Origin of the sequence: Azohydromonas caseinilytica (assembly GCF_012927045.1) — a bacterium.
GTDB classification, from domain to species: domain Bacteria; phylum Pseudomonadota; class Gammaproteobacteria; order Burkholderiales; family Burkholderiaceae_C; genus Azohydromonas; species Azohydromonas caseinilytica.
In genome coordinates this window covers 1-84,270 of the sequence record NZ_JABBFW010000023.1, presented here as the reverse complement: position 1 = coordinate 84,270, position 84,270 = coordinate 1, and the positions used below count along the sequence as shown (strand labels likewise).

Genomic DNA, 84,270 nt, shown 5'->3' with positions numbered 1-84,270 from the left:
TGCCCATGCCCGTCATGCCGAAGACATTGCCGCGGATCGACGTGGTGGGGTGGCTCAGGCCCTTCAAGGCCTGGATGAAGCACACGCTGGCGATGAGGTACAGCAGCGTGACGACGTTCATGCTCATCGCGCGGTCTCCGAGCTCAGTTGCGGCGCAGCTTGCGTGCTGCCCGATGAAGTCAAGGCCGTTGCGGCCGCAGGCTTCTTCTCCTTCTTGCGGAACATCTCCAGCATCCGCCGCGTCACCAGGAAGCCACCGAAGACGTTCACCGCCGCCAGCGCCACCGCCAGCACGCCCATGCTCTTGCCCAGGCCGGTTTCAGTAAGCGCCGCGGCCAGCATCGCGCCCACAATGACGATGGCCGAAATGGCGTTGGTGACGGCCATCAGCGGCGTGTGCAGCGCCGGCGTCACCGTCCACACCACGTGGTAGCCCACGTAGATCGCCAGCACGAAGATGATCAGGTTGATGATGGTGTGCGAGATTTCCACGGCTTCAGCCCTTCCTGGTGATCTGTCCGCCCTGCGTCATCAGGCACGCGGCCACGATGTCGTCGTCCAGGGGCACGTTCACGGCGGTGGCATCCTTCGCCAGCACGAGCTTCAAGAAGTCCAGCACGTTGCGCGCATAGAGCGCCGAGGCGTCGGCCGCCACCAGTGCGGGCAGGTTGGTCTCGCCCACGATCGTCACGCCGTGCGCCTGCACGGTCTGCCCGGGCTGGGTCAGCGCGCAGTTGCCACCGTTGGCCGCCGCCAGGTCCACGATCACCGAGCCGGGCTTCATGGACTGCACCATCTCCGCGCTGACGAGCTTGGGCGCCGGGCGGCCGGGAATGAGCGCGGTGGAGATCACCACGTCCGCCTGCGCCACGCGCTTGGCGACTTCGGCGCGCTGGCGGGATAACCAGCTCTCGGGCATCGGGCGCGCATAGCCGCCCACCCCTTCCGCCGCTTCCTTCTCCTCGGCGGTCTCGTAGGGCACGTCGATGAACTTGGCACCCAGCGACTCCACCTGTTCCTTCACCGAGGGGCGCACGTCCGAGGCCTCGATCACGGCGCCGAGCCGCTTGGCGGTGGCAATGGCCTGCAAGCCCGCCACGCCCACGCCCAGGATCACCACGCGCGCGGCCTTCACCGTGCCCGCGGCCGTCATGAGCATGGGAAAGAACTTCTGGTAGCGGTCGGCCGCGATGATCACGGCCTTGTAGCCGGCGATGTTGGCCTGGCTGGAGAGCACGTCCATGCTCTGCGCGCGCGTGGTGCGCGGGGCGGCTTCGAGCGCGAAGCTGGTCAGCCCGGCGGCGGCCAGGCGCTGCAGGCCTTCGGCGTCGAAGGGATTCAACATGCCCACCAGCGTGGCGCCGGGCTTCATGAGCCCAAGCTCCTCGGGCGAGGGCGGGCGCACTTTCAGCACCAGGTCACAGCCCAGGGCGGCGCGGGCATCCACGATCTCCGCGCCCACCGCCGCGTAGGCGGCATCGGGCGACGCCGCAGCCACGCCGGCGCCGGACTGTACGAAGAGCTGATGTCCTTGCGCCCTCAGCTTCTTGGCTGTTTCCGGCGTGACGGCCACGCGCGTTTCTCCGGCCGCTGTTTCCAACGGAATACCGACAAGCATGGATTCCCTCCTGCGATCCAGTCGATTTCAAAACTTTTTGCGCATGCTTACCCCGGGTCGTTCTGAAACGTCCCAAGATGTGGCAGCCACGGAAAACGGGGCTGGTCATTCCTGACCATCAAACCGATGCCGTTTTGGCGCATCGTGTTGCCGGTTCAACGCATAAAAATGCCCAGTTGTGAATCAATGCCTACAACGCGTCATGGCAAAACCACAGGAGCGTTGATTGCCTGATGGGGTTTACCCTAAACTTGTCTCCATCCCACCCAATTACGGCGAGCTGACATCATGAAATCCATTACCTCCACGCCGAATTCCTATAAGCAAACGCAAATGGTTGCTCCGAGCGCTGCCTGGAGCGAACTGTTTGCCGCGACGCCGATGGGCATCGTCTATCACGCGGTGCGCGAGTTGCTGCGTCAGCGCAACCATAAGCGCCTGGTGCTCGAAGCCTTCAAGCGTTGATCAGCCCTCCTCGAGCGGGACGATTTGCCTGATCAGCGACGCACCGTCGCTGATCAGGAAATCCTTGAAGGCCTGCGCCACGGGCGGCAGGCGCTTGGCGTAGCGGTGCACCACGTACCAGTGAAGCATCAGCGGAAAGCCTTGGACATCGAGCACGCGCAGGCTGCGGCTTTGCAGCTCCCGCGTGATGGTGTGAGCTGACAGGAAGCTCAGCCCCATGCCTGCCATCACGGCCTGCTTGATGGTCTCGGTGCTGCGGATCTCCATCGCCACGTTGAGCCCGGACAAATCGCCGCCGAAGCCTTCCTGCATCGACTTCCACGTGTCCGAGCCGCGCTCGCGCACGATGAAGGGGTGGCGCATCACTTCGCCCACCTCGATGCGCGAGCGACCCACCAGCGGATGCGCGGGTGGCGCCACGATCACGTAGGGATGCGGCGCGAAGGGCTCGTTGACGGTGTCGAGGTCGGTCGGCGGCCGCACCATCACCGCCAGGTCGGTCAGGTTCTCGGCAATGTGGCTGAGCAGCCCCTCGCGGTTGTGCACCGTGAAGTTGAGCTGCACCCCCTGGTGCCGGCCCACGAAATCGACCAGCAGCCGGGGAAAGAAATAGTCGCCGGCGCTGATGACGCCGACATTGAGCTTGCCGCCCGAGACGCCGCTGAACTGCGCCATGGCGATCTCGGCCGCCTCGAACTGCTGGATGATCGAGCGGCTGATCTGCAGCAGCTCGGCGCCCGCGGGCGTGAGGAAGACCTTCTTGCCGAACTGCTCGAACAGCGGCTGCCCGGCATGCTCCTCCAGCTTGCGGACCTGGATCGAGACGGCGGGCTGCGTCAGGTACAGCTCCTCGGCGGCGCGCGAGTAGCTGAGGTGCCGAGCCACCGACTCGAACACCTTGAGTTGCCTGAAGGTCGCGTGCTTCACGTCGCCCGCTCCTGATCAGCCACCCGCGCCCCGGCCCGCCGTCGCGGCTCAGGCCGCGAGCCGTTCCGTCTCGACCAGCCGCACGTGGCCGCGCAGGTCGACCATGGTCCGGGCCAGCAGCTTGACCAGGCCGTGGACGGCGTCGATGTGCGGCGTCGGCGTGTCCGTCAGCCGCGCCAGCTCCACCACCGAGCCCACCAGGGCGTCGATCTCCGGCTCACGGCCCGCCTCCACGTCCTGCAGCATGGAAGTCTTGTGCTTGCCCACCTTCTCGGCGCCGGCGATGCGCTTTTCCAGCGGCACGCGGAAGCTGATGCCCAGCTTGTGGGCCACGTCCTGGGCCTCGCGCATCATCGACGCCGCCAGCTCACGGGACAGCGGGTAGCGGCAGATGTCCTCCAGCGTCGAGTGCGTGAGGCTGCTGATCGGGTTGAAGGTCAGGTTGCCCCAGAGCTTGAGCCAGATCTCGGCGCGGATGTTGTCCAGCACCGGCGCCTTGAAGCCCGCGTTCTCGAAGCAGCGCGCGATGGCCTGCACGCGCGGCGTGGTGCTGCCGTCGAGCTCGCCCAGCGGGAAGCGGTCGCCCTCGACATGGCGGATCACGCCCGGCGCGACCAGCTCGGACGCCGGATAGACCACGCAGCCGATGACGCGCTCGGCCGGGATGCCCGCGGCGATGGCGCCGTTGGGATCGACGCTGCTGACGCGCGTGCCCTCGTGGCGGCCGCCGTGGCGCTGGAAGTACCAGTACGGGATGCCGTTCTGCATGGTGACGATGGCGGTGTCGGGGCCGAGCAGCTTGGGCAGCTCGGCGACCACCGGCTCCACCTGGTGCGCCTTCATGGCCAGGATCACCAGGTCTTGCGGGCCGGCCTGCGCATAGTCGTCGGTGGCGTGCACGTCGCGCGCGGTGTGCTCCCAGCCGTCGGCGGTGACCAGCTTGATGCCGTGCTCGCGGATCGCCTCCAGGTTGCGGCCGCGCACGATGAACGTGACCTCCTCCCCTGCGAGAGCGAGCTTGGCGCCGACCAGGCCGCCGATGGCGCCGGCACCGATGATTGCGATCTTCATGGACATGCTCCTGTGGTGAATGGGTGTGGGTGGCGCGGGCTCAGCCGAAGCGGTTGCTCAGCCGGCCGATGCCTTCGATCTCGACCTCGACCAGGCTGCCGGGCTTCATCGAGCCCACGCCCACCGACGTGCCGCACAGGATCACGTCGCCGGGCAGCAGGGTCATGTCCTGCGAGATCAGGCTTACCAGGCGCGGCACCGGGAAGGTCATGTCGCTGATCGGGTAGTCCTGGCGCACCTGGCCGTCGAGCAGGGTGCGCACGCGCAGCGTCTGCGGATCGAGCCCGGTGGCGATGGCCGGTCCCATCGGGCAGAAGGTGTCGAAGCCCTTGGCGCGCGTCCATTGGGCGAAGGAGGCGTCGCGGTTCAGGATCTCGGCCTGCGTCACGTCGTTGGCGCAGGTGTAGCCAAACACGTGCTCCAGGGCCTGCGCCTCGCTCACGCCGCTGCAGCGGCGGCCGATCACGATGCCCAGCTCGCCTTCGAACACCACCTTGCCACCGCAGCGCGGCACGGCGACGGCATCGCCGGACGCGCACCAGGAGTTGGGCGACTTCAGCAGGTACAGCGGCTCCTCGGGCAGGCCCAGGCCCAGCCGGGCGCGCAGCGCGCCGAAGTTGTTCCACATCGCGACGACCTTGCTCGGCTGCGTCGGCGCGAGCAGCCGCAGCTCGCTCAGCGCGAAGCTGCGCCCCGTGGGCTCGTGGCGGGCGAACAGGTCGCCCTGGTGTTCGTGCACGCGCTCGCCGTCCAGCCGGCCGAAGCCCGCGCGCCCGTCGTGCTCGTAGCGAATCCACAGGGAATGCATGGGAGTGCTCCTTGAAAAATTGGGTTCGAAATCAGTCGAAGGGCAGGCACTGCGGCTCCACCGCCGCGGCGATGAGCGCGCCCATCGCGCCGGGGTCGCGCGTCAGCTGCACACCCCGCGGCGACGCGCCCGGGCCGTGCCTGAACATCACCACCGGCTTGTGCATGTGATGGCCGATCCAATGCGCGCACTCCTCGTCCGCCTCGGCGCCCAGGCTGCCGGCCAGGAGCACGGCGTCGGTGCCGGGGTCGGCCTTGAACAGGCGCAGCAGGTCCACGGGCCGCAGGCCAGCCACGTCCGCCGCGGCATTGCCCAACGCGATCACCGTGGACGCGCCGAGTCCGAAGCCGGTGAGCTGGCTGGCCGCCAGGCTGATCAGCGTCGGCGAGCGCGACACCACGCCGATGCGGCCGCGCCGCAGCGCATGGCCCGGGATGGCGCCGATGTGGATCTCCCCCGGCGTGACCAGGCCGATGCAGCCGCCCAGCAGCCGCGTGGCGCTCTCATTCAGGCGGCGCTGCACGCGCTGCAGGTCTTCGGGCGGGACGCCCTCGGTCAGGCAGAGCACCAGCCCGATGCCGGCGTCCACGGCCTCCTCGATGGCGTCGGCCGCCAGCGCCGGCGGCATGCAGACCACCGACACCGTCGCCGCGGCCCAGGCCTTGGCGTGGCGCACGCTGTCGAACAGCGGCAGCCCGTCGGGCAGGTGCTCGGCCGGATGGCCGTAGGCCACGCCGGCAAGGAAGCGGGAGCGGCCCGCGCTGCCGCCGGCGCGCCAGGCGGCGCTGCAGCCCGGCCCCGAGCCGTCGTCGCCGCCTTGCAGGATCACGCGGCTGTACCTGTTGACGAGGATGGCCATTGCTTGCGCCTTTCGCCCTGGGGCCTGGTTCAGATGCCGAGCTCGCAACCGGTCAGCTTCGACCAGTCGCAGGACGGGGCCGCGCAGCCCTTGTGGCGCCGCATGGCGTCCTGGATGGCGCGGGCCAGGAAGTCCGCGTCATAGGCCGTCAGCAGATGCGGCTGGCGCGTTTCGAGGTAATGCCGAATCCGGGCGGATGCGTCCGCGCTGACGCGCAATAACGCGGCATAGGTTTCGACGTCCCAGAACCAGCGCAGGCCCAATTCGTAGAACGCCGCGTTGTAGGCGTTGCGCTCGATTTCCTCGACCCGGAATTCCGGCGGCAGGTCATTGAACATTGCCTTCTCCTAGACAGTATCGGGATGGACGAAGCCACTGTAGGGACGAGCTTGGATAATGGATAGTCAAAGATTTTTCGCTGAACCATAGATGAGCATTTATGGAAATAGCGTATTTAGAAGGCCAGGGCACGCGCCAAATGCGCCATGCCGAACGAAAAATCAGACAGACAGGAATTCGCCTTCGCTCCGCAAATCCGGATGCGAATCAATCGAGCGGTCAATAAGAAACAATTCGTGCAGGGGCCGGCACGCAGGCCACCGGCCCCTGCGGCGCCAGTCCCGCAAAGGCGGAAACGCGCCGCTCTCAGCCGCCCGTGAGGCCGGCTCACATGCCGGCCTCGCTGCGGCTCAGATCGCCCCTTCGGCGCGCAGCAGTTCCAGGTCCTCGGCGCTGTAGCCCAGCTCGCGCAGCACCTCGTCGGTGTGCTCGCCCAGCAGCGGCGCGCGCAAGACCTCGGTCGGGCTGTCCGAGAGCTTGATCGGGTTGCCCACCGTGAGGTGCTTGCCGCGGGTCGGATGCTCGACCTCGACCACCGTGCCGCTCTTGCGCAGCCACGGGTCCTCGGCGATCTCCTTCATCGACAGGATCGGACCGCAAGGAATGTCGAACTCGTTGAGGATCTCCATCGCCTCGAACTTGGTCTTGGTCATGGTCCATTGTTCGATGCGCGCGAAGATCGGCTTGAGGTGCAGCAGCCGCGCCTGCGGCGTGGCGTAGGCCTCGTCGGTGATCCAGCCCTCCTCGCCGATCACCTTGCACACCGCCGGCCACACCGCGGCCTGCGTGATGAAGTAGATGTAGGCGTTGGGGTCGGTCTCCCAACCCTTGCAGCGCAAGATCCATCCCGGCTGCCCGCCCCCCGAGGCGTTGCCGGCACGCGGCACGGCCTCACCGAACTTGCCGTCCGGGTACTGCGGATACTCGTGCAGCGAGCCGGTGCGCTCCAGGCGCTGCTGGTCGCGCAGTTTCACGCGGCACAGGTTGAGCACCGCGTCCTGCATGGGCGCCAGCACCTTCTGGCCACGGCCGCTGTGCGTGCGCTGGTACAGCGCCGCGAGGATGCCCAGCGCCAGGTGCAGGCCAGTGCCGCTGTCGCCGATCTGCGCACCGCTGACCACCGGCGGCCCGTCCTCGAAGCCGGTGGTTGAGGCCGCACCGCCGGCGCACTGCGCGACGTTCTCGTACACCTTGCAATCCTCGTAGCGGCCCGGGCCGAAGCCCTTGACCGAGGCCACGATCATCTTCGGATTGAGCTTGTGGATGTGCTCCCAGCTCAGCCCCATGCGTTCCATCGCGCCGGGGGCAAAGTTCTCGACCAGCACGTCGCACTGCTTGATCAGCGACTCCAGCACCTGCTTGCCCTTGGGCTTCTTGGTGTTGAGCGTCACGGAGCGCTTGTTGTGGTTGAGCATCGTGAAGTAGAGGCTGTCCACGCCCGGGATGTCGCGCAGTTGCCCACGCGTGGCATCGCCCTCGCCCGGCCGCTCCACCTTGATCACGTCCGCCCCCAGCCAGGCCAGCAGCTGCGTGCAGGTGGGCCCGGACTGGACATGGGTGAAGTCCAGGATGCGGACCCCGCTCAAAGCCTTGCTCATGTGTGTCCCCTCAAGCTCAAGTGGTGATCATTCGGCGGCGCTGGGCTGGGCCAGGCGCGCTTCCAGCTCGGCCAGGCGCTTGCGCAGCACGCGCTCTTCCTGGAATCGCGCCGTCTCGTCGCGAACCACCGCGCCGATGCCTTCGACCTCGCCGTTCGGCCCGGTCAGCAGCACCACGGTGAAGGCGATCGACAGCGTGCGGCCGTCCTTGTGCAGCGCCGGCACGCGCAGCAGCGAGCTGCCGTAGCGCGTCTGGCCGGTGCTCATGGTCTTCATGTAGCCGTCCCAATGGCGGCCGCGCTGCCGCTCGGGGATGATCAGATCCAGCGACTGGCCCATCGCGTCGGCCTCGCTGAAGCCGAAGATGCGTGTCGCGGCTTCGTTCCACAGCACCACGGCGCCCGCGGCGTCGGTGACGATCACCGCGTCGCCCATGGACCGCACCAGCTGCTCAAAATTGACGGGGCGCATGATCGTCTCCTTGTTCATGAGCGGATGCCATCGACAGGTGTCGTCATGGCCACGCTCCGGTTGTCCGTGCTCAGGAATCGAGCTTCATTGGCGAGCTATGGTAGAAATCCGCTCTTCTTTGCGCCGTTGACTGCAGTCAATCGGCTTCATCAGTAAATACCCCAGGGTGTTAAGCAGTGACTGCTCTGATCTCTTCCGTAGAGAAACACCGGCAGCGCAACGTCATTCACGTTCAGCTCAAGCAGAACGTGGTGCTCAAGGAGATGAGCGACGAGGAGCGCGACGAGCTCGAAGCGTTGCTGGAGGTGCGCGACTTCAACAAGGGCGACTACCTGCTGCACCAGGGCGTGCACGAGATGGAGCAGTACTTCGTGCTCGAAGGCGTGCTCAAGCGCGCCGTGACCAACGCCGACGCCAAGGAGATGATCCTGCGCTTCGCCGGCGAGAACGACATCGAAACCAGCTACGCGGCATGGCGCCTGAACACGCCCACGCCGTACAGCATCATCGGCGTGACCAAGGGCCGCGTGGCCAAGCTGCCGATGCCCAAGTGGGTCGAGTTCATCGACCGGCACCCGAAGTTCAAGGAAGTGTTCGAGTACCACGTGATGAGGATCATGAGCGAGATCATGGCCCACACCATCACGCTGCACCTGCTCGACGCGCCGGGCCGCGTACATCGTTTCCTACGCAAGCATCCCCACCTCGACGAGCAGATCCCGCGCAAGGAGCTGGCCGCGCACCTGAACCTGACGGCCGAGACGCTGAGCCGGCTGAAGCAGCGCGGCAAGATCTGAGCGGCGCCGCAAGGCAAAAGGCCGGGGACGCGTGTTGCGCGCCCCCGGCCTTTGCAGGACTCAAGCCAGCGCCGCCCTGCCCCCGCGACCCTGGGCCAGGAACCACGCCGCGCCGCGCTCCAGGATGTCGGGCACCCAGTACAGCGTCTCGATGCCCTGCCGAAGCGTGGGCAGGCCATCGTCGGCCTGGGGCGAGTCGTCCCAGCCCAGCACGATGTCCGGCATGCCGGGATAGGGCCGGCGCTTGCGCAGCTTCACCAGCTCCGCGGCCAGCATCGCCTGCAGCGCGGCGTGCCCGCCGCGCACCAGCAGCCGGATGCGCGATGCGCCCACCGCCCAGGCCGCGATCAGCATGCCCTCGAAGCAGCGATGCGGATGGCGCTCCAGCAGCGCGCCGGCGGTGGAGTCGGCGCGCCGGGCCAGGCTCACGCACACCTCCATCGCCCGCGGCGTGGGCGCGCGGTGAACGCGCTCCCACTCCACGGCGGCGGGGCCCTGCGCGCCCCCCAAGCCGCTGTCACCCACGCTTTGCAGCACCATGTCGGCCTCGATCTCGCCCGCGACGCAGCGCTTGAGCAGGCGATAGCCGCCTGCCGCCAGGTACGCCGCGTGGTCGATCGCGCCCTCCGGTGCCGAGGCTCTCAGGACAACGACGGGGCGCATGGTCGTCTCCTTGCCTGGGGCCTCAGACCACGCCGACAGCGTGGAAGGTGGCGATCTTGTCGGCGTCGTAGCCCAGCTCGGCCAGCACATCGTCGGTGTGCTCGCCCAGCAGCGGTGACGCCGTGATCTCGGGCTTGAGATCCGAGAACTTGATCGGGCTGCCCACCGTCAGGTACTTGCCGCGCTTGGGATGGTCCACCTCCACGATGGAGCCGCTCTTGCGCAGCGACTCGTCGCGTGCGATCTCCTTCATCGACAGCACCGGCGAGCAGGGGATGTCGAACTTGCGCAGGATGTCCACCGCCTCGTACTTGGTCTTGTCCGCCAGCCATTCCTCGATGGTCTTGAAGATCTCGAAGATGTGCGGCTGGCGCGCGTCGGGCGTGTTGTAGGCCGGATCGTCGATCCACTCCGGACGCCCCAGCGCGCGGCAGATCGGCGCCCAGGCATGGTCCTGCACCGTGAAGTAGATGTAGGCGTTGGGGTCGGTCTCCCAGCCCTTGCACTTGAGCACCCAGCCCGGCTGCCCGCCGCCGCCGGCGTTGCCCCCGCGCGGCACCGCGTCGCTGAAGGTGCCGTGCGGGTACTGCGGGTACTCCTTGAGGTAGCCCACGCGCTCCAGGCGCTGCTGGTCGCGCAGCTTCACGCGGCACAGGTTGAGCACGGCGTCCTGCATGGACACGGCCACCTTCTGACCCTTGCCGGTCTGGTCGCGGCCGCGCAGCGCCGTGAGGATGCCGATGGCCAGGTGCATGCCGGTGTTGCTGTCGCCCAGCGCCGCGGCGCTGACCGTGGGCGGGCCGTCCCAGAAGCCCGTGGTCGAGGCCGCGCCGCCGGCACACTGCGCCACGTTCTCGTACACCTTCAGGTCCGAGTAGTGATGCCCGTCGCTGAAGCCCTTGACCGAGGCCAGGATCATGCGCGGGTTGAGCTCCAGGATGCGCTCCCAGGTGAAGCCCATGCGGTCCAGCGCGCCGGGGCCGAAGTTCTCCACCATCACGTCCGAGCGCTGGATGAGCTTTTCCAGCACCTCCTTGCCGTCGGGCGTCTTGGTGTCGAGCGTGAGCGAGCGCTTGTTGCTGTTGAGCATCGTGAAGTAGAGCGCGTCGGCGTCGGGGATGTCGCGCAGCTGGTTGCGCGTGACGTCGCCCGAGCCCGGGCGCTCCACCTTGATCACGTCCGCGCCGAACCAGGCCAGCAGCTGGGTGCACGCGGGGCCCGCCTGCACGTGCGTGAAGTCGATGATGCGGATGCCGTCGAGAGGTTTCGTCGTCATGATCTGTCTCCTTGTGTGAGTGCGATGGGTGGGTTGGGGTTGGTGCGGCTTACTTCTTGGTGGCCGCGCGTTGCGGATTCAGGTTGGTGATGCGGCCGCTCTCGGTGCCGGCCGTCTCGTCGATGACGGCGTTGATCAGCGTGGGCCGGCCGGAGGCCACGGCCTCGCGCAGGGCGCGGCCCAGCTCATCGGGCGTGGTGGCGGTCACGCCGTGGCCGCCGAAGGCCGTCATCATCAAGTCGTAGCGGGCGTTCTTGACGAACACGGTGGGCGCCGGGTCGCTGCCGCCGGAGGCGTTCACGTCCGTGCCCTTGTAGACGCCGTTGTTGTTGAAGATGACGATGCACACCGGCAGCTCGTAGCGGCAGATGGTCTCGACCTCCATGCCGCTGAAGCCGAAGGCGCTGTCGCCCTCGATGGCGATGACGGGCTTGCCGGTGGTCACCGCCGCCGCGACGGCGAAGCCCATGCCGATGCCCATCACGCCCCAGGTGCCCACGTCCAGGCGCTTGCGCGGCTCGTACATGTCCACGATGGAGCGTGCGTAGTCCAGCGTGTTGGCGCCCTCGTTCACGATGACGGCGTCCGGGCGCTCCTGCACCACCTTGCGGACCACGCCCAGCGCGCTGTGGAAGTTCATCGGCGCGACGATGGCTTCCAGCGTCTGCGCCATCTTCGAGAGGTTCTTGTCCTTGCGCTGCGCGATGGCGCTGGTCCACTCCGCCGGCGGCTTCTGCCAGCCGGCGCCGATGCCGTCGAGCAGTGCCGCGACGCAGGAGCCGATGTCGCCGATCAGCGGCGCGGCGATGGGCACGTTGGAGTCGATCTCGGTGGGCGAGATGTCGATCTGGATGAACTGCTTGGGCACCGCGCCCCAGGTCTTGCCCTTGCCGTGCGAGAGCAGCCAGTTCAGCCGCGCGCCCACCAGCATCACCACGTCGGCCTCGGCCAGCACGTAGGAGCGCGCGGCGGCGGCCGACTGCACGTGGGTGTCGGGCAGCAGGCCCTTGGCCATGGACATGGGCAGGTAGGGGATGCCGCTGCGCTCGACCAGCTCGCGGATCTGCGCGTCGGCCTGCGCATAGGCCGCTCCCTTGCCCAGCAGGATCAGCGGACGCTTGGCGCCCTTGAGCAGGTCCAGCGCACGCGCCACGGTGTCGGGCGCGGGCAGCTGGCGCGGTGCCGGGTCCTGCACCTTGATCAGCGAGCGGCGGCCGGCCTCAGCCTCCATGGTCTGCGAGAACAGCTTGGCGGGCAGGTCCAGGTACACGCCGCCCGGACGCCCGGACAGCGCGGCGCGGATGGCGCGCGCGATGCCGATGCCGATGTCCTGGGCATGGAGCACGCGGAACGCGGCCTTGCAGAAGGGCTTGGCGGCATTGAGCTGGTCCATCTCCTCGTAGTCGCCCTGCTGCAGGTCCACGATCTCGCGCTCGCTGGAGCCGCTGATCAGGATCATCGGGAAGCAGTTGGTCGTGGCGTTGGCCAGCGCGGTCAGGCCGTTGAGGAAGCCGGGAGCCGACACCGTCAGGCAGATGCCCGGCTTCTGCGTCAGGAAGCCCGCCGCCGCCGCGGCGTGGCCGGCGTTCTGCTCGTGGCGGAAGGAGATCACGCGCATGCCTTCAGCCTGGGCCAGGCGCGTGAGGTCGGTGATGGGGATGCCGGGCAGGCCGAAGATGGTGTCGATGCCGTTGAGCTTCAGGGCGTCGATGACGAGATGGAAGCCGTCGGTGAGCTGCTGCTCCTGCTCTTGCACGCTGATCTCCTCGTTCAGCTCCACCGCACCGGCGGCAAGGGCTGCCACGCGAGTGGCCGGGGACTTTTCAGTGACGGTGGACATGTTGTTCCTCGTGCTTCGATGGTGGCTGTTCGGTGTCGCCGTGGGTCTGGGATCGGGACCGGGCTTGGGGATACTTTCGCCCGGTGTCCCGTTTTGTTCCATTGACTGCGGTCAATTTTCTAAAATTGAGCGCTTGGTTGTCTCTGCAACGTTCTTGGGTGATCCGCGCACCGGGATGCCGTGGGCATCACCGGGCGCGGTGCCGTCATGGCCGGACCGTGGTCCGGCCGACGGGCTTGGCGGGTGCAGGGAAGGCGTCAGGCGGTGCCGCCGGCGTAGGACTTGGCGTCCTTGGCCTCAAGCGCCGCGCCCTGCTGGCGGGCCCGCTCGATGAACGTGCGGCGCATCGGGCGCAGCACGAACCAGGCCATCAGCGCGGCCACGGCGTTCATCACGGCGGCCACGGTGAACACCGTCTCCCAGCTGCCGCTGGAGGTCACCAGCACGCTGGACAGGGGCACCAGCAGCGAGGCCGTTCCCTTGGCGGTGTAGAGCATGCCGGCGTTGGAAGCGGCGAACTTGGAGCCGAAGGTGTCGGCGCAGGTGGAGGGGAACAGGCTGTAGATCTCGCCCCAGGCAAAGAACACCAGGCCGGTGAGCAGCACGAAGGCCAGCGGGTTGTGGCCGAGGTGGTACAGGCCGTAGATGCTTGCGGCCTCGACGGCGAAGGCGACGAACATGGTCTGCTCACGGCCGATCTTGTCCGAGACCCACCCGAAGAACGGGCGCGTCAGGCCGTTGAGCACGCGGTCGATGGCCATGGCGAAGGTCAGCGCCGGCAGCGCCAGGCCCATGATGCTCACCGGCACGTCGGCGATCTTGAAGTCCTTGGCGATGGGCGCGAGCTGCGCGGTGGCCATCAGGCCGCCGGCGGCGACCATCACGAACATCAGGTACATCACCCAGAACACCGGCTTGCGCAGCACCTCGGTGGGCGCGTAGTCGCGGCGCGACTGCTGCAGCGACGTGGCCGCCGTCTTCAGCGTCTTCATGACCTTGTTCGGGTCGAGCAGGGCCAGCGCCGCCAGCATCACGATCACGCCCTGGCCGATGCCGAAGTAGAAGAAGGCGCTTTCGTAGCCCGACGACTTGATCATGGCGGTGATGGGCAGGATCGTCAGTGCCGATCCGGCACCGAAGCCCGCGGCCGTGATGCCCGCGGCCAGCCCTCGGCGGTCGGGGAACCACTTGAGCGCATTGCCCACGCAGGTGCCGTACACGGCGCCCGCGCCGAGGCCGCTGACCGCCGCGGCGATGTACAGCAGCGTGAGGCTGTCGGCATAGGAGTTCATGACCCAGCCCAGGCCGCACAGCAGGCCGCCGCCCAGCACGACCGGCCGGGGGCCGAACTTGTCAACCAGGTAGCCCTCGACGGGAACCAGCCAGGTCTCGGTCAGGACGAAGATGGTGAAGGCGATCTGAATGGCTGCTCGCGACCAGCCGTATTTGTCTGAGATTGGGTTGACGAACAAGGTCCATCCGTATTGCAGGTTGGCGATCATCGCCATGCACAGGACGCCTATGAGCAGCTGTCCCCATCGGAACATCGGGCCGCGCGGGATATCAGCAGAGGCTACTGGAGCCGTGGTTTGCGGGTTCATGGGTTGCACTCCTCGGTATTGGGGCCGTTGGTGGCGGGCCCAATGTCGGATCTGCACCCCCGAAAAACTATTGACTGCGGTCAATAACCCAAAAATCCGGATAGGCGGTTTCCCTAGGTCCCTAAGCGCCGGGTGACACGTGCCCGGGGACCTCCCGGGGCTGTCGTTCCACCGCGCTTCACCAAATCTCTTGGCGGCAAATACCTGAGGCTCCAAGCCAGCATTTCCACGCAAGGTTGCTGACGCATCGTTTTGAAGGGAACACCTGCGACAGCAGACGCCTTGGTGCTTTCCCTGGATTTTTAAAAGTTGACCGCAGTCAACGGCGGATCTCGAAGCCGCCTCGGATAGTCCGCCGCAACACAGGCCCACCACGGGGACATCGCATGAACCACACCGATTCGTACGACCGGCAGACCGTCGGCCGGGTTCTCGCCGAACGCGGCCAGCTCGACGGGCCGCTGATGCCGGTGCTGCACGGCGTGCAGGACGCGCTCGGGCATGTGCCGGAGCAGGCGGTGGCGCAGATCGCCCAGGCGCTGAACCTCTCGCGCGCCGAGGTGCACGGCGTGCTCACCTACTACCACCACTTCCGCACGCAGCCCGTGAAGGGTCCGCTGCTGCAGGTCTGCCGCGCCGAGGCCTGCCGCAGCATGGGCGGCGAGCAGCTGCTGCAGCATGCCCAGGGCGCCGGCGGCTGCAGCGTCGAGCCGGTGTACTGCCTGGGGCTGTGCGCCATGGCGCCGGCGGTGATGCTCGAAGGCCAGCCCTATGCCCGCATGACGCCCGCCAGGTTGGACGAGCTGCTCGACGACGTGGGAGGCCCGCGATGAGCGCCGTGAACGTTGCCGCCATGGGAACCGCCACTGTCTACGTCCCGCGCGACGCCGCGGCGCTGGCCGTTGACGCCGACCTGGTGGCCTGCTCCATCGCCGCCCAGGCCGGTGCCGCCGGCCTGCCCGTGCGCATCCTGCGCAACGGCTCGCGCGGCCTGCTGTGGCTGGAAACGCTGGTGGAAGTGCAGACGCCGGCCGGCCGCATCGCCTACGGCCCGGTACAGCCGCAGGACGTGCACTCGCTGTTCGAAGCCGGCCTGCTGCACGGCGGGGCGCACCCGCTGCGCCTGGGCCGGGTCGAGGACATCGCCGAATTCAAGCGCCAGCAGCGCCTGAGCTTTGCGCGCTGCGGCTTGGGCGAGCCGCTGGCGCCCGTGCCGTGGAACGGCCTGAAGGCCGCGCTGGCCATGGCGCCCGAAGCCATCGTGCAGCAGGTGCTGGATTCGGGCCTGCGCGGCCGTGGCGGCGCGGCCTTCCCGGCCGGCATCAAGTGGCGCACCGTGGCCCAGGCCCAGGCGGATCGCAAGTACGTGGTCTGCAACGCCGACGAGGGCGACTCGGGCACCTTCGCCGACCGCATGCTCATGGAGGGCGACCCCTTCCTGCTCATCGAGGGCATGGCCATCGCCGCCGTCGCCGTGGGCGCGAGCAAGGGCTTCATCTACATCCGCTCCGAGTACCCGCATGCGATCCGCACCTTCCAGGACGCCCTGAACGCCGCGCGCGCCGCCGGCGTGCTGGGCGATTCCATGCTGGGCTCGGGCATCGCCTTCGACATCGAGGTGCGCGTGGGCGGCGGCTCCTACGTGTGTGGCGAGGAAACCGCCATGCTGGAGAGCCTGGAAGGCAAGCGCGGCATCGTGCGCGCGAAGCCGCCGCTGCCCGCGGTGCGCGGCCTGTTCGGTCGGCCCACGGTCATCAACAACGTGCTGACCTTCGCCGCGGTGCCCACCATCCTGGAGCAGGGCGCGGCCTTCTACCGCGACTTCGGCGCCGGCCGCTCGCGCGGCACGCTGCCGTTCCAGCTGGCGGGCAACGTGCGGCGCGGCGGGCTGTTCGAACTGCCCTTCGGCCTGACGCTGCGCGAGCTGGTGTTCGACCTTGGCGGCGGCACGGCCAGCGGCCGGCCCGTCAAGGCCATCCAGGTCGGCGGACCGCTGGGCGCCTATGTGCCCGAGGCGCAATGGGACCTGCCGCTGGACTACGACGCCTACTCGGCGCAGGGCCTGGTGCTGGGCCACGGCGGCGTGGTGGTGCACGACGACTCGGCGGACATGGCGCAGCTGGCCCGCTTCGCCATGGAGTTCTGCGCCGCGGAGAGCTGCGGCAAGTGCACGCCCTGCCGCATCGGCTCGACCCGCGGCGTCGAGGTCATCGACCGTATCGTGCTCAACCATAACCGGCCGCAGCAGGTGCGGCTGCTGCGCGACCTGTGCGACACCATGCTCGCCGGCAGCCTGTGCGCCATGGGCGGCATGACGCCCTACCCCGTGCTGTCCGCACTCGACCACTACCCCCAAGACTTCGGCCTGCTCGGCGACGACGAGCAGGCGGCCTGAACGCGGCTGAACGACCCTGGAGCCAAGCGATGCTGCCTCACGACGATATTGACCACGGCACGCCCAAGCGCGCCTCGGACCAGCAGGTCACGCTGGAGATCGACGGCCAGTCCGTCACCGTGCCCCAGGGCACCTCGCTGATGCGCGCGGCCAGCGAGGCCGGCATCCCGGTGCCCAAGCTGTGCGCCACCGACAGCCTGGAGCCCTTCGGCTCCTGCCGGCTGTGCCTGGTGGAGATCGAGGGCCGGCGCGGCTTTCCGGCCTCGTGCACCACGCCGGCCGAAGCCGGCATGAAGGTGCGCACGCAAAGCGACAAGCTCGCCAAGTTGCGCCACGACGTGATGGAGCTCTACATCTCCGACCACCCGCTGGACTGCCTGACCTGCGCCGCCAACGGCGACTGCGAGCTGCAGGACATGGCCGGCGCCGTCGGGCTGCGCAGCGTGCGCTACGGCCTCGAAGGCAAGAACCATCTGCAGGCGCAGAAGGACGAGTCCAACCCGTACTTCAGCTACGACCCGAGCAAGTGCATCGTCTGCAACCGCTGCGTGCGCGCCTGCGAGGAGACCCAGGGCACCTTCGCGCTGACGATCTCCGGGCGCGGCTTCGACAGCCGCGTCTCGCCCGGCCAGGACCAGGCGTTCATGGACAGCGAGTGCGTGAGCTGCGGCGCCTGCGTGCAGGCCTGCCCCACCGGCACGCTGCAGGACAAGAGCGTGGTGGCGCTGGGCATGCCCACCAAGAGTGTGGTCACCACCTGCGCCTACTGCGGCGTGGGCTGCGGCTTCAAGGCCGAGGTCAAGGGCGAGCAGGTCGTGCGCATGACGCCGTGGAAGGACGGCCAAGCCAACGACGGCCACTCCTGCGTCAAGGGCCGCTTCGCCTGGGGCTACGCCACGCACAAGGACCGCATCACCAAGCCGATGATCCGCGCCAAGATCACCGACCCGTGGCAGGAGGTGAGCTGGGACGAGGCCATCGCGCATGCCGCCGGCGAGTTCAAGCGCATCCAGGCCGCGCATGGGCGCGATGCGGTCGGCGGCATCACGTCCTCGCGTTGCACCAATGAAGAGACGTACCTGGTGCAGAAGCTCATCCGCGCGGCCTTCGGCAACAACAACGTCGATACCTGCGCGCGCGTGTGCCACTCGCCCACCGGCTACGGCCTGGGCCAGACCTTCGGCACCTCGGCCGGCACGCAGACCTTCAGGTCCGTCGAGAAGTCGGATGTGATCATGGTCATCGGCGCCAACCCGACCGACGCGCACCCGGTGTTCGCCTCGCGCATGAAGAAGCGCATCCGCGAAGGCGCGAAGTTGATCGTCGTGGACCCGCGCCGTACCGACCTGGTGTCCTCGCCGCACATCAAGGCCGACTACCACCTGCAGCTGCGACCCGGCACCAATGTCGCGCTCGTCACCGCGCTGGCGCACGTGATCGTCACCGAGGGCCTGCTGGACGAGCGCTTCATCGCCGAGCGCTGCGAGGACCGCAGCTTCCAGCAGTGGCGCGAGTTCGTGGCGCGTGCGGACAACTCGCCCGAGGCCATGGAGGCCGTCACCGGCGTGCCGGCGCGCGAGCTGCGCGGCGCGGCGCGGCTGTACGCCACCGGCGGCAACGCGGCGATCTACTACGGCCTGGGCGTCACCGAGCACGCGCAGGGCTCGACCATGGTGATGGGCATCGCCAACCTGGCCATGGCCACCGGCAACGTCGGCCGCGAGGGCGTGGGCGTGAACCCGCTGCGCGGCCAGAACAACGTGCAGGGCAGCTGCGACATGGGCAGCTTCCCACACGAGCTGCCCGGCTACCGGCATGTCTCCGACAGCACGGTGCGCGCCGAGTTCGAGGCCGCCTGGGGCGTGGCGCTGTCGGCCGAGCCGGGGCTGCGCATCCCCAACATGTTCGAGGCCGCGCTGGAAGGCGACTTCAGGGGCTTGTACGTGCAGGGCGAGGACATCGTGCAGTCCGACCCCGACACGCAGCATGTGACCGAGGCACTGTCGCGGCTGGAATGCCTGGTGGTGCAGGACATCTTCCTCAACGAGACCGCCAAGTACGCGCACGTCTTCCTGCCCGGCTCCAGCTTCCTGGAGAAGGACGGCACCTTCACCAACGCCGAGCGCCGCATCTCGCGGGTGCGCAAGGTGATGAAGCCGCTGGGCGGGCTGGCCGACTGGGAGGTGACCATCAAGCTGGCCAACGCGCTGGGCTACCCGATGGACTACGCGCATCCCGCGCAGATCATGGACGAGATCGCCGCGCTCACGCCCAGCTTCCAGGGCGTGAGCTACGCCAAGCTCGACCGGCTGGGCAGCGTGCAGTGGCCCTGCAACGAGGACACCGGCGAGGCCGGCACGCCGACCATGCATGTCGATGGCTTCGTGCGCGGCAGGGGTCGCTTCGTCATCACGCAGTACGTGCCCACGCCCGAGAAGGTCACGCGGCGCTTCCCGCTGGTGCTGACCACCGGGCGCATCCTCAGCCAGTACAACGTCGGGGCGCAGACCCGGCGCACGCCCAACAACCGCTGGCATGACGAGGACCGGCTGGAGATCCATCCGCACGATGCCGAGGAGCGCGGCATTGCCGAGGGCGACTGGGTCGGCATCGCCAGCCGCGCCGGCGAGACGGTGCTGCGCGCCCGCCTGAGCGAGCGCATGGCGCCCGGGGTGGTCTACACCACCTTCCACTTCCCCGAGTCGGGCGCCAACGTCATCACCACCGACAGCTCCGACTGGGCCACCAACTGCCCCGAGTACAAGGTGACCGCGGTGCAGGTCTGCAAGGTCACGCAGCCGTCCGAGTGGCAGCGCGGCTACACGGCGTTCAACCAGCAGCAGCTGGACATGCTGGAGCGCCGGCGCGAGGGCGCCGCAGCCGGCGTGGTTGGGAAATGAAGATGAGCACCGCAACCATGGCCGCCCCTCCCGGTGCCCGCCGCCTGCATACCCTGCGCTGCCAGGGCGGTGTGCCGCGCGAGGCGGGCGACGACGTGGCCGACGAGGTGCCGGTGGCGCTGCAGTACAACGGCATCTCGCACGCGGTGATGCTGGCCACGCCGCTGGACCTGGAAGACTTCGCCTACGGCTTCTCGCTCAGCGAGGGCCTGGTGGACCGGGCCGACGAGGTGCACGACGTCGAGGTGGAGCCCGTGGCCACGGGCATCGTGCTGCACGTCGAGATCGCCAGCCGCTGCCTGGCGCGCCTGAAGGAGCGCCGGCGCACGCTGGCCGGGCGCACCGGCTGCGGGCTGTGCGGCACCGAGAGCCTGGAGCAGGCGCTGCCGCGCTGCGAGCGGCGCGTGGCCCCGCTGGCCCTGGGCCCCGGGGCGCTGTCGCGCGCGCTCGATGCCATGCGCGCGCGGCAGGCGCTGCAGTCGGCCACGGGCGCGACGCACGCGGCGGCCTGGTGCGGCGCGCGGGGCGAGCTGCGGCTGCTGCGCGAGGACGTCGGCCGCCACAACGCGCTGGACAAGCTCATCGGCGCGCTGGCCCGCGAGCGCCGCGATGCCGCGCAGGGCTTCTTTGCCGTGACCAGCCGTGCCAGCTACGAGATGGTCCAGAAGACCGTACGCGCCGGCGTGGGCACGCTGGCGGCGATTTCCGCCCCGACGGCGCTGGCCGTGCACACGGCGCAGGCGGCCGGGCTGTGCCTGATCGGCTTCGCGCGCGGCCGGGACTGGGTCGCCTACAGCGCCACCGAACAATTGACCCTGGAGGATCTGCCCGCATGAAGACCGAACGCTTGATCCGGATGGCCAACGGCATCGGCGACTTCTTCGTCGCGATGCCCGAGGCGGAAGAAGCGAGACGCGACCTGGCGCTGCACATCCGGCGCTACTGGGAGCCGCGCATGCGCCGCAGCCTCTACCAGCACCTCGACGCGGCCCAGGGCGCGGGGCTGTCGGAGATCGTGCTGCAGGCGCTGCGGCAGTACCGGGCCGAGCTGGCCTGAGCGCCACTCACGGGATGACGGCCAGCGTCGCGGCCAGGCCCAGCACCAGGGCGCCGCCGGCCAGCGCCAGGTACGGCAGCATGCCGGCACGCGCCCGCGGCAGCGCCATGTCGCGGCGCATCGACCCGGGGAAGCGGCCCTTGTCCTGCACGTAGTGGCGGAACGCGAACACCGGCACGATCAGCAGCGCCGCCACCAGGCCGTTGCGCAGCGTGTGCTCGCCCTGGAAGTTGGCCCCGGCGCCGACGAAGGCCAGGTCGATGAAGCCGCACAGCGCGCCCAGCGCCAGCAGCCAGTTCCGGCACCGGTAGGGGCGCGGCCAATCGGGACGATCCAGGCGGTGAATCCAGCCCGACTGCAGGTTCAGGAACACGAACAGCATGTAGCAGACGTTGGAGATGGCCAGCACCGCCATGTAGTCCGACATCAGCAGCAGGAACAGGTTGAAGAGCAGGTCCGTCCACATCGCGCGCGTCGGGGCGCCGTGCTCGTTCACGTGCGAGAGGTAGCGCGGCAGCCAGCCGTCCACCGAGGACTGGTAGAGCGTGCGCGAGGAGCCCATCATCGAGGTCATGACGATCAGCAGGATCGCCAGCACCAGCATCACCACGATGAGGTTAAAGACCAGCGGCCCGCCGCCGACGAACCGGGCCATCGCGGCGCCCACGCCGGTGCCTTCCACGATACCCGGCGCCAGCATGCCCTGCAGGCCCAGCGAGCCCTGGAAGGCGATGGGCACGGCGATGAACATGAACAGGCACAGCAGCCCGGAAGCGAACAGGGCCCTGAAGGTGTCGCGCTGCGGGTCCTTGAACTCGCGCGTGTAGCAGACGGCCGTCTCGAAGCCGAAGGTGGCCCAGCAGGCCAGGAACAGCGCGCCCATGGCGGCGCTGAGGCCCGCGGCGTCCCAGCGGCCCGGCGCGGGCGCCCCGGTGGCGTCATGCGTGAGCGGCAGCAGAGGCAGGAAGTGCGAGGCCGGCATGTCGCCCGTGAACAGTGGCACCAGGGCAATGACCAGCAGCGGCAGCAGCGCGGCCAGGCCCAGGATGCGCTGCGTGGTCGCGGCGGCGGCGGCGCCGCTGTGCTGCAGCCTGAAGGTCAGCAGCAGGAAGGCCGTCGCCAGCAGGGCATTGGCATTGAGCCGCAGTGTCAGGCCCTTGCGCACGAAGCCCAGGTCCAGCAGCGTGAGCTGCCAGGTGTTGACCAGCGCATCGGCCGGAAACAGCGTGGTGAGCGCGTAGCCCGCCCCGAGGCTGGTGCCCAGCGCCAGCACGGGCGACCAGGCGAGCCAGTTGCACCACACCGACACCGGCGCGATGAGCTTGCCGTAGCGCACCCAGGCCAGCGCGCCGTACACCGAGGTGCCGCCGGACTTGTGCGGGTACAGGCCGGACACCTCGGCATAGACGAAGCTCTGCGCGAAGCCGATCACGATCGCGACGATCCAGACCAGCCAGGCCGGCTTGCCCACCGTGGCGGAGACGCCGCCGATGGTGAACAGCACGCCGGCGGGCACGCCGCTGGTGACCCAGAAGGCATCCCTCCAGCTCAGTGAACGCTGAAGCTCATGGCCCTGGGCGGTGCGGGCCGGAGCGGGCCGGACATCGCCGTCCATGCGGGGTACTTCCTTCGCCGAATGCACGGGCTCTCCTGCTGCTGCGCCTGCGGCCGTCCCTGGGTCGGCCGGCCGTCATGGCACCGCGGCAGGCACTGCCGCGGATGCGCCGGCGATGCTGGCACGGCGCGGCCCCGGGCCGGCTTCGGTTTCCACGCACCAGGCCGCCCGGGAAGCGGGGTTTCATTCCACTTCTGGCTTCTGAGTGAAGTCATCCCGTTCGTCCTGAGGTATCGAAGGATGAACGGCCCCTGCCGCGGTGCCGCCATCGCAGCCTGTCGGATTCGTACTTCGATACCTCAGTACGAACGGGTCATTTCACGACCAAAGTGGAACCGGTATCAGAGGTCGGTGCGCAGCTGCCACAGCTCCGGAAACAGCACCACCTCCAGCATCTTGCGCAGGTAGCTCACGCCGCCGGTGCCGCCGGTGCCGCGCTTGAGGCCGATGATGCGCTCCACCGTCGTGACATGGCGGAAGCGCCAGAGCCGGAACGCGTCTTCCAGGTCGGTGAGCTTCTCGCCCAGCTGGTACAGCTCCCAGTGGTGCTCGGGATCGCGGTACACCGCCAGCCAGGCCGCTTCCACGCCGGGGTCCGCCTGGTAGGGCCGGGTCCAGTCGCGCTCCAGGTGCGAGGCCGGCACGGCCAGGCCGCGGCGCGCCATCAGGCGCAGCGACTCGTCATAGAGCGAGGGCGCGCGCCAGGCCGCCTCCACCCGCGCCAGCAGCTCGGGGCGATGCGCATGGGGCTTGAGCATGGCGGCGTTCTTGTTGCCCAGCGCGAACTCGATGCAGCGGTACTGCGCGCTCTGGAAGCCGCTGGAATTGGCCAGGAAGGGGCGCATCGCGCTGTACTCCGGCGGCGTCATGGTGGAGAGCACCGTCCAGGCGCTGACCAGCTGCTCCAGGATGCGCGTCACGCGCGCGAGCATCTTGAAGGCGGGGCTGAGCTCGTCGCGCCGCACGCAGGCCATGGCGGCCTGCAACTCGTGCAGCAGCAGCTTCATCCACAGCTCGCTGGTCTGGTGCTGGATGATGAACAGCATCTCGTCGTGCGACGCCGACAGCGGGTGCTGCGCGCTGAGCACCTGCTCCAGGTGCAGGTAGTCGCCATAGCTCATGTCGCGGCTGAAGTCGAGCTGCGCGCCCTCCTCCGCAACGATCCGTTCGGTGCTCATGCCAGGGTCCTCCACATGCGGCCTCCCGCCGGGCCCGGGTCCGCGTGGCGCCGTCCCGGGGGTCGCGGCGCCATCTTCGCCCGGGGCTGCACGGTCGGCAACGCGCGGGGGCCGCGGCGCGGGCTTCAGCCCGCAGCCGGGGCTGGCAGCGGCATGTCCAGGCAGAAGGCCGCGCCGGCCCGGCGCTCCAGCACCTGCAGCCTGGCATCGATCTGCCGCACCAGCGCGTGGATGATGCGCATGCCCAGGCCGCTGGAGGCTTCGAGGTCGAAGTCCGCCGGCAGGCCCACGCCGTCGTCGGCCACCAGCACGCGCAGCTCCTGCGCGTGGCGGTGCACCCGCAACCGCACCGTGCCGGTACGCCCCGGCGGGAAGGCGTACTTCACCGCGTTGGTCAGCAGCTCCGACACCGCCAGCGACAGCGGCACCACCTGGTCCGCCCCCAGGAGCAGGCCCGCGTCGGCCTCGAAATCCAGCGCGATGCGCCGGTCGCCATCCAGCAGGCGCAGCGTGTCCAGGGCCAGGCGCCGCAGCCAGTGCGCCAGGTCCAGCATGCCGTGGCGGTCCGAGCGGTACAGCTCCTGATGCAGCCGCGCCATCACGCCCACCCGTGCCGCGGCCTCCTCGATGGCGCGGCGCCCTTGCGGGTCCGTCACGCTGCGCAGCTGCAGCGACAGCAGCGAGTTGATGACCTGCAGGTTGTTCTTGACGCGGTGGTGCACCTCGTACAGCAGCAGGTCCTTGTCCTGCAGCGCCCGCGCCAGCGCCAGCTGCGCCGTCTTCTGCGCCGTGATGTCCAGGCTCACGCCCGCCATGCGCAGCACCTGTCCATCCTCATCGAGCATGGCCTGTCCACGTCCGAGCACCCAGCGCAGCTGCCCATCCAGGCGCAGCAGGCGGAACTCCATCTCGAAGATGCTGCCGTCGCTCAATGCCCGCGCGAGCTTCTGGTCGTAGGCGGGCCGGTCCTCGGGATGCACCATGGCGTTGAACACCTCACCCTGCCCCGCGCCGTCTTCGCGCACCGGCAGCCCCAGCAGCTCGTACATCTGGCGATTCCAGTACGCCTCGCCCGTGGGCACGATCCAGTCCCACACGCCCATGCGGCCGGCGGTGAGGGCCATGTCCAGCCGCAGCCGCGCCTGGGCCAGCTGCTGCGTGCGTTCCTGCAAGGCTTCGCTGGCGCGGCGCTGCTGGTCGATGTCGTCCAGCACCATGAGCGCGCCGGTGACAGTCCCCGAGCCATGGCGCAGCGGCGTGGCCACCGCCCGCACCCAGGCCTGGCGGCCATCCGGCCGGTGGTAGAGCAGTTCCATTTCCGGCCGTTCCTCGCCCGCGAGCGCACGCGCCAGCACATGCTCGCGGGCCTGCACACGCCGGCCATCGGGGTGGAACGCGGTGTAGTCGCCGTAGTCCTGCACACCGTGCCCCTCCAGCACCGGGTGGCCGAGGATGGATTCGAGCTGGCGGTTGGCCTTGACGATGCGTCCGTCGGGCGCCTCGGCGAAAGCCAGCCCCACCGGCGCCGCCTCGAAGATGGCCCGCAGCAGGTCCTCGCTGGCGCGCAGCCGCTCCTCGGCCTCGCGCCGCGCCGTGACGTCCTGGAAATAAACGCCCAGCCCCTGTGGACCGGGATAGACGCGCACCTCCATCCACACGCCCAGCCGCGGGTAGAAGGCCTCGAAAGCCACCGGCACGCCTTGCGTCATGGCATGGCGGTACAGGTGCTCGAACACCGTCCCGACGATGTCCGGGAAGGCATCCCACACCACGTGGCCCAGCACCTCCTCGCGCGTCGAGCCCGTCACCGCCAGCGCGCGGTCGTTGACGTAGGTGAAGCGCCAGTCGCGGTCCAGCGCGAAGAAGGCGTCGCTGATGGCCGCCAGCATGGACTCCACCTGCGCGCGCGCCGCGTGCTCGGCCTCGTACATGCGCGCGCGCTCCAGCGCCTGCGCGCACAGCTGCGCCAGCGTCCCCAGGTAGCCCAGCTCCGCCTCGCTCACCGCGTGGTCGTGGTCGAAGTCGAAGCTCACGAAGCCCAGCACCGCGGCCTCCCGGCCCCCGGGGGCATTCAAGGCGGCCGACAGCAGCAGCGGGAAGGTGGCCGTGCCGCGGTAGTTGCTGGTTTCCACAAGCTCGCTCAGCCCGGGATAGCGCGCCACCAGCTCCGCCCCCGAGCCGATGACCACCGGCCGGCGCTGCGCCATGGCGTCGCCCGCGGGCGTCGCCAGGTCGGCCGGGATGCGCCGCCAGGCCCGCACCACCGCCTCGTCGTAGCCGACGGCCGCCAACAGCTCCGCCGTGTCGCCCGCACGCGCGCCATCGATGAGCCGGTACACCGAGCCTTGGCTCGCCCCGATGGAACGCACGCCGGCCTGCAGCGTCGCCATGGCCACCTGCTGCGGCGTGCGCGCCGCCGACAGCGTGGCCGTGAGCCCCTGCAGCTGCTCGATGCGCTCGCGCGCCAGCGTTTCGGCCGCCAGCAGCTTCTCGCGCTCCATCTCGGCCGCGCGCTGCGCGGTGACGTCGATCACCACCGCCACGCCGCCGAGAAAGCGCCCCTGCGCATCGAGCACCGGCGCGGTGTTGTTGAGCAGGAAGCGCCGCGGCCCGCCGTCGAAGGGCTGGCACTGCACCAGCTCGCCACGCACCACCTCGCCATGCAGCAGCGAGCGCGCCAGGCCCCCCTCATGCGCCTGGATGCGCTGGCCGGTGTCCGCATGCCAGCCCACCCAATCCCCGTACTGCGCCCAGCGGTCGGCGTTGGGCGGCATGCCCCACAGCGCGCGCAGCGCGGCGTTGTCACGCAGCGTCCGGCCCTGCGCATCGGTAATGGCCACGCCCACGGGCAGCGCGTCCAGCACCGCGCTCAGGTGGGCCTCGCTGGCGTCGCGGGCCCGCTCGGCGCGCGCGCGCTCCACGGCCGCCCACAGCCGCTCGCACACCTGCTCCGCCAGCGCGATGTCGGTGGGCGTCCATTGGCGCGGCTCGGGATGGTGGATGAACAGCAGCGCCACCAGGCGCCCATGCTTGACCAGCGGCACGTCCAGGATGCTGCGGGTGTGGATGCCTGCGTAGGCGGCCACCACCTCGGGCGCGCTGGTGCGCGGGTCGCGCGCGACGTCCGGGATGGCGACCGTGCGCCCGGCCTCGATGTCGTCCAGGTATGCCGGGCCGAAATCCGGCAGCCGCCAGGTGCCCACCACCGACGGAATGCGCCCGTCGTTCCAGTCGCGGTGCACCGTGATGCACGCCGGCGAGCCGTCGATCTCGCCGTAGCCGACCTGCGCCACGGCCAGCTGCGCGCCCAGCGCGGCGGTGGCGGCGTCCATCTGCTCCTGCGGATTGGCCAGGTCGCGCAGGCCCTCGCTCAGGCCCAGGAGAAAGCGGGCGCGCTGCTCCTGCTCGGCCAACGCCTGCTCGGCGCGCACCATCTCGTCCACGTCCGTGGCCGAGCCGACCCAGCCGACGAGCGTGCCGGCCGCGTCGTGCCTGGGGACCACGTGCACCAGATGCCAGCGCCACTGCCCATCACGGCGCCGAATGCGCCGGCGCGACGAGAACTCGACGCCGGCGGCAATGCGCTGCGTCCATTGGGCCTGGGCGGCCGCCAGGTCCTCGGGATGGACGGTCTGGTACCAGCCCCGCTCGGCCATCTGCTGCGCCGTCAGGCCGCTGTAGCGTTCCCAACCGGCGCTGGCCCAGAGGTTGGCCCCGCGGGCATCGGCCTCGAAAACCAGATTGGGCAGGATGTCGGCCAGGCTCCGGAAGCGGTCGCACGACACGCCACCCTCCTGACAACCCGCCGCGAGCCCGCGGCCCCCCGCGGCCGACTCGCGCCCCGACGTGGAAACAGCTTCGTGCATGGGCGCTCGAACTAGAAGAAACCGCGCAGATTACCCACGCGGGTGCATTCAACGTGCCCGCAGGGTCGAAGCGGAGCGTGCAATCCGTCACGCCCGGCGCGTGCGCCCCTGGGGACGCGGCCCGGTGCCACGGGCCAAGCGCGCGGGCGCCTCAGCTCAGCAGGGCCTTCACCAGGTCGAGCTGGCGCTCGGGGATGCCGGCGTCCAGGCGCAGGCTGGCCTCCACGCGCTGCAGGTGATCGCTCATGCAGGCCACGGCCGCGGCGGTGTCGCCGCGGCGGCACACGCGCAGCAGCTGCTCGTGCTCGTCGCTGGAGCAGTGCGGGTCGTTGCTGGAGGGATAGAGCATGGCGATGAGCGAGCTGCGCGCCACCATCTCGCGCACCAGCTCCGTCAGCGTCACGTTGCCGGTGCACTCGGCCATGGCGACGTGGAAGTCGCCCAGCAGCTTCTCGCGCGCGCTGCCCACGCTGGTGCGCGGCTCCAGCGTGGTGCGCTCGATGTGGATGTGCTGCTCCAGCCGCTCGAAGTCGCGCGGCCGGGCCTGGGCCACGAACAGCCGCACCACCTCGGCCTCCAGCACGCGGCGCACCGCGAACACCTCGCGCGCCTCCTGCACGCTGGGCTTGCTGACCACGGCGCCCCGGTCGGGCACGATCTGGATGAGCTTGTCGCGCGACAGCGTCAGCAGCGCCGCGCGGATCTTGGTGCGGCTGACGCCGTAGACCTTGCCCAGCGCCTCCTCGCGCAGCCGCGTGCCCGGGGGCAGGCGCTTTTCCACGATGGCCGTGGCGATGTCCTGCGCGATCTCCTCGGCGCTGACGCCGCGGACCGCGGCACCCTGCCCCGCGCCGTCCGCGCTTTCATCCAGCGCCTCACCCGCCGCGGCGGGCGCGGCGCTGTCGGGCTTGTCTTCAGGAGGGACGGGCGGGAGGGAGCGCTTGGTTCGGGACATGCGGAATTCTAGGCAGCCCCTTCGGGCCGCCCGTGCTCGGGCTCAAGCCGCGCGCAGGTCCGGCGACGGCAAGGTGAAGGGCTGCAGCAGCCCGCGCATGGGCTTGCCCGGCGGGGCGGCAAGCTCACCGCGCTTGGAGGTGCGCAGGCCCAGCGTGGCCAGCGACTCCACCAGCTGCACTGCGGCCGTGACGCCGTCCACCACCGGCACGCCCAGCGCCTGCGCCAGGTCCTGGCACAGGTCGGCCATGCCGGCGCAGCCCAGCACCAGCGCGTCGGAGCCATCCTCGTCCAGCGCGCGGCGGCACTCGTCGAGGATGCGCCTGCGCGCGTTGGAGCCCGGCTGCTCCAGCTCCAGCACCGGCAGCTCGCAGGCGCGCACGTTGGCGCAGAAGCGCTTCATGCCGTAGCGCTCCGCCAGGTGCCAGGCCTGGCCCTTGGTGCGCGAGAGCGTCGTCACCACGCTGAAGGAGCTGCCCACCAGGCTGGCCAGGTGCATGGCGGCCTGCGCGATGCCCACCACCGGCGCGCGTGCCAGCTCGCGCGCGGCGTCCAGCCCCGGGTCGCCGAAGCAGGCGATGACGTAGCCGTCCACGCCCGCGCGCTCGCCCGCGGCGATCTCCTGCAGCAGGCCCGGCACGGCCAGCGCCTCGTCGTAGTGGCTCTCGATGGACACCGGGCCCATGGCCGGGCTCACGGCCAGGATCTCGGTGCCCGGGCGCGCCACCGCGCGCGCCGCCGCGCCGATCTTGGCCGTCATGCTGGCCGTGGTGTTGGGATTGATGATCTTGATCTTCATGGGAGCGGGCCTGGGGCCGGAAAGAGGTTGCGGTCGCGACGGCGTGGCGTTTCAGCGCTTGCGGCTCAGCAGCACGTGGAAGACGAAGCCCAGGCCGGTGCCGATGAACCAGGCGTAGTTGGCCGCGCCGCGCCAGTCGGGCACCACCACGCACAGCATCGGGACCAGCGCCGCCGGCACCATCGCGGCCACGGCCCGGCGGTTGACGCCGTTCTGATACCAGTAGCGGCCCTTGGGGCTCAGGGTGTAGAGGTCGTCGACCAAGACCTGCTGCTTCTGCACGAAGTAGAAGTCGGCGATGAGGATGCCGAACAGCGGGCCGATGAAGGAGCCCAGGATGTCCAGCGTGTAGTGGATGACTTCGGGGTTGTTGTAGAGGTTCCAGGGCGTGATGAAGATGGAACCCACCGCGGCGATCATGCCGCCGGTGCGCCAGCTGATCTTCTGCGGGTTGACGTTGGAGAAGTCAAAGGCCGGCGAGACGAAGTTGGCGACGATGTTGATGCCGATGGTGGCGACCATGAAGGTCAGTGCGCCCAGCACAACGGCGGTGGTGCTGTCGATCTTGCTGACGGTGTGCACCGGGTCGGTGATCAGCTCGCCGAACACCGGCAGCGTCGCGGCGGTGGTCAGAACGGTCAGCAGCGAGAAGAACACGAAGTTGACCGGCAGGCCCCAGAAGTTGCCCTTCTTCACCGCGTCGAAGCTCTTGCCGTAGCGCGAGAAGTCGCCGAAGTTGAGCATCGGGCCGCTGAAGTAGCTCACCACCAGCGCGATGGCCGACAGCATCACCGGCAGTGCGTCCCAGCCCTCGAACTTCACGCCGCCCAGGTTCATGTTGATGTTGCTCCAGCCGGCCTTCCACACCAGCCAGCCGCACAGCACGCCCATCACCACGTACACCGCCGGGCCGGCCCAGTCGATGAACTTGCGGATCGACTCCATGCCGTGCCAGAACACGATGGCCTGCAGCACCCACATCACCATGAACGCGACCCAGCCCAGCGTGGACAGGCCCACGAAGCCGTGCTGCTGCACGTCGGCGTAGGGCGCCAGGTGCGGGAAGAAGTGCAGCGCCAGCACCATGAAGGCGGCCGAGGCCAGGTAGGTCTGGATGCCGTACCAGGCCACGGCGATGAGGCCGCGGATCACGGCCGGGATGTTGGCGCCCAGCACGCCGAAGCTGGCGCGGCAGATCACCGGGTACGGCGTGCTCGTGACCTGGCTGGGCTTGGCCACCAGGTTGCAGAAGAACTGCACGATGCAGATGCCCACCAGCAGCGACACCAGCACCTGCCAGCTGGAGAGCCCCAGCGCGAACAGGCTGCCCGCGGTGATGTAGCCGCCGACGCTGTGCACGTCCGACATCCAGAAGGCAAAGATGTTGTATTGGCCCCAGCTCTGGCGCTTGAGCGGCGCCAGGTCCTCGTTGGTCAGCCGCGGGTCGTAGCCCGGCTTGATCAACGCGTTCGATTCCTCGTCATGCGCGGGTGCGGCGATATCGCCTGCAACCACTCCGGTGGCGATCGTGTTCATGCTGTCTCCATCGCTCCATTGAGGTCGTCTTGTGACGGCTCCGAGTCCGCGTCTGCCGCTGTCGCGTCTTGTCCGCAGATCGTGCGCCAATTTTGTATACATAAATCGCTGCAAACAAGGCATCCAAGGGCCTGAATACCCTGGGACTTACACCGATGGCAGTTACGGTGACCCGGAGCGGGTGCCTTCCCAGGCACCGGAGCGACGCGGGGCGAGCGGCCCCGCGTCCCCATGCGGGGCTGGGGCCGCGGGGGTTGGCAGCACATGGCCTGCCCCACATGAAATGGCCCGCCCGCTTCTTACAGCAGGATCGTCAACCCTGGGGAAACAGTGAACTCAGTGAATAAGCCCCGACTGACTTGATGGTCAACCGGCAGAGAACAATCCTCACTCCGGCCTGATGCCCAGTCCCCGGGCCAGCCAGCGGCACATCGGGCTGCCCGGGTCCTCCAGCCCGTGGATGACCGAAAAGTGGTGCGTGTTCTCGACGGCCACCAGCTCCGCCGGGTTGCCGCAGCGGCGCCAGGCCTGGGCGAAGTCGGTGGACTGGCGCGCGAACTCGCCGGACTCCTGCGCGCCCCAGGTGAGCCAGGCGCGCGTGGCACAGGGCCGCACCAGCCGCACGGGCGAGTTGCGGCGGATCACGCCGTCGTCGAGCTGGATCATGGGCTGCAGGTAGCTCCAGCGCAGCGGCTCCAGCTCGTACAGGCCGCTGAACAGCAGCGCTGCGGCAAAGGGGTCGTCGGGCAGGCCGTAGTCGCGCAGCCAGGGCGTGGCCAGGCACATCGCCGCCAGCTGCGCGCCGGCGGAATGGCCGCCGATGGCGAGCCGGGCCGGGTCGCCGCCATGCGCGTCGATGTGGCGCAGCACCCAGGCCACGGCGGCACGGGCCTGGCGCGTGATCTCGTCCAGGCTCACCCGCGGGCACAGCGCGTAGTTGACGACCACGGTGGTGATGCCCAGCGCCTGCGGCCCCAGCGCCACGCAGCTGAAGTCCGCGGCGCTGAGCGAGCGCCAGTAGCCGCCGTGGAAGAACACGAACACCGGCGCGCCCGGCCGCGCCGCGGGGAAGATGTCCAGCGTCTCGGCGCGGGTCGGCCCGTAGGGCACGTCCAGCACGCAGCGCAGCCGCTCGCGCGCCAGGCGGCTGGTGTCGACGTAGTGCCGCATTTCCGCGCCGGGGTCGGACAGCGCCAGCGAGGGGTTGTACTGGCGGTCGATGTCGTCCTGGGTGGCGAAGTCGCGGTAGAGCGGCGGCAGTGCAGGCATGGTCCTCCCGGTGGGTTGGTGTGATGAGTGAAGTGGCTCAGACGTCCCGGCGTGCCCCGGACTGCCGCAGCGTGTCGAGCAGCGGGCCCAGGATGTCCACGGGCAGCGGGAAGACGATGGTCGAATTCTTGTCGGCAGCGATGACGGTCAGCGTCTCCAGGTAGCGCAGCTGCAGCGCCTGCGGCTGGCGGCCCAGGATCTCGGCGGCCTGCGCCAGCTGCTGCGAGGCCTGCAGCTCGCCCTCGGCGTGAATCACCTTGGCGCGGCGCTCGCGCTCGGCCTCGGCCTGGCGCGCGATGGCCCGCACCATCGACTCGCTCAGGTCCACGTGCTTGATCTCGACGTTGGTGACCTTGATGCCCCAGCTGTCGGTCTGGCTGTCCAGGATCTTCTGGATGTCCAGGTTCATGCGCTCGCGCTCGGCCAGCAGCTCGTCGAGCTCGTGCTTGCCCAGCACCGCGCGCAGCGTGGTCTGCGCCAGCTGGCTGGTGGCGCCCAGGAAATTTTCGACGGCGATGATGGCGCGCTGCGGATCGATGACCTGGAAGTACAGCACCGCGTTGACCTTGACCGAGACGTTGTCGCGCGTGATCACGTCCTGCGCCGGCACGTCGATCACGCGCACGCGCAGGTCCACCTTCACCATCTGCTGGATGCCGGGGATCAGCAGCACCAAGCCCGGCCCTTTCACCTTCCAGAAGCGGCCGAGCTGGAACACCACGCCGCGCTCGTACTCGCGCAGGATGCGCAGCGCGCTGATGAGCAGCATCAGCAGGCCGAACAGCAGCAGCACCGAAAAGCCCGCGGGCAGCAAAGCGTCCATCAGCGCACCTCCTCCCTGTCGTTGCCGGGCTCGGCCGCGCGCACCCGCAGCGTCAGCCCGTCCACGCCCGTGACCTGCACGGGCTGTCCGGGCCTCAGCCCGGCCACGCCGCGCACCCGCCATGGCGTGCCGTTGACGCGGGCCCAGCCCGTGTCGCCGTCATGCTCGATCAGTTCCCCGCGCACGCCCAGCAGCGCCGCGGCGCCGCCGACCTGCGGCCGGCGCCGCGCCCGCAGGGCCAGGCCCACCACGCCGAAGATGAAGGCCGCCGAGCTCAGGCACAGCAGCGCGATCAGCGTCCACGGGATGGCCAGGCCCGGCGTGCCGCTGTCGATCAGCATGGCCGCACCAAAGGCAAAGGCCGCCAGGCCGCCCAGCCCCAGCACGCCGAAACTGGGAACGAACAGCTCTGCCACCATGAAGCCCAGGCCCAGCAGCAGCAGCGCCAGCCCGGCATGGTTGATGGGCAGCATCTGCAGCCCGTACAGCCCCAGCAGCAGCGACACGCCGCCCACCACGCCCGGCAGCACGAAGCCGGGGCTGGCGAACTCGAACAGCAGGCCGTAGAGGCCCAGCGTCATCAGCGCCAGCGCCACGCCGGGGTCGCTGAGCGTGGCCAGCAGCTGGTCGCGCCAATCGGGCTCCAGCACCTGCACCGGCGCCTGCGCGGTGGCCAGGCGCACGCGGCGCTCGCCCAGCTGCAGCTCGCGGCCGTCGATGCGGCGCAGCAGCTCGGGCAGGTCGGCGGCCATGACCTCGATCACGCCCTGCGCCAGCGCCGCGCGCGCGTCCAGGCTGGCGGCCTCGCGCACCGCGCGCTCGGCCCAGTCGGCGTTGCGCCCGCGCAGCTGCGCCAGGCCGCGGATGTAGGCCACGGCGTCATTGAGGCGCTTGGCGGTCATGGCGTCGGGCGCCGAAGCCGCGGCGGGCGGCTTGTCCGGCGCGCCGCCGGGCAGGCCGATCGCCACCGGCGTGGCCGCGCCCAGGTTGGTGGCGGGCGCCATGGCGGCCACGTGCGCGGCGTAGAGGATGAAGGTGCCGGCACTGGCGGCGCGTGCGCCCTGCGGCGCCACGAACACCGCCACCGGCACGGGCGAGGCCAGCATCGACTTGATGATGTCGCGCATCGCCACGTCCAGCCCGCCGGGCGTGTCGAGCTGCAGCACCAGCAGCGCGGCCTGCTGCTCCCGGGCCCGCTGCAGCGCGCGCTGCAGCCGCAGCGCGGTGGCCGGGCCGATGGGGCCGGCCACCGCCAGCGTCAGCACGGGAGCGCCGGCGCCCGCCCCGGCCACGGGCTGCATGAGGCCGGCCAGCCCGGCGGCGAGGGCCAGGCTGCACAGCCACAGGCGAGCCATCCTCATGCCGGGGATGCTACGCCCGCCGCAGTGGCGCGGCCAGCCGCGCCGGTGCCCGGCAGGGAGTGACGCCCGCGCCACCCGTGCGGGAATGGGCCTTGCCGAGTTCCGGCTTCCGGGCTCCGGCCCACCATCAACAAGGAAGCACGCATGGGCAGCCAACACCCCACCACCGCAAGTCAGGACACCCAGGACATCGGCAAGTTGTGGGACATGATCAAGGGCATGCGCTTCGGCATGTTCACCACGCGCCATGAGAACGGCCATCTGCACTCGCGCCCCATGACGACGCAGAACCGCCGCGACGAGGAGGCCGATGCGCTGTGGTTCTTCATGTCGCGCAGCAGCGAGCCCTTTGCCGACGTGCAGCGCGAGCAGCAGGTCAACGTCGCCTATGCCGACACCTCCAGCGACACCTACGTGTCGGTGTCGGGCCTGGCCGAGGCGGTGAAGGACCCGCAGCTGCGCCGCGCGCTGTGGAACACGCCCACCCAGGCCTGGTTCCCCAACGGCCCGGACGATCCGGACGTGGTGCTGGTGCGCGTGCGCATCACGCACGCCGAGTACTGGGACGTCAAGGAGAGCAAGCCGGTGCAGCTCTACAAGATGGCGCGCGCGGCCCTGACCGGCCAGCCACCCAAGGACATGGGTGACCACGGCCAGGTGCGCATGCATTGAAGAGGCGGGCCCGGGCTTTGCCCGGGCGGTGCAGGGCCGGCCCATGGATGCGCCGTGGCGCCACCCGCCCGTTCGACCAATGCAAGGGAAAGGCACCGCCATGGAACTTCCAAACCACGACCTGAAAGAGCTGTTCGATCAGCTGGGACTGCCCAGCTCCAGGGCCGAGATCGAGCGCTTCATCGAGATGCACCGGCCGCTGCCCCAAGGCATGCGGCTGGCCGACGCACCCTTCTGGACGCCTGCGCAGGCGCAGTTCCTGAACGAGGAGTTCCACGACGACGCGGACTGGGTGCCGCTGGTGGACCAGCTCAACGCCTTGCTGCACGTCCAGGCGCCGCATTAAGCCGCGCGGCGCACCGCAGCTTCGTGCGCCCTTCACGCCGGCCGGCGCGCCGGCGTGGCGGGCTTGAGACAGGTCCAGCCGGCGGCGCCCGCGCACGGCCACACTGGCGGCTGGTTGTGTCTCAGTTTTGTCATGTACCAGCACCTGCTCGTGCCGGTGGACGGCTCCGCGCTGTCCACCCTGAACATTGCGCAAGCCACGCAGCTTGCGCAGCGCCTGGGGGCGCGCATCACTTTCTTCCATGCCAGGCCCGACCTTGGCGCCACCGGCGAGGGCGCGCAGCTGCGCGACTTCCATCCGGCCTTGTTCGCGCTGGAGGCGCAGGGCGACAGCGACGCGCTGCTGGGCAAGGCCCAGGCCGAGGCCGCCGCGCTGGGCGTGCCCTGCGCCACCCAGGCCCGCATCACCGAGCGGCCCGCGCAGGCGATCCTGGAGGTGGCCCAGGAGCTGGGCTGCGACCTGATCGTGATGGCCTCGCACGGCCTGCGCGGCATGCGCACCTGGCGGCATGGCTCGCACACCGAGAAGGTGCTGCGCCAGGCCAAGATGCCGGTGCTGGTGACGCGCATCGAGCGCGACGAGCCGCTGACGGCGGCCGAGCGCGCCACGGCCGCGCTGCTCGACGAGCACCGCTCCATGGCGGTGGTGGTCAAGGGCATGCTGGCCCTGGTGGCCGAGGCGCGCCAGGGCGGGCGACTGGACGTGGTGACGCTGCGGCCCATGCTGCAGTACCTGCGCGACTTTCCGGAGCGGCTGCACCATCCCAAGGAAGAGCGCCACCTGCACGCGCGGCTGCTGCAGCGCCACCCCGGCGCACAGACGCTGCTGGAGGAGCTGGAGCGCCAGCACGAGGCCGAGTACGAGGCGGTGCGGCGCATGACGCGGCTGGTGGACCGCTGCGCCGCCGGCGCGCCGGAGGCGTTGCCGGCGCTGCAGGACACGGTGCAGACCTTCGCCACCGCGCTGTGGGCCCACATGACGCAGGAGGAAGGCCCGCTGCTGGCGCTGGCGCGCCAGCACCTGCTGGAGCCCGACTGGCAGGAGATCGCGGACGCCTTCGCCGCCAACGACGATCCGGGCCTGGGCCGCTACGAGGCCGAGGACCTGAAGAAGCTGTTTGCCCGCATCGCGCGCTGGGTGCCGCACTGAGCCCGCGCGGCCGGCCCGGCGCGCCGGGGGCGGCGATACTCGCGCCTTTTTGCAAGCCGCCATGAACCTCAAGATCGTCGTCTACAGCAAGAGCGCCTGCCCCCAGTGCGACACCGCCAAGAAGCTGCTGGAGAGCCGCGGACTGCCCTTTGAGGTCATCCAGATCGATGACGAGGCGCAGCGCCTGGCCTTCTACGAGCGCTGCGGCCCCGGCGTGCGGCAGATGCCGCAGGTCTTCATCAACGACCAGCGCGTGGGCGGCGTGGCCGGCCTGCAGGCAGCGCTGGCGCAGATCGCCCAGGCACGCCCGGCCTGATGAACTGCCGGGCGCGCCCCGCGCGCCCTGATCCGCAATCGCGCCGGGCACGGCGCCAGCCTGGCACTGGCGCTGCCGTCGGCGCGCTCACTTCCGGTCACAGCTACCTGAACAGCCGCGTGCGAACGTACTGAAGTGCAAGCGGGGTGGGACAGGCGCTGCAGGGTCCTGACGCCTGCGACTGCATGTTTCCGTACCCCCCGCCTCCAGCCAGCCCACGGGCGGGATGTGCCGGGCATGGGCCGCTTCCTACTCTGCCTCCTCCATTTCCACCCCGGACTGGAGGATCAGGCTCATGCGTGCTCATGCCTTTCATGCACCGCCGCCGGCGGGCTTGCTCATGCCCCGGCTCCTGCGTCTGGCTCTCGTGGCTCTGCTGGCGCTGGCCTCGTCGCTGGCCGGCGCCACCATCCGGGTCCACGTACCCGGCACATCCAACCCCTGGCTGGCCGGCGCTCCGGCCGGCACCGTGGACGAGTTCGATACGGCGCCCTTCCAGTCGCCGGTCCTGGTGCAGGGGCTGGAACTGCGGGGCTCACGCGCTCTGTCCTTCCGCGTGACCGGCGCCGTGGCCAACTGCGGCGCGGACAGTCCGAGCGTCATCTGCTGCCCGGATTGCGGCCGGGCCTTCCCTGGTCCCGACGGCCCCATCGCGGGGCAGAACGGCGCGGCCGACGTCTTCAACCACCGGCCGTTCAACGGCCTGTCCGACGTGCGCGCGCCCATCAATTCGCTGATCGGCGTGTTCCTGGGCCCCAACCCACCCGATGCGCAGGCGACGCCGGCCATGCTGGACTTCTCGTCCGCGGGGCTGGGCCGCGCTTTTCTGAGCCTCCATCCCGAGCTGCAGCAGCCGTTCTTCATCGGCGATGGGCTCACCGGGCGCGGCTCCGGCCGCGAGCAGCGCTTCTTCGCCCCGGAGGGCGCGACGCGGCTGTTCCTGGGCACCATGGACGGCGCGGAGTGGAGCAACAACGCCGGCGCCTTCCGCGTGCAAGTCACGACCGTGCCCGAGCCCTCCGCACTGCTGCTGACGGGTACAGGCCTGGGGCTGCTGGTGCTGCTGCGCCGCCGCGTTGCGGGACGGGCGCTCGCGAACTGAATCGGCAGCGGTCCGGCCATGGGCTGCGTGCGCCCGGCCGCCTTCAGGAACGGCCCTGCTGCTCCAGGTAGAAGCGCGCCATGCTGGCCAGGACCAGCGGCGACTGCCACTGCCGCGCATCGAGGCGGCGCAGCAGCGTGGGCGAGGCCGTGCCGGTGGCCAGCACATGCGCGCGCAGCCGCGCCATCCACGCGGCCTGTTCCGCCTCGGCCAGCGCCTCGAAGGCCTGCCGCGCCTGGGCCAGCGCCTGGGCGCGCTCGTCCTGCACCGCAGGCGCAGCCGCGCCGGGCAGTGGCGGCGTCCGCGGCGCAGCCGGTGCGGCAGACGAGCCGGGCGCCGCGGGCAGGCTGCCCCGGGCCTCGTTCTCCAGCCCGGCCAGGATGGTCTTCAGGTAGGCCGCCTTGTTGAGGATGGGCTTGCTGGCGGCACTGCCGGCGTAGCGCTGCATCGCGTCCAGCGCCCGACCCACCGCGGCTTCGCCGTAGCGCTCGATGAAGGCGTCCACGTCGGCCTCGCGGATGCCCAGTGCCAGCGCGCGCGACACCTGCGCCACGTCGGCCGGCTGCTCGATGCGCGGCGCGGCCTCCAGGCCCTGCTTGCGGCGCACGGCGAACTGCACCTCGGCGATGGCCCTGCCCTCCTTGTATTCGAGCAGCTCGATCTCGATGTCGCTGACCTCGTTGATGTCGCGGATCGCCGGGCTGACGAACTCGTTCTTGAACTTGCGCCACTCGCGCTGGCGCGCCAGCTCCGAGCCCTTGAGCACCGCCACCCACCAGCTCCAGTGCTGGCGCAGCGTCACGCCGCCGGGGTTGTCGCGGTAGCGGGCGCAGATCTCGTACAGCGCCACCGCGGTGTAGGTGCCCAGCCGGGCAATGGTCTCCAGCTCCAGCCGCGCCCAGCGGTTGGGGCCCAGCATCTGCTGCTTGATGGTGGGCGGGTAGAACCAGGTGACCCAGTTCTCGCCGTTCTTCTTGTAGAGCCGCACCTCGGAAAGCATGTTGAACATGCGCAGCTCGTCGCGCGCCTCCACCGCCTCGCCCTCCCCCGCCGCGGCCGAAGTTTCCGCAGACGGCAGGCTCCACTGCTCACCCCGGCTCAGCGGGCGCCACTCGATCTTGGTGGACATCATCTGCTCGATGTAGCGCTTGGCGTCGGTGGCGACGTTGGAGCCCACGCCGAAGCCGCGCAGGATGGCATTGAGCGGCGCGCTGAAGCCGGCATCGCCGGTATCGCCCTGACGCTGCGCGATGTGCAGCATCACGTTGTAGGCCTTGCGCGCGGTGAGCGTCAGGCTCTTGTTCAGCGGCACGATGGCCAGCGCCGCCACCGGCTTGTTCAACGTGCCGGCCGGTGCTTCCTTCTTCGCCGGGATCGAGGACTTCGCCATGCCGAAGTATATGTCCGGCTGGTCCTGGACAGCTCAAGTGGAGCAGCACGCTTCTGTCCTGGAAAAGCCGGACACATGCCATGCGATTTGACAAAGCCGTGGCGCGCAACTTCTACGTCCTCAGGCGACAGTTCACGGGCGGAAGCCCCCGAAAAGCCGGACACATGCGCTGGTTTGGCGACTTGGCAGCCCGTCAAAAAGGCGGACGCTTGACCCGTAGCCCATGGCCGACCGGGCCCGGAGAAGCCGGACAGTTGGAGACTTGCCAGGGCATCGGTTTGGGTTCAACGGTGCATTTGAAAGCCGTGAATGTCTCTATATCGCCTCGGACGACGCGCTGGGCTGGAAAACCAGGACGTTTCGCGAACGGCCAGACAGTTCGCCGGAATTGCCGGACGCATCCCGGCCCGTTCCGGGACGCATCCTTGGGAAATGCCGGACGGTTCATTCACATAAGTCATTGTTTTTATTGAATAAAATTCGGTTTTCCACAGGCCCGAAATCTTGAATTGTTGAACTTCTTTGAAGATCCGACGACCTTGAGCAAGCCTTGGGAGCGCTGCAAAGCGTCCGGCTTTTCCGCATTGCCGTCAGAGCAAGACGCAGTTTCAGCGTGTACTGACTCGATTCGCGTTCTCTATAGAATCCGCCGCTGTTGCAACTTCGGCGCGTGAAAGGACTGTTTGTGGAATCCCTGTTGATCAACGGTGCGCGCAGCATCAGCCTGGAGGCCATTGCCGAGCAGGCCGAGCGCGTCAAGTCCATCGTGGCGCAGGTGCGCGGTGCCATGCTGGCCCCCGATGCGCGCAAGAAGGCGCCCACCTTCTCCACCACGCAGCTGATGGCCTTGACCGGGCTGGACAAGGGCCAGGTGGATTACCGGGTGCGCAAGGGCGATCTGCCCAGCGGCCGCCTCAACAGCACCGGCTCGCGGCGCGAGTTCACACTGGAGGAGGCGCGGTGCTGGGTGCGCGACGTGCGCAAGGAAGAGCTGCGGCCCGAAGGGGCCGAGGCGGTCACCATCGCCATCGGCAACTTCAAGGGCGGCGTGACCAAGACCACCACCTCGCTGACGCTGGCGCAGGGCCTGAACCTGCGCGGGCACCGCGTGCTGGTGATCGACTGCGACCCGCAGGGCAGCCTGACCACGCTGTTCGGGCTGCTGCCGGATTCGGAGGTCAACGTCGATGACACGGTGCTGCCGCTGTTCACCGGCGACCAGGCCGACATCACCTATGCCATCCGGCCGACCTACTGGGACGGTATCGACCTCGTGGCCGCGGCCTCGTTCCTGTTCTCGGCCGAGTTCGTACTGCCGGCCAAGCAGAGCAAGGACCCGAAGTTCGAGTTCTGGAACGTGCTGAACTACGGCATCGACCCGGTGCGTCTCGACTACGACGTGATCATCATCGACACCCCGCCTGCGCTGTCCTACACCACCATCAACGCGCTGATGGCCAGCGACGGGATCATCATGCCGCTGCCGCCGAATGCACTGGATTTCGCCTCCAGCGCGCAGTTCTGGGACCTGTTCTCCGACCTCACCACCCAGCTGGTGAAGAACCGGGGCGGCAGCAAGGAGTTTGCCTTCATCGACATCCTGCCCGCCAAGGTCGAGTCCACCGACCAGGCCAGCCTGGTGGTGCGGGAGTGGATGGCGGCGGCCTATGCCGAGAAGGTGCTGCCGGTGGAAATCCCCAAGAGCATGGCGGCCAGCACCTCCAGCGCCGAGTTTGGCACGGTCTACGACAGCAGCCCGGGCAATGCCGGGACGCGCACCTTCAAGCGCGCCTATGAGGCCTACGACCGGCTGGTGGAGCTGATCGAGGACCAGGCGCAGACCTTCTGGCGCAAGCAACTGGGAGCCTGACATGGCCTCGCAAGGAACACCCGTGAAGAAGAAGGGCTCCGGCATTGCTTTCGTGCTGCCGGACGTGCGCAAGGACAACGAGGCACCGGCCGCCGCACCGGCGGCGCCGCGCAACGTGCCGCGCACCGGCGTAGGGTTGCTGGCCACCACCGTGTTCGAGACCGCCAAGCTGGAAGAGCGCATCGAGTCGCTGCAGGGCGAGGTGCGCAAGCTGGAAGCCGAGCGCGGCGGGCAGCTGATGGACGCGCGCAGCATCGTGCCCAGCCGCTGGGCGAACCGGCATCCTGACGCCTTCGTGGGGGCGGAATTCGAGGAGCTCAAGCGCGAGATCCTGGAGGCCGGCGGCAACGTCCAACCGATCAAGGTCCGGCCCCTGGCGTCGCCGCGCCCGGGTGAGGGCGGTGTGGAAGCGCGCTACGAGATCGTGTTCGGGCATCGGCGCCATCGCGCTTGCCTGGAACTGGGCCTGCCGGTGCTGTGCGTGGTGCAGGACCTGGCGGACCAGGAGCTGTTCGTGCACATGGAGCGCGAAAACCGGGGGCGGCAGAGCCTGTCGGCCTGGGAGCAGGGCCGCATGTACCTGCGCGCGCTGGACGAGGGACTGTTTCCGTCGAACCGCCAGCTTGCTGCAGCCATCGGCCGCAGCCTCAGCGACATCGGCAAGGCATTGCGCATTGCCCAGCTGCCGTCGGAGGTGGTGGGCGCCTTTCCGTCGCCCAACGCCATCCAGTTCCGCTGGGCCACGGATCTGCAACGTGCGCTGGAGAAGGACGCCGATACGGTGCTGGCCGCAGCCCGGGCGGCGGACCGAACCCGCTCGCCATGGACCGCGGCCGAGGCCTACGCCGCACTGACGGCCTGCCTGCGGCCGCAGGGGGTGGGACGGTCCCACTCCCCGGTGCGCGAGGTGGACCTGGGGGCGGGCCGGCAGGCCACGCTGCGCTCGGATGCCCAGGGCCGTACGGTCGTCGAGCTGAGCGCGGGCGTTCTGCCCGTGGACCGCTGGCCGGCATTCGAGGCCGCACTGCGCGAGCTGCTGGGCTGAGCCGGGCCAAGCCCGGCCGTTCATTGGAAAGAGCCGGCCGTCGGTCGGGCCGGACCGCGTGCCTTCCCCGGGACCGGCACCTGGGAGCGCAGGGCATGGAAGGGACTCTGACCAAAAGACATGGGCGGCCCTGGTCTAAGCGGGACAAGAGGCGAACCGAGGTGGGCGCCATGGTCAGGCCAGGGGTGGGACGGTCCTACCCCCTCACCGCACCGGTGCCACACATCAAGGTGGGCATTCACGGACGCCGGCGTGACCAGGCAGAGAGGGGCCCCTCCACCAAGCCAAGGCTATGTGGTCAGGCGTCCGCGGAACCCGTTTCTCTCCGGGTAGGAGCCGAGGCAACATGAACGGTTCTTGGCATTCGAGGGCGGCCGGGAAGGCCTGCCACTGACAGGTGGCAGACATCCCCGGATTCCCGAATTTCCCCTCAAGCCGGCTCTGCCACGGACTCAGCGCACGCCGGTCCAGGCGGTCCCGGGCGAAGAAAGGGCGCCGGCCCCGTACCCGGCTCAAGGCGGCCACCTGAGGCGGTGGAAGGCCAAGCCGAACATGCGACAGTGCATTGGCAGGTAGCCGGATGCCATGCCACCACAGTGTCCGCTCTCTATCCTGCTGCTGCGGAACGAAACCGACACTGACCAGGGGTATGGCCGTTCAATCCTTGCTGCGCTCGGACCACAGCATCTCTCGCTGACGCCGGGATTGCGGGTGTGGACTGCCAGTATGCGGAACGGCCACCCCGGTTTGGTCCCAGACGCGTTGCACGGCAAATGCCGCTGTCCGAACAGCAGCGGCATTGAGCCGGGTGGGCTCCCCCGCTGAGTGAATGACATGGTCGATCGGCGTGAAGCCGCTGCACGATGGCTTCATTCAACTCGCTGGCCAGGCAGGGGGGTGGGACGGTCCCACGCCCTCTTGCTAGAAGCTGAAGCAAAGGCCACGAACAGCCGCAGTTCTGCAGTCCTTGCCTTGCCGCGCCGCGTCTCTCACGGCTTTCATGCCGCCTTTGCGGCAGGCCAGGGCACCGGCGCTGCGGCAAGCTGTGAGGCGGCGGCGGAGTCCTACCAGCGAGCGATCCCTCCGGTGCACTGTGCCCGGTGGCCGAAGCACGGCGCAGGACGTGCGTTGGAGACGACAAGCCGGCGTCTTGTGGCGAAATGTCGGCTCTCCGAAGCGCACCGCAGTGGCAGGCCGTACCGGCCCGGCTGCATCGCTTCGCATCACGCGTATCGATCCGTTCAGTACTGGCGTACGGGAAGGAATGCGCGCGGGCAACGACTTGGTTGTGGGAGACAGGCCGATGCGAGCGCTTTCCGCCGTTCCCTTGTGGTGTCCAGCAAAGGGTGGGACGGTCCCACCCCCCAACCGTTGCAGCATCCAACAACATGAGCAATCCAGCCTGAAACCGGGTGCCGCGCATGCCCGGGTGCGGGTGGCCGGACACGGCCGCCGAGCTCCATCCGTCGCCCGGCCGCATCGCGCTCACCAAGCCTGCGAGGGAACCTGGACCACCTTCAAAGTCATTGCCAACGTTGCCGAGTCGATCCGACCGCCACCCGGCCAAGGGTGGGTGGGGCTGGAGTCGTTCTGGCACGACCACTGCGCTGGCCCCCACGGTCCGCAAGGCCGCCGTGCTCTTGGCGGGCCCGATACGCACGGCGTCCTACCGCCGCGGTTCATCCGTCCCCCGGCTCGCGCAAGTGCATCCTCCGGAAGCGCTTGCGCCGGGTCGGCACGCCGTCCTGCGGGGGCGCTTTCCCAAAGACCAGTGCAGCCCTGTGATGCCGTCGTTCCCCGCGCCATGTGCTTGCCACAGCAAGGATATAAGCGGCCCAATGATCCACTAGGGCATAACGCGCCATTTTTTCTAGGTATTGATAACAATACTTATCAACACCAACAAGCGTTTGGGAAACGGCACAAAACCCGTTGTGCTGGACTGACCGGGCAGGGCCGTGCGTCCAGGGCTGCCGCTATGCGCCGACGGCAGGCCACGGAAACGGAGGCAGCAGGCGCGCTCGCTTCCCGTTGCTCGAGGAAATGCCAACGCGCCCACCTGGTCTCCCAGAGGCGGACGCGTGCTCCTCCACCACGGCCGCGGCAGCAGGCCGGCCCGACTGCGGATGCGCCCAGGCTCAGGGCTCGATCGCGATGCCCGCCGTGTGGCCCTGGCCGAGCAGCTGCTGCCGCACGGCGCCGACATCCGCGGGGCGGGTACGGCGCAGCCGGGCGATCTCCTCGCCGTCGTAGGGGCGCAACCCGGCTGGCAAGGTGGGGCTGCTCACGCGCGGCAGCAGCACCTGGCTGATGTAGCGCCGGCCGAAGCGGGGTTGGTTGCTCAGCAGCTGGTTCACGGCCAGGACCAGGCCGAGCAGGAAGAGGGTGGCGAAGGCGGTGGCCGCCAGGTCCAGCCACACGGTGGCGCGGGCCGGCGCTGGGGCCAGGGCGACGAGGGCGAGCAGCGCCAGGCCGGCATTGCGGGCGACGAGGCCTCGGCTCAGCGGCACGTGCTCGCTGCCGCCGCAACCGCAGTCGATGCGCTCGCGGCCACGCCGCAGGTTGATCACCACGGCGCCGGTGACCAGCACCAGCACGGCCAGGCCCAGCAGGGCGCCGCTTTCGCGGCTGGCCGTGGGCAGCCGCAGCGCGCCGGCAACCAGCTCCAGCAGCGGCAGCAGCAGGGCGGCCGGGGCCAGCAGCGCGCGCGGCAGCAGGCGGTGGTTGTCGAGCGCTCCGCGAAACAGCGCCAGGTCACGCAGTTTCGAGATCGCGCCCAGCAGCAGCACCGCGCCCAGCGTCGCCGCCGCGGCATGGCCCAGCACCGGGTCCAGCGCGAAGGGGAGTGCGGCGCCCATCAGTGCGTCTCCAGGTAGACCGGCGTCTCGCCCATGGGCGCGGACTGGATCAGCGGCTTCCTGAGCTTGCTGTCGTCGCGCAGGTCGTAGGTGACGAGGGCGTTGTCCGGGCCGCTGAGCACTGACATGGCAGTACCAGGCGAGCGACGCGCTGCAATACGCCAAGGACGTGAAGGTGCGCAACGGCGCGGCGGTGGAAGGGCTGCAGGCCCGCGTGGCCTACGTGTTCTGAGCGTTCAGAACGAAGCCAGGGCCACGGGCTGGCCGCCCTTGAAGCCGTAGACGCTCATCGGCGAAACCTTCAGGTCGTGCTTGTCGGTGAACGAATACTCGGCAACCACGCCCCTATAGCTGCCCTTGGCGATGGCTTCGGCCACCTTGCCCGGGTCGGTGGAGCCACTTTTCTGCATGGCGTCGGCCAGCAGCATGGCGCCGTCGTAGAAGTTCGCGGCGTAAGTCAGCGGGTCGCGCTGGTAGGCGGCCCTGTACTTTGCGGCGAAGGCACGGCCGGTCTCCGCGCTGTTCAGGATCACGCGCGCCTGCAGGCAAAACACCTTGCCATCCGCCATGCCGCTGCTGAGGCGGTTGAGCTCCGTGTCACAGATGCCGTCGCCGCCCAGCAGCTTGGCCTGGATGCCCAGCGACGCCATCTGGCGCAGCAGCACACCACCCTGCGCGGAGTAACCGCCAAAGAAGACGGCATCGGGCTTGGCGGCGCGGATGGTCGTCAGGATCGCGGTGAAGTCGCTGGCCTTGTCGGTGGTGAACTCCTGCCTGACGATGTTGAGGCCCTGGCGCTTGGCCTCGGCCACGAACTCGGCGGCCAGCCCTTGCCCGTACGCGGTGCGGTCATCCACCACCGCCACGTTCTTGAGCTTCAAGTCCTTGGCGGCATAGAGCGCCATGGCGCCGCCGACCTGCGTGTCATTGCCGCCGATGCGGAACAGCCGCGAATAGCCCAGCTGGGTGATCCTGGGATTGGAGCCCACCGTCAGCACCACCATGCCGGCCTCGTTGTAGACGCGCCCGGCGGGAATGGCGACGCCGGAGTTGTACGGGCCCAGGACGAACTTCACCTTCTCGTCGGCCAGCTTCTGCGCCACGGCCACGCCCTGACGTGGGTCGGCCGCGTCGTCCTCGGCCTGGACCTCGAAGACCACCTTCCGGCCGCCGACCTGCACGCCCTGGGCGTTGAGCTCCCGGACGGCCAGCAGCAGGCCGTCGCGGTTGTCCTCACCGTAGGCGGACTGCGGGCCGGACAGCGGGCTGCTGAGCCCTATCTTCACGACCTCCTGGGCCTGCGCCACCGGAGACACCGCGCCCAGGACGATGGGCATGAGCGCAGCAACGAGCTGCCGGGCGTGGAGAGTGCGGTACTTCATGCGAAACACCTTCTGGTGAGGGGCTTTGCGGGCCTGCCGTGGAGCGTAGCAGCGCGGGAGCGGTCCACGGCGGGGAGTCGGCTTCCCGCTGCCTGGCCAGCAGGCAAAGCGGCCGCGCTCATGCCGGAGCGCAAAAGCGCGGTTTATCGATTCGCAGAAATTATCAAATAGACCCAGCGGCGTGCGGCGCCAATACTGGCTCCAACACGACGGCACGAGGCTGCTTTCTCATCCCGAGGACTGCGGCGTACGACGTGACCGCCCCAGGAGACAACATGCTGCTCGACCGCCGCCAACTTCTGGCTGCCGCGCTGGCCGCCGCCTGCGTGCCCGCCGCGCTGGCCCAGTCCTATCCCGCCAAGGCCATCAAGGTCATCGTGCCATTCCCGCCGGGCGGCGGCACCGACATCATCGCCCGCGAGGTGACGCAGAAGGTTTCCACGGCCACCGGCTGGACCTTCGTCATCGACAACCGCCCCGGCGCTGGCGGCAACCTGGGCGTGGACGCCGTGGCCAAGTCGCCGGCCGACGGCTACACGCTGGTGCTGGGCCAGACCAGCAACCTGGCCATCAACCCGACGCTCTACGCCAAGCTGCCCTACAACCCGCTGAAGGACCTGGCCCCCATCGCGATGGTGGCCACGGCGCCGCTGGCCATCGTGGTGTCCAGCACCTCGCCCTACAAGACGCTGGCCGATCTGGTGAGCGCCGCCAAGGCCAAGCCGGGCGCCGTGAACTTCGCGTCGCCGGGCAACGGCACCGTGGCGCACCTCACGGGCGAGCTGTTCCAGAAGGCCGCCGCGGTGCGCTTCCAGCACATCCCGTACAAGGGCGCGAACCAGGCGCTCAATGACGTGATCGGCGGCCAGGTGGACATGTACATGGCCTCGGTGCCCTCGGTGCTGCAGCAGATCCGCAACGGCAAGCTGCGCCCGCTGGCGGTGTCGTCGTCCAAGCGCGTGGACGACCTGCCGCAGACGCCCACCGTCGCGGAGGCCGGCTACAAGGGCTTCGATGCGGCCACCTGGTTCGGCTTCCTGGCGCCGGTCGCCACGCCCAAGGACGTCGTGGCGCGGCTCAATACCGAGCTCAACAAGGCACTGCAGCAGCCCGACCTGCGCAAGCGCCTGGGCGAAGAGGGTGCCGATCCCGCCGGCGGCACCCCCGAGCAGTTCGCGGCCCTGATGCGCGAGGACATGCAGCGCTGGGGCAAGGTCGTCAAGGAGTCGGGCGCCAAGCTCGACTGACCACGGCGGCCTCACGCCGCCCCCTCTTCTGCCGCGCGCGTCCCTCGCCGGCGCGGCCCTTTGATTTCCAACGGAGATTCTCATGAGTCAAGCTGCCGCATTGCCCGACGTGATCCGCGACGTCGAGCGCCTGTCCGCCGACATCGTCAAGCAGGCCTCCGAATTCGCTTCCTCCATCCTGGCCGACGTGGCCGGCCGCCGCGGCGCGCTGCACGGCCGCATCCAGCCGCTGAGCCCCTCGATGCGCTTTGCGGGCACGGCCATCACCGTGGAGGTGCGCCCGGGCGACAACCTGATGATCCACGCCGCGATGGCCGTGGCGAAGCCGGGCGACGTGATCATCGTCGACGGCAAGGGCGACCTCTCCAGCGCGCTGATGGGCGAGATCATGTCCCAGCAGTGCGTGGCGTTGGGGCTGGCCGCCGTCGTCATCGACGGCGCCGTGCGCGACAGCGAGGCCATCCGCGAGCTGGGCTTTCCGATGTTCGCCGCGGGCCTCAACCCCAACGGCCCGACCAAGAACATCGCCGGGCGCCTGAACCACCCCATCTCCATCGGTGGCGTCACGGTGCATCCGGGCGACCTCGTGGTGGGCGACGCCGACGGCGTGGTGGTGGTCGAGCGTGCCAAGGCCGCCTCCCTGCTGCCGTTGGCCGCCGAGAAGGTGGCCGCCGAGACCCAGCGCATCGAGGGCATCAAGAGCCGCCAGGCCCTGCGCCCGGGCTGGCTCGACGGCGCGCTGCGCGCCGCCGGTGTGCTCAAGGACGGGGAGACGCTGTGATGAGCCGGAAACCCGTGTTCCTGGTCACCGGGGCGGACCTGGCACCGCAGGCGCTGGCGCTGCTGACCGACTACGAGGTCGTGTTCGCCGGCAAGACGCCCACCGAGGACGACATCGTCACCCTGTGCCGGCAGCACGACCCGGTGGCGATCATCGTGCGCTACAGCAAGGTGGGCGCCGCCGCGATGGACGCGGCGCCGTCGCTCAAGGTCATCTCCAAGCACGGCAGCGGCACCGACACCATCGACAAGGCGGCTGCCGCGCAGCGCGGCATCCAGGTCAAGGCCGCCGTGGGCGCCAACGCCGCGGCGGTGGCCGAGCAGGCGCTGGCGCTGTTGCTGGCCTGCGCCAAGTCCGTGGTGCAGCTCAACGAGCGCATGCACGCGGGCCATTGGGACAAGGCCACGCACAAGAGCCTGGAGCTCGCGGGCCGCACCATCGGCCTCGTCGGCCTGGGCGCCATCGGGCTGCGCTTCGCGCGCATGGCCGACGCCATGGGCATGCGCGTCATCGGCTTCGACCCCTATGCCAAGGAGCTGCCGGCCCATGTGCAGTCGGTCGATCTGGAAACGCTCTGGCGCGAGTCGGACGCGATCTCGCTGCACTGCCCGCTTACCGCCGACAACGCCCGGCTGCTCAACGCGCAGACGCTGGCCCGGTGCAAGCAAGGCGTGATCGTGGTCAACACCGCGCGCGGCGGCCTCATCGACGAGGCAGCGCTGCTGGAGGCCATCCGCAGCGGCCAGGTCCGCGGCGCGGGCCTGGACAGCTTCGCGGTTGAACCCATGACGGCGCCGCACCCGTTCCATGGCGAGCCGCGCATCACGCTGAGCCCGCACATCGGCGGCGTGACCAGCGACGCCTACGTGAACATGGGTGTCGCGGCGGCGAAGAACGCCCTGGCCGTGCTCGGAGCCTGATCCAGGTGAGTGGGGCCGGCTCGCGGCTCACCAGCCCTGGCCCATAACGAAGGAGACATCCCCATGAAATTCCTCGCTGCCCTGGCCGGTGCCGGGCTGCTGGTTGCCGCCACGCTGGCCCATGCACAGACCTATCCCAGCAAGCCGGTCAAGATCATCGTGCCGTACCCGCCCGGCGGGGCGGTGGACGTGGTCACGCGCAAGATGGCCGCGCAGCTGCAGGCGCAGACCGGCCAGACCTTTTTCGTCGAGAACAAGGCCGGCGCCACCGGCACCATCGGCATCATGTCGGTGGTGCACGCGCCGGCCGACGGCTACACGCTGGTGGCCAACGACACCACCTACGCGCTGCTGCCGCACATCTTCAAGAAGCTGCCCTTCGACCACCAGAAGGACCTGCTACCGGTGTCAGCCTTCGTGTTCGCGCCGATGGCGTTGGTGGTCAAGGCCGACAGCGACAAGAAGACGTTGGGTGACCTGGTCGCCGCGGCCAAGGCCAAGCCGGAGTCCGTCACCTACGGCACCGGCGGTGCCGGCACCACGCCGCACTTCGCCAGCGAGGCGCTGGGCATAGCCACGGGGGCGAAGTTCATGCACGTGCCCTTCAAGGGTGCGGGCGAGGCGACGCTGGCGCTGCTGTCGGGCACCATTGATTTCCAGATCGCTTCCACGCCCGGCATCATCGGTCAGGTCAAGGGCGGCAAGGCCCGGCTGCTGGCGGTCAGCGGCGATCAGCGCCTGCCAGCGCTGCCCGACGTGCCGACCTTCGCCCAGGCGGGCGTCAAGGACTTCAACGTCGTCAACTTCACGGGCCTGTGGGCGCCCAAGGGCACGCCGGCCGACGTGGTGGCACGGCTGCAGAAGGAGATCGCCACCGCCATGGCCACACCCGAGATGAAGTCCTATGCCGAAGGCATCGCCGCGCTGCCGGGCTATTGGGATGCCGCCGCCTTCGGCAAGGAGTTGACTGCGCGTACCGCCTACTGGGGCAAGATCGCCGCCAACACCGCTTTCGAGCGCCAGTGACCATGTTCCTGCTGCAAGCCCCCCACGTCCGCGATGCCGAGGTGTTCACGCGCATGCCGGCCGAGTTCCGGCGCGGCGGCGTGCGCTCGGCCTGGGCCGATGCCAACCGCGGCGGCGTGCCTTGCGATTCCTTCCTCGAAGGGCCCGTCTTCGACGAGGCGGGCAACCTCTACGTCTCGGACATCCCCTTCGGGCGAATCTTTCGCATCGACGCGCAGGGCCGCTGGACCCAGGTTGCCGAGTACGACGGCGAGCCCAACGGCATGAAGTTCCTGAACGGACAGGAACTGTTGATCACCGACTACAAGAACGGCCTGGTGGTCTGCGACGTGGCCACCGGCACGGTGCGGCCCTTCCTGGAGCGGCGCAACAGCGAACGCTTCCGCGGCGTGAACGACCTCACCTTCGACTCGCAGGGCAACCTCTACTTTACGGACCAGGGACAGAGCGGCCTGCACGATCCCACGGGCCGCGTGTACCGGCTGCGCCCCTCGGGGCAGTTGGACCTGCTGCTGTCCAACGTGCCCAGCCCCAACGGCGTCGTGCTGTCGAAGGACGAGAAGGTGCTGTTCGTGGCCGTGACGCGCGGCAACTGTGTCTGGCGCGCACCGCTGATGGCCGACGGCAGCGTCTCCAAGGCCAGCCAGTTCTTCACCTCCTACGGCCCCAGCGGCCCGGACGGCCTGGCCATGGACGAGGCGGGACACCTTCTCGTCGCCAATCCCGGCCTGGGCTATTGCTGGGTGCTGAACCACCGTGCCGAGCCGGTGCAGGTGATCAGGAGTCCCGAGGGAGCCTCGCTCACGAACCTGGCCTTCGGTGGCGCGGACCGGCGCACGCTGTACTGCACCGAGTCGGTCTCGGGCTCGATCCTCATGGCGCGCATGGACGTGGCAGGCCTGTCTTGCGCGCGTCCCGCGCAGCCGCCGCACGCCACGCCCGCCCTCTGATACGGCTCCTTGATCAACGCTGAAATATTCCCTCGTCATGCCCGCACAGGCGGGCATCCACGCCAGCCAGGACGCAGCCCGGAGCTCGTGGACACCCGCCTTCGCGGGTGTGACGAAGTTATTTCAGCCGGCATCGGACCGGGTTGATGACCAGGCAACGGAAAGCGCGGCCCCTGTTGAGCCAGTCACGCCGAAGGCTCCTTGCCCGCGCTGCGCTTGGGCCGATCGACCGTCCGGCGTGAGCCGGCCTTGGGACTGAGCACGCCATCCTTGAACGACGCGAACAGTTCGATCAGGCGCTGGGCCGCCGGCAGCAGGTAGCTGTCGGCGCGGTACGAGACCGTCAGCCGCCTGCGCATGGTCGTTTCCTTGAGGACGACTTCCCGCAGCGGCGTTCCTTCGCCCACGTGGTAGCGGGACACGAAGCTCAGCAGCCCCGTCTCGGCGATCAGCGGCGGCAGCATGATGAGCATGGTGCTCTCGATCTGCACCACCGGGCGCGGCAGCCGCGCGCGGTCGAAGGCACGATCCAGCCAGTCGCGGGTCGGTGCGCCCGGCGGCTGCAGCACCCACTGGTGGGCTGTGAGATCGCCCATCGCCACGGCCTTTTCGAAGACCGGGTGGCTCGCACTCGCGGCCACCACGATGCTGTCCTCGGCCAGCGGCCTGGACACGAAGCCGGGCTCCGCCGGCGTCTCGGTCGCCACCATCAGGTCGAGCTCGCCGGCCTTGAGCTGCGGCTTGAGCGCGTCCACCAGCCCGACGACCGTCTTCATGGTCACGGCCGGCGCTTCGGACAACAGCTGCCGGCTCACCGTGGGCAGCAGGAACTGCGCCGCGGTAGGCACTACGCCGATGCGCACATGGCCCGAGAGCCCGCGGCCGATGTCGCCGATCTCGCGCTTGGCGTCCTCGACGTCGAAGCGCATGCGCTGCGCCCACTTCTGCAGGACCTGCCCGGCGGGCGTGAGCCGGATGCCCCGTCCCGACTTCTCGAACAGCGGCGCGCCGCAGGCATCCTCCAGCCGGCGCACGCAGCTCGTGAGGGCCGGCTGCGTGCGGTGCAGCCGCTGCGCCGCGCGGCCGATGTGCTGCAGCTCGGCAATCGTCTCGAAGTAGCGCAGGTCGCGCAGGTCCATTGCAAAAGCTCCGTGAATGAATCTGCAGAAATTATGAAATGGACGCTTGAAGGCCCGGTCGGAATACTTGCGCGCCCAACGGGTCATTCATCCCCAACGAAGAGGAGACACATGTCCATTCGAAACCACGCCGTCGGCGCGCCGGCCCTGGCCGCCGTGCTGGCGCTGCCCATGCTCGCGAGCGCGCAGTCCAACGTCACGGTGTACGGCATCGTCGATGCCAGCGTCCGGCGCGCCGACAACGCCGATGCGGCGGGCGGCTCACGGACTTCACTCAATGATGGCGTCTATGTCGGCAGCCGCTTCGGCTTGCGCGGCAGCGAGGACCTGGGCGACGGGCTCAAGGCCATCTTCACGCTGGAAAACGGCTTCGATCCCTCCACGGGCACGCTGCAGCAGGCCAACGCCAGCGCCAGCAACGGCTCGGGCGCCGCTGCTGGCGGGCGCCTGTTCGGGCGCGAGGCCTCGGTGGGCCTGGCCTCCGAAGCGCTGGGAACGGTGACGCTGGGTCGCCAGTACACGCTGGCGCATCCGCTGTCGGGCCGCTTCCAGCCGCAGCCCAACCCGAACCTGGACGCCATCTCCATGTTCAGTACTCACCATGTCGCGCGCCAGGACAACATGGCGCGCTACTACAAGCAGCTCGGCCCGGTGGGCGTGTATGCCAGCTACACCTTCAATGAAGGCAATGGCCGCGGCCGGGGCGTGGGTGCCAGCTACACCCAGGGCCCGCTGGACCTGGTGGCCTACTACCAGGAAATCAACAACGCGGCCAATACCGCCACGCGCGGCATCTCGGGCGCGGGCGGCAGCTATCTCGTCACCAAGGAGCTCAAGGCCTTCCTGGGCTACATGAAGCGCAACGACCGTGGCACCAGCGCCCAGGAAAACGACGTGTGGAGCGTGGGCGCGAACTACAACATCACGGCGCCGCTGGTGCTGACGGTGAACTACGCGCAGGACCGCCAGAGCGGCGTGAACGCGGGCAAGCGCAAGATGGGCTACGTCGGGCTGGACTACCTGTTCTCCAAGCGCACCGACCTGTACGCCGAGGTGGACCACAACCGCCTCACGGGCGCCTATCCCTTGCCGTCGTTCATGGGCACGCGGGACTCGGCCACCAGCTTCTCCGTGGGCCTGCGCCACCGCTTCTGACGGCGTGGCTTCGCGGCCGTCGCTTGCGGGTGTGGAGGTTCAGGAACCCGCGCCAACGCCCGCATGGAGCTGGCGCTGGGCTTCGGCCGCGCTTTCGAAGATGTGCGGCGCCACGCCGCGCTCCAGCAGCGCCTCGCCCAGCTTGGCGCGCAGGAAGGCGCTGGTGGTGTAGCGCGTGACGTGGCTGTAGTGCCGGGAGGCCACGTCGCGCACCATGTCGGTGTAGGCGTCGAGCGCATCGGGCAGCACCAGGAAGTTGTCATAGTCCACCAGCGCCGGCACCTTGCGGCCGAGTCCTTCCAGGCGTTTCAGCAGCGCCGCGCGCAGCGCCTCCACGTCCTGGGCATTGCGCACCGTCAGGCCCTCGAAGTTGGCGAAGAACAGGCCCTGCGCCGCATCGAAGGCGAAGCGCTGTTCCAGCGGCAGGCGCAGCATGTCCTCGCGCAGGCCCATGGGCTGCGGCTGGAAGATGGCCTCGCTCATCTGCCGCAGCGGCTCGGCGATGGCCGGCCTGAAGGCCATGCGCGCAAGGATGTCGCGCTCCAGGTCGATGCCCGGCGCGATCTCGGTCAGCTCCAGCCCGCGCTCGGTGAGCCGGAACACGCAGCGCTCGGTGATGTATAGCACCTCCTGGCCGCGCTGCAGGGCCACGGTGCCGCTGTAGGTGACGTGCTCGACGCGCTCCACGAGCTTGGTGACGCTGCCTTCGCCGCGGATGGCGAGGCGCCCGTCTTCCACCGCCACGTCCAGCCCGCAGGCATTGAAGGTGCCGACGAAGACGACCTTCTTGGCGTTCTGGCTGATGTTGATGAAGCCGCCGGCGCCGGCCAGGCGCGGCCCGAACCTGCTGACATTGAGGTTGCCCTGCGCATCGGCCTGCGCCAGGCCCAGGAAGGCGACGTCCAGGCCGCCACCGTCGTAGAAGTCGAACTGGTAGGGCTGGTCGATGACGGCCTGCGTGTTCACCGCGGCGCCGAAGTCCAGCCCGCTGGCCGGCTGGCCGCCGATCACGCCGGGTTCGGCCGTGAGCGTGAGCAGGTCGATGATGCGCTCCTCCGCCGCCACCGCCGCGATGCCTTCGGGCATGCCTATCCCCAAGTTCACCACGCTGTTGGCGCGCAGCTCCATGGCGGCACGGCGGGCGATGACCTTGCGCTCGTCCAGCGGCAGCGCCGCCTGGCCGAGCACCGGCACGCGCAGCTCGCCGCTGAAGCCGGGGTGGTAGGGCGTGCGGAAGGTCTGCCAGTGGTTCTCGGGGGCGGCCACGACCACGCAGTCCACCAGGATGCCGGGCACCTTGACCTGGCGCGGGTTGAGCGCGCCGCGCTCGGTCACGCGCTCCACTTGCGCGATGACGATGCCGCCGCTGTTGTGCGCCGCGGTGGCGATGGACAGCGACTCCAGCGTCAGCGCCTCGCGCTCCATGGTGAGGTTGCCGTCCGGGTCGGCGGTGGTGGCGCGGATGATGGCCACGTGGATGGGAAAGGCCTTGTAGAACAGGCTTTCCGAGCCGCCCAGGTGCGCGAGCTCCACCAGCTCCTCGGTGGTGCGCGCGTTCATACGCCCGCCGCCCAGGCGTGGATCGACGAAGGTGCCCAGCCCGACCTTGCTGAGGTGCCCGGGCCGGCCGCCGGCGATGTCGCGGAACAGGCAGGAGATCACGCCCTGCGGCAGGTTGTAGGCCTCGACGCGGTCGCTCATCGCCAGGGCCCCGAGCTTGGGCACCAGCCCCCAGTGCCCGCCCACGATCCGGCGCAGCAGGCCCTCGTGCGCCAGGTGGTTGAGGCCCTTGTCCCGGCCGTCGCCCTGGCCCGCGGCGTAAACCAGCGTCAGGTCGCGCGGCTGCGCCTCGTTCAGGAAGCGCTGTTCCAGGGCGATAGCGATTTCCTCCGCGAAGCCGATGCCGACGAAGCCGGAGGTGGCCACCGTGTCACCCGAGCGGATGAGACGGACGGCATCGGCGGCCGAGACGATCTTGCCGGCATTGGGGGCAAAGAGCGGACGAGGCTGAGGCATGGCGATTCCCCGTGGTGGTTCAGCGTGCGGGCCAGCCGCCGTCCACCGGCAGCGCCGTGCCCGTGATCGAGGCGGCGGCCTCCGAGCACAGGAACAGTACCACCTGCGCCAGCTCATCGAGCCCGACGAAGCGCTTGTTGGGCTGCGAGGCCAGGATGACCTGGCGCACCACCTTGTCCACGTCGCCGAACTGCGCCTCGGCCCGTCCCGGTGCGGGCTGGGGTCAGCGCGAGGCGGCCGGCGCGGGAGCGGCGGCGGGCTGGTGTGCCCGGCCCGGGATGTGGCGCCGCACGGCCATCAGCGCGAACAGCACGAACAGCATGGCCACCCCCAGCATCGCGAGGTACGCGGCGGCGCCGCCGGCCGTGATCACCGCGGCGCCGGCAAAGGAGCTCAGGATCGCGCCGAAGCGCCCCAGCGACAGCGCCGTGGCCGTGCCGGTGGCGCGCACCGCCGTCGGGTAGACATGGGCGCACAGCGCGTACATCGTGGCCTGCACGGCATTGACGAACATCCCGTGCAGGCACAGGCCCACGATCAGCCAGTTCGTGTGCGCGCTCACGTCGATGCCCTGCATCAGCAGCGCGCTGCCTGCCGCGCCCAGGCAACTGAACAGCAGCGGCCGGCGCGAGCCGAAACGCGTGATGGCGGCGGCACAGCCCAGCGCGCCCAGCACGCCGCCCAGGTTGTAGGCGGTCAGGCCCGAGGTGGCGACGGCGACCGGCAGCCCTTCGGCGGCCAGCATCGTCGGCAGCCAGCTGAAGGCGCTGTACACGGCCAGCATGCACATGAAGAACGCGGCCGACAGGGCCAGGGTGTCACGCGCCAGGCTGCCGCGGAACAGCGCCGCGAAGCCGCCTTGCGTCCGGCCGGTGGCCTTGGCCTCGGCCGCGTCGGTGAAGCGGGTGTCCGCGGGCAGCGGCCGGTCCATGCGGGCCAACAGCTGGCGCAGGCGCGGCCATGCGCTCTCGCGGCGCGCCAGGAAGCGCGGCGACTCGGGCAGCGTCATCAGCAGCAGCAGGCTCAGCACCATCGGGAAGGTGCCGCCGATCCAGAACAGCCCGCGCCAGCCGTAGGCCGGCAGCACGGCGCTGGCGAAGAGTCCCGCCAGCATGCCGCCCAGCGGATAGCACACGATGGTGGCCGTCACGGCCAGCGTGCGGCGCCGCGCGGGCGTGAACTCGGCCGTCATCGTGGAAGCGCTGGGCAGCGCGCCGCCGATGCCCAGGCCGGCGATAAAGCGCAGCGCGGCGATGGTCGGCACGTCGGGCGCGAAGCCGATGGCGCAGGTCGCCGCGCCGAACAGGAAGACGCTCAGCGCCAGCGCCAGGCGGCGCCCGAAGCGGTCGGCGAACAGGCCCGCGCCGGCGCTGCCCACGGCCATGCCGAACAGGCCCGCCGCCACGGCCGGGGCGAAGGCGCCGCGCGTGATGCCCCACTCCTGGATGATCTGCGGGATGGCAAAGCCGATGAGCTGCCCGTCGAAGCCGTCCATGACGATGGCCAGCGCGGCCAGCGCCACGACCAGGCGCTGCATCGGGGAAAAGGGGCCGTCGTCCAGCAGGTGGCCGATATCGATGGGCGGGGAAGAACGGGAGGTCATGCGTGTCTCCGGTGAAGAAGTCCCGTCCTGCGCAGGACTTGGTCGAGTGCGGGCCGGGCGCTCCGTGCGGAGCGCCCTGGTCATTGCGGGGGGTGGGGCGGTGGCAGTGGCACCCCGGGGCGCCGACGCTCAGCGCTGCGGTGTGGGCAGCGCGGGCAGCACGGTGCCTTCGCAGCTGCCGAAGCCGATGCGCGCCGCGCCCGGCTTCTCGCACCAGCCGCGGATGACGACGCTGTCGCCGTCTTCCAGGAAGGTGCGCTGCTCGCCGCCGGGCAGGGCCAGCGGCTGCTTGCCGCCCGCGGTCAGCTCGATCAGCGCGCCGGCCTGGTCCAGCGTGGGGCCGGAGAGCGTGCCGCTGCCGAACAGGTCGCCGGGCTGCAGGTTGCAGCCGTTGACGGTGTGGTGCGCCACCATCTGCGCCACGGTCCAGTAGGCGTGGCGGTAGCTGGTGCGGCAGATCGTGGCCGGCGCCTGCGCCGCCTCGCGCATGCGCGCCGTGCGCAAGTCCACCTGCAGCTGGATGTCCAGCGCGCCGCCTTCACGGTTCGCCGCCGAGTCCAGGTAAGGCAGGGGCTGCGGGTCCTCGGCCGGGCGCTGGAAGGGCACGCGGTACGGCGCCAGCGCCTCCAGCGTCACGATCCAGGGCGAGATCGTGGTGGCGAAGCTCTTGGACAGGAACGGCCCCAGCGGCTGGTATTCCCAGGCCTGGATGTCGCGGGCCGACCAATCGTTGAGCAGGCAGATGCCGAAGACGTGCTCCTCCGCCCGCGCGATGTCCACCGGCTCGCCCTGCGCGTTGCCCGGACCGATGAAGACGCCCAGTTCCAGCTCGATGTCCAGCCGCTTGCAGGGACCGAAGGCCGGCTGCGCGGCGCCGGGCGGCATGCTCTGCCCCAGCGGACGCCTGAAGGCCTGGCCCGACACGCCGATGCTCGACGCCCGGCCGTGGTAGCCGATGGGCACCCACTTGTAGTTGGGCAGCAGCGGGTTGTCCGGTCGGAACAGCCGGCCGATGTTGGTGGCGTGGTGCACGGAGGTATAGAAGTCCGTGTAGTCGCCGATGCGCGCGGGCACCTCGTACTGGGCTGCAGCCTGCGGCACCAGGCAGGCCTGCAGCCGCGGCTGCCCGGCTGCGCCCTCGCGCAGCGCGCGCGACAGTGCCAGCCGCAGCGCGCTCCAGGCCGGCTGGCCCAGCGCCATCAGGGCATTGAGCTTTTCCTGCGCCGCGGCCTGCACTGCCGCAGCGGCCGGGCCGTCGAACACGCCGGCCGCGGCCACGGCTGCGAGATCAACGATCTGGTCGCCGATCGCCACGCCGCCGCGGAAGCGCTCCGAACCGCCTTTGCGACGGAAGATGGCAAAAGGCAGGTTCTGGATCGGGAAGTCGGTGTCCGCATGGTTGGCGGACGCGACCCAACTGCGCAGTGCCGGGTCGTGGGTTTCATTGAGCAGGGACATCGCGGCCTCGCCCTCAAGCCGCCGCGCTGCCGTCATGCATCCACGCGGCATGCTTGGGCGCCCGCTTGGTGCGGCTCCACTCCTCCAGCATGTCCCACTTCACCTCGTCGAGCTTTTGCATCATCGCGGGCGTGCCGCAGTCGGCGGCCAGCTCCAGGCGGTGGCCGTTGGGGTCGAAGAAGTAAATGGACTTGAAGATGGTGTGGTCGGTGGGGCCCACCACCTCGATGCCGGCGGCCTCCAGCCGCGCCTTGGTGGCGATGAGCGTCTCCACCGAATCGACCTTCAGCGCCAGGTGCTGCACCCAGCTCGGCGTGTTGCGGTCGCGGTCCATCGGCGGCTGGCTGGGCAGCTCGAAGAAGGCCAGGATGTTGCCGTGGCCCGCGTCCAGGAAAATGTGCATGTACGGGTCGGGCGCCTTGGTGGAGGGCACCTCGTTCTCGGCGATGGCGAGCACGAACTTCATGTCGAGGTGCTTGCCGTACCACTCGACGGTTTCCTTCGCATCCTTGCAGCGGTAGGCGACGTGGTGGACTTGGCTGATCAGCATGGGGGCTTCCTTGTCAGTCTTCAAACTTCAGACGCCTTCGCGGGCGAGCGCCATGGCCTCGCGCAGCACGGCGATGTCGCCGATGTGGTTGCTCAGCAGCAGCACCAGCTTGGCGTTGACCAGCGCGCTCTGCTCGTCGCTGAGGTCGCGGTGCATGTCGATGAGCAGCTGGTAGAAGTCGTCGCCGGGCGAGAAGTCGCGGTAGTAGCGCTTGCCGGCTTCGTTGAAGTTGGGTTGCAGTTCGAGCGACATGGGATGCTCCTTGGGTTCAGGCGTTGCAGGTGGCGCGGGCCACGGCTTGGCGCACCTTGGCGGCATCGGCGCCGCGCCAGCGGGCGCACACATGCTGGTCGGGCCGCAACAGGAAGGCGCTGCCGTCGCGGGCGTCGTAGCGCGAGGCCACGAGGCCCTTCACGTCCTGCAGCACCCGCACGCCAGGCAGCTCGCCGGCCTGGGGCGAGACGACGACGGCCTCCACGGGAATGGGCGCGTCCTTGAGGCTGTCCAGCAGCGCGCGGTCCACGCGGGCCGGGTCGTCGGCGTAGATGAGCAGCTGGAAGCGGTTGCCGAGCTGGTCGATCAGCCAGCCGTTGCGGCCGTCCACCCGTACCGGGGCATCGGCCATGGCCGCGCCGGGCTCCATGTCGCTCGCAAAGGCTTCCGTGTCCGGCGTGTTCAGCGAGGAGCCGCTGTAGTACGCGGGCACGGACAGGCGGCCGGAATTGACCAGCTTGCGCGCGAAGGCGTGCTTCTGCGCCAGCTGCAGCACCGCGTTGCGGAAGGTCTTGCTGGTCTTGCTCTTGGGCGTGATGAAGTCGGTGGAGCGGGTCGAGTTCAGGATGTTCTCGTCGGCCGCGTACACCCGTTCTTCGGAATAGCTGTCCAGCAGCTTCTCGGGCGCCAGGCCGTCCAGCACCAGCTTGAGCTTCCACACCAGGTTGTCGGTGTCCTGGATGCCGGAGTTGGCGCCGCGGGCGCCGAAGGGCGAGACCTGGTGCGCGGAGTCCCCGGCGAACAGCACGCGGCCGTGGTTGAAGCGGCCCATGCGCCGGCACTGGAAGGTGTAGACGCTGACCCACTCCAGGTCGAACTCGCGCTCGTCCCCGAGCATGGCCTTGATGCGCGGAATCACCTTCTCCGGCTTCTTTTCCTCCTCCGGGTCCACGTTCCAGCCCAGCTGAAAATCGATGCGCCAGACATCGTCGGCCTCGCGGTGCAGCAGCACCGACTGGTTGCGATGGAAGGGCGGATCGAACCAGAACCAGCGCTCGGCCGGGAACTGCGCCTTCATCACCACGTCGGCGATCAGGAAGCGGTCCATGAACACCTTGCCGTCGATGTCCAGGCCCAGCATGGTGCGGATCGGGCTGCGCGCGCCGTCGCACACGATCAGCCAGTCGGTCTCCAGCGCGTACACGCCGTCGGGCGTCTCCACCTGCAGCGACACATGGTCGCCCTCGGGCGTGACGGAAAGCACCTTGTTCTTCCAGCGGATCTCGACGCCGGTCTGCTGGCAGCGCTCCACCTGGTACTGCTCCAGGTAGTACTGCTGCAGGTTCACCATGCCCGGGCGCTTGTGGTCCGCCTCGGGCAGCAGGTCGAAGTTGAAGACCTCGCCCTCGCCGAAGAAGGTGCGGCCCACGCTCCAGTCCACGCCCTTGTTCACCACCGGCTCGCCCACGCCGACGCGGTCCAGGATCTCCAGCGTGCGCTTGGCGTAGCACAGGCCGCGCGAGCCCACGGACACGGTGTCGTCGTCATCGAGCACGACGACGGGGATGCCGTGCAGGCGGCAGTCCAGCGCGGCCGTCATGCCCACCGGGCCGGCGCCGACGATGACCACCGGGTAGCGCCGCGGCGCCGCGCCGGACAGCTCCGGCGGCTTGCGGTACTCGAACTTCGGGTACGTGTAGGTCTTGAGCATGTTGTCTCCGTGATTCCGTAGGGATGAGCGACCCCACGGGCGCGCCGCGGGCGGCGCGTCCGGTGCTTTCTGATTCCTGGGGTGAAGAGGGGTGAGGTGCGGCGAGTGAGGCGGATCAGCCTTCCAGCGCTTCCCACATCTGGCGGTCGCGCTCGGCGGTCCACACGCGCGGGTCGGCGTACTGCGTGGCCTCGTCATAGGCGCGGGTCACGTCGAAGGGCATGCAGTGGTCGAAGATCACCCACTGGCCGTACTTGGGCGCCATCTGGGCGTAGGCCTCCTTGTAGACGGCCTTGAGGTCCTTGCCGGCGGCAGCCCCCGCCTGCACCGCCTGGTACAGGTCGGAGATGAAGGCGCGCGTGCCGGCGAGGCCGGCCTGTACCTGCTCCTCGCCCACCAGCGCCGCGCCGCGGCCCGGCACCAGCGCGCGCGGATTCAACGCGGCGATGTTGTCCAGCGTCTGCGGCCAGTCCTTGAAGTAGGCGTCGCCCGCATACGGCGTGGCGTCGAACTCCACCAAGTCGCCCGACAGCAGCGTGCGCTCCTGGGGCAGCCACACCACGGTGTCGCCCTTGGTGTGGCCGCGGCCGAGCTGCAGCAGCTGCACCTCCAGCTTGCCGAGGAACAGCGTCATCTTCCCGGTGAAGGCCATGGTCGGCCAGGTCAGGCCCGCGGGCACCGTCTCGACGTTGCGGAACAGGCGCGGGAAGCGGCCGATCTCGCTGGCCTTGTCCTGCTCGCCGCGCTCCACGATCAAGTCGTAGGTGTCCTGGCTGGCGATGACCTGCTGCGGCGCATAGGCCGAGGCGCCCAGCACGCGCACGGCGTGGTAGTGGGTGAGCACCACGTACTTGATGGGCTTGTCCGTCACCTCGCGGATGCGGCGGATCACGTCGGCGGCCATGGCGGGCGTGGCTTGCGTGTCGGCCACCAACACGGCGTCGTCGCCGATGATGATCCCGGTGTTGGGGTCGCCCTCGGCCGTGTAGGCCCAGGCGTGCTCGGAGATCTGGCTGAAGCTGACCTTCTTTTCTTCCAGGTCGGCTTGGGAAGCGAACTTCTTGCTAGGGTTCATGGCTGGCGAACTGATTTGTCTATAACGAACACGTTTGCAGTGTAGGCTGCGTATTTGCTCCTTGCAAACGCATTCTCATAGGGAAAACTCTGATGGATTCAAGGGAGATGGCGTGGCTCAAGCCGTGAACGCGCAGGAAGAGAGCGGCCAGCGCGCCGTGCAGTCGGTGGAGGTGGGCGGGCGGCTGCTGCTGGTGCTGGCAGCCAACCCGGGGCCGATGTCGCTGAAGGATCTGGCCGGGCAGGCCGGCTTGCCGCCCGCGCGCGCGCATCCGTACCTGGTGAGCTTCGGCAAGCTGGGGCTGATCGAGCAGGACCCGCACACTGGCCGCTACGCGCTGGGCCCGGCGGCGCTGCAGCTGGGGCTGACCTGCCTGCACCAGCTCGATCCGATGCGCGTGGCCGGTCCGATCGCGGAGCGGCTGGCGGACGAGACGGGCTACGCCGTGGCGCTGGCGCTGTGGGGCAACTTCGGCCCGACCGTGGTGCGCATGATCGAGGCGCGCCAACCGCTGCTGGTGGCGATGCGCGCCGGCACCGTGATGTCGGTGCTGCACACCGCCACCGGACGCGCCTTTGCCGCCGCCTTGCCGAACGAGCGCATCGCGTCGGCCATGGCCGGGGCATTGGGCGATCCGGCTCGGCCCGGCGCAGCGCTCACTCGCGAGGAAGAGGCGTTGGTGCAGCAGGCGCGCGAGGACGTGCGCCAGCATGGCGTGGTGCGGGCCGAAGGCCGGCCCATCCCCAACGTCAACGCCTTCAGCGCCCCGGTGCTGGACCACGAGGGCCAGGCCGTGCTGGTCATCACCGCGCTGGGCCACCAGGAAGATCTGCCCGTGGATTGGGACTCCGCCGCGGCCAGGGCGGTGCGCGAGGCCGCGGCGGAGATGTCCAGGCGGCTGGGCTGGCAGGGAAGGCCGCCGGCCTGATGGCTGCCACCAAGCTTGCCACGCTGTGGCAGCGCGCCGCCAAGCGCCAGGCCCGCGCCTTGACCCAGGCGCAGGAGCGGACCACGCGCGAGCTGGCCCGGGCCGCGGCGGCGGCGCGCCAGCCGCCACCGGGCCGGGGCGAGTGGCTGCAGGGCGCGGTGCTGGGGCCGGCCGGGACGCGGCGCTGGTACCTGTTCCGCCCGGCCGTGCCCGTGCGCCGGCGCCTGCCTCTGCTGGTGATGCTGCACGGCTGCGGCCAGGACGCGCGCGAGTTCGCGCTGAGCACGGGCATGAACCGGCTGGCCGCCCGCGAGGGCTTCATGGTGCTCTACCCCGAGCAGGACCGCCTGGCCCATCCGCAGGGCTGCTGGAACTGGTACGACACGCGCAGCGGCCAGGCGCTGGCCGAGGTCGCCACGCTGGCGACGGCGGTCGAGCAGGTGGCGCTGCTGCATGCGGTGGACCGGGAGCGCATCGCCGTGGCCGGCCTGTCGGCCGGCGCCAGCATGGCGGCGCTGCTGGGCGTGCGGCGGCCGCAACTGTTCCGCGCGGTGGCAATGCACTCCGGCGTGCCGCCGGGCCTGGCCCGTTCCTCGGCCACGGCGCTGCGCGCCATGCTCGGCCATGGCGCCATCGCCACCGTGCCGCTGGGCCTGCCGCTTCAGCCTGGCGTGCCGTTGCCGCCGCTGCTGGTGCTGCACGGCAGCGCGGACCGGGTGGTGTCCACGCGCAACGCCGCCGCCGCGGCCGAACTGTGGGCGCAGGCGGCCGGCGCCCGGTGCGGCGCGTGGCGCACCGTGCAGCGCGGCCAGCGCCACGCGATGCAGGTCACGGACTACAAGTGCGGGCGCCGCACGGTGGCCACGCTGTGCGAGGTGCAGGGCCTGGGCCACGCCTGGAGCGGCGGCGACGCGCGCCAGCGCTTCGGCGACCCGCACGGGCCCGATGCCTCGCGCCTGGTCTGGCGCTTCGTGCGCGCGCAGTTCGACGCGCGCTGAGACGTTGCACCCAGGCCCGGGCGCGGCAGGGACGAGCCGGCCCTACCAGCCGCCGTCGCGGTCGTCCACGCGGGCGCACAGGTACAGCGCCGTGGTGATTTCCAGCAGCCGCGCCTGCAGGTCGCTCACGTCCGCCTGCTGCAGCGGCTGCGCGGCCACGGCGGCACTCTGTTCCTGCCAGCGGTGCAGCACCTCGCGCAGCCGCTCCAGCGCCCAGGAGGCACCCGGGCCCGCCACGGTGGGGTGCAGCGGCTGCAGCAGCGTCTGCACCTCATCGACGGTGCGCCGGCACACCAGCTCCATCTCTTGCCGCGACAGGTGCTTGCGCGCGTAGTGCCCGCGCGCCCGGCCCAGCTGCCGCTCGAAGTCATGCAGGCGCCTGGCCAGCGCTTCGAGGTCGGTGGCCCGGACCCAGCGTTGTCGGGTGTGGCCGCGTCCCGATTGGAACAGTCCCAGGCCCACGGCCAGCAGCCCGTGAAGAAACCGGGCCGTGCGCTGCTTCCATCCCTCCCGCATGCCCGCTCAGGCGCCGCGCGGCACCGTGCATCCCGCCACTGCCGTCCAGGGCCTGCAAAGACCGCTGTCCTGTTGGCCGGGTGGGGGCTGGCCTGGCGGTGCCGCGTCTGGTAAGCGCGCGGGCAGAGATGAGGCTGAAGCAGGAAGCTGGAACGGCACTTGGGACATGGAGCGGCGTGAAGTGGCAATTTGAGGCAGTAGGCCAGCCGCCCTGTGCCGGGCCTGTTGCGAGCCGCTGGATTTCTGCCGGGGACGCAACGGCGCGTATCCCCCGTAGACCGGGAGGGTAGGTAACCGATACATCCGATACGGACGCGGTGTGGTGCTTGGGCACCGAGCCTTGCCATGCGCTCATCATGGTGCTAAGCGCCTGCAATCTCCGGCATGACGCGGCTGGGCGCCGCGGGCCGGGTGCCCAGCGCCGGCCAGGCGCTAACCTCGGGTGCACCATGGCCAAAGCATCCTCCGCCCTGCGCTCGCGTTTCCTTCCCTCTCCCTGGCCTCAAAGCCTGCGCGCCGACCTGCTGGCCGGGCTGCTGGGCGCGGTGCTGGTGCTGCCGCAGGGCATCGCCTTCGCCACGCTGGCGGGGCTGCCGCCGCAGTACGGGCTCTATTCCTCCGTGGTGCCCTGCATCGTGGCCGCGCTGGCGGGCTCCAGCCGCCACGTGGTGTCCGGCCCGACCAATGCCAACTCGCTGGCGCTGTTCGCGATGCTGGCGCCGCTGGCGGCCGTGGGCAGCCCGGCCTACATCGAGCTGGCGCTGGCCGTGACGGTGCTGGTGGGGCTGCTGCAGTTCGCCACCGGCGCGCTGCGGCTCGGGGCCATCGCCAACTTCATTTCCCCGACCGCGCTGCTGGGCTTCACCGCCGGCGCGGCGGGCCTCATTGCCGTGCACGCCTTGAAGGACGCGCTGGGCCTGGCGCTGCCGCCGGGCCCCAGCGCCGCGGACGTGCTGCGCGCGGCCCTCACGCAGGCGCCGCGGCCCGGCGCGCTGCTGGTGGCCGTCGTGACACTGGGTGCGGCCGCTGGGCTGCGGCAGTGGCGACGCGGCTCGCCCTTCATGCTGATCGCGCTGGCCGCCGGCACGCTGCTGGCCTGGGCGCTGGAGCGCTGGGCGCCCCCGGCCTGGCAACTGCGGGTGCTGGGGCCGCTGCCCTCGCCACTGCCGCCCTTTCACCTGCCCGGCGTGCAGGTGGCGCAACTGCCGCAGCTGCTGGGCATCGCCGCGGCCTTGACCGTGGTGGCGCTGGCGCAGTCCATTGCCATCGCCAAGGCCGTGGCCGCGCGCTCGGGCCAGCGCATCGACGCCAACCGCGAGTTCCTGGGCCAGGGCCTGTCCAACCTCGTCGGCGGCTTGTTCTCCTGCTACGTCTCCTGCGGCTCGCTCAACCGTTCCATGCCGAACCTGGAAGCCGGGGCGCGCTCGCCGCTGGCGGCGGTGTTCTCCGCGCTGCTGCTGATCCCGCTGGTGGCGCTGACCGCGCCGGTGCTGGCGCACATTCCCTATGCCGCCATCGCGGGCCTGCTGGTGCTGGTGGGCTGGACGCTGCTGGACCTGCCGCGCTGGAAACGGCTCGCGCGCGCCAGCCGCCAGGAGCTGGCCGTGGCGCTGATCACGCTGGCCGCCACGCTGACGCTGCGCCTGGAGATCGCGGTGCTCATCGGCAGCGCGCTCTCGCTGGGCCTGTACCTGCACCGCACCTCGCGCCCGGCCATGCGCACCATGGGCTTCAACCGCGACCGTGCCGACGCGCACCGGCCCTTCGTGGTGGTGGCGCACACGCCCGACGCGCTGCCCGAGTGTCCCCAGCTCAAGCTCTTGCGCATGGAGGGCTCGGTCTACTTCGGCGCCACCGCGCATGTGGCCAACCAGCTGCAGGCGCTGCGCGACCGGCCGCGCCCCCAGAAGCACCTGCTGGTGATGGCCAAGAGCATGAACTTCATCGACGTGGCCGGTGCCGACCTGTGGCGCCAGGAGCTGCACGCGCGCCGTGCCCTGGGCGGCGACCTGTACTTCCACCGCCCGCGCCCGCCGGTGCTGGCGCAGTGGCGGCGCGACGGCTTCCTCGACGAGCTGGGCGCGGACCACATCTTTCCCGACAAGCGCCGCGCGATTGCGGCCATCACGCATCGCCTGGACTGCGACACCTGCCGCCGCTGCACCGTGCGCGTGTTCCAGGAATGCGCCGAGCTGCCGGGCCCGGGCTGCACGCGGGATTGAGCCGGGGCGCATTCGCCGCGCCGGCGCGTCAAGGCCCGTGAATTTCCCAGCGAGTGGGAGCCGGCCTTTGAGTGGTCTCAATAAGCAGCCTGTAAGGCCGATGAAAGGTGTCAGCTTCCATTAAGAAAAAAGGAGACGCCTTGTTCCTCAACCAGCTCAAGACCCGCACCGTGCTGTCCCTTGGCTTTGCCTCGGTGCTGCTGTTCATGTTGGCACTGGCCGCGCTGGGTATCAGTGCGCTGCAGGACGTCGGCCGGCTGCACCGGCAGCGCCAGGCGCAGGAGCGGCCCGCCGGGTCGGCGGTGGCGACCGCGGCGGACCTTGCCATCGAGCAGGAGGTGCAAGGCGCCAGCCGCTGGATGGCCGTGCTGGCCGGCGTCGGGCTGGTGCTGGGCGTGGGCTGCGCCTTCGTGCTGGTGCGCGCCATCACGCAGCCGCTGGACCAGGCCGTCCACATCGCCGAGACCGTGGCGGCCGGGGACCTGAGCCAGGAGTTCAGGACCGAGCAGGGCGGCGAATTCGGGCGGCTGCTGGGCGCACTGGGCCACATGGAGGACACGCTCACCGACCTGGTGACGCGCATCAAGCGCTCCACCGACACCATCGCCACGGCCTCGCGGCAGATCGACGGCGGCAACGGCGACCTGTCGCGGCGCACCGGGCAGCAGGCCGCCTCGCTGCAGCAGACGGCCGCCAGCATGATGCAGCTCACCGACACCGTGAAGCAGAACGCCGAGCGCGCGCGCTCCGGCACCGGGCTGGCGGCGCAGGCCTCGCAGGTGGCCGAGCAGGGCGGGGTGGTGATGGAGCGGGTGGTGGGGACGATGGACGCCATCAACACCAGCTCCAGGAAGGTGTCGGACATCATCGACGTGATCGAGGGCATCGCCTTCCAGACCAACATCCTGGCGCTCAACGCCGCGGTGGAGGCGGCGCGCGCCGGCGAGCAGGGCCGCGGCTTCGCGGTCGTGGCCGGCGAGGTGCGGCACCTGGCGCAGCGCAGCTCGCAGGCGGCCAAGGAGATCAAGGGCCTCATCACCGATGCCGTCGAGCACGTGGACAGCGGCTCGGCGCTGGTGCGGCAGGCCGGCGGCACGATGCGCGACATCGTGCAGGCGGTGCAGCGCGTCAACGTGATCCTGGGCGAGATCTCGGCCGCGCTGGTGGAGCAGAGCTCGGGCATCGAGCAGGTCAACCAGGCCGTCTCGCACATGGACCGGGCGACGCAGGAGAACGCCGCGCTGGTGCAGCAGGCCGGCGCCGCCACCGCCGCGCTCGCCGCCCAGGCCCAGGCCCTGCAGGGCGTGGTGGACGAGTTCAAGCTGGAAGCGGCTTGAACCTGGCCTGAGGCCGTTTTGCGGCGGACGCCCGAACGGGCCGGCCCTGCCGGGGCCCTGTCGTCCAGGACCGTGGATTGTTCAGGGGAGCTGGACAACATCGGCACTCGCTGGAACCGTTGTCCAGCCAGGCTGACCAATCCTTTTCTCCAGCGCCGGCGGATCGTCTGCGGCAGAGCCTGGGCCGGCACGCCGGTCGGGCAAAAAAAGGCGGCCCGAGGCCGCCCTGAAAGGCGCCCGTGCCGCCTGGAAAAGGGAAGAGAGCGTGCCGCCGGCGTTTACTGGGCGCGCAGGTTGGTGGGCGCCGACACGGAGATCGCGCCGGTCTCGTACTCGAAGGCGCCGCGCTCGAAGGTGCCGTCCGCGCCGCGGGCATTGCCCATCGCGTCGATGTTGAAGGGTGCGGACAGCGGCATGCCGGCGCTGGTGCCGCGCTTGAGGCGGAAGTCCAGGTTGGCGATGTCCACGAAGGGGTTGTCGGTGGCCGTGGTGCCGCGCGACTCGCCCTGCACGCTGCCCGAATTGACGAAGTGGTTGTAGTCGTGGCGGGCGAAGCGCGAGAAGCTGGGGCTGCTGCTGTTGTAGAAGATGTTGTTGTAGGCCTCGTTGTTGGAGGCCACGCGCGGCAGCGTGCTCAGGCTGGCCTGGTCCACGTTGATGAAGGCGTTGTTGTAGACCTTGGCGTTGTGGAACTCTTCGCCGCTGTTGCCGGTCCAGCCGCCGATGACCCCGTTGGCACGCTCCCAGTTCGCGCCGGCCGGGCGGTAGAACACGTTGCCGTAGACCAGCAGCTTGGCGTCGGGGTTGGAGGAGTTGTCCCACATCAGGCCGCCGGTGCTGCGGATGTCGGTGACCAGGTTGTGGCGGAAGGTCACGTCGCCCACGGCGCCGGAGAAGCCCCAGATGCTGGCGACCTCGGAGTGCACGGCGCCCGAGCCGTTGTAGGACTCGATCCAGCCGTGCTCGACGACCAGGTTGCGCGGGCTGACGAACAGCGGGCAGCGGCCGATGCCGGTCATGCGGAAGTAGGACAGCGTCACGTTGGCGTCGCCGTACACGGCCAGGCCGTCGTTGGAGTAGGAGCCGCCGGAGTTGCTGACGCTGCCCTTGCCCACTAGATCGACGTGGCGGATGGTGACGTTGTCGGCCTGGCTGTTGTAGCCCACCTTGAGCAGCGCGTTGCCGTCGCCGCGCTCGACGATCTTGATGCCGAAGTTGCCCTTCCAGCCGTTGGCCGCGCCGCCGCCGGTCTGGCCGTCGATGACCCAGTTCGAGGTCGTGAAGTTCAGCCCGCCGCCGAACACCGCCTGGCTGGTGCCGTAGCCGTCGCTCCAGCCGGTGCTGGTGCCGTGGTCGGCCGGGGTGGCCTTCCTGATGGTGATGGTGGCGCTGCCGCTGGTGGGCGTGTTGAAGGTGCGCGCCGCGTACAGGCCGCCGGCGATGTAGTAGGTGTCGCCGCGCGTGAGATTGGCCGGCAGGGTGGGGAAGGCGTTGGCCCAGTCCTTGCCGGAGTTATCGCCGCTGGCGCCCGGGCGCACGTAATAAGTGGCGGCGCTGGCCAGCGCCGGCAGCAGGGTGGCGGTGAGCGCCAGCCAACGGAAGACTTGTTTGGTGTTCATTGCGTGCCTTTTCTCAGACCGTGATGTGCGTCAACCCGTGATCCGGATGATGGTTCAGGGAATCGCCTTCGATGCCTCGCCCGAATAGGTACTTTCGGCGCCCGAGGCGTCCACGGCCGTGACGGCGAAGTAATAGGTCGTACCGCTGTTGAGCGAGGGCACGGTGAAACTGGTGTTGGTGACGTACAGGCCGCTGCCCTTGGCCTGCAGGTAGCTGCCCGAGGACGTGCCGTAGTAGACGCGGTAGCCGGCCACGCTGCCCGAGGGCGCGCTCCAGCTCAGCTGCGCCGAGCCCGCCGGCACGGGCGCCGGTGCCGGCGCAGGGGCCGGTGCGGGAGCCGGCGCGGGGGCGGGAGCCGGCGCGGGCGCCGGGGCGCTGCCCTCGACATAGACCTCGCAGCTCTTGGTCACGCCGGGCGCCGGGTCGGAGCCGAAGAAATCATTGGCGCACTGCGCCGAGCCGGCCTCGACATAGCGGCCGACCCACTGCGAGCCCGCGCCGTAGCGCACGAAACTGCGGCTGCCGAGTTTGAAGTAGCTCCATTCGCCGGCAATTCGCTGCCAGGTTCCTTGTGACGTGGGGGAAATATCCTGAGCAGATTCGGTGGAATTTGCGGTGCCGCTGGGGACATTTTCGTTTTCCTGGCCACCGCCACAGGCGCTGGCCAGGAAAACGGTCGCCATCAGTGACGAAATCAGGGCGATACGGGAATGCTGGTTTAAGGGCTTCATGATGTCTATAAAAAACAGACACAAAAGGCATCCCAGCGCCAAGCCATTACGGCCGGGTTATGGGGGCGAGTTCTGATTCGGGCTCAAGCGTCGGCAGGGCACCGACGCACGGCAACGATTTGGATATCTCTCGACCGGGGCGGCAAAGCCCTGGTCTCAAAAAATCCTCAGGAATTCGGAGGGTTTTTGCCGGAATGTGCCGCGCTCAGGGGGCGCGTCGACCGGGAATGCATCGTGCCAACAGCGGAAGGGGCCGTCTACTTCGCTTTCGTCTGGATGCAAACATGATACAAAATATGATTGAAACGAGAATACTCACTGCGCGGATTTGAAGCGCGCAGGCGAGTCGCTTGGAGTGCCGGTCGAGATGATAGATATGAATTCGTGCTGCGGTGCAGCATGATGACAATGCTTGGCGATTGAAAACATCTGACACATTAGTCCGCGCAGGTGTTTATGCGCCCGCCGTTACTGAGTTAGCGCTCGCTACGTTGATCAGCGCAACCAATTTCCCGGCAATTGAATAAGCAAATCGGACGCGCGTCGCCAGGGGCCGGGACGCGCGCCCGGATAGCCGGTGGGCCGGGAATCAAGCCGGGCGCGGCCCCATCGTGAAATCGAAGGCGGCCACGCCGGCCACGCCGCCCTGCACGCGGTCGCCGGGCTGCAGGGCGCCGACGCCGGCGGGCGTGCCGGTGAAGATCAGGTCGCCGGGCTGCAGCGCCACGGCCCGCGAGACGTGGCTGATGATGTCCGGCACCGGCCAGATCAGTTCCGTCAGGTCGCCCTGCTGGCGCAGCTCGCCGTTGACCTGCAGCCACACGCGCCCGGCCTCGGGGTGGCCGACCGCGTCCACCGGCTGCAGCGGGCTGCAGGGTGCGGACGCATCGAAACCCTTGGCCCAGTCCCAGGGCCGGCTCATCTTCTTGGCCACGTCCTGCAAGTCGCGCCGGGTGAGGTCCACGCCCACGCCGTAGCCCCACACCAGGGCCAGCGCGTCTTCCGGCGCCACGCGGCTGCCGCCGCCGCCCAGCGCCACCACCAGCTCGACCTCGTGGTGCAGGTTGTCGGTGAGCGTGGGGTAGGGCACCTCGCCGTCGGCCGGCACCACCGCGTCGGCGGGTTTCATGAAGAAGAAGGGCGGCTCGCGGTTGGGGTCGTTGCCCATCTCGCGCGCGTGCGCCGCGTAGTTGCGGCCCACGCAGAACACGCGCCGGATGGGGAAGCGCGCGCTGCTGCCGGCCACGGCCACGGAGGGCGTGGCCGGAGGCGGAATGACGAAATCGCTCATGCGGTCTCCTTGCAAGGTAATCAAAGGCCAAGGGCCCGGCCCGCAGCGTAGCCGGCGCCGGGGCGGCACGGCTTGTGCCCGTGAGCGGCCGGCGCCTTCGCGCCGCCTCGTTCACCGGAGACGTGCATGCAACTGAGCTCCACCGCCTTCACGCCGCAGGGCGAGATCCCGTCCGTCCACACTTGCGAAGGGTCCGACCGCGCGCCGCCGCTGTCGTGGCAGGGGGTGCCCGAGGGCACGCGCAGCCTCGCGCTGGTGGTGGACGATCCGGACGCGCCCGATCCGGCCCGGCCGCAGCGCACCTGGGTGCACTGGGTGCTCTACAACATCCCGCCCGACCTCGCCGGCCTGCCCGAGGGCGGCGCCACGCCGCAGGGCGCGCTGGACGGGCACAACGACTGGCAGCGCCCGGGCTACGGCGGCCCCTGCCCGCCCATCGGCCGCCACCGCTACTTCTTCAAGCTCTACGCGCTCGATGCCGTGCTGCCGCCGCTGGCGCCGCCCACCAAGGCCGCGCTGGAGGCGGCGATGCGCGGCCATGTGCTGGCACAGGCCGAGCTGGTGGGCACCTACCAGAAGCGGGGCGGCGCCCGTCCATGACGCAGGCCCGAGGCCCGATGCGCCGTCCCGGGTGGTTGCGCCTGCAGCCGGCCGACGCGCGCGCCCGGCAGGCGCTGCGCGTGGCCCTGAGCGCCCATGTGAGCAACGGCCTGTCGGCCGCGCTGGGGCTGCTGCTGGTCTCCAGCGGCGTGCACTGGTGGCTGGGCGCGGCGGCGGGCTCGGTGGCCTCGGTGGGCGCCATCGTCTGCATCCCGCCGGACCATCCCGCGCCGCAGCGCGGCAAGTTCTGGCAGCTGCTGCCGGCGGCGCTGTTCGGCCTGCCGCTGTTCTGGGCCATCCACGCGCTGCAGGACGCGCCGCTGCTGCGCGGCCTGCTGCTGGTGCCCGCGACCTTCCTGGCCTTCCTGGCCGGCGCCTGGGGCAAGCGCGGGCTGCCCATCACCATGTCGGTCACCTTCGCCGCGGTGTTCGCCATGGCGGTGCCGCGGCATGCGGACGACGGCACGGGGCTGCGGACGGCGGCGTGTTTCGCCCTGGGCGCCGGGCTCTACCTGCTGTGGGCCACGGCGGCCAATGCGCTGCTGAACCGGCGCTACCGCCGCCAGATGCTGGCCGATGCCTGGCTGGCCCTGGCCGGGCTGATGCGGCTGCAGGCCACGCGCTTCACGCCGGCCCAGGGCGATACGCCGGCGCAGGCTGCGCTGGGTCCGCTGCTGCGGAACCAGGCCGCGCTGACCGACCGGTTGCAGGCCGCGCGCGACGTGGTGCTGGAGTCACCGCGCACGCCGCAACGGCAGCGGTTGGCCGCCCTGCTGCTGCATGGCCTGGAGCTGCGCGACCACCTGCTGGCCTGCGAGCTGGACCTGGAGCCGCTGCAGTCCCGGGCCGAGCATGCGCCGGTGCTGGCGGGACTGCGCACGGTGCTGGAAGCGGCCGCCGCGCAGGCCGAGGCGCTGGCCGATGCGCTGCTCATCGACCAGCCCCCCACGGCCGGCGAGAAGCGCCGCGAGCGCCTGCGCCGCCTGCCGTGGGACCAGATCCACGCCCTGGCGCACCCGGGCCAGCCCGCCACGCACCTGGCGCGCAGCCTGGCCAACCGCGTGCGCCACGTGGCCGACGAGGTGGCGCGGGCGCGGGCGCTGGCCCGCGGCGAGCGCGAGCCCGACCTGCCCGCGGTGCGCGCGGCCTGGCAGCTGTTCGTCAGCCCCACGGCCTGGTCGTGGCGGCCCTTCCTGGCGCTGTGGCGCTGGGACGCGCCGCCGCTGCGCCATGCCATCCGCGCCGCGCTGGCGGTGGGCACGGCCTACGCGCTGGCGCAGGCGCTGCCCTGGGGCACGCACGAGTACTGGGTGCTGCTGACCATCGTGGTGGTGTTGCGCGGCAGCCTGGCCCAGACGCTGGAGCGGCGCAACAGCCGCGTGGCCGGCACGGCGCTGGGCTGCGTGCTCGCGGGCGCGCTGCTGGCCGCACACCCGCCGTCCTGGCTGCTGCTGCTGGCGTTGACGTTGGCGCAGGCGGTGGCGCATGCCTTTGCCGTGCGGCGCTACCTCGCCACGGCCGTGGCCGCCACGGTGCTGGGCCTGGTGCAGGCCTACCTGCTGCACGGTGGCGGGGGCGCCGGCCCGGTGTTCGACATCGTGGAGCGGCTGGCCGACACGCTGCTGGGCGTGGGCCTGGCCTGGGCCTTCGCCTACGTGCTGCCGTCCTGGGAGCGCCAGCAGCTGCCCGGGCTGATCACGCGCGTGCTCAAGGCCCAGGCGCGGCATGCGCGCATCGCGCTGGCGCTGGGCCAGCTGCAGGCCGTGGACGACGAGCCCGAGCTGGAGTGGCGGCTGGCGCGGCGCGAGGCCTATGACAGCCTGTCCGCGCTGGTGCAGGCCACGCAGCGCTCGCTGGCCGAGCCGCGCGCCGTGCGCCCGCCGCTGGAGCCGCTGGAGCGGGTGCTGGCCCACGGCTACCAGCTGCTGGCGCAGCTCACCGCGCTCAAGACCATGCTGCTGCTGCGCCGCGGGCGCCTGGACCTCGCCGCCTTGCGCGCGCCTCTGGCGCAGGCCGCGGAGGGCATCGCCGCCACGCTCGCGGCCGGGGCCCCGATGGCGCTGCCGGCGGCGTCCGCCAACGCCGCCACGGCGGCCCTGCCGGCCGACCTGCCGGAGCAGGACCTCAATCCCTGGGCGCTGCGCCGCCTGGAGCTGGCGGTGGGGCTGGCGGCGCAATTGCGCGCCGATGCCGAGCAGGTACGGCAGGCCTTGCTGGCCGGACCGGACGGCAGCGCACCGGGCCGGTCGCCCGGCTGATTCGCCTCCTTGAGCGGAACCGGACCCACCCCGGCGACCGGCATCAGGAGGCCGACGGCGCGGGCGTCGCTGCGGCGGTGAGGACCGCCGTGCCCGGCGCCACCGCGCATCCGCTGCTCATCGAGCCCAACGCGGGCATCGTCCGACGCCGACCGGCCCGTGGTTTGTAAATTCGTCCAGAAAACCCGCTGCGGCGGCTATTTTTATTTCCGGCCCAGGCCATGAATTTCCTGAGGCGGCGCTGGCACGCTCGATGCTAAGAACTGTTTGAAAGGATTTGAGATCGCACATTCCGTCGAATGGCAAAGGCGCCAAGGAGAGCACCACATGAGCAATTCAGACCTTGAGCAGACCGGTTACGAGCTGCATTTCGAGCCCTTGAGCGATCCGCGCCACGACTGTGCCTTTCCCTGTGACGCGAGCGGGCAGGTGGATATGGACCGCCTGGGCGATTCCGCCCTGCACCGTTATCTGTACGCCCGGGCGGTGATCGGCAAGGTATTTCGCTATCCCTCGGTGCGCAGCCGCGCCAGGCGTTGACAATCTGTCACGCGATTTTCGTCAAATCCCGAAGGCAAGGGACAGGAATTCCCCGGGTTTGAATATCAGTCCAGTAACGGTGAGCGGACTTTCGTGCAGCCGCTGGCTTGCTCATAGGCGTGCGCGATCTGCAATACCGCCAGATCCTGCTGGGCCGGTCCGAAAATCTGCAGTCCCATGGGCAGGCCCTGCGCATCGAAGCCCGCGGGCACGGCGGCCGTGGGCAGCCCGGCCAGGGTGGGGCCGATCACCACCTCCATCCAGCGGTGGTAGCTGTCCATCGCCCGGCCGGCGATGGATTTCGGCCAGTCCAGCCCGGCGTCGAAGGGAAACACCTGCGCCGCCGGCAGCACCAGGAAGTCGAAGCGCTCGAACAGCGCGCGCAGCGCCTGGTACCAGTCGGAGCGCGCCACCGTGGCCTGCCACAGGTCGGCGGCCGTCAGCCGCAGTCCCTGCTCGACTTCCCAGACCAATTCGGGCTTGACCAGGGCGCGGGCGCGCTCGTTGGCGACGACCTCGCCGGTGAGGCCGGCCACGACGAAGCCGCGCAGCGCCAGCCAGCAGCGCCACAGCCGCTCCATCGGGTAGTCCGGCAGCACCGGCTCCACCGTGCAGCCCAGGCTCTCGAAATGGTGCAGCGCCTGGGTACACAGCGCCAGCAAGCCCGGCTCGGTGGCGAGGTAGCCGCCGTAGTCGCCCAGCCAGCCGATGCGCGCGCCCTTGAACTCGCGCCGCAGTGGGGCGGCGAAGCATGCCGGGTCCTCGTCGAGGGACAGCGGGCTGCGCGGGTCGAAGCCGGCCTGCACCGACAGCAGCAGCGCGGCGTCGGCGACGCTGCGCGCCATCGGGCCTTCCGTTGCCAGCTGCTGGTAGAACACGTCGCGCGCGGGAACCGAAGGCACGCGGCCCAGCGAGGGCCTGAAGCCCACGACGTTGTTCCAGGCCGCCGGGTTGCGCAGCGAGCCCATCATGTCGCTGCCGTCGGCCACCGGCAGCAGGCGCAGCGCCAGCGCCACCGCGGCGCCGCCGCTGCTGCCCCCGGCGCTGCGGCCCGGGTCGAAGGCGTTGCGCGTGATGCCGAAGACGCGGTTGTAGGTGTTGGAGCCCAGGCCGAACTCGGGCGTGTTGCTCTTGCCGATGAGGATCGCCCCGGCGCGGCGCACGCGCTCCACCACGGCGGCGTCCTCGCGCGGCACGTGGCTCTTCAGGGTGAGCGAGCCCATGGTGGTGACGATGCCGGCGGTGGCCGCCAGGTCCTTGGGTGCCTGCGGAAAGCCGTGCATCCAGCCCAGGCGCTCGCCGCGCGCCAGCTGCGCATCGCGCTCGTCGGCCTGGCGCAGCAGCTCCTCCGCCGGCTGCAGCGAGACCAGCGCGTTGACCTGCGGATTGAAGCGCTCGATCTGCGCCAGGTAGGCCTGCATCACCTCGCGGCAGGACACGCGGCGCTCGGCGATGGCGCGTGACAGCGCCCGCGCATCGAGCTCGACGATGTCGGCACCGGCAGGCGCGGCGTCCGGCTTGGCGAATGAGGAGTCGGAAGGTGGGACGGCAGTCATGGCAGGCCTCGTGACGGGGATGCGGAAGCTTGTCACGCCGGCGGCCGGTCCACGCGCCGGCGCTGCGCCAACCGGCGCTCCAGGCTGGAGCAGCCGCCTGGAACACCGGCACAGCATGCCGAGGGTTGGAACCGTGACGCTTTTCTCACCCCAGCGCGCGTCCGGGTTCGGGAATGTCCTGTCCCGCCGATGCGGCGCGCTTGATGTGCGTTAAAGCACAGTTCGTGAGTCAGGGTTTACCCAGGAAAACGGTCCGCACCAGGCTGGCACGGACAGTGCAGGAGCAAGGGTGTGCAAAGGAGACTGTTTTCATGAGCACCCTGGACCTGGAGCAGCCCGGCTACGAATTGCGCTTCGAATCGCTGATCGACCCGGAGCGTGCCTGCGCCTTCCCGTGCGACGCGCGCGGCCAGGTGGACATGGATGAGCTGGGCGAGCAGGCCCTGCGCCACTACCTCTATGCCCGCGCGGTGATCGGCAAGGAGTTCCGCCGGCCGGCCGTGCGGCGCACCGCCGGCGCGCAGGCGCTGGCCTGCGCCTGAGCCCGGCGCCACGACGACCGGGCGTCTTCAGGACGCCGAGGACACCGCCGTTCCCTCATCCCACCCCCCGCCCAGCGCGCGAATCAGCCCCACCGTGGTCTGGAACTGCGCGGCGCGCACCTGCAGCGCCTGGCGCCGGTTGCGCAGCTCGCTGCGGCGGGCGTCCAGCAGCTCCAGCTGGCTGACGAAGCCGTTGCGATAGCGCGTGTCCGACAGCGTCGTGGCGCGCACGGCGGCGTCCACCGCCTGGGCATTGACCCGCGCCTGCTGGTCCAGCAGCCGCAGCGCCGACAAGCCGTCTTCCACGTCGCGGAAAGCGACCAGCACCTGCTCGCGGTAGCTGCCGAAGGCGGCGTCGAATTCGGCGCGCGCACTCTCCACCCCGGCGCGGCGCCGGCCGCCATCGAACAGCGGCAGCGCCAGCAGCGCGCCCACGCTCCAGGCGCGCGCCGAGGCCGTGAGCAGGTCCGACAGCGCCGTGGAGGCGAAGCCGCCTTGCGCCGTCAGCGCCAGGCTGGGGAACCACGCCGCTTCCGCGATGCCGATGCGCTGCTGCGCCGCGCCCAGCGAGGCCTGCGCCGCCAGCACGTCGGGCCGGCGCACCAGCAGCGCGCTGGGCATGCCGGGCGGCACGGCCGGCAGCGCCGCGCCCCAGGCGCCGGGCGCAATGCGCAACTCGGAAGGCGGCACGCCGGTGAGCAGCGCCAGCGCGTGCTCCAACTGCTGGCGCTGGCGCTCCAGGGCGATGGCGTCGGCCTCGGTGGCGGCGGCCTCGCTGCGCAGCCGGGCCACGTCCAGTTCGGCCACGTCGCCCGCGGCCTGGCGCCGCTCCAGCAGCTGCAACGACTCGCAGTAGGCCGCGACGGACTGCTGCACCAGCGAGCGCTCGTCGTCCAGCGCCCGCAGCGCGAAGTAGCGCTGCGCCACCTCGGCCTGCACCGCCACGCGGGCACCGTGCAGCAGCGCCTCGCGCGAGCGGGCATCCAGCGCGGCGGCGTTGCTGGCCGAGGCCAGGCGGCCGAACAGGTCCACCTCCCAGGACGCGCCGGCCACCACGCTGGCGGCGGTGGCCGGCGGCTCGCCCAGCGCGCGCTGCCCGCCGCGCCCGACGCCGGCGTCGAGGCCCACTTGCGGCGCGCGCTGGGCGTCGGTGGCGCGCAGCACGGCACGGGCCTGCGCCAGCCGCGCCGCGGCGACGTGCAGGCCGGGGTTGTCCTGCAGCGCGCGCTCCACCAGCGCGTCGAGCTGCGGGTCGCCGAAAGCGCGCCACCAGCGCGCGCCGGCCGGCAGCGGCACCGCGTCCACCGGCTGCCAGCCGGCCTCGCGGAAGGCGGCCGGCATCTGCGCCAGCGGCGGGGGCAAGGGCTCCGGCGTGCTGGCGCAGCCGGCCAGCACCAGCGCCAGGAACAGCGCCGACAGGCGGCGCGACGATGACGGCAGGGCGTTCATGGACGAATCTCCAGGGCGACGGGGCTCATTCGTGGCTCACTCATGGCGCGACACGGGCGCGGCCGGCAGCGGATGCGGGTCGCGCCCGCCGCCGCGGCGCACCTCCGGCTCGGCAGCGGCGAAAGCTTCGAGATGCGGCACCTGCCCGTGCAGCTTGAGCGGCCGGTTGCCGGTGAGGGCGCGCATCAGCACGTAGAACACCGGCGTGAGGAACAGGCCGAAGGCGGTGACGCCGATCATTCCGGCGAACACGGCGATGCCCATGGCCTGGCGCATCTCGGCGCCGGCGCCGGTGGAGAAGGCCAGCGGCAGCACGCCCATCACGAAGGCCAGCGAGGTCATCAGGATCGGCCGCAGGCGCAGCCGGCTGGCCTCGATGGCGGCCTGCACGGGCGTGCGCCCGGCGAATTCCAGCTCGCGCGCGAACTCGACGATCAGGATCGCGTTCTTGGCGCTCAGCCCCACCAGCACCACCAGGCCGATCTGCGTGAAGACGTTGTTGTCGCCGTGGCTCAGCCACACGCCCGCCAGCGCCGCCAGCAGCCCCATCGGCACGATCAGGATGATGGCCAGCGGCAAGGTAAAACTCTCGTAGAGCGCGGCCAGCACCAGGAACACCAGCAGGATCGCCAGCGGGAACACCCACACTGCGGAGTTGCCGGCCAGGATCTCCTGGTAGGTCAGCTCGGTCCACTCGAAGCCGATGCCCGGCGGCAGCGTTTGCGCCGCGATGCGCTCCACGGCCGCGCGCGCCTGTCCCGATGAAAAGCCCGGCGCCGGGCCGCCGTTGATGTCGGCGGAGAGAAAACCGTTGTAGCGCATGGCCCGCTCCGGCCCGAAGCTGGGCTGCAGCGTCAGCAGCGCGGACAGCGGCACCATCTCGCCGCTGGCGGCGCGCACCTTGAGCGCGCCCACGTCCTCGGCCCGGGCGCGGAAGGCGGCGTCGGCCTGCACGCGCACGGTGTAGGTGCGGCCGAACTGGTTGAAGTCGTTGACGTACAGGCTGCCCAGGTAGGTCTGCAGCGCCTCGAACACGTCCGTCACGGCCACGCCGAGCTGGCGCGCCTTGGTGCGGTCGATGTCGGCGAAGAGCTGCGGCACGTTCACCTGGTAGCTGGAGAACAGCCCGGCCAGCTCCGGCGCCTGCTGTGCCTTGGCCATGAAGGCCTTCACCGCCGCGTCCATGGCCGCGTAGCCCAGCGAGGCGCGGTCTTGCAGCTGGAGCTTGAAGCCGCCCGTGGTGCCCAGGCCCTGCACCGGCGGGGGCGGGAACATCACCACGAAGGCATCCTCGATCGCGGCGTACTTCGCATTGAGCTGCTGCGCGATCTCGGCGCCGGTGAGGCCCGGCCCCTGGCGCTGCTCGAAGGGCGCCAGCGCCGCAAAGACGATGCCGGAGTTGGCGCTGTTGGTGAAGCCGTTGATCGACAGCCCCGGGAACTGCACCGCGTGCTCCACGCCGGGCTGCTGCAGCGTGATCTCGCCCATGCGGCGGATCACGGCCTCGGTGCGGTCCAGCGTGGCGCCGTCGGGCAGTTGCGCGAAGCCGATCAGGTACTGCTTGTCCTGCGCCGGCACGAAGCCGCCCGGTACCGCCTTGAACAGCCCGAAGGCGGCCGCCACCAGCGCCAGGTACAGCCCCAGCATCAGCGCCTTGCGCGAGATCACGCGCCCCACGCCGCCGCTGTAGGCCTGGGCGCCGCGGCCGAAGAGGCGGTTGAAGCCGCGGAACAGCCCGCCCAGGCCACGGTCCATGGCGCGCGTGAGCGCGTCCTTGGGCGCGCCGTGCGCCTTGAGCAGCAGCGCCGACAGGGCCGGCGAGAGCGTGAGCGAGTTGATGGCCGAGATCACCGTCGAGATGGCGATGGTCAGCGCGAACTGCTTGTAGAACTGGCCGCTCAGGCCGCTGATGAAGGCCAGCGGCACGAACACCGCCACCAGCACCAGCGCGATGGCGACGATCGGACCCGACACCTCGCGCATGGCGCGGTAGGTGGCCTCGCGCGGGGCCAGGCCGGCCTCGATGTTGCGCTCCACGTTCTCGACCACCACGATGGCGTCGTCCACCACGATGCCGATGGCCAGCACCAGCCCGAACAGGCTCAGCGCGTTGATCGAGAAACCGAACAGGTGCATCACCGCGAAGGTGCCCACCACCGACACCGGCACCGCCAGCAGCGGGATGAGGGAAGCGCGCCAGGTCTGCAGGAACAGGATCACGACCAGCACCACCAGCGCCACCGCCTCCAGCAGCGTGTGCACCACCGACTCGATGGAGGCGCGCACGAACTGCGTGGTGTCGTACACCACCTCGTAGTCCACGCCTTCGGGCATGAAGGCCTTCAATTCCGCCATGGTGGCACGCACCTGGTCGGCGATGGCGATGGCGTTGGAGCCCGGCGCCGCCAGCACCGCGATGGCCACCGCCGGCCGGTTGTCCAGCAGCGAGCGCAGCGCGTAGTCGGCCGCGCCCAGCTCCAGCCGCGCCACGTCGCGCAGCCGCGTCACCGCGCCGTCGGCGCCGGTGCGCACGATGATGTCGCCGAACTGCTCGGCGTCCTGCAGCCGGCCCTGGGCGTTGATGGGCAGCTGCAGGTCCACGCCGGGCAGCCCCGGCGAGGCGCCGAGCACGCCCGCCGCCGCCTGCACGTTCTGCTCGCGGATCGCACCCACGACGTCGCCGGCGGCCAGGCCGCGCTCGGCCATCTTGTGCGGGTCCAGCCACACGCGCATGGCGTACTCGCCGCCGCCCCACAGCTGCACCTGTCCCACGCCCGGCACGCGCGCCAGCCGGTCCTTGAGGTTGATGGCGGCGTGGTTGCGCAGGTAATCGATGCCGTAGCGGCCGTTGGGCGAGACCAGGTGCACCACCAGCGTCAGGTCCGGCGAGCTCTTGATGGTGGTCACGCCGGTGCGGCGCACTTCCTCGGGCAGCCGCGGCTCGGCCTGCGCCACCCGGTTCTGCACCAGCTGCTGGGCCTTGTCGGGGTCGGTGCCCAGGGCGAAGGTCAGCGTCAGCGTCATCACGCCGTCGGTGGTGGCCTGGCTGTTCATGTACAGCATGCCCTCGACGCCGTTGATGGCCTCCTCCAGCGGCGTGGCCACGGTCTCGGCGATGACCTTGGGGTTGGCGCCGGGATACTGCGCGCGCACCACCACCGTGGGCGGCACGACTTCCGGGTACTCGGCCACGGGCAGCGTGCGCAGCGCCAGCAGCCCGGCCAGGAAGATCAGCAGCGACAGCACGCCGGCGAAGATGGGCCGGTCGATGAAGAACCTGGAAACGTTCATGGCGGCGCTCCGTTCAGCTCACGATTGCGGCGCGCCGTCGCGCCGGGCGGTCACTTCGGGCTTGGCGTCCATCGCCACCTCGCGCGGGGCGACGAGGCTCCCGGGCCGCACCCGCTGCAGGCCGTTGACGACGATGCGCTCGCCGGCCTGCAGCCCTTGCGTCACGATGCGCAGCCCGTCCACCGCGGCGCCGAGCCTCACTTCGCGCCAGCTGGCCTTGTTGTCGGGACCGACGACGATGACGAAGCGCTTGTCCTGGTCGGTGCCGACGGCGCGCTCGTTGACCAGCAGCGCCGGCGTGCGCGTGGCCTGGCCCAGGCGCAGCCGCGCGAACTGGCCCGGGATCAGCGCGCCGTCGCGGTTGTCGAACACGGCGCGCACGCGGATCGTGCCGCTGCGGGCATCGACCTGGTTGTCCACCAGCTGCAGCCGGCCCTCGTGCGCGAACTCGGCCTGGCCGGCCGTGCCCATGCGCACGGGAATGCGGCTCAGCTGCTCGCGCGCGCCGCTGCCGCCCGGCAGGCCGGCCAGGGCGCGGGCCACGAGCTGCTCGTCGGCGTCGAAGCTGGCGTAGATCGGGTGCACCGACACCAGCGTGGTCAGCACCGGCGCGCCGGGGCCGGCGGCCACCAGGTTGCCGGCCGTGACCTCGATGCGGCCGATGCGCCCGGCGATGGGCGCGCGCACCTGCGTGTAGCCCAGGTTCAGCCGGGCCGTCTGCAGGGCCGCTTCGGCTGCGCGCAGCCCGGCGTCGGCCTCGGCCAGCGCGTGGTTGCGCTCGTCGAGCTCGCGCTGCGCGATGGCGCGCTCTTCCCACAGCCGCAGCGAGCGCTCCTGCTCGCTGCGGGCGTGCGCCAGGCGGGAGCGCGCCGCCACCACCTGGGCGTCGGCGCGCTGCACCTCGGCCGCGTAGGGGGCGGGGTCGATGGTGAAGAGCAGGTCGCCCTGGCGCACCAGCGAGCCCTCGCGGAAGTGCACCGACTGCACCGTGCCGGCAGCGCGCGAGCGCACGTCCACGCGCTCGATGGCCTCCAGCCGGCCCGAGAGCTCCTGCCAACCGTCCACCTCGGTGGCGGCCACGGTGGCGACCGACACCGGCGGCGGGGGCGGTACGGATGCGGGGGCGGTGGCCTGCGCGCTGCCCTCGTGCAGGCCTGGCAGCAGGGGAACAGCCGCGACGGCGGCCAGCGCGATGGCGGCGGCGATCAGGCCAGCGCGGGGGCGTCTTGTGGGGGTGGTCATGGCGACTCCGGAATCAGAGGGAAAGGTCGTGCAGGAAGCGGTGCAGGTGCCGGCGCAGGGCGGCGCTCCAGGGCGCGTCGGCGGCGCGGGCGTAGCTGGCCGGCCAGCCGGTGGGCTCGCCCAGCTCGCGCAGCTCCACCGGCACGCCGGCCGCGCCCAGGCGGCGGGCGTAGGCGCGGGTCTCGTCGCGCAGCGGGTCGTCGGCGGCGGTGAGCAGCAGGCTGCGCGGCAGCCGGGCCAGGCGCAGCGCGGTGCCGGGGGTGGCGTAGGGATGGGCGGCGTCGGCCGGCCGCGGCAGGTAGGCGCGCCAGCCGGCGTCGCAGGGGCAGCCGGCCGCGCCGGCGCCGGCCTGGCGCTGCGAGGCGGTGGCCACGCACACGTCCAGCAGCGGCGACAGCAGGATCTGCCCGGCCAGCGCCGGGCCGGCGCGGTCGCGTGCCATCAGCGCGACGGCCGCGGCGAGGTTGCCGCCGGCCTCCTCGCCGGCGACGAGCAGGGCGCCGCGCCGGCGCGCGTGCCGCGGCAGGGCCAGCCAGCGCAGCACGGCATGGCCCAGCTCGATGGCCTGCGGAAAGGGCGCTTCGGGCGCCAGCGGGTAGTCCAGCGCCGCGACGGTGGCGCCGGCGGCGGCCAGCGCCCGCGCCACGGGCGCGCCCTCGCCGAGCGAGCCGCGCGTGAAGGCGCCGCCGTGGAAATGCAGCACCCAGGGCCGGGCGGTATTGCCGGCCTGGGCGCCATCCATGCTCCACCAGCGCAGCCGGGCGCCGGCGGCGCCGGGCAGCACGATGGTCTCGTCACGCCACTGCACGGCCGGCACATGCTCAGCGGCAGGCGTGTGCGGGGTGAACGGTTCGGGCCCGGGCCCGCTGCGGCGAAGGAGCATGGTGCTGCGCCGTCTGGAGGGGCGCCCCGGTTGCTGCGACGCCGTGAAAGTTAGTTGTGCCGGCGCGAGGCTTAAATAGCACCCCTTTCAAGGTGCGTTGATCAGTCAAGGCGACCGCGGGCCAGAACACGCGCTGTGGCGACATGGCGCGAGGCTTCGCGGTGGCTGACGTAGTCCTTCTTAACCGCGGGCTTGGCCGCGCGGCG

The 84,270-nt window shown here is 70.1% G+C and carries 72 protein-coding genes and 1 pseudogene; 28 read left to right on the top strand and 45 right to left on the bottom strand.

What is annotated here, in order from left to right:
- The 3 genes from HHL10_RS23240 to HHL10_RS23230 form a co-directional block, all read right to left on the bottom strand.
- Positions 1–127 (bottom strand): NAD(P)(+) transhydrogenase (Re/Si-specific) subunit beta (locus HHL10_RS23240; protein WP_169162787.1); only part of this gene is annotated, 127 nt, incomplete at its 3' end.
- A complete protein-coding gene (locus HHL10_RS23235; RefSeq protein WP_310734661.1) occupies positions 124–492 on the bottom strand; it encodes an NAD(P) transhydrogenase subunit alpha part 2 in 369 nt (122 codons plus the stop codon). The genes HHL10_RS23235 and HHL10_RS23240, both read right to left, overlap by 4 nt.
- Before the next feature lie 4 nt (positions 493–496).
- Positions 497–1,618 (bottom strand): Re/Si-specific NAD(P)(+) transhydrogenase subunit alpha, encoded by a 1,122-nt coding sequence (locus tag HHL10_RS23230; RefSeq protein WP_169162786.1) that lies wholly within the window; start codon positions 1,616–1,618, stop codon positions 497–499.
- A gap of 288 nt (positions 1,619–1,906) precedes the next feature.
- Here HHL10_RS23230 and HHL10_RS23225 point away from each other — a divergent pair, with 288 nt between their 5' ends.
- Positions 1,907–2,083 carry a hypothetical protein gene (locus tag HHL10_RS23225; RefSeq protein WP_169162785.1) on the top strand — a complete coding sequence of 59 codons (177 nt, stop codon included), beginning with the start codon at positions 1,907–1,909 and terminating at the stop codon, positions 2,081–2,083.
- Here HHL10_RS23225 and HHL10_RS23220 read toward each other — a convergent pair whose 3' ends face one another.
- The 7 genes from HHL10_RS23220 to HHL10_RS23190 all read right to left on the bottom strand — a co-directional run bounded on the left by HHL10_RS23220 (position 2,084) and on the right by HHL10_RS23190 (position 8,156).
- Positions 2,084–3,010 carry a LysR family transcriptional regulator gene (locus HHL10_RS23220; RefSeq protein WP_169162784.1) on the bottom strand — a complete coding sequence of 309 codons (927 nt, stop codon included), beginning with the start codon at positions 3,008–3,010 and terminating at the stop codon, positions 2,084–2,086.
- A 48-nt stretch (positions 3,011–3,058) separates the two neighbouring features.
- Positions 3,059–4,081 (bottom strand): 2-dehydropantoate 2-reductase, encoded by a 1,023-nt coding sequence (locus tag HHL10_RS23215; RefSeq protein WP_169162783.1) that lies wholly within the window; start codon positions 4,079–4,081, stop codon positions 3,059–3,061.
- A 40-nt stretch (positions 4,082–4,121) separates the two neighbouring features.
- A complete protein-coding gene (locus HHL10_RS23210; protein ID WP_169162782.1) occupies positions 4,122–4,889 on the bottom strand; it encodes a fumarylacetoacetate hydrolase family protein in 768 nt (255 codons plus the stop codon).
- A 31-nt stretch (positions 4,890–4,920) separates the two neighbouring features.
- A complete protein-coding gene (locus tag HHL10_RS23205) occupies positions 4,921–5,748 on the bottom strand; it encodes a succinate--CoA ligase subunit alpha (RefSeq protein ID WP_169162781.1) in 828 nt (275 codons plus the stop codon).
- 29 nt (positions 5,749–5,777) lie between these two features.
- On the bottom strand, positions 5,778–6,086 hold the full coding sequence (locus HHL10_RS23200) for an HAD family hydrolase (protein ID WP_169162780.1): 309 nt from the start codon (positions 6,084–6,086) through the stop codon (positions 5,778–5,780).
- A 351-nt stretch (positions 6,087–6,437) separates the two neighbouring features.
- The gene (frc, locus tag HHL10_RS23195) at positions 6,438–7,685 is read right to left on the bottom strand and encodes a formyl-CoA transferase (RefSeq protein ID WP_169162779.1); all 1,248 of its coding nucleotides are present in this window, start codon (positions 7,683–7,685) and stop codon (positions 6,438–6,440) included.
- A gap of 27 nt (positions 7,686–7,712) precedes the next feature.
- Complete coding sequence (locus tag HHL10_RS23190; protein ID WP_169162778.1) at positions 7,713–8,156, bottom strand: PAS domain-containing protein; 444 nt, start codon at positions 8,154–8,156, stop codon at positions 7,713–7,715.
- Between the two features lie 188 nt (positions 8,157–8,344).
- Between HHL10_RS23190 and HHL10_RS23185 the strand changes: the two genes are divergently transcribed.
- Positions 8,345–8,953: a Crp/Fnr family transcriptional regulator gene (locus HHL10_RS23185; RefSeq protein WP_169162794.1), complete on the top strand. Its 609-nt coding sequence runs from the start codon at positions 8,345–8,347 to the stop codon at positions 8,951–8,953.
- A 60-nt stretch (positions 8,954–9,013) separates the two neighbouring features.
- Here HHL10_RS23185 and HHL10_RS23180 read toward each other — a convergent pair whose 3' ends face one another.
- The 4 genes from HHL10_RS23180 to oxlT all read right to left on the bottom strand — a co-directional run bounded on the left by HHL10_RS23180 (position 9,014) and on the right by oxlT (position 14,279).
- Complete coding sequence (locus HHL10_RS23180; RefSeq protein ID WP_169162777.1) at positions 9,014–9,616, bottom strand: hypothetical protein; 603 nt, start codon at positions 9,614–9,616, stop codon at positions 9,014–9,016.
- A 22-nt stretch (positions 9,617–9,638) separates the two neighbouring features.
- Complete coding sequence (gene frc, locus HHL10_RS23175) at positions 9,639–10,892, bottom strand: formyl-CoA transferase (protein WP_169162776.1); 1,254 nt, start codon at positions 10,890–10,892, stop codon at positions 9,639–9,641.
- A 49-nt stretch (positions 10,893–10,941) separates the two neighbouring features.
- On the bottom strand, positions 10,942–12,732 hold the full coding sequence (gene oxc, locus HHL10_RS23170; RefSeq protein WP_169162775.1) for an oxalyl-CoA decarboxylase: 1,791 nt from the start codon (positions 12,730–12,732) through the stop codon (positions 10,942–10,944).
- A 257-nt stretch (positions 12,733–12,989) separates the two neighbouring features.
- On the bottom strand, positions 12,990–14,279 hold the full coding sequence (gene oxlT, locus HHL10_RS23165; protein WP_235971747.1) for an oxalate/formate MFS antiporter: 1,290 nt from the start codon (positions 14,277–14,279) through the stop codon (positions 12,990–12,992).
- Positions 14,280–14,719: 440 nt separating this feature from the next.
- Here oxlT and HHL10_RS23160 point away from each other — a divergent pair, with 440 nt between their 5' ends.
- The 5 genes from HHL10_RS23160 to HHL10_RS23140 are packed head-to-tail and all read left to right on the top strand — an operon-like array spanning position 14,720 to position 20,685.
- A complete protein-coding gene (locus HHL10_RS23160) occupies positions 14,720–15,166 on the top strand; it encodes an NAD(P)H-dependent oxidoreductase subunit E (protein ID WP_169162773.1) in 447 nt (148 codons plus the stop codon).
- Between the two features lie 20 nt (positions 15,167–15,186).
- Positions 15,187–16,728, top strand: a complete 1,542-nt coding sequence (locus HHL10_RS23155) for a formate dehydrogenase beta subunit (protein WP_169162772.1) — start codon at positions 15,187–15,189, stop codon at positions 16,726–16,728.
- Positions 16,729–16,757: 29 nt separating this feature from the next.
- Entirely contained in the window at positions 16,758–19,628 is a 2,871-nt protein-coding gene (fdhF, locus tag HHL10_RS23150; protein ID WP_169162771.1) for a formate dehydrogenase subunit alpha, read from the top strand.
- A 2-nt stretch (positions 19,629–19,630) separates the two neighbouring features.
- Positions 19,631–20,464, top strand: a complete 834-nt coding sequence (fdhD, locus tag HHL10_RS23145; protein ID WP_169162770.1) for a formate dehydrogenase accessory sulfurtransferase FdhD — start codon at positions 19,631–19,633, stop codon at positions 20,462–20,464.
- Positions 20,461–20,685: a formate dehydrogenase subunit delta gene (locus HHL10_RS23140; RefSeq protein ID WP_169162769.1), complete on the top strand. Its 225-nt coding sequence runs from the start codon at positions 20,461–20,463 to the stop codon at positions 20,683–20,685. The genes fdhD and HHL10_RS23140 overlap by 4 nt, the downstream gene beginning before the upstream one ends.
- A gap of 7 nt (positions 20,686–20,692) precedes the next feature.
- Here HHL10_RS23140 and HHL10_RS23135 read toward each other — a convergent pair whose 3' ends face one another.
- From HHL10_RS23135 to HHL10_RS23095, 9 genes are all read right to left on the bottom strand, one after another.
- A complete protein-coding gene (locus HHL10_RS23135; RefSeq protein WP_169162768.1) occupies positions 20,693–22,300 on the bottom strand; it encodes a trimethylamine N-oxide permease in 1,608 nt (535 codons plus the stop codon).
- Between the two features lie 341 nt (positions 22,301–22,641).
- Entirely contained in the window at positions 22,642–23,478 is an 837-nt protein-coding gene (kynA, locus tag HHL10_RS23130) for a tryptophan 2,3-dioxygenase (protein WP_169162767.1), read from the bottom strand.
- Between the two features lie 125 nt (positions 23,479–23,603).
- Entirely contained in the window at positions 23,604–27,263 is a 3,660-nt protein-coding gene (locus HHL10_RS23125) for a PAS domain S-box protein (RefSeq protein ID WP_169162766.1), read from the bottom strand.
- 232 nt (positions 27,264–27,495) lie between these two features.
- A complete protein-coding gene (locus HHL10_RS23120) occupies positions 27,496–28,299 on the bottom strand; it encodes a GntR family transcriptional regulator (protein ID WP_169162765.1) in 804 nt (267 codons plus the stop codon).
- A 42-nt stretch (positions 28,300–28,341) separates the two neighbouring features.
- Positions 28,342–29,097, bottom strand: a complete 756-nt coding sequence (locus HHL10_RS23115) for an aspartate/glutamate racemase family protein (RefSeq protein ID WP_169162764.1) — start codon at positions 29,095–29,097, stop codon at positions 28,342–28,344.
- A gap of 51 nt (positions 29,098–29,148) precedes the next feature.
- Positions 29,149–30,633, bottom strand: coding sequence for an NCS1 family nucleobase:cation symporter-1 (locus HHL10_RS23110; RefSeq protein WP_169162763.1), 1,485 nt, complete (start codon positions 30,631–30,633; stop codon positions 29,149–29,151).
- Positions 30,634–31,020: 387 nt separating this feature from the next.
- Complete coding sequence (locus HHL10_RS23105; RefSeq protein ID WP_235971741.1) at positions 31,021–31,902, bottom strand: alpha/beta hydrolase; 882 nt, start codon at positions 31,900–31,902, stop codon at positions 31,021–31,023.
- Positions 31,903–31,939: 37 nt separating this feature from the next.
- Positions 31,940–32,725, bottom strand: coding sequence for a slipin family protein (locus tag HHL10_RS23100; RefSeq protein WP_169162762.1), 786 nt, complete (start codon positions 32,723–32,725; stop codon positions 31,940–31,942).
- Complete coding sequence (locus HHL10_RS23095; protein ID WP_235971740.1) at positions 32,725–34,086, bottom strand: NfeD family protein; 1,362 nt, start codon at positions 34,084–34,086, stop codon at positions 32,725–32,727. Before HHL10_RS23095 ends, HHL10_RS23100 begins: the two co-directional genes overlap by 1 nt.
- A 144-nt stretch (positions 34,087–34,230) precedes the next feature.
- Here HHL10_RS23095 and HHL10_RS23090 point away from each other — a divergent pair, with 144 nt between their 5' ends.
- The 5 genes from HHL10_RS23090 (at position 34,231) to HHL10_RS23070 (ending at position 37,671) form a co-directional block, all read left to right on the top strand.
- The gene (locus HHL10_RS23090; RefSeq protein WP_169162760.1) at positions 34,231–34,758 is read left to right on the top strand and encodes a pyridoxamine 5'-phosphate oxidase family protein; all 528 of its coding nucleotides are present in this window, start codon (positions 34,231–34,233) and stop codon (positions 34,756–34,758) included.
- Between the two features lie 100 nt (positions 34,759–34,858).
- Positions 34,859–35,104, top strand: coding sequence for a DUF2789 domain-containing protein (locus HHL10_RS23085; protein ID WP_169162759.1), 246 nt, complete (start codon positions 34,859–34,861; stop codon positions 35,102–35,104).
- A 132-nt stretch (positions 35,105–35,236) separates the two neighbouring features.
- A complete protein-coding gene (locus HHL10_RS23080; protein ID WP_169162758.1) occupies positions 35,237–36,253 on the top strand; it encodes a universal stress protein in 1,017 nt (338 codons plus the stop codon).
- A 61-nt stretch (positions 36,254–36,314) separates the two neighbouring features.
- Positions 36,315–36,569, top strand: a complete 255-nt coding sequence (locus HHL10_RS23075; RefSeq protein WP_169162757.1) for a glutaredoxin family protein — start codon at positions 36,315–36,317, stop codon at positions 36,567–36,569.
- A gap of 340 nt (positions 36,570–36,909) precedes the next feature.
- Positions 36,910–37,671, top strand: coding sequence for a PEP-CTERM sorting domain-containing protein (locus HHL10_RS23070; RefSeq protein WP_169162756.1), 762 nt, complete (start codon positions 36,910–36,912; stop codon positions 37,669–37,671).
- Positions 37,672–37,714: 43 nt separating this feature from the next.
- On the opposite strand, the gene HHL10_RS23065 is transcribed toward HHL10_RS23070, so the two are convergent.
- Positions 37,715–39,061: a replication initiation protein gene (locus HHL10_RS23065; protein WP_169162755.1), complete on the bottom strand. Its 1,347-nt coding sequence runs from the start codon at positions 39,059–39,061 to the stop codon at positions 37,715–37,717.
- Positions 39,062–39,746: 685 nt separating this feature from the next.
- Between HHL10_RS23065 and HHL10_RS23060 the strand changes: the two genes are divergently transcribed.
- Together HHL10_RS23060 and HHL10_RS23055 are read left to right on the top strand one after the other, a co-directional pair.
- Positions 39,747–40,931 (top strand): ParA family protein, encoded by a 1,185-nt coding sequence (locus tag HHL10_RS23060; protein ID WP_310734660.1) that lies wholly within the window; start codon positions 39,747–39,749, stop codon positions 40,929–40,931.
- 1 nt (position 40,932) lies between these two features.
- Complete coding sequence (locus HHL10_RS23055) at positions 40,933–41,976, top strand: ParB/RepB/Spo0J family partition protein (protein WP_169162754.1); 1,044 nt, start codon at positions 40,933–40,935, stop codon at positions 41,974–41,976.
- A gap of 2,138 nt (positions 41,977–44,114) precedes the next feature.
- On the opposite strand, the gene HHL10_RS23050 is transcribed toward HHL10_RS23055, so the two are convergent.
- The 3 genes from HHL10_RS23050 to HHL10_RS23045 all read right to left on the bottom strand — a co-directional run bounded on the left by HHL10_RS23050 (position 44,115) and on the right by HHL10_RS23045 (position 46,216).
- Positions 44,115–44,834, bottom strand: coding sequence for a MauE/DoxX family redox-associated membrane protein (locus HHL10_RS23050; RefSeq protein ID WP_169162753.1), 720 nt, complete (start codon positions 44,832–44,834; stop codon positions 44,115–44,117).
- The gene (locus tag HHL10_RS31065; protein WP_259373284.1) at positions 44,834–44,962 is read right to left on the bottom strand and encodes a hypothetical protein; all 129 of its coding nucleotides are present in this window, start codon (positions 44,960–44,962) and stop codon (positions 44,834–44,836) included. Before HHL10_RS31065 ends, HHL10_RS23050 begins: the two co-directional genes overlap by 1 nt.
- Before the next feature lie 108 nt (positions 44,963–45,070).
- Positions 45,071–46,216: a branched-chain amino acid ABC transporter substrate-binding protein gene (locus tag HHL10_RS23045; RefSeq protein WP_235971739.1), complete on the bottom strand. Its 1,146-nt coding sequence runs from the start codon at positions 46,214–46,216 to the stop codon at positions 45,071–45,073.
- Positions 46,217–46,491: 275 nt separating this feature from the next.
- On the opposite strand from HHL10_RS23045, the gene HHL10_RS23040 reads away from it, so the two are divergent.
- From HHL10_RS23040 to HHL10_RS23020, 5 genes are all read left to right on the top strand, one after another.
- Positions 46,492–47,463 (top strand): Bug family tripartite tricarboxylate transporter substrate binding protein, encoded by a 972-nt coding sequence (locus tag HHL10_RS23040; RefSeq protein ID WP_169162752.1) that lies wholly within the window; start codon positions 46,492–46,494, stop codon positions 47,461–47,463.
- An 82-nt stretch (positions 47,464–47,545) separates the two neighbouring features.
- Positions 47,546–48,244, top strand: coding sequence for an RraA family protein (locus HHL10_RS23035; protein WP_169162751.1), 699 nt, complete (start codon positions 47,546–47,548; stop codon positions 48,242–48,244).
- A complete protein-coding gene (locus HHL10_RS23030) occupies positions 48,244–49,164 on the top strand; it encodes an NAD(P)-dependent oxidoreductase (protein ID WP_169162750.1) in 921 nt (306 codons plus the stop codon). Before HHL10_RS23035 ends, HHL10_RS23030 begins: the two co-directional genes overlap by 1 nt.
- 63 nt (positions 49,165–49,227) lie before the next feature.
- Positions 49,228–50,190: a Bug family tripartite tricarboxylate transporter substrate binding protein gene (locus tag HHL10_RS23025; protein WP_169162749.1), complete on the top strand. Its 963-nt coding sequence runs from the start codon at positions 49,228–49,230 to the stop codon at positions 50,188–50,190.
- A gap of 2 nt (positions 50,191–50,192) precedes the next feature.
- Positions 50,193–51,140 (top strand): SMP-30/gluconolactonase/LRE family protein, encoded by a 948-nt coding sequence (locus HHL10_RS23020; protein WP_169162748.1) that lies wholly within the window; start codon positions 50,193–50,195, stop codon positions 51,138–51,140.
- A gap of 185 nt (positions 51,141–51,325) precedes the next feature.
- Here the strand turns inward: HHL10_RS23020 and HHL10_RS23015 are convergent, their stop codons facing one another.
- Positions 51,326–52,279, bottom strand: a complete 954-nt coding sequence (locus HHL10_RS23015; RefSeq protein WP_169162747.1) for a LysR family transcriptional regulator — start codon at positions 52,277–52,279, stop codon at positions 51,326–51,328.
- Positions 52,280–52,390: 111 nt separating this feature from the next.
- On the opposite strand from HHL10_RS23015, the gene HHL10_RS23010 reads away from it, so the two are divergent.
- Positions 52,391–53,434, top strand: a complete 1,044-nt coding sequence (locus tag HHL10_RS23010; RefSeq protein ID WP_169162746.1) for a porin — start codon at positions 52,391–52,393, stop codon at positions 53,432–53,434.
- A 39-nt stretch (positions 53,435–53,473) separates the two neighbouring features.
- Here HHL10_RS23010 and HHL10_RS23005 read toward each other — a convergent pair whose 3' ends face one another.
- The 8 genes and pseudogenes from HHL10_RS23005 to HHL10_RS22970 form a co-directional block, all read right to left on the bottom strand.
- The gene (locus HHL10_RS23005; RefSeq protein ID WP_169162745.1) at positions 53,474–55,450 is read right to left on the bottom strand and encodes an acyl CoA:acetate/3-ketoacid CoA transferase; all 1,977 of its coding nucleotides are present in this window, start codon (positions 55,448–55,450) and stop codon (positions 53,474–53,476) included.
- A 19-nt stretch (positions 55,451–55,469) separates the two neighbouring features.
- Positions 55,470–55,640, bottom strand: a pseudogene (locus tag HHL10_RS23000) (SDR family oxidoreductase); the annotation flags it as partial.
- Positions 55,641–55,673: 33 nt separating this feature from the next.
- On the bottom strand, positions 55,674–57,053 hold the full coding sequence (locus tag HHL10_RS22995; protein WP_169162743.1) for an MFS transporter: 1,380 nt from the start codon (positions 57,051–57,053) through the stop codon (positions 55,674–55,676).
- A 129-nt stretch (positions 57,054–57,182) separates the two neighbouring features.
- Positions 57,183–58,511 (bottom strand): fumarylacetoacetase, encoded by a 1,329-nt coding sequence (gene fahA, locus HHL10_RS22990; protein ID WP_169162742.1) that lies wholly within the window; start codon positions 58,509–58,511, stop codon positions 57,183–57,185.
- A gap of 13 nt (positions 58,512–58,524) precedes the next feature.
- Positions 58,525–59,061 carry a VOC family protein gene (locus HHL10_RS22985; protein WP_169162741.1) on the bottom strand — a complete coding sequence of 179 codons (537 nt, stop codon included), beginning with the start codon at positions 59,059–59,061 and terminating at the stop codon, positions 58,525–58,527.
- 27 nt (positions 59,062–59,088) lie between these two features.
- Positions 59,089–59,313 carry a DUF2783 domain-containing protein gene (locus tag HHL10_RS22980; protein ID WP_169162740.1) on the bottom strand — a complete coding sequence of 75 codons (225 nt, stop codon included), beginning with the start codon at positions 59,311–59,313 and terminating at the stop codon, positions 59,089–59,091.
- A gap of 16 nt (positions 59,314–59,329) precedes the next feature.
- On the bottom strand, positions 59,330–60,985 hold the full coding sequence (locus HHL10_RS22975) for an FAD-dependent oxidoreductase (protein ID WP_169162739.1): 1,656 nt from the start codon (positions 60,983–60,985) through the stop codon (positions 59,330–59,332).
- A gap of 115 nt (positions 60,986–61,100) precedes the next feature.
- Positions 61,101–62,060, bottom strand: coding sequence for an MBL fold metallo-hydrolase (locus HHL10_RS22970; RefSeq protein ID WP_169162738.1), 960 nt, complete (start codon positions 62,058–62,060; stop codon positions 61,101–61,103).
- A gap of 112 nt (positions 62,061–62,172) precedes the next feature.
- On the opposite strand from HHL10_RS22970, the gene HHL10_RS22965 reads away from it, so the two are divergent.
- Complete coding sequence (locus HHL10_RS22965) at positions 62,173–62,988, top strand: IclR family transcriptional regulator (protein WP_310734658.1); 816 nt, start codon at positions 62,173–62,175, stop codon at positions 62,986–62,988.
- Positions 62,988–63,986, top strand: coding sequence for an extracellular catalytic domain type 1 short-chain-length polyhydroxyalkanoate depolymerase (locus HHL10_RS22960; RefSeq protein ID WP_169162737.1), 999 nt, complete (start codon positions 62,988–62,990; stop codon positions 63,984–63,986). Before HHL10_RS22965 ends, HHL10_RS22960 begins: the two co-directional genes overlap by 1 nt.
- Positions 63,987–64,028: 42 nt before the next feature.
- Here HHL10_RS22960 and HHL10_RS22955 read toward each other — a convergent pair whose 3' ends face one another.
- The gene (locus HHL10_RS22955) at positions 64,029–64,502 is read right to left on the bottom strand and encodes a hypothetical protein (RefSeq protein WP_169162736.1); all 474 of its coding nucleotides are present in this window, start codon (positions 64,500–64,502) and stop codon (positions 64,029–64,031) included.
- Positions 64,503–64,951: 449 nt separating this feature from the next.
- Here HHL10_RS22955 and HHL10_RS22950 point away from each other — a divergent pair, with 449 nt between their 5' ends.
- Both HHL10_RS22950 and HHL10_RS22945 read left to right on the top strand, forming a co-directional pair.
- Positions 64,952–66,724 carry a SulP family inorganic anion transporter gene (locus HHL10_RS22950; protein WP_169162735.1) on the top strand — a complete coding sequence of 591 codons (1,773 nt, stop codon included), beginning with the start codon at positions 64,952–64,954 and terminating at the stop codon, positions 66,722–66,724.
- 140 nt (positions 66,725–66,864) lie between these two features.
- Positions 66,865–68,061, top strand: coding sequence for a methyl-accepting chemotaxis protein (locus HHL10_RS22945; RefSeq protein ID WP_235971738.1), 1,197 nt, complete (start codon positions 66,865–66,867; stop codon positions 68,059–68,061).
- Positions 68,062–68,339: 278 nt separating this feature from the next.
- Here the strand turns inward: HHL10_RS22945 and HHL10_RS22940 are convergent, their stop codons facing one another.
- From HHL10_RS22940 to HHL10_RS22930, 3 genes are all read right to left on the bottom strand, one after another.
- Positions 68,340–69,680, bottom strand: a complete 1,341-nt coding sequence (locus HHL10_RS22940) for a hypothetical protein (RefSeq protein WP_169162734.1) — start codon at positions 69,678–69,680, stop codon at positions 68,340–68,342.
- Between the two features lie 54 nt (positions 69,681–69,734).
- Positions 69,735–70,190, bottom strand: a complete 456-nt coding sequence (locus HHL10_RS22935; protein WP_205833172.1) for a fibronectin type III domain-containing protein — start codon at positions 70,188–70,190, stop codon at positions 69,735–69,737.
- Between the two features lie 811 nt (positions 70,191–71,001).
- Positions 71,002–71,703 carry a fumarylacetoacetate hydrolase family protein gene (locus HHL10_RS22930; protein ID WP_169162733.1) on the bottom strand — a complete coding sequence of 234 codons (702 nt, stop codon included), beginning with the start codon at positions 71,701–71,703 and terminating at the stop codon, positions 71,002–71,004.
- A gap of 126 nt (positions 71,704–71,829) precedes the next feature.
- Between HHL10_RS22930 and HHL10_RS22925 the strand changes: the two genes are divergently transcribed.
- The 3 genes from HHL10_RS22925 (at position 71,830) to HHL10_RS22915 (ending at position 75,101) form a co-directional block, all read left to right on the top strand.
- Complete coding sequence (locus HHL10_RS22925; protein ID WP_169162732.1) at positions 71,830–72,303, top strand: YbhB/YbcL family Raf kinase inhibitor-like protein; 474 nt, start codon at positions 71,830–71,832, stop codon at positions 72,301–72,303.
- Complete coding sequence (locus tag HHL10_RS22920) at positions 72,300–74,561, top strand: FUSC family protein (protein ID WP_375138975.1); 2,262 nt, start codon at positions 72,300–72,302, stop codon at positions 74,559–74,561. The genes HHL10_RS22925 and HHL10_RS22920 overlap by 4 nt, the downstream gene beginning before the upstream one ends.
- A gap of 327 nt (positions 74,562–74,888) precedes the next feature.
- Entirely contained in the window at positions 74,889–75,101 is a 213-nt protein-coding gene (locus HHL10_RS22915) for a hypothetical protein (protein WP_169162731.1), read from the top strand.
- Between the two features lie 65 nt (positions 75,102–75,166).
- Here HHL10_RS22915 and HHL10_RS22910 read toward each other — a convergent pair whose 3' ends face one another.
- Positions 75,167–76,657 carry an amidase gene (locus tag HHL10_RS22910; protein ID WP_169162730.1) on the bottom strand — a complete coding sequence of 497 codons (1,491 nt, stop codon included), beginning with the start codon at positions 76,655–76,657 and terminating at the stop codon, positions 75,167–75,169.
- A 311-nt stretch (positions 76,658–76,968) separates the two neighbouring features.
- Here HHL10_RS22910 and HHL10_RS22905 point away from each other — a divergent pair, with 311 nt between their 5' ends.
- A complete protein-coding gene (locus HHL10_RS22905; RefSeq protein ID WP_169162729.1) occupies positions 76,969–77,199 on the top strand; it encodes a hypothetical protein in 231 nt (76 codons plus the stop codon).
- Between the two features lie 27 nt (positions 77,200–77,226).
- On the opposite strand, the gene HHL10_RS22900 is transcribed toward HHL10_RS22905, so the two are convergent.
- Genes HHL10_RS22900 through HHL10_RS22885 form a run of 4 tightly spaced genes read right to left on the bottom strand, consistent with a single transcriptional unit; the run spans position 77,227 to position 84,064 of the window.
- Entirely contained in the window at positions 77,227–78,648 is a 1,422-nt protein-coding gene (locus HHL10_RS22900) for an efflux transporter outer membrane subunit (RefSeq protein ID WP_169162728.1), read from the bottom strand.
- A gap of 36 nt (positions 78,649–78,684) precedes the next feature.
- The gene (locus HHL10_RS22895; RefSeq protein ID WP_169162727.1) at positions 78,685–81,939 is read right to left on the bottom strand and encodes an efflux RND transporter permease subunit; all 3,255 of its coding nucleotides are present in this window, start codon (positions 81,937–81,939) and stop codon (positions 78,685–78,687) included.
- Between the two features lie 18 nt (positions 81,940–81,957).
- On the bottom strand, positions 81,958–83,181 hold the full coding sequence (locus HHL10_RS22890; RefSeq protein WP_169162726.1) for an efflux RND transporter periplasmic adaptor subunit: 1,224 nt from the start codon (positions 83,179–83,181) through the stop codon (positions 81,958–81,960).
- A 13-nt stretch (positions 83,182–83,194) separates the two neighbouring features.
- Positions 83,195–84,064 carry an alpha/beta hydrolase gene (locus tag HHL10_RS22885; RefSeq protein WP_235971736.1) on the bottom strand — a complete coding sequence of 290 codons (870 nt, stop codon included), beginning with the start codon at positions 84,062–84,064 and terminating at the stop codon, positions 83,195–83,197.
- Positions 84,065–84,270: the final 206 nt, after the last annotated feature.

Excerpts from the sequence above, each read along its gene's own strand:
- HHL10_RS23065 (WP_169162755.1), bottom strand. The coding sequence starts at position 39,061 with ATGGCGAAGTCCTCGATCCCGGCGAAGAAGGAAGCACCGGCCGGCACG.
- HHL10_RS23025 (WP_169162749.1), top strand. The coding sequence starts at position 49,228 with ATGAAATTCCTCGCTGCCCTGGCCGGTGCCGGGCTGCTGGTTGCCGCC.
- HHL10_RS23055 (WP_169162754.1), top strand. The coding sequence starts at position 40,933 with ATGGCCTCGCAAGGAACACCCGTGAAGAAGAAGGGCTCCGGCATTGCT.
- fahA (WP_169162742.1), bottom strand. The coding sequence starts at position 58,511 with ATGTCCCTGCTCAATGAAACCCACGACCCGGCACTGCGCAGTTGGGTC.
- HHL10_RS22955 (WP_169162736.1), bottom strand. The coding sequence starts at position 64,502 with ATGCGGGAGGGATGGAAGCAGCGCACGGCCCGGTTTCTTCACGGGCTG.
- HHL10_RS31065 (WP_259373284.1), bottom strand. The coding sequence starts at position 44,962 with ATGTCAGTGCTCAGCGGCCCGGACAACGCCCTCGTCACCTACGACCTG.
- HHL10_RS23210 (WP_169162782.1), bottom strand. The coding sequence starts at position 4,889 with ATGCATTCCCTGTGGATTCGCTACGAGCACGACGGGCGCGCGGGCTTC.
- HHL10_RS23090 (WP_169162760.1), top strand. The coding sequence starts at position 34,231 with ATGGGCAGCCAACACCCCACCACCGCAAGTCAGGACACCCAGGACATC.
- HHL10_RS23070 (WP_169162756.1), top strand. The coding sequence starts at position 36,910 with ATGCCCCGGCTCCTGCGTCTGGCTCTCGTGGCTCTGCTGGCGCTGGCC.
- HHL10_RS23110 (WP_169162763.1), bottom strand. The coding sequence starts at position 30,633 with ATGAACACGATCGCCACCGGAGTGGTTGCAGGCGATATCGCCGCACCC.
- HHL10_RS23100 (WP_169162762.1), bottom strand. The coding sequence starts at position 32,725 with ATGGACGCTTTGCTGCCCGCGGGCTTTTCGGTGCTGCTGCTGTTCGGC.
- HHL10_RS23215 (WP_169162783.1), bottom strand. The coding sequence starts at position 4,081 with ATGAAGATCGCAATCATCGGTGCCGGCGCCATCGGCGGCCTGGTCGGC.
- oxc (WP_169162775.1), bottom strand. The coding sequence starts at position 12,732 with ATGTCCACCGTCACTGAAAAGTCCCCGGCCACTCGCGTGGCAGCCCTT.
- HHL10_RS22970 (WP_169162738.1), bottom strand. The coding sequence starts at position 62,060 with ATGAACCCTAGCAAGAAGTTCGCTTCCCAAGCCGACCTGGAAGAAAAG.
- HHL10_RS23020 (WP_169162748.1), top strand. The coding sequence starts at position 50,193 with ATGTTCCTGCTGCAAGCCCCCCACGTCCGCGATGCCGAGGTGTTCACG.
- HHL10_RS23225 (WP_169162785.1), top strand. The coding sequence starts at position 1,907 with ATGAAATCCATTACCTCCACGCCGAATTCCTATAAGCAAACGCAAATG.
- HHL10_RS23205 (WP_169162781.1), bottom strand. The coding sequence starts at position 5,748 with ATGGCCATCCTCGTCAACAGGTACAGCCGCGTGATCCTGCAAGGCGGC.
- fdhF (WP_169162771.1), top strand. The coding sequence starts at position 16,758 with ATGCTGCCTCACGACGATATTGACCACGGCACGCCCAAGCGCGCCTCG.
- HHL10_RS22940 (WP_169162734.1), bottom strand. The coding sequence starts at position 69,680 with ATGAACACCAAACAAGTCTTCCGTTGGCTGGCGCTCACCGCCACCCTG.
- HHL10_RS23155 (WP_169162772.1), top strand. The coding sequence starts at position 15,187 with ATGGGAACCGCCACTGTCTACGTCCCGCGCGACGCCGCGGCGCTGGCC.
- HHL10_RS23120 (WP_169162765.1), bottom strand. The coding sequence starts at position 28,299 with ATGTCCCGAACCAAGCGCTCCCTCCCGCCCGTCCCTCCTGAAGACAAG.
- HHL10_RS23030 (WP_169162750.1), top strand. The coding sequence starts at position 48,244 with ATGAGCCGGAAACCCGTGTTCCTGGTCACCGGGGCGGACCTGGCACCG.
- HHL10_RS22920 (WP_375138975.1), top strand. The coding sequence starts at position 72,300 with ATGACGCAGGCCCGAGGCCCGATGCGCCGTCCCGGGTGGTTGCGCCTG.
- fdhD (WP_169162770.1), top strand. The coding sequence starts at position 19,631 with ATGAGCACCGCAACCATGGCCGCCCCTCCCGGTGCCCGCCGCCTGCAT.
- HHL10_RS22995 (WP_169162743.1), bottom strand. The coding sequence starts at position 57,053 with ATGACCTCCCGTTCTTCCCCGCCCATCGATATCGGCCACCTGCTGGAC.
- HHL10_RS23005 (WP_169162745.1), bottom strand. The coding sequence starts at position 55,450 with ATGCCTCAGCCTCGTCCGCTCTTTGCCCCCAATGCCGGCAAGATCGTC.
- HHL10_RS22930 (WP_169162733.1), bottom strand. The coding sequence starts at position 71,703 with ATGAGCGATTTCGTCATTCCGCCTCCGGCCACGCCCTCCGTGGCCGTG.
- HHL10_RS22895 (WP_169162727.1), bottom strand. The coding sequence starts at position 81,939 with ATGAACGTTTCCAGGTTCTTCATCGACCGGCCCATCTTCGCCGGCGTG.
- HHL10_RS23010 (WP_169162746.1), top strand. The coding sequence starts at position 52,391 with ATGTCCATTCGAAACCACGCCGTCGGCGCGCCGGCCCTGGCCGCCGTG.
- HHL10_RS23105 (WP_235971741.1), bottom strand. The coding sequence starts at position 31,902 with ATGCCTGCACTGCCGCCGCTCTACCGCGACTTCGCCACCCAGGACGAC.
- HHL10_RS22910 (WP_169162730.1), bottom strand. The coding sequence starts at position 76,657 with ATGACTGCCGTCCCACCTTCCGACTCCTCATTCGCCAAGCCGGACGCC.
- HHL10_RS22950 (WP_169162735.1), top strand. The coding sequence starts at position 64,952 with ATGGCCAAAGCATCCTCCGCCCTGCGCTCGCGTTTCCTTCCCTCTCCC.
- HHL10_RS22900 (WP_169162728.1), bottom strand. The coding sequence starts at position 78,648 with ATGAACGCCCTGCCGTCATCGTCGCGCCGCCTGTCGGCGCTGTTCCTG.
- kynA (WP_169162767.1), bottom strand. The coding sequence starts at position 23,478 with ATGAGCACCGAACGGATCGTTGCGGAGGAGGGCGCGCAGCTCGACTTC.
- HHL10_RS22960 (WP_169162737.1), top strand. The coding sequence starts at position 62,988 with ATGGCTGCCACCAAGCTTGCCACGCTGTGGCAGCGCGCCGCCAAGCGC.
- HHL10_RS22915 (WP_169162731.1), top strand. The coding sequence starts at position 74,889 with ATGAGCAATTCAGACCTTGAGCAGACCGGTTACGAGCTGCATTTCGAG.
- HHL10_RS23140 (WP_169162769.1), top strand. The coding sequence starts at position 20,461 with ATGAAGACCGAACGCTTGATCCGGATGGCCAACGGCATCGGCGACTTC.
- HHL10_RS23080 (WP_169162758.1), top strand. The coding sequence starts at position 35,237 with ATGTACCAGCACCTGCTCGTGCCGGTGGACGGCTCCGCGCTGTCCACC.
- frc (WP_169162776.1), bottom strand. The coding sequence starts at position 10,892 with ATGACGACGAAACCTCTCGACGGCATCCGCATCATCGACTTCACGCAC.
- HHL10_RS23075 (WP_169162757.1), top strand. The coding sequence starts at position 36,315 with ATGAACCTCAAGATCGTCGTCTACAGCAAGAGCGCCTGCCCCCAGTGC.
- HHL10_RS23180 (WP_169162777.1), bottom strand. The coding sequence starts at position 9,616 with ATGCGCCCCGTCGTTGTCCTGAGAGCCTCGGCACCGGAGGGCGCGATC.
- HHL10_RS23085 (WP_169162759.1), top strand. The coding sequence starts at position 34,859 with ATGGAACTTCCAAACCACGACCTGAAAGAGCTGTTCGATCAGCTGGGA.
- HHL10_RS23230 (WP_169162786.1), bottom strand. The coding sequence starts at position 1,618 with ATGCTTGTCGGTATTCCGTTGGAAACAGCGGCCGGAGAAACGCGCGTG.
- frc (WP_169162779.1), bottom strand. The coding sequence starts at position 7,685 with ATGAGCAAGGCTTTGAGCGGGGTCCGCATCCTGGACTTCACCCATGTC.
- HHL10_RS22890 (WP_169162726.1), bottom strand. The coding sequence starts at position 83,181 with ATGACCACCCCCACAAGACGCCCCCGCGCTGGCCTGATCGCCGCCGCC.
- HHL10_RS23040 (WP_169162752.1), top strand. The coding sequence starts at position 46,492 with ATGCTGCTCGACCGCCGCCAACTTCTGGCTGCCGCGCTGGCCGCCGCC.
- HHL10_RS23200 (WP_169162780.1), bottom strand. The coding sequence starts at position 6,086 with ATGTTCAATGACCTGCCGCCGGAATTCCGGGTCGAGGAAATCGAGCGC.
- oxlT (WP_235971747.1), bottom strand. The coding sequence starts at position 14,279 with ATGTTCCGATGGGGACAGCTGCTCATAGGCGTCCTGTGCATGGCGATG.
- HHL10_RS23160 (WP_169162773.1), top strand. The coding sequence starts at position 14,720 with ATGAACCACACCGATTCGTACGACCGGCAGACCGTCGGCCGGGTTCTC.
- HHL10_RS23135 (WP_169162768.1), bottom strand. The coding sequence starts at position 22,300 with ATGGACGGCGATGTCCGGCCCGCTCCGGCCCGCACCGCCCAGGGCCAT.
- HHL10_RS23045 (WP_235971739.1), bottom strand. The coding sequence starts at position 46,216 with ATGAAGTACCGCACTCTCCACGCCCGGCAGCTCGTTGCTGCGCTCATG.
- HHL10_RS22975 (WP_169162739.1), bottom strand. The coding sequence starts at position 60,985 with ATGCTCAAGACCTACACGTACCCGAAGTTCGAGTACCGCAAGCCGCCG.
- HHL10_RS22925 (WP_169162732.1), top strand. The coding sequence starts at position 71,830 with ATGCAACTGAGCTCCACCGCCTTCACGCCGCAGGGCGAGATCCCGTCC.
- HHL10_RS23050 (WP_169162753.1), bottom strand. The coding sequence starts at position 44,834 with ATGGGCGCCGCACTCCCCTTCGCGCTGGACCCGGTGCTGGGCCATGCC.
- HHL10_RS22980 (WP_169162740.1), bottom strand. The coding sequence starts at position 59,313 with ATGTCGCTCGAACTGCAACCCAACTTCAACGAAGCCGGCAAGCGCTAC.
- HHL10_RS23095 (WP_235971740.1), bottom strand. The coding sequence starts at position 34,086 with ATGAGGATGGCTCGCCTGTGGCTGTGCAGCCTGGCCCTCGCCGCCGGG.
- HHL10_RS23190 (WP_169162778.1), bottom strand. The coding sequence starts at position 8,156 with ATGCGCCCCGTCAATTTTGAGCAGCTGGTGCGGTCCATGGGCGACGCG.
- HHL10_RS23015 (WP_169162747.1), bottom strand. The coding sequence starts at position 52,279 with ATGGACCTGCGCGACCTGCGCTACTTCGAGACGATTGCCGAGCTGCAG.
- HHL10_RS23035 (WP_169162751.1), top strand. The coding sequence starts at position 47,546 with ATGAGTCAAGCTGCCGCATTGCCCGACGTGATCCGCGACGTCGAGCGC.
- HHL10_RS22905 (WP_169162729.1), top strand. The coding sequence starts at position 76,969 with ATGAGCACCCTGGACCTGGAGCAGCCCGGCTACGAATTGCGCTTCGAA.
- HHL10_RS22985 (WP_169162741.1), bottom strand. The coding sequence starts at position 59,061 with ATGCTGATCAGCCAAGTCCACCACGTCGCCTACCGCTGCAAGGATGCG.
- HHL10_RS22885 (WP_235971736.1), bottom strand. The coding sequence starts at position 84,064 with ATGCTCCTTCGCCGCAGCGGGCCCGGGCCCGAACCGTTCACCCCGCAC.
- HHL10_RS23115 (WP_169162764.1), bottom strand. The coding sequence starts at position 29,097 with ATGAAGATCAAGATCATCAATCCCAACACCACGGCCAGCATGACGGCC.